This window comes from Dyella monticola, from assembly GCF_003363155.1.
Taxonomy (GTDB): domain Bacteria; phylum Pseudomonadota; class Gammaproteobacteria; order Xanthomonadales; family Rhodanobacteraceae; genus Dyella_B; species Dyella_B monticola.
This window is the reverse complement of record NZ_QRBE01000007.1, coordinates 1-115343: the sequence shown is the minus strand read 5'-3', so window position 1 is coordinate 115343 and position 115343 is coordinate 1. Positions and strand designations below refer to the sequence as shown.

General features: G+C 60.5%; 99 protein-coding genes, 1 tRNA gene, 2 pseudogenes, 2 riboswitches and 1 other annotated feature (1 of these 105 running past the window's edge). Of the genes and pseudogenes, 38 read left to right on the top strand and 64 right to left on the bottom strand.

All coding sequences use genetic code 11. The features are described 5' to 3' along the window. The 3 genes from DWU98_RS12805 to DWU98_RS12795 form a co-directional block, all read right to left on the bottom strand. Nucleotides 1–465, bottom strand: partial view of a 5'-nucleotidase gene (locus DWU98_RS12805; protein WP_115495961.1) — the 5' portion only. Its footprint begins 465 nt before the window's first position; the window shows 465 of its 930 coding nt (coding positions 1–465); its start codon is at nucleotides 463–465; its stop codon lies off the left edge, out of view. Nucleotides 466–547: 82 nt separating this feature from the next. Continuing rightward, nucleotides 548–1309: an NAD kinase gene (locus tag DWU98_RS12800; RefSeq protein ID WP_115495960.1), complete on the bottom strand. Its 762-nt coding sequence runs from the start codon at nucleotides 1307–1309 to the stop codon at nucleotides 548–550. 215 nt (nucleotides 1310–1524) lie between these two features. Then, nucleotides 1525–6441 carry an NAD-glutamate dehydrogenase gene (locus tag DWU98_RS12795; protein ID WP_115495959.1) on the bottom strand — a complete coding sequence of 1639 codons (4917 nt, stop codon included), beginning with the start codon at nucleotides 6439–6441 and terminating at the stop codon, nucleotides 1525–1527. Between the two features lie 530 nt (nucleotides 6442–6971). Here DWU98_RS12795 and DWU98_RS12790 point away from each other — a divergent pair. Next, nucleotides 6972–8159: an efflux RND transporter periplasmic adaptor subunit gene (locus DWU98_RS12790; protein WP_115495958.1), complete on the top strand. Its 1188-nt coding sequence runs from the start codon at nucleotides 6972–6974 to the stop codon at nucleotides 8157–8159. Between the two features lie 11 nt (nucleotides 8160–8170). After that, entirely contained in the window at nucleotides 8171–11359 is a 3189-nt protein-coding gene (locus DWU98_RS12785; protein WP_115495957.1) for a multidrug efflux RND transporter permease subunit, read from the top strand. Between the two features lie 216 nt (nucleotides 11360–11575). Here DWU98_RS12785 and DWU98_RS12780 read toward each other — a convergent pair whose 3' ends face one another. Together DWU98_RS12780 and DWU98_RS12775 are read right to left on the bottom strand one after the other, a co-directional pair. Further along, a complete protein-coding gene (locus tag DWU98_RS12780) occupies nucleotides 11576–12736 on the bottom strand; it encodes an acyl-CoA dehydrogenase family protein (protein WP_115495956.1) in 1161 nt (386 codons plus the stop codon). A gap of 258 nt (nucleotides 12737–12994) precedes the next feature. Continuing rightward, nucleotides 12995–13384 (bottom strand): hypothetical protein, encoded by a 390-nt coding sequence (locus tag DWU98_RS12775; RefSeq protein ID WP_196239512.1) that lies wholly within the window; start codon nucleotides 13382–13384, stop codon nucleotides 12995–12997. Nucleotides 13385–13397: 13 nt separating this feature from the next. On the opposite strand from DWU98_RS12775, the gene DWU98_RS12770 reads away from it, so the two are divergent. From DWU98_RS12770 to metH, 4 genes are all read left to right on the top strand, one after another. Further along, complete coding sequence (locus DWU98_RS12770; RefSeq protein ID WP_230474832.1) at nucleotides 13398–14264, top strand: TauD/TfdA family dioxygenase; 867 nt, start codon at nucleotides 13398–13400, stop codon at nucleotides 14262–14264. Nucleotides 14265–14488: 224 nt separating this feature from the next. Further along, on the top strand, nucleotides 14489–15415 hold the full coding sequence (locus DWU98_RS12765; protein WP_115495954.1) for an ArsR/SmtB family transcription factor: 927 nt from the start codon (nucleotides 14489–14491) through the stop codon (nucleotides 15413–15415). 11 nt (nucleotides 15416–15426) lie between these two features. Beyond that, a complete protein-coding gene (locus DWU98_RS12760; protein WP_115495953.1) occupies nucleotides 15427–16512 on the top strand; it encodes a homocysteine S-methyltransferase family protein in 1086 nt (361 codons plus the stop codon). Nucleotides 16513–16638: 126 nt separating this feature from the next. Continuing rightward, nucleotides 16639–19329 carry a methionine synthase gene (metH, locus tag DWU98_RS12755; RefSeq protein ID WP_115496041.1) on the top strand — a complete coding sequence of 897 codons (2691 nt, stop codon included), beginning with the start codon at nucleotides 16639–16641 and terminating at the stop codon, nucleotides 19327–19329. A gap of 142 nt (nucleotides 19330–19471) precedes the next feature. Here metH and DWU98_RS12750 read toward each other — a convergent pair whose 3' ends face one another. Beyond that, entirely contained in the window at nucleotides 19472–19801 is a 330-nt protein-coding gene (locus DWU98_RS12750; RefSeq protein ID WP_115495952.1) for a lipid-A-disaccharide synthase N-terminal domain-containing protein, read from the bottom strand. 131 nt (nucleotides 19802–19932) lie between these two features. On the opposite strand from DWU98_RS12750, the gene DWU98_RS12745 reads away from it, so the two are divergent. The 4 genes from DWU98_RS12745 (at nucleotide 19933) to DWU98_RS21715 (ending at nucleotide 23028) form a co-directional block, all read left to right on the top strand. Next, nucleotides 19933–20007 (top strand) — tRNA-Val (locus tag DWU98_RS12745). Nucleotides 20008–20280: 273 nt separating this feature from the next. Continuing rightward, nucleotides 20281–21210: a hypothetical protein gene (locus DWU98_RS12740; protein WP_115495951.1), complete on the top strand. Its 930-nt coding sequence runs from the start codon at nucleotides 20281–20283 to the stop codon at nucleotides 21208–21210. A gap of 173 nt (nucleotides 21211–21383) precedes the next feature. Further along, entirely contained in the window at nucleotides 21384–22211 is an 828-nt protein-coding gene (locus DWU98_RS12735) for a hypothetical protein (RefSeq protein ID WP_147293316.1), read from the top strand. A 151-nt stretch (nucleotides 22212–22362) separates the two neighbouring features. Continuing rightward, nucleotides 22363–23028 carry a hypothetical protein gene (locus DWU98_RS21715; protein WP_147293315.1) on the top strand — a complete coding sequence of 222 codons (666 nt, stop codon included), beginning with the start codon at nucleotides 22363–22365 and terminating at the stop codon, nucleotides 23026–23028. Between the two features lie 119 nt (nucleotides 23029–23147). Beyond that, nucleotides 23148–23259, bottom strand: a sequence feature (AL1L pseudoknot). Here DWU98_RS21715 and DWU98_RS12725 read toward each other — a convergent pair. Beyond that, nucleotides 23179–23534: pseudogene (locus DWU98_RS12725) on the bottom strand (transposase); the annotation flags it as partial. It overlaps the preceding feature by 81 nt. A 471-nt stretch (nucleotides 23535–24005) precedes the next feature. On the opposite strand from DWU98_RS12725, the gene DWU98_RS12720 reads away from it, so the two are divergent. Further along, nucleotides 24006–24188 carry a hypothetical protein gene (locus DWU98_RS12720; protein ID WP_115495947.1) on the top strand — a complete coding sequence of 61 codons (183 nt, stop codon included), beginning with the start codon at nucleotides 24006–24008 and terminating at the stop codon, nucleotides 24186–24188. Between the two features lie 30 nt (nucleotides 24189–24218). On the opposite strand, the gene DWU98_RS12715 is transcribed toward DWU98_RS12720, so the two are convergent. The 4 genes from DWU98_RS12715 to DWU98_RS21980 form a co-directional block, all read right to left on the bottom strand. Beyond that, nucleotides 24219–24746 (bottom strand): DUF4142 domain-containing protein, encoded by a 528-nt coding sequence (locus tag DWU98_RS12715; protein WP_158545051.1) that lies wholly within the window; start codon nucleotides 24744–24746, stop codon nucleotides 24219–24221. Between the two features lie 41 nt (nucleotides 24747–24787). Continuing rightward, on the bottom strand, nucleotides 24788–25726 hold the full coding sequence (locus tag DWU98_RS12710) for an SDR family oxidoreductase (RefSeq protein WP_425480227.1): 939 nt from the start codon (nucleotides 25724–25726) through the stop codon (nucleotides 24788–24790). 206 nt (nucleotides 25727–25932) lie between these two features. Next, nucleotides 25933–26430, bottom strand: coding sequence for a cupin domain-containing protein (locus DWU98_RS12705; protein WP_115495945.1), 498 nt, complete (start codon nucleotides 26428–26430; stop codon nucleotides 25933–25935). A 3-nt stretch (nucleotides 26431–26433) separates the two neighbouring features. Next, on the bottom strand, nucleotides 26434–26589 hold the full coding sequence (locus tag DWU98_RS21980; protein WP_158545050.1) for a hypothetical protein: 156 nt from the start codon (nucleotides 26587–26589) through the stop codon (nucleotides 26434–26436). 200 nt (nucleotides 26590–26789) lie between these two features. Between DWU98_RS21980 and DWU98_RS12700 the strand changes: the two genes are divergently transcribed. Next, nucleotides 26790–26975: a hypothetical protein gene (locus DWU98_RS12700; protein ID WP_115495944.1), complete on the top strand. Its 186-nt coding sequence runs from the start codon at nucleotides 26790–26792 to the stop codon at nucleotides 26973–26975. 9 nt (nucleotides 26976–26984) lie between these two features. Here the strand turns inward: DWU98_RS12700 and DWU98_RS12695 are convergent, their stop codons facing one another. From DWU98_RS12695 to DWU98_RS12630, 14 genes are all read right to left on the bottom strand, one after another. Continuing rightward, nucleotides 26985–27284, bottom strand: coding sequence for a cytochrome C oxidase subunit IV family protein (locus DWU98_RS12695; RefSeq protein ID WP_115495943.1), 300 nt, complete (start codon nucleotides 27282–27284; stop codon nucleotides 26985–26987). Beyond that, nucleotides 27281–27934, bottom strand: coding sequence for a cytochrome c oxidase subunit 3 (locus tag DWU98_RS12690; protein WP_115495942.1), 654 nt, complete (start codon nucleotides 27932–27934; stop codon nucleotides 27281–27283). Before DWU98_RS12690 ends, DWU98_RS12695 begins: the two co-directional genes overlap by 4 nt. Further along, a complete protein-coding gene (ctaD, locus tag DWU98_RS12685) occupies nucleotides 27934–29550 on the bottom strand; it encodes a cytochrome c oxidase subunit I (protein ID WP_115495941.1) in 1617 nt (538 codons plus the stop codon). Before ctaD ends, DWU98_RS12690 begins: the two co-directional genes overlap by 1 nt. A 54-nt stretch (nucleotides 29551–29604) precedes the next feature. After that, on the bottom strand, nucleotides 29605–30561 hold the full coding sequence (coxB, locus tag DWU98_RS12680; protein ID WP_115495940.1) for a cytochrome c oxidase subunit II: 957 nt from the start codon (nucleotides 30559–30561) through the stop codon (nucleotides 29605–29607). Beyond that, nucleotides 30558–31361: an SCO family protein gene (locus DWU98_RS12675; protein ID WP_115495939.1), complete on the bottom strand. Its 804-nt coding sequence runs from the start codon at nucleotides 31359–31361 to the stop codon at nucleotides 30558–30560. Before DWU98_RS12675 ends, coxB begins: the two co-directional genes overlap by 4 nt. Then, on the bottom strand, nucleotides 31358–31705 hold the full coding sequence (locus DWU98_RS12670; RefSeq protein WP_115495938.1) for a hypothetical protein: 348 nt from the start codon (nucleotides 31703–31705) through the stop codon (nucleotides 31358–31360). Before DWU98_RS12670 ends, DWU98_RS12675 begins: the two co-directional genes overlap by 4 nt. Further along, nucleotides 31705–32787 carry a hypothetical protein gene (locus DWU98_RS12665; RefSeq protein WP_115495937.1) on the bottom strand — a complete coding sequence of 361 codons (1083 nt, stop codon included), beginning with the start codon at nucleotides 32785–32787 and terminating at the stop codon, nucleotides 31705–31707. The genes DWU98_RS12670 and DWU98_RS12665 overlap by 1 nt, the downstream gene beginning before the upstream one ends. Further along, the gene (locus DWU98_RS12660; RefSeq protein WP_115495936.1) at nucleotides 32784–33374 is read right to left on the bottom strand and encodes a c-type cytochrome; all 591 of its coding nucleotides are present in this window, start codon (nucleotides 33372–33374) and stop codon (nucleotides 32784–32786) included. The genes DWU98_RS12665 and DWU98_RS12660 overlap by 4 nt, the downstream gene beginning before the upstream one ends. Nucleotides 33375–33418: 44 nt before the next feature. Beyond that, nucleotides 33419–33928: a DUF3341 domain-containing protein gene (locus tag DWU98_RS12655; protein ID WP_158545049.1), complete on the bottom strand. Its 510-nt coding sequence runs from the start codon at nucleotides 33926–33928 to the stop codon at nucleotides 33419–33421. A gap of 29 nt (nucleotides 33929–33957) precedes the next feature. After that, nucleotides 33958–35325, bottom strand: coding sequence for an NrfD/PsrC family molybdoenzyme membrane anchor subunit (gene nrfD / locus DWU98_RS12650; RefSeq protein ID WP_115495934.1), 1368 nt, complete (start codon nucleotides 35323–35325; stop codon nucleotides 33958–33960). Next, complete coding sequence (locus tag DWU98_RS12645) at nucleotides 35322–38273, bottom strand: TAT-variant-translocated molybdopterin oxidoreductase (RefSeq protein WP_115495933.1); 2952 nt, start codon at nucleotides 38271–38273, stop codon at nucleotides 35322–35324. The genes nrfD and DWU98_RS12645 overlap by 4 nt, the downstream gene beginning before the upstream one ends. Then, on the bottom strand, nucleotides 38261–38947 hold the full coding sequence (locus tag DWU98_RS12640) for a cytochrome c3 family protein (RefSeq protein WP_230474830.1): 687 nt from the start codon (nucleotides 38945–38947) through the stop codon (nucleotides 38261–38263). Before DWU98_RS12640 ends, DWU98_RS12645 begins: the two co-directional genes overlap by 13 nt. Before the next feature lie 141 nt (nucleotides 38948–39088). Further along, nucleotides 39089–39583, bottom strand: a complete 495-nt coding sequence (locus tag DWU98_RS12635) for a hypothetical protein (RefSeq protein ID WP_115495931.1) — start codon at nucleotides 39581–39583, stop codon at nucleotides 39089–39091. Between the two features lie 118 nt (nucleotides 39584–39701). Further along, the gene (locus DWU98_RS12630; RefSeq protein WP_115495930.1) at nucleotides 39702–39896 is read right to left on the bottom strand and encodes a hypothetical protein; all 195 of its coding nucleotides are present in this window, start codon (nucleotides 39894–39896) and stop codon (nucleotides 39702–39704) included. Between the two features lie 373 nt (nucleotides 39897–40269). Between DWU98_RS12630 and DWU98_RS12625 the strand changes: the two genes are divergently transcribed. Next, complete coding sequence (locus DWU98_RS12625) at nucleotides 40270–41169, top strand: SDR family oxidoreductase (RefSeq protein ID WP_115495929.1); 900 nt, start codon at nucleotides 40270–40272, stop codon at nucleotides 41167–41169. An 18-nt stretch (nucleotides 41170–41187) separates the two neighbouring features. On the opposite strand, the gene DWU98_RS12620 is transcribed toward DWU98_RS12625, so the two are convergent. From DWU98_RS12620 to tkt, 6 genes are all read right to left on the bottom strand, one after another. Further along, nucleotides 41188–41499, bottom strand: a complete 312-nt coding sequence (locus DWU98_RS12620; protein WP_115495928.1) for a hypothetical protein — start codon at nucleotides 41497–41499, stop codon at nucleotides 41188–41190. A 165-nt stretch (nucleotides 41500–41664) separates the two neighbouring features. Next, nucleotides 41665–43524 (bottom strand): CHASE3 domain-containing protein, encoded by a 1860-nt coding sequence (locus DWU98_RS12615; protein WP_115495927.1) that lies wholly within the window; start codon nucleotides 43522–43524, stop codon nucleotides 41665–41667. 116 nt (nucleotides 43525–43640) lie between these two features. After that, the gene (locus DWU98_RS12610) at nucleotides 43641–43991 is read right to left on the bottom strand and encodes a response regulator (protein WP_115495926.1); all 351 of its coding nucleotides are present in this window, start codon (nucleotides 43989–43991) and stop codon (nucleotides 43641–43643) included. A 371-nt stretch (nucleotides 43992–44362) separates the two neighbouring features. After that, on the bottom strand, nucleotides 44363–44848 hold the full coding sequence (locus tag DWU98_RS12605; protein WP_158545048.1) for a PA2169 family four-helix-bundle protein: 486 nt from the start codon (nucleotides 44846–44848) through the stop codon (nucleotides 44363–44365). A gap of 81 nt (nucleotides 44849–44929) precedes the next feature. Further along, nucleotides 44930–45097: a hypothetical protein gene (locus DWU98_RS21975; RefSeq protein WP_158545047.1), complete on the bottom strand. Its 168-nt coding sequence runs from the start codon at nucleotides 45095–45097 to the stop codon at nucleotides 44930–44932. A 622-nt stretch (nucleotides 45098–45719) separates the two neighbouring features. After that, nucleotides 45720–47765: a transketolase gene (gene tkt, locus DWU98_RS12600; protein ID WP_115495924.1), complete on the bottom strand. Its 2046-nt coding sequence runs from the start codon at nucleotides 47763–47765 to the stop codon at nucleotides 45720–45722. Between the two features lie 368 nt (nucleotides 47766–48133). Between tkt and DWU98_RS12590 the strand changes: the two genes are divergently transcribed. The 6 genes from DWU98_RS12590 (at nucleotide 48134) to DWU98_RS12565 (ending at nucleotide 53887) form a co-directional block, all read left to right on the top strand. Continuing rightward, nucleotides 48134–48580, top strand: coding sequence for a hypothetical protein (locus tag DWU98_RS12590; RefSeq protein WP_115495922.1), 447 nt, complete (start codon nucleotides 48134–48136; stop codon nucleotides 48578–48580). Between the two features lie 81 nt (nucleotides 48581–48661). Beyond that, complete coding sequence (locus DWU98_RS12585) at nucleotides 48662–49069, top strand: response regulator (RefSeq protein ID WP_158545046.1); 408 nt, start codon at nucleotides 48662–48664, stop codon at nucleotides 49067–49069. Between the two features lie 76 nt (nucleotides 49070–49145). After that, a complete protein-coding gene (gene ku / locus DWU98_RS12580; protein ID WP_115495920.1) occupies nucleotides 49146–50045 on the top strand; it encodes a non-homologous end joining protein Ku in 900 nt (299 codons plus the stop codon). 21 nt (nucleotides 50046–50066) lie between these two features. After that, complete coding sequence (locus DWU98_RS12575) at nucleotides 50067–50942, top strand: DUF72 domain-containing protein (RefSeq protein WP_230474829.1); 876 nt, start codon at nucleotides 50067–50069, stop codon at nucleotides 50940–50942. A 137-nt stretch (nucleotides 50943–51079) separates the two neighbouring features. Next, the gene (gene ligD / locus DWU98_RS12570; protein ID WP_115495919.1) at nucleotides 51080–53656 is read left to right on the top strand and encodes a DNA ligase D; all 2577 of its coding nucleotides are present in this window, start codon (nucleotides 51080–51082) and stop codon (nucleotides 53654–53656) included. Between the two features lie 30 nt (nucleotides 53657–53686). Further along, on the top strand, nucleotides 53687–53887 hold the full coding sequence (locus DWU98_RS12565) for a hypothetical protein (RefSeq protein WP_115495918.1): 201 nt from the start codon (nucleotides 53687–53689) through the stop codon (nucleotides 53885–53887). 88 nt (nucleotides 53888–53975) lie between these two features. Here the strand turns inward: DWU98_RS12565 and DWU98_RS12560 are convergent, their stop codons facing one another. Then, the gene (locus DWU98_RS12560) at nucleotides 53976–54491 is read right to left on the bottom strand and encodes a DUF6496 domain-containing protein (RefSeq protein ID WP_115495917.1); all 516 of its coding nucleotides are present in this window, start codon (nucleotides 54489–54491) and stop codon (nucleotides 53976–53978) included. A 69-nt stretch (nucleotides 54492–54560) separates the two neighbouring features. Continuing rightward, complete coding sequence (locus DWU98_RS12555; RefSeq protein ID WP_115495916.1) at nucleotides 54561–55037, bottom strand: DUF421 domain-containing protein; 477 nt, start codon at nucleotides 55035–55037, stop codon at nucleotides 54561–54563. A gap of 108 nt (nucleotides 55038–55145) precedes the next feature. Here DWU98_RS12555 and DWU98_RS12550 point away from each other — a divergent pair, with 108 nt between their 5' ends. Beyond that, nucleotides 55146–55493 (top strand): hypothetical protein, encoded by a 348-nt coding sequence (locus DWU98_RS12550; protein WP_230474828.1) that lies wholly within the window; start codon nucleotides 55146–55148, stop codon nucleotides 55491–55493. Nucleotides 55494–55546: 53 nt separating this feature from the next. Here DWU98_RS12550 and DWU98_RS12545 read toward each other — a convergent pair whose 3' ends face one another. Continuing rightward, nucleotides 55547–56101 (bottom strand): DUF4142 domain-containing protein, encoded by a 555-nt coding sequence (locus DWU98_RS12545; RefSeq protein ID WP_158545045.1) that lies wholly within the window; start codon nucleotides 56099–56101, stop codon nucleotides 55547–55549. Nucleotides 56102–56290: 189 nt separating this feature from the next. Here DWU98_RS12545 and DWU98_RS12540 point away from each other — a divergent pair, with 189 nt between their 5' ends. Continuing rightward, the gene (locus tag DWU98_RS12540; protein ID WP_147293313.1) at nucleotides 56291–56791 is read left to right on the top strand and encodes a hypothetical protein; all 501 of its coding nucleotides are present in this window, start codon (nucleotides 56291–56293) and stop codon (nucleotides 56789–56791) included. Nucleotides 56792–56818: 27 nt separating this feature from the next. On the opposite strand, the gene DWU98_RS12535 is transcribed toward DWU98_RS12540, so the two are convergent. Both DWU98_RS12535 and DWU98_RS12530 read right to left on the bottom strand, forming a co-directional pair. Next, nucleotides 56819–58297, bottom strand: a complete 1479-nt coding sequence (locus DWU98_RS12535; RefSeq protein ID WP_115495912.1) for an ABC transporter permease/substrate-binding protein — start codon at nucleotides 58295–58297, stop codon at nucleotides 56819–56821. Next, complete coding sequence (locus DWU98_RS12530) at nucleotides 58294–59061, bottom strand: ATP-binding cassette domain-containing protein (RefSeq protein ID WP_115495911.1); 768 nt, start codon at nucleotides 59059–59061, stop codon at nucleotides 58294–58296. The genes DWU98_RS12535 and DWU98_RS12530 overlap by 4 nt, the downstream gene beginning before the upstream one ends. A 144-nt stretch (nucleotides 59062–59205) precedes the next feature. Between DWU98_RS12530 and yccS the strand changes: the two genes are divergently transcribed. Beyond that, nucleotides 59206–61368 carry a YccS family putative transporter gene (gene yccS, locus DWU98_RS12525; protein WP_115496038.1) on the top strand — a complete coding sequence of 721 codons (2163 nt, stop codon included), beginning with the start codon at nucleotides 59206–59208 and terminating at the stop codon, nucleotides 61366–61368. A 116-nt stretch (nucleotides 61369–61484) separates the two neighbouring features. On the opposite strand, the gene DWU98_RS12520 is transcribed toward yccS, so the two are convergent. Both DWU98_RS12520 and DWU98_RS22560 read right to left on the bottom strand, forming a co-directional pair. Beyond that, on the bottom strand, nucleotides 61485–62498 hold the full coding sequence (locus DWU98_RS12520; protein ID WP_230474827.1) for a hypothetical protein: 1014 nt from the start codon (nucleotides 62496–62498) through the stop codon (nucleotides 61485–61487). Between the two features lie 106 nt (nucleotides 62499–62604). Beyond that, nucleotides 62605–62871: pseudogene (locus tag DWU98_RS22560) on the bottom strand (hypothetical protein); the annotation flags it as partial. Nucleotides 62872–63279: 408 nt separating this feature from the next. After that, a riboswitch (molybdenum cofactor riboswitch) is annotated at nucleotides 63280–63418 on the top strand. Between DWU98_RS22560 and moaA the strand changes: the two are divergent. From moaA to DWU98_RS12465, 10 genes are all read left to right on the top strand, one after another. Then, on the top strand, nucleotides 63414–64397 hold the full coding sequence (gene moaA, locus DWU98_RS12510; protein ID WP_115495908.1) for a GTP 3',8-cyclase MoaA: 984 nt from the start codon (nucleotides 63414–63416) through the stop codon (nucleotides 64395–64397). (Overlaps the previous riboswitch by 5 nt.) Nucleotides 64398–64400: 3 nt before the next feature. Then, nucleotides 64401–65402: a bifunctional molybdenum cofactor biosynthesis protein MoaC/MoaB gene (gene moaCB / locus DWU98_RS12505; protein ID WP_115495907.1), complete on the top strand. Its 1002-nt coding sequence runs from the start codon at nucleotides 64401–64403 to the stop codon at nucleotides 65400–65402. After that, nucleotides 65399–66646, top strand: a complete 1248-nt coding sequence (locus tag DWU98_RS12500) for a molybdopterin molybdotransferase MoeA (RefSeq protein WP_115495906.1) — start codon at nucleotides 65399–65401, stop codon at nucleotides 66644–66646. The genes moaCB and DWU98_RS12500 overlap by 4 nt, the downstream gene beginning before the upstream one ends. Next, nucleotides 66643–66903, top strand: a complete 261-nt coding sequence (locus tag DWU98_RS12495; RefSeq protein ID WP_158545044.1) for a MoaD/ThiS family protein — start codon at nucleotides 66643–66645, stop codon at nucleotides 66901–66903. Before DWU98_RS12500 ends, DWU98_RS12495 begins: the two co-directional genes overlap by 4 nt. Before the next feature lie 32 nt (nucleotides 66904–66935). Continuing rightward, a complete protein-coding gene (locus DWU98_RS12490) occupies nucleotides 66936–67442 on the top strand; it encodes a molybdenum cofactor biosynthesis protein MoaE (RefSeq protein WP_115496037.1) in 507 nt (168 codons plus the stop codon). Then, entirely contained in the window at nucleotides 67432–67995 is a 564-nt protein-coding gene (gene mobA, locus DWU98_RS12485) for a molybdenum cofactor guanylyltransferase (protein ID WP_115495904.1), read from the top strand. The genes DWU98_RS12490 and mobA overlap by 11 nt, the downstream gene beginning before the upstream one ends. Beyond that, nucleotides 67992–68345 carry a hypothetical protein gene (locus tag DWU98_RS12480; protein WP_115495903.1) on the top strand — a complete coding sequence of 118 codons (354 nt, stop codon included), beginning with the start codon at nucleotides 67992–67994 and terminating at the stop codon, nucleotides 68343–68345. The genes mobA and DWU98_RS12480 overlap by 4 nt, the downstream gene beginning before the upstream one ends. Further along, a complete protein-coding gene (locus DWU98_RS12475; protein ID WP_115495902.1) occupies nucleotides 68345–69238 on the top strand; it encodes an extracellular solute-binding protein in 894 nt (297 codons plus the stop codon). Before DWU98_RS12480 ends, DWU98_RS12475 begins: the two co-directional genes overlap by 1 nt. Before the next feature lie 145 nt (nucleotides 69239–69383). Then, nucleotides 69384–70160 carry an ABC transporter permease subunit gene (locus tag DWU98_RS12470; RefSeq protein WP_115495901.1) on the top strand — a complete coding sequence of 259 codons (777 nt, stop codon included), beginning with the start codon at nucleotides 69384–69386 and terminating at the stop codon, nucleotides 70158–70160. Further along, nucleotides 70160–71137 carry an ABC transporter ATP-binding protein gene (locus DWU98_RS12465; protein ID WP_115495900.1) on the top strand — a complete coding sequence of 326 codons (978 nt, stop codon included), beginning with the start codon at nucleotides 70160–70162 and terminating at the stop codon, nucleotides 71135–71137. Before DWU98_RS12470 ends, DWU98_RS12465 begins: the two co-directional genes overlap by 1 nt. Before the next feature lie 36 nt (nucleotides 71138–71173). On the opposite strand, the gene DWU98_RS12460 is transcribed toward DWU98_RS12465, so the two are convergent. From DWU98_RS12460 to DWU98_RS12425, 8 genes are all read right to left on the bottom strand, one after another. After that, nucleotides 71174–71407 (bottom strand): formate dehydrogenase subunit delta, encoded by a 234-nt coding sequence (locus DWU98_RS12460; RefSeq protein WP_115495899.1) that lies wholly within the window; start codon nucleotides 71405–71407, stop codon nucleotides 71174–71176. Then, nucleotides 71404–72255, bottom strand: a complete 852-nt coding sequence (gene fdhD / locus DWU98_RS12455) for a formate dehydrogenase accessory sulfurtransferase FdhD (protein ID WP_115495898.1) — start codon at nucleotides 72253–72255, stop codon at nucleotides 71404–71406. Before fdhD ends, DWU98_RS12460 begins: the two co-directional genes overlap by 4 nt. After that, on the bottom strand, nucleotides 72236–75115 hold the full coding sequence (fdhF, locus tag DWU98_RS12450; protein ID WP_115495897.1) for a formate dehydrogenase subunit alpha: 2880 nt from the start codon (nucleotides 75113–75115) through the stop codon (nucleotides 72236–72238). Before fdhF ends, fdhD begins: the two co-directional genes overlap by 20 nt. A 100-nt stretch (nucleotides 75116–75215) precedes the next feature. Continuing rightward, on the bottom strand, nucleotides 75216–76775 hold the full coding sequence (locus DWU98_RS12445; protein WP_115495896.1) for a formate dehydrogenase beta subunit: 1560 nt from the start codon (nucleotides 76773–76775) through the stop codon (nucleotides 75216–75218). Next, nucleotides 76772–77272 (bottom strand): formate dehydrogenase subunit gamma, encoded by a 501-nt coding sequence (locus DWU98_RS12440; protein WP_115495895.1) that lies wholly within the window; start codon nucleotides 77270–77272, stop codon nucleotides 76772–76774. Before DWU98_RS12440 ends, DWU98_RS12445 begins: the two co-directional genes overlap by 4 nt. Before the next feature lie 11 nt (nucleotides 77273–77283). After that, nucleotides 77284–78930 carry an OFA family MFS transporter gene (locus tag DWU98_RS12435; RefSeq protein WP_115495894.1) on the bottom strand — a complete coding sequence of 549 codons (1647 nt, stop codon included), beginning with the start codon at nucleotides 78928–78930 and terminating at the stop codon, nucleotides 77284–77286. Nucleotides 78931–79203: 273 nt separating this feature from the next. Continuing rightward, the gene (locus tag DWU98_RS12430; protein ID WP_115495893.1) at nucleotides 79204–82422 is read right to left on the bottom strand and encodes a WD40/YVTN/BNR-like repeat-containing protein; all 3219 of its coding nucleotides are present in this window, start codon (nucleotides 82420–82422) and stop codon (nucleotides 79204–79206) included. A gap of 36 nt (nucleotides 82423–82458) precedes the next feature. Beyond that, complete coding sequence (locus tag DWU98_RS12425) at nucleotides 82459–84630, bottom strand: TonB-dependent receptor family protein (RefSeq protein ID WP_115495892.1); 2172 nt, start codon at nucleotides 84628–84630, stop codon at nucleotides 82459–82461. 302 nt (nucleotides 84631–84932) lie between these two features. Between DWU98_RS12425 and DWU98_RS12415 the strand changes: the two genes are divergently transcribed. Next, complete coding sequence (locus DWU98_RS12415; protein ID WP_115495890.1) at nucleotides 84933–88052, top strand: WD40/YVTN/BNR-like repeat-containing protein; 3120 nt, start codon at nucleotides 84933–84935, stop codon at nucleotides 88050–88052. A 46-nt stretch (nucleotides 88053–88098) separates the two neighbouring features. On the opposite strand, the gene DWU98_RS12410 is transcribed toward DWU98_RS12415, so the two are convergent. After that, complete coding sequence (locus tag DWU98_RS12410) at nucleotides 88099–89184, bottom strand: hypothetical protein (protein WP_115495889.1); 1086 nt, start codon at nucleotides 89182–89184, stop codon at nucleotides 88099–88101. A 418-nt stretch (nucleotides 89185–89602) separates the two neighbouring features. Beyond that, nucleotides 89603–90022: a VOC family protein gene (locus DWU98_RS12405; RefSeq protein ID WP_115495888.1), complete on the bottom strand. Its 420-nt coding sequence runs from the start codon at nucleotides 90020–90022 to the stop codon at nucleotides 89603–89605. A 280-nt stretch (nucleotides 90023–90302) separates the two neighbouring features. Beyond that, nucleotides 90303–90396: riboswitch (glycine riboswitch) on the top strand. A gap of 38 nt (nucleotides 90397–90434) precedes the next feature. On the opposite strand from DWU98_RS12405, the gene gcvP reads away from it, so the two are divergent. Further along, nucleotides 90435–93305, top strand: a complete 2871-nt coding sequence (gcvP, locus tag DWU98_RS12400; RefSeq protein ID WP_115495887.1) for an aminomethyl-transferring glycine dehydrogenase — start codon at nucleotides 90435–90437, stop codon at nucleotides 93303–93305. A 123-nt stretch (nucleotides 93306–93428) separates the two neighbouring features. Here gcvP and DWU98_RS12395 read toward each other — a convergent pair whose 3' ends face one another. The 14 genes from DWU98_RS12395 to miaA all read right to left on the bottom strand — a co-directional run bounded on the left by DWU98_RS12395 (nucleotide 93429) and on the right by miaA (nucleotide 104839). Next, a complete protein-coding gene (locus DWU98_RS12395) occupies nucleotides 93429–95390 on the bottom strand; it encodes a M48 family metallopeptidase (RefSeq protein ID WP_115495886.1) in 1962 nt (653 codons plus the stop codon). Nucleotides 95391–95438: 48 nt separating this feature from the next. Further along, nucleotides 95439–96023 (bottom strand): LemA family protein, encoded by a 585-nt coding sequence (locus DWU98_RS12390; RefSeq protein ID WP_115495885.1) that lies wholly within the window; start codon nucleotides 96021–96023, stop codon nucleotides 95439–95441. An 84-nt stretch (nucleotides 96024–96107) separates the two neighbouring features. After that, a complete protein-coding gene (locus tag DWU98_RS12385; protein ID WP_115495884.1) occupies nucleotides 96108–96506 on the bottom strand; it encodes a hypothetical protein in 399 nt (132 codons plus the stop codon). A 109-nt stretch (nucleotides 96507–96615) separates the two neighbouring features. Further along, the gene (locus DWU98_RS12380) at nucleotides 96616–97362 is read right to left on the bottom strand and encodes a hypothetical protein (protein WP_147293311.1); all 747 of its coding nucleotides are present in this window, start codon (nucleotides 97360–97362) and stop codon (nucleotides 96616–96618) included. A gap of 106 nt (nucleotides 97363–97468) precedes the next feature. Beyond that, on the bottom strand, nucleotides 97469–97774 hold the full coding sequence (locus DWU98_RS12375) for a hypothetical protein (RefSeq protein ID WP_115495882.1): 306 nt from the start codon (nucleotides 97772–97774) through the stop codon (nucleotides 97469–97471). Beyond that, entirely contained in the window at nucleotides 97765–97938 is a 174-nt protein-coding gene (locus DWU98_RS21970; protein WP_158545043.1) for a hypothetical protein, read from the bottom strand. The genes DWU98_RS12375 and DWU98_RS21970 overlap by 10 nt, the downstream gene beginning before the upstream one ends. 54 nt (nucleotides 97939–97992) lie before the next feature. After that, the gene (locus DWU98_RS12370; protein WP_115495881.1) at nucleotides 97993–98187 is read right to left on the bottom strand and encodes a serine hydrolase; all 195 of its coding nucleotides are present in this window, start codon (nucleotides 98185–98187) and stop codon (nucleotides 97993–97995) included. A gap of 89 nt (nucleotides 98188–98276) precedes the next feature. After that, nucleotides 98277–99569, bottom strand: a complete 1293-nt coding sequence (locus DWU98_RS12365) for an adenylosuccinate synthase (RefSeq protein WP_115495880.1) — start codon at nucleotides 99567–99569, stop codon at nucleotides 98277–98279. 85 nt (nucleotides 99570–99654) lie between these two features. After that, nucleotides 99655–99840 carry a DUF2065 domain-containing protein gene (locus DWU98_RS12360; protein WP_115495879.1) on the bottom strand — a complete coding sequence of 62 codons (186 nt, stop codon included), beginning with the start codon at nucleotides 99838–99840 and terminating at the stop codon, nucleotides 99655–99657. A gap of 8 nt (nucleotides 99841–99848) precedes the next feature. Next, nucleotides 99849–100724 carry a protease modulator HflC gene (gene hflC, locus DWU98_RS12355; RefSeq protein WP_115495878.1) on the bottom strand — a complete coding sequence of 292 codons (876 nt, stop codon included), beginning with the start codon at nucleotides 100722–100724 and terminating at the stop codon, nucleotides 99849–99851. After that, nucleotides 100721–101818, bottom strand: coding sequence for an FtsH protease activity modulator HflK (gene hflK / locus DWU98_RS12350; RefSeq protein WP_115495877.1), 1098 nt, complete (start codon nucleotides 101816–101818; stop codon nucleotides 100721–100723). The genes hflC and hflK overlap by 4 nt, the downstream gene beginning before the upstream one ends. A 311-nt stretch (nucleotides 101819–102129) precedes the next feature. Beyond that, nucleotides 102130–103440, bottom strand: a complete 1311-nt coding sequence (gene hflX / locus DWU98_RS12345; protein WP_115495876.1) for a ribosome rescue GTPase HflX — start codon at nucleotides 103438–103440, stop codon at nucleotides 102130–102132. Nucleotides 103441–103446: 6 nt separating this feature from the next. Beyond that, nucleotides 103447–103728 (bottom strand): RNA chaperone Hfq, encoded by a 282-nt coding sequence (hfq, locus tag DWU98_RS12340; RefSeq protein WP_115495875.1) that lies wholly within the window; start codon nucleotides 103726–103728, stop codon nucleotides 103447–103449. Between the two features lie 151 nt (nucleotides 103729–103879). Next, nucleotides 103880–104839 (bottom strand): tRNA (adenosine(37)-N6)-dimethylallyltransferase MiaA, encoded by a 960-nt coding sequence (gene miaA, locus DWU98_RS12335; RefSeq protein ID WP_115495874.1) that lies wholly within the window; start codon nucleotides 104837–104839, stop codon nucleotides 103880–103882. 103 nt (nucleotides 104840–104942) lie between these two features. Between miaA and DWU98_RS22100 the strand changes: the two genes are divergently transcribed. Further along, the gene (locus DWU98_RS22100; RefSeq protein ID WP_196239508.1) at nucleotides 104943–105659 is read left to right on the top strand and encodes a hypothetical protein; all 717 of its coding nucleotides are present in this window, start codon (nucleotides 104943–104945) and stop codon (nucleotides 105657–105659) included. 56 nt (nucleotides 105660–105715) lie between these two features. Here DWU98_RS22100 and DWU98_RS12325 read toward each other — a convergent pair whose 3' ends face one another. Beyond that, on the bottom strand, nucleotides 105716–107845 hold the full coding sequence (locus DWU98_RS12325) for a hypothetical protein (protein ID WP_230474825.1): 2130 nt from the start codon (nucleotides 107843–107845) through the stop codon (nucleotides 105716–105718). Between the two features lie 149 nt (nucleotides 107846–107994). Between DWU98_RS12325 and tdh the strand changes: the two genes are divergently transcribed. The 3 genes from tdh (at nucleotide 107995) to kbl (ending at nucleotide 114237) form a co-directional block, all read left to right on the top strand. Next, entirely contained in the window at nucleotides 107995–109029 is a 1035-nt protein-coding gene (gene tdh / locus DWU98_RS12320) for an L-threonine 3-dehydrogenase (RefSeq protein ID WP_196239507.1), read from the top strand. 215 nt (nucleotides 109030–109244) lie between these two features. Further along, nucleotides 109245–112901, top strand: a complete 3657-nt coding sequence (locus tag DWU98_RS12315; protein ID WP_115495872.1) for a DUF748 domain-containing protein — start codon at nucleotides 109245–109247, stop codon at nucleotides 112899–112901. Between the two features lie 139 nt (nucleotides 112902–113040). Then, complete coding sequence (gene kbl / locus DWU98_RS12310; RefSeq protein WP_115495871.1) at nucleotides 113041–114237, top strand: glycine C-acetyltransferase; 1197 nt, start codon at nucleotides 113041–113043, stop codon at nucleotides 114235–114237. Between the two features lie 121 nt (nucleotides 114238–114358). Here the strand turns inward: kbl and DWU98_RS12305 are convergent, their stop codons facing one another. Then, nucleotides 114359–115198 (bottom strand): pseudouridine synthase, encoded by an 840-nt coding sequence (locus DWU98_RS12305; protein WP_115495870.1) that lies wholly within the window; start codon nucleotides 115196–115198, stop codon nucleotides 114359–114361. Between the last annotated feature and the right edge of the window lie 145 nt (nucleotides 115199–115343).

Below are 115343 nucleotides of genomic sequence, written 5' to 3'. Positions count from 1 at the left end.
CAGAATCGTCGCGGCCGCTACACCTGCTTTCAACGCACGCCCCACATCCTCGGCATTGGCCGAAAGAAAAAGATCCGCCTTGAATGGCGCGATGTAATCGGAGGTGGGAGCGCCACTGGTGAACGCCGCGCGACTGATTTCCAGGCCGTAGTGCTGGATGGAATTGAAAATGCGCAGCCCCGTATCCCCAGAATTGCGCGAGAGCAGAATGACCTCCACCGGTGGCACGTCACCGGCGAGCTTATTGAGGCCCAGCAGCTTCTGCACCAGTGGAAAGGCCACACCCGGTTGCAGAATTTCGTTCTCGTGTTCGATCTGAAAACTGCGATAGGCATCCAGACCTTGCTGCTCGAACAAGCTGTGGCTATTACCCAGATCGAACAGTGCCCGCGACGAAATGGCGACAACGAGCCGGTTGTCGCTGGCGGAGCCGGAATCGTGGGCGGTTTTTGCGGGCCGGGTCATAAAGGAAATCTAGCAAAAAGGAGCGCAGCGCGCGTAACGCACCACCGTCGTGCGCTGCACGACCATGCTACGCCGTTGCCATCTAGTCGGCAGCGAACTGCTCGTCCAGGATGCGCTGTTCGAGGTTATGCTCCGGATCGAACAGCAGGCGAACGCCTTGCTCCTGGGATTGGAAAATTTCCACCGAACGTACGTTGCGCACTTCAAGAAAATCCGCCGTGGCGCTGACCGGCCGTTTGCCCGAATCGAGCACCCGCATGCTCACCACCGTGCGATGCGGCAGGATCGCACCACGCCAGCGCCGCGGGCGGAATGGACTGATCGGCGTGAGCGCCAGCACATTCGCATCCAGCGGAAGGATCGGGCCATGCGCCGAGAGGTTATACGCCGTGGAGCCGGCTGGCGTGGAGACGAGGATGCCGTCGCACACCAGGTTCGCCAGTTTCACTACGCCGTTGAGCTTCACTTCGACGTGCGCGGCCTGATTGGTCTGGCGCAGCAGCGATACTTCGTTGAACGCGAGGGCGCTGCGCGCCTGTCCGTCGCCGTCGATGGCCTGCATTTCCAATGGGAACAGTTCCGCGGCATGCGAGCGCGCGATGCGTTCAGGCAGCTCTTCCAGATGATGCTTGTTCATCAGAAAGCCGACGCGCCCGAGTTTCATCCCATACACCGGTACGGCCACCGCGCGATGTGTATGCAAGGTACGCAGCATGAAACCATCGCCACCTAGCGCAACGATGACCTCCGCATCGGTGACCGGCACATCGCCATAGCGATCCACCAGTTTGCGGCGCGCTTGCTGGGCAACATTGGTTTCGCTGGCGACGAACGCGAGGCGCATGGCAAGAGATCCGTCCGTGATGCTTGGTGGCGGTCGAGCTTACGACACGAAGCAATGCATGACCATGCCTGTGCTCAAGCCACTGCATGCAGGGGTGGGTTGGAGTGGGTTGCTTGAGCTTGCCGCGTTACGTTGAATTTGCGGCGAAGTTGCTTCCCCCCACCCCGGCCCTCCCCTACTCCACGTAGGGGAGGGAGTGTTTCCGGCAAGTGGAATTACACCGGCACCTGCGCCAGCTGCGCCAACCGACGCACGGCCACCGAGGCGATCGGATAGTCTGCGTTCTGGGTGAGGATCTCCGCCAGCATGCTGCGCGTGTACTTGAGCGTGGGGTCGTCACGGTCCAACCACGCCTTTACCGGCGATGCATCGTTGCCGCCATTCAACGCCAGCACTTGCACGGCCAGCGAACGATGCTGATGGTTGAGTTCATCCAGCAACGAGCCGCGCGCCTGCGCATGCCAGTGGCCTTCCACCGGCAGGGCTTCGATCTGACCACGCAGCCATTCCAGGTCCAGCGTCTGGCCCAGTTCGTAGAACACGTTGGCGACCTTGGCGATGGGCTGACCGGTCTGCTGTGCCACTTCCACCATGTCAAGCATGGCGCGCAGCTCCGGCAGCTTGGCCAGGCGCAACGCAAGTTCGTTGGGCAGGCCCAAGCCTTCCCACTTTTCCTGGCTGGTGGCGAAATCGGCCTTGCCGGCCGGCGTCAGCGCGTCGACAAGCGTGGCACTGAGTTCGGCCACAGCCGCCTGGTAACGCTCCACATTCGCGGCGATGTCCAGCGCGCCACCCGGGCGATTGAGCAGCCAGCGCGTGAGGTGCCGCAGCAGCGACCAGATTTGCATGATCGCGTCGACCTGCGTGTTCTCGGCAACCTTGCTGTCCTGCGCCTCGATCTGCGCCCAGAGGTCGCGTGCGCCGAGAATTTCACGCGCTGCCGTATAGGCCTTGGCAATCGCCGCCGGGCCCTGTCCGGTGTCTTCCTGCATGCGCATCATGAAGGTGGCGCCCATGCGGTTGATGGTGGAATTGGTCACGGCCGTAGCGATAATTTCGCGCTTCAGGCGGTGACGCTGCATATGCGCGGCGTACTTTTCATGCAGCGGCTTGGGGAAGTAACGCACCAGTTCCTTGGACAGGTACGGGTCTTCCGGAACATCCGATTCCAGCAGTTGCTGAAAGAGACGAATTTTGTCGTACGACAGCAGCACCGACAATTCCGGCCGCGTGAGACCATGACCGCGCGCCTTGCGGTCTGAGAGCTCGGTTTCGCTGGGCAGGTTTTCCACTTGGCGATCAAGCAGACCTTCACCTTCCAAAGTGCGAATGAAATGCGCCATCGAACCTATGCGCTTCACCGATTGGCGCTCCATCAAGGTGATGGCCTGGTTCTGGCGATAGTTGTCCCACAGCACCAGTTCACCGACTTCATCGGTCATGACGGCAAGCTGGCGATTGCGCTCGTCCACATTGATTTCGCCGCGCTGCACGGCATCACCGAGCAGTATCTTGATGTTCACCTCATGGTCGGAGGTATCCACGCCGGCGGAGTTGTCGATGAAGTCGGTGTTGAGCAGTACGCCATGCTGCGCCGCTTCGATACGACCCTTCTGCGTAAAGCCAAGATTGCCGCCCTCGCCGACCATCTTGCAGCACAGCTCGGTGCCGTTGATGCGCAGTGCATTGTTGGCGCGATCGCCCACATCGGCTTGCGTTTCGCTGCTGGCTTTCACATATGTGCCGATGCCGCCGTTCCACAGCAAATCGACGGGCGCCTTGAGAATCGCGCTCATCAACTCGTTCGGTGACAGATGCTGCACGTTGGCCTTCAGTGCGAGCACCGCTCGCACTTCGGGCGAAATGGGAATCGACTTCACGCTGCGCGGCCACACGCCACCACCTGCGGAAATCAGCGCTTTGTCGTAGTCGTCCCAGCTCGAGCGCGGCAGCTTGAACATGCGTTCGCGCTCGGCAAACGACTTGGCCGTATCCGGGTTGGGGTCGAGGAAGATGTGGCGATGGTCGAAGGCGGCGAACAACCGAATATGGCGCGACAGCAGCATGCCGTTGCCGAACACGTCGCCCGACATGTCGCCGATGCCCACACAGGTGAAATCTTCACTCTGGCAATCGCGGCCCAATGCACGGAAGTGGCGCTTCACCGACTCCCACGCACCCTTGGCGGTGATGCCCATGCCCTTGTGGTCGTAACCATTGGAACCACCGGACGCGAACGCATCGCCGAGCCAGAAGCCGTGTTCGATCGAAATCGCGTTGGCGATGTCGGAGAACGTGGCCGTGCCCTTGTCGGCCGCCACCACCAGGTACGGATCGTCCTGGTCATGGCGCACCAGATCGTGCGGCGGCACCACTTTGCCTTCCACCAGGTTGTCGGTGATATCGAGCAGGCCGTTAATGAAAAGCCGATAGCAGGCGATGCCTTCGGCAAGCTGCGCGTCGCGGTCCCCGCCCACCGGTGGATGCTTGACGAAGAAACCGCCCTTGGAGCCCACCGGCACGATCACGGTGTTCTTCACCATCTGCGCCTTCACCAGGCCAAGCACTTCCGTGCGGAAGTCTTCGCGACGATCCGACCAGCGCAAACCACCACGCGCCACCGGCCCGAAGCGCAAATGGATGCCCTCCACGCGCGGCGAATACACGAAAATCTCGCGATACGGCACCGGCTTGGGTGCATCCGGCACTTGCTTGGAATCGAACTTGAAGCTGACGTAATGACGGTACGCACCCTCCCATTTCTGGAAGAAGTTGGTGCGCAAGGTGGCGCGGATGGTATTCATGAAGCTCTGCACGATGCGTTCATCGTCCAGGCTGGCAACGTCATCCAGCAACGCCTTCAGCGCCTGCCACAGCGCGTGCACCTGCTGCTCGCGCTTGTCGGACAATGCTTCCACGATGCCATCGATCAGCTCCGGCTTGGCCCTCTGCGTCTCTTCGGAAATCAGCGCCTGCATTTCGCGGCGCAGGTCATCTTTGGCCTTGTCCAGTTCGGCGGCGGAAAGCAGCTCACGACGCGGGTCGAACTTGGCATTGAACAATTCGATCAACAGGCCTGCAATGGCCGGATAGCGGTTGAGCGTTTCTTCCATGTAACTCTGCGAAAACGCGATGCCTACCTGCTGCAGATATTTGCAATAGCCGCGCAACATCGCCACCTGGCGCCAATCGGCCTGCGCCAGCAACACCAGGTTGTTGAAACCGTCGCTTTCCGCCTGGCCTCGCCACAGCGCCTCGAAACCACGCTCGAAACGTTCGCGCAGATGCGACAGATCGAACACGAGCGTGGCTTTAGCCTTCAATTCGAAGTCGTGGATGGTCAGCGTGCGGCCATCGCTTTCCAAGGTGTAGACATGCTCGGCAAGCATGCGCACACCCATGTTTTCCAGCATCGGTAGTGCATCGGACAGCGAGATGGGGGCGCCGACATGGATGACCTTGAAGCGCAGGCTTTGATCGCGCGCATCCTCATAAAGATTCAGATGGATCGAGTCGTCGTTCTTGAGCGTGGTCAACGCGATCACGTCCTGAGCAGCCTGCTCTGGCGAAACGTCTTCGACGTAGCCGGCCGGCAGCAGTTTGCCGAACCGGTTGAACAGCGCCGCACCCTGCGCCGCACCGGCGTGAGCGACCAGGCTCTCGCGCAGACCGTCGTACCAATTGCGCACGATGACCTGCAGACGGGCTTCGAGATCCTGGATGTTGACCTTGGGGTGATCACCCAGATGCGGGCGCACCGTAACGTGCAACCGTGCCAGCGCCGATTCGCCCATCAACACATTGGAATCCACGCTTTCGCCGTGGAACGCTTCGCGCAACATGTTTTCGATGCGTTCGCGCACAGTGGTATTGAAGCGCTCGCGCGGCACAAACACCAGGCAGGTGAAGAAACGGCCGTAGCGATCGCGGCGCACGAACATGTGCGTGCGAGCACGCTGCTGCAACTCCAGGATGCCGGTGGCCGTGGCGAACAGTTCGTCCTCGGTGCTCTGGAAAAGCTCTTCCGGCGGCAGCGTTTCCAGGATATGACGCAACGCCTTGCCCGAATACGCATCGCGCTTCAGCCCCGAGCGCGCCAGGACCGCTTCCACGCGCTGACGCACCAGCGGCACTTCCTGCGGGCGCATCATGTAGGCATTGGACGTAAACAGCCCCAGGAAACGCTGCTCGGAAATCGGCTTGCCGTCGGCGTCAAATTTCAGCACGCCCACGTAGTCCATGTTGCCCGGACGATGCACGTGCGAACGCGCATTGGTCTTGGTGAGGATGATGGCGTCGTACGCACCGGACTGCGGCAGATCGTGCGCCACCATCGAACGCAACGAACGTGGCGCGATCGAGCGCTCGCTCTTGTGCAGGATGCCCAGGCCCGATTCTTCGATGGGGCGCAATACTTCGTCGCCATCGGCCTTGGCCACTTCGTATTCGCGGTAGCCAAGGAAGGTGAAGTTGTCATCCGCCAGCCAACGCAGGAATTCGCCCGCTTCGTTGACCGATGCGGCATCCAACGGCAATTTTCGATGAGGGAAGTCCGCAGCGATGGATCTGGCTTTCTCGCGCATGACATTCCAGTCGCGCACGGCCACGCGCACGTCTTCCAGTGCATCTTCGATGCGCGAGGTGATCTTCGCCTGGATGGATTCGTCCAGGATGCTGTCCACTTCGAAATGCATCACCGATTCGGACGCGCCGTGTTCGTCGCCGATGCGCTGCAGTTGCCCGTTCACATCGCGAGTGATCTTCACAACCGGATGAAGTACGGCGTGGATGGGCGAGTAGTCGGACACGATCATGCTGACCGTGTCGACCAGGAACGGCATGTCGTCGGTGACGATTTCCACCGCACTGCGCGCGGCCTGCCCTGCGCTGCCGATGCGCACCAGCGCGCGGCCGCCGTGGCGTTGCTGCGCGAAATCGATCAGGTTTGCGATCACATGCGCCCATTCGGCGGGCGCGTGCAGGTCGACATCGCTGCTGGCAATGCGCGCAAAAAAGGCGCTGATAAAAAATTGCGCCTCATCAAGGCGCTTGGTCGGATAACCGCTTTTTTTCAACTCTTCGAGCACGACAGATGCAAGAGAAATGTCGTTGGCCGCACGGATCGCATTCATGGCTTCTACTTAAGAAGTGGAGATGATGGGGTGTGGAGCAGAAAGCCTTAAAAGGATACGCCCGGCGATGCGTTGAATCTATCGGCAGCGCAGCAACGCGCGTCATCTGCGATTAACAGTGCAACGTATTTGTCAGAGTTATCGATAACACTCTGGTGCACACCGAACCCTTGTTTGCGCGCAAGCTAATGACGCCTCGCAACGCCATCCTCCGCGGCATCTTGCAAGGAAACGGGCAGCAGGCGCGGCTTTGCAACCCTCTGTCCTGCGGCGTGTGGCGGATGCGTTGTTCATAGACCCGGGCATGACCGCCTGTGCCGTGAGTCATCTGTCTAAAAGGCTGGATTCGGACCGCGAATAAATTGTAAACTGGTCGGTATAGCCTTATCCGGTCCCGTTCTGGCAGGGACGAACGACACAGGCAAAATTGAACCCAATCCGATAGAACGTACGTTTTTCCGGCAGATATGGCCGGGTAACGACGCGCCATGCCTATCCCCGACCCCGATCACGCAAGTCATGGAGTTCTCATGAAGTCGACGCCAATGCGCACACCGGTGCTGTGCCTGAGCCTGCTGGCACTGGCCGCCTGCAGCAAGGAACAAGCGCCGCCCAAGATGCCACCGCCGACGGTAGGCGTGGTGGACGCCCAGCCGCAGAATGTGCCGCTTAACAAGGATCTGGTGGGCCGCCTGTCCGCCTTTCGCAGCGCTGACGTGCGCGCCCGTGTCTCGGGCGTGGTGCTCAAGCGTGTCTATACGGAAGGCACGGACGTAAAGCAGGGGCAGTTGCTGTTCCAGATCGATCCGGCGCCCTACAAGGCCGCCCTGACCAATGCCGAGGCGGCGCTGGCTTCGGCCCAGGCCACCTACACCAACTCGCACGTGATCGCCGACCGCGATCGCCAACTCGTGCCCAAGGGCTATATCTCCAAGCAGCAGCTGGATACCGACGAAGCCACCGAGCGTTCGTCGCTGGCCGCGGTGAAACAGGCCCAGGCGAACGTTGAGACCGCGCGGGTCAACCTGGGCTACACCAACGTCACCTCCCCCATCGACGGCCGCGCCGGCGAACAGCAGGTGACCGAAGGCGCAGTCGTCGGCAGCAGTACCTCCGACAGCGGCGCCAACGCCACCCTGCTGACCACGGTGGATCAGCTCGACCCGCTGTATGTGAACTTCACCCTGAGCGCGGCGGACCTGGACACGCTGCGCCATGCGCAGGCCAAGGGCAATGTGCAACTGGCCGAGCAGAACAAGACCACCGTGCAGATCACGCTGCCCAGCGGCGCCAAGTACGACAAGAGCGGCACGCTGGACTTCTCCGACACCACCGTCAACGCCACCACCGGTGCGATCAACCTGCGCGCAGTGGTTCCCAATCCCGACCGCCGTCTGCTGCCGGGCATGTACGTCACCCTTACTGCCAACATGGGTGAGCTCAATAAGGTGTTCCTGATGCCACAGGCCGCGATCCAGCGCGATCCCGCAGGGGCCTACGCATTGGTCGTGGGCAAGGATGGCAATGTCGAGCAGAAGCGCGTAAGCGCGGACAACCTGCTCGGTAACGACTGGGTGGTCACCAGCGGCCTTGCAGCGGGCGATCAGGTGATCGTTTCCGGCATCCAGGTCGCCAAGCCTGGCGCGCCCGCCAAGGCAACCCCATGGAAGCCTGATCAGACGCCGGCCGGCCAAGGCGCCGCCCCTGCTGGTCAGTAAGGAGAACACTGATGCCGAGTTTTTTCATCGACCGCCCCATCTTCGCGTGGGTGGTCGCCATCCTGATCACCCTGGTCGGCATCATCTCGGTGCTGGGCATGGGCGTGGAGTCCTACCCCAACATCGCGCCGCCGCAGGTCACGGTCACGGCCACCTTCCCGGGCGCCAGCGCCCAGACCATGGAAGACACGGTCACCAAGGTGATCGAGCAACAGCTCACCGGTGTCGATAACCTGCTGTATTTCAGTTCGGCGTCCAACTCGAACGGCACGGCCACGATCACCTTGAGTTTTGCCACCGGTACCAATCCGGACATCGCCCAGGTGCAGGTGCAGAACAAGGTCTCGCTGGCGCAACCTCAATTGCCGGCTGCGGTGACCCAACAGGGCGTGGTGGTGGCCAAGGCCAACCCGGACTTCCTGATGTTCGTAGGCCTGATCTCCAAAAATCCGGAGATCGACACCAACCGCCTCAACGACATCGTCGGCGCGCAGGTGATCGATCAGATCGGCCGCATTCCGGGCGTGGGCAACACCTTCCAGGTGGGCTCCGAATACGGCATGCGCGTGTGGTTGAATCCGGACAAGATGCAGGGTTATGGCCTGTCCGCCACTGACGTGGAAAACGCCATCTCCGCGCAGAACGTTCAGTTCGCGGCCGGTTCGCTCGGTGCCGATCCGGCGACCGGCGGACAAGGCTTCACGGCGACGGTATCGGCCGAAGGCCTGTTCTCCACGCCCGAACAGTTCGGCAACATCATCCTGCGCGCCGATGCCAACGGCACGGTGGTGCGCCTGAAAGACATCGCACGCATCCAGTTCGGTCCGCAAACCTACGGCTTTACTTCCACCTGGACCGGCCAGCCCGTGGGCGGTTTCGGTGTGCAGTTGCTACCGGGCGCGAACGCGCTGCAGGTGGCCGAAGCCGTGCGCGCGAAAATGGACGAACTGGCGAAGGACTTCCCGCAGGGCGTCACCTGGTTCGCGCCGTACGACAGCACACCGTTCGTGCAAGTGTCGATCGAGGAGGTGGTGCGCACGCTGATAGAAGCCATCATCCTCGTGTTCTTTGTGATGCTGATCTTCCTGCAGAACTTCCGCGCCACCATCATCCCGACGCTGGTGATTCCGGTAGCGCTGCTGGGCACGTTCATCGGTCTTGCGCCGATGGGCTTCACCATCAATCAGCTCACGCTGTTTGGCATGGTGCTGGCCATCGGTATCGTGGTGGACGATGCGATCGTGGTGATCGAGAACGTCGAACGCATCATGACCGAGGAAAACCTCCCGCCGAAGGAGGCCACGCGCAAGGCCATGTCGCAGATTACCGGCGCGGTGGTAGCGATTACGGTGGTGCTGGCGGCGGTGTTCGTCCCCTCTGCGCTGCAGCCGGGCGCCACGGGTGTGATCTACAAGCAGTTCGCGCTGACCATCGCCGTATCGATGGGCTTCTCCGCGTTCCTTGCGCTGTCGTTCACGCCGGCGTTGTGCGCCACCATCCTCAAGCCCACGCATGAGGAGAAGAAGAACTTTATCTACCGCTGGTTCAACAGCGCCTTCGATCGGATCACGCACACCTATCAAGGCCATGTCGGTGGTGCTGTCCGGCACGCACCACGCTGGATGATCGTGTTCGTGCTGATTGCCATGCTGGCTGGCTTTCTCTACACCAAGCTGCCCACCGGCTTCGTGCCCAACGAAGACCAGGGCTTTGCCCTGGGCATCGTGAGCCTGCCGCCCGGCGCCACGCTGGAGCGTTCGCAGCACGTGATGGAGGAAATCCGCCAGACACTGGCCAAGAGTCCGCTGAAAGACGACTACGTGGGCATGTACCAGATCAGCGGCTTCAGCTTCGTCGGCCGAAGCGAGAACGCCGGCATGGTGTTCATCAAGCTCAAGGATTGGAGCGATCGCTCGATCACGGCGGACGACTTCATCCGTCAGGCCAACGGAGTACTGCACGGTATCCGCGATGCGCAGATCTTCGTGGTGAACCTGCCGACCATCCGCGGCCTCAGCCAGTTCGGCGGCCTGGACATGTACCTGCAGGCACGTAACGGGCAATCGCGCGCCGAACTCGGGCAAGCGATGGGCATTCTGCTGGGCAAGGCATCCAAGAGCCCCACGCTGTTCGGCACGCGCCCGAATCTGCTGGCCGACGCACCGCAGTACAACCTCAGTGTGGATCGCGTGCAGGCATCGGCGCTGGGATTGTCGGTGAGCGATGTGTATACCGCCATCCAGCTCATGCTGGCGCCGGTGTACATCAACAACTTCATCTACGAAGACCGCGTCAAGCGTGTGATGGTGCAGGCGGATGCGCCGTATCGCATGAATACCGATTCGCTCAGCCACATCTTTACGCCCAGTTCGCTGAGCACCAGCACGTCCTCCAGTACGTCGTCCACGAGCAGCACCAGCTCGCCGTATGGCCCTTACAACATGATCCCGCTATCCAGCGTGGTGCACACCACCTGGAGCATGGCTGCGCCGTCGCTCACGCGCTACAACGGCTACCCGGCCGTGGAAATCGTGGGTGATGCAAACAAGGGTTATTCCACTGGCCAGGCGATGGCAACGCTGCAGAACATCGTCGATACCGATCTACCCAAGGGCTTCGGTGCGGATTGGACCGGCCAGTCGTATCAGGAATTGCTCGCGGGTAACTCGGCCACGCTGTTGATGATCCTGTCGATCGTGATCGTGTTCCTGTGCTTGTCGGCGCTGTATGAAAGCTGGTCGATTCCGGTGGCTGTGTTGCTGGTGGTACCCCTGGGGTTGTTGGGCATGGTTACCGCATCGATGTTGCGTGGCTTCCCGAACGACATGTACTTCAAGATCGGCCTGGTGACCGTGATCGGCCTTGCCGCGAAGAACGCGATCCTGATCGTGGAATTCGCGGTCGAACAGCAAGCCGAAGGTCAGACGCTGTTCAACGCCGTGCTCACAGCCGCTCGCCAGCGACTGCGCCCGATCTTGATGACCTCCCTCGCCTTCATCCTTGGTGTGCTACCGCTCGTGACCTCCAGCGGCGCTGGCGCCAACTCGCGCCACGAAATCGGTACCGGCGTGATCGGCGGCATGGTGTTCGCCACCTTCCTCGGCCTACTGCTGATTCCGGTGTTCTACGTCAGCGTGCGTCGTATGTTGGGTGACAAGCTGGATGAAGAGACGCACAAGCTCGCGCGTCACGAGCATTAACAGTCTCTCGCTTCCTATCCGCATGCGGGTAGGAAGTTGAAGCAAGCACCGAAAGCAACAACGAAAAAGCCCCGGCCGTTTTGGCCGGGGCTTTTTTTTGCAAGACGCTAGCGTGCGATGTTTGCATACGCCATGTCGTCATTCCGGCGGAGACCTGGATGGCGACACGGCAGCATTTCGATTTATTAGCCGCGGCTCTGCGCCTCGACCACGCGATCAGCGCAAACCCGTTTCCGCACGCGCAATCACCAATCGCTGAATCTCGCTGGTGCCTTCGTAGATCTCAGTGATCTTCGCATCGCGGAAGTAACGCTCCAGGGGCATCTCCTTGGAATAGCCCATGCCGCCGTGGATCTGCACCGCTTGATGCGAAATCCACATGGCCGCCTCGGAGGCCACCAGCTTGGCAACCGACGCTTCGGTGCCGAAACGTCCGCCGTTCTTTTCCGCTTCACCCTTGGCCCATGCTGCGCGCAACGTAAGCAGCGTGGCTGCATCGAGCTTGCACTTCATGTCGGCAATCTTGGCCTGCGTCATCTGGAACGTACCGATGGGCTGGCCGAACGCCTTGCGATCGCGCGACCACTGCAGGGTAGCTTCGTACGCGGCGCGCGCAATACCCACCGCCTGCGAAGCGATGCCGATGCGGCCGGCGTCCAGCACGCCCATCGCAATCGAAAAACCTTTGCCCTCTGCACCGAGCAGATCGTCCTTCGGGCACACGTAATCGTTGAGTTCGATTTCGCACGTGGCCGACGCGCGAATGCCGAGCTTGGGCTCGGTCTTGCCCGCATGGAAGCCAGGGCGCTGCGTGTCGATGACGAAGGCCGAAACACCTTTGGCACCGATGCCAGGCGTGGTGATCGCAAACAGCACGATGTAGCGCGCCACCGGACCCGAGGTAATCCAGCTCTTCTTGCCGTTGATCACCCAATCGCCGTCGGCATTCTTCGACGCACGCGTGTGCATCGCCGAGGCATCCGACCCCGATTGCGGCTCGGTCAACGCATAAGCAGCAATCGCATCGCCCTGCGCGATCGCACGCACGTACTTCTGCTTCTGCTCTTCCGTGCCGTGCTTGAGGATGCCATTGCAGAACAGCGAATTGTTGACCGACATGATGGTGGAAGTAGCCGCATCCGCCGCCGCGATCTCGATCATCGCCAGCACGTAGCCGATCGGATCCATGCCAGCACCGCCATATTCGTGCGGCACTTCAATGCCCATCAGGCCGAGCTGACCCATCTCGCGGATGTTGTCCAGCGGGAACTCGCCCTTGGCATCGAGTTCGGCGGCCACCGGCACGATGCGCTTTTGCGCAAAATCGCGGGCGATGGCCTGGATGGACAACTGGTCTTCGGTGAAACGGAAATCCATGAGCGGCTCCGGGGAAAGGGGGATGGAGAAACCACCTATTTTAGCCGGCCCAGACTAGAGGCCCTGTGCGAGTGCAGCATGAAGCCCGGTCTGGCCATACAACGCCGCGTTCCGACCCTAATCAGCAACATCTCTCTATCGCGATATAAGGATTGAAGGCGAATTTACCATCGTCCCCAGCGCACAGAACCTGCTGTCCGGCAATACCAACGCTCGCCACCAGGTATCCGCTACATCAGCCCTCGTACCAACCCATCACTACGCATCTTTGGTTCGAACAGTCCGGCTAACGTAAAACAGCGCCCCTAGCGCGAACAGATATAACCAACTCAGCCACAACATCAGAGTTTGGAAACCGTTATTGGCAAGCAGATAAGCGCCGATCGCGAGCAAAACGCCGTTAATGATTCCAAAGTTCCGCTCCATGCGGGCAAATAGTGACACCCGCCCTAGTATGTCGAGCGAGGACAAATCGAGATTCGCCATCGTCGCCGGACGCACGCCGCCGGAACCGAGCCCCAAAAGGCTGATACCAATCAGACCTGTTACGAAATAATCGACTCCAAGATAAGCGAGTCTCTCGCTGTAACCAAGAACAAGCATGGCGCTAAACATACAAACAAGCGTCGCAATCATCAGCGTCTTCACGCCGAAGCGCCTGGTGAACGCGTTGACCGCCAGTGACGACCGCAACGTCCGGAAGCATTACGCACACCTCCTCCGCAACGCACCACTCGATGAGCATATTCCTTTATTCGACCATAGAGACCCCATCCAGGATAAATATAGGAAGAAGAAATCCTTCATCGGTGAATCGTTATTGGAACTGTTTGCACAGTTGACTGACAGCCCTCTCCTCGCGTACGAGACGCGCAACAATGGCGATTTCTTCCATGACGTCTATGCGCATAAAAAATACAGCCAAACCCAGACCCAGAAAACCGATGGGGAATTATTCTTTCACAATGACCGTACTGCGCATTCCGTGCGTGCCGATTACCTGAGCCTGCTAGGCATGCGATGCAGCAATGAAAACCTGATCTATACTGGATTCCTGGATGGCCGTACGCTGCTTGAGCACATCAGCGAGAAGCATCAGGAAGTGCTCCGTCAACCGCATTTCATCACGCCGTACGACGAATACTCGCGAGACTCGAATAGTGGTCAAATCGTTTCAGATCGGCATGTGATCATCGAGAACGAGCATAGTTTCCGCTACTACGGCACGCGCACCACCTATGCGCCAAGTGCGCCGACATGCGCAATTGATGCACTCCTGTCATTGAAAGATGCAATCGTGAAGGCGAACAAGGAGCGTGTACAAATCCGCACTGGGGATCTGTTCTCATTCGCTAACCAGGATGCACTCCACAATCGCGAGCTGATCGAGATCAACGATCCGGTTGGCGCACTCGAACGATGGCTACTAAAAACCTATAGCTTTCGTGACAACGCAGCTCTGACTCGCTTCAAGGACTTCTTCGCCGAGCAACCTGGCCTCGTACGAGAATCAGCTGCCACCCTATAAAGAGCGCTGGATGTCTCCCGCCTACGGGGCATCACTTAGTCAAATAACCGACGCGCCCCCCGCATTATGTGTGCGACGTGCGGCACATGGCTTGACCGGCTCAATCAGACACATCAATACCACCGGGCACGCGTTGTCCCATGAACCCCTAAACGGTGGTCCTTGACGCTCCGGGTCAACAGCCCTACCCTTAACATCTCTTTATCGCGATATAAGGATGCAGGATGGACTTAGTCACCGCGTCCAGCGTATTGCGCCTGCTGGCCGACCCCACGCGGGTGCGGCTGCTGGCTCTGCTTGAGCGGGAGGAATTGACCGTGGCCGAGCTGGCCGCTGTGCTGCATCTGGCCCAGCCACGGGTGTCCACGCATCTGGCCAAGCTCAAGGAGGCCGAACTGGTACGCGACCGGCGCGCCGGTGTCTCGGCCTATTACCGTGCCAACAGCGAGGGGGACGAACGCCAGCACGCGCTGATTCGCTCATTGCGCGACAGTATCGACGATGCCTTGCTGCGCGAAGACGCCGCGCGCTTGCCCACCGTTTTGGCGCAGCGCGCCAGTGAACAAAACTGGGCCGATACCGTGGCTGGCGACATGGAGCGCCATTATTCACCTGGCCGCACCTGGGAAACACTCACGCGCGCGCTGCTGCAATTGCTGGAAACCGGCGATGTGTTGGACATTGCTTCCGGGGACGGCGTTACTGCGGAATTATTGGCCCCGCACGCACACTCGATCGTCTGCGTAGATTCCAGCGAGCGTGTCGTGGAAGCTGCAGCAAAGCGACTGGCATCGTTCACCAATGTCCAAGTGCGTTTCGGCAACATGCATGCGTTGCCACTCGACGCCGAACGCTTCGATCTCGTGCTGATGCTGCATGCACTCACTTATTCGGAGCAACCCCTGAAGGCAATCGCCGAAGCCGCGCGCGTGCTGCGCCCGGGCGGCAAGTTGTTGGCCGTGACACTGGACAAGCACGACCATCGCGCCGTGGTCGAGCCGTTCGACCATCGCAATCTCGGCTTTACCGAAAGCGATCTACGCAAACTCGCCGCGCAGGCCAAACTCAACGTGCTCAGCTGCAACCGCCTGAGCCGCGAGCGCAAGGCGCCCCATTTCGAAGTCATCAGCCTGCTCGCGCGCAAACCGTAAGGAGTACCCCCATGAGCATCCTTCCCTGGCGTCATCCCGACCGCGTCGCCGCACTGGAAGCGGCGCTGCGCGAACGTATCCTGATTCTCGACGGCGGCATGGGCACCATGCTGCAAGGCCATCAACTGGATGAAACCGGATTTCGCGGCGATCGCTTCGCGGAAGGTCGCGACAGTCGGCACGCGCATGCACATGATCATCCTGGCGCTTGTGACCTGAAAGGCAACAATGATCTGCTCACGCTGACCAAGCCGGAAATCATCCGTGGTGTGCACGAGGCGTATCTCGAAGCCGGCGCGGATCTGATCGAAACCAACACCTTCAACTCCACGCGCATCAGTCAGGCCGATTACCATCTCCAACACCTCGCCTACGAGTTGAATCGCGAAGGCGCGAAGCTCGCACGCGCTGCCTGCGATGCGTACACCGCGAAAAATCCGGCAAAACCGCGTTTCACGATTGGCGTCCTGGGCCCCACCAGCCGCACGGCGTCGCTTTCGCCGGACGTCAACGACCCCGGCTTTCGCAACGTCACGTTCGAGGAGCTGGTCGACAATTACACCGAATCGACCAGCGGTCTGCTCGATGGCAACGCGGACATCATCATGGTCGAAACCATCTTCGACACGCTGAACGCGAAAGCCGCGTTGTTCGCGCTGAGCGAGCTTTTCCGCGCACGTGGCAGCCGCGTGCCGGTGATGATTTCCGGCACCATTACCGATCGTTCCGGCCGCACGCTATCGGGGCAGACGGCCGAGGCGTTCTATTACTCGGTCAAGCATATTCGACCGCTTTCGGTGGGCTTGAATTGCGCGCTCGGTGCCGCCGACCTGCGCCCACATATACAAACGCTCGCCAACATCGCCGAAAGCTACGTAAGCACCCACCCGAATGCAGGGCTTCCTAACGCTTTCGGCGAATACGACGAAACGCCGGCACAGATGGCGGCAGTGATCGATGGCTTTGCGCGCGATGGCCTGCTCAATATGGTCGGCGGTTGCTGCGGCACGACGCCGGCGCATATCAAGGCGATCGCCGAAGCCGCAGGCCGACATGCGCCACGCCAGCTGCCATCGGAAGAACAAGAAGCAGCATGAGCGTATCTCTCGCGCCACATGAGGCGATCGCTCTCCTCCTGCGGGGCGAAGGAATGCCTCGGTTAAAAAATGGCCCTCACCTACCCTCTTCCCCCCGGGAAGCGGGAACACATGCACTCACCGCTGATGAATAATTTCCGCTACACCCGCCTCTCCGGCCTCGAACCCCTGGTCATCACGCCTGACCTGCTGTTCGTCAATGTTGGCGAGCGCACGAACGTCACCGGTTCGGCGCAATTTAAGAAGCTCATCAAAGAAGACCGCTACGAAGAAGCGGTCGATGTTGCGCGCCAGCAAGTGGCAAACGGTGCGCAAATCATCGACGTGAACATGGACGAGGGCTTGATTGATTCGGAAGCGGCCATGACGCGCTTCCTGAATCTGATCGCCGCCGAACCGGACATCGCGCGCGTTCCGGTGATGGTCGACTCATCCAAGTGGAGCGTGATCGAAGCCGGCCTGCGTTGCCTGCAGGGCAAAGGCGTCGTCAACTCCATTTCCATGAAGGAAGGCGAGGAGCTCTTTCTGGAGCATGCACGCAAGGTGCTCGAATACGGCGCCGCCGTGGTGGTGATGGCGTTCGACGAACAAGGGCAAGCCGACACTTGCGCGCGCAAGGTGGAGATCTGTTCGCGCGCCTACCAGTTGCTCACCGAGAAGCTGGACTTTCCGCCCGAAGACATCATCTTCGACCCGAATATCTTCGCCATCGCGACCGGCATCGAGGAACACAATAATTACGCGGTGGATTTCATCGACGCCACCCGCGAGCTTAAAAAGCGCTTTCCGCTAAGCCATATTTCCGGCGGTGTATCCAACGTCTCGTTCTCGTTCCGCGGCAACAATACCGTGCGCGAAGCGATCCACTCCGTGTTTCTCTACCACGCCATCAAGGCTGGCATGGACATGGGCATCGTCAACGCTGGCGCGCTGACAATCTACGATGATGTCCCCGAGCAATTGCGTGAGCGCGTGGAGGACGTGGTGCTTAACCGTCGTCCGGATGCGACCGAACGCCTTCTGGAAATCGCCGACCGCTACCGAACCAAGAAAGGCGAAGCAGTCACAGAAAACCTAGCATGGCGCGACAAGCCTGTGCGTGAACGCATGGCCCATGCGCTGGTGCATGGCATCGATCAGTTTGTCGATGAGGACACCGAAGAAGCCCGCCAGCAGGCCACGCGTCCGCTGGACGTAATCGAAGGTCCGTTGATGGACGGCATGAACATCGTCGGCGATCTGTTCGGTGCCGGCAAAATGTTCCTGCCACAAGTGGTGAAATCGGCGCGCGTGATGAAGAAGGCCGTGGCTTATCTGCTGCCTTACATCGAAGCGGAAAAATTGCGCACGGGCGATGCCGGCAAAAACAACGGCACCATCGTCATGGCCACGGTCAAAGGCGATGTGCACGACATCGGCAAGAACATCGTTGGCGTGGTGCTCCGCTGCAACAACTTCGAGGTGGTTGATCTGGGCGTCATGGTGCCGGCCCAGAAGATTCTGGATACCGCACGCGAGCTCAAGGCCGACCTGATCGGCCTCTCCGGCCTGATCACCCCCTCATTGGAAGAGATGAGCCAGGTAGCGCGCGAAATGCAGCGCCAGGATTTTCATATCCCTCTGCTGATCGGCGGCGCCACCACGTCGCGCGCGCATACGGCACTGAAGATCGAACCGCACTACAAGTCGCCCACGGTATGGGTGAAGGATGCTTCGCGCGCGGTGGGTGTGGCGCAGTCGCTGGTCAGCAAAGAACTGGTCGACAACTTCATGGCCAAGATTCGTGCTGAATATGCCGATATCCGCGAGCGGCACAAGCAGCGCGGCTCCGCCAAACCGCTAGTGCCGCTGGAGCATGCCCGCAAGCAGCGCTTTACCTGTGACTGGGCCAACTACAGTCCGCCGCAACCGAACAAGCCCGGTATCAGCGTGTTCGACCAATACGACCTGGCCGAGCTGCGCACGTATATCGACTGGACGCCCTTCTTCCAGGCATGGGAACTCGCTGGCCGTTATCCGGCCATTCTTAAGGATGAGATCGTCGGCAAGCAGGCTACGGAGCTGTTCGCCGATGCGCAGGCGATGCTCGACACCATGATTGCCGAGCGCTGGCTGACCGCGCGTGCCGTCATCGGCTTCTGGCCCGCATGCAGCGTTGGCGACGATATCGAACTGCAGGTTCCCGACTCCAAGCAGGTTGTGAAGCTCCATCATCTACGCCAGCAGGCCGAAAAACCCATCGAGCGACCCGACCTCTGCCTCTCCGATTTCATCGCACCGAAAGACGCCGGCAAGCAGGACTGGATTGGCGGCTTCGCGGTCACTGCCGGCATCGGCATCGAGACGCACATCGCACGCTTCGAAGCACAGCACGACGATTATTCCGCCATCCTGCTCAAGGCACTCGCCGATCGCTTGGCCGAGGCGTTCGCCGAGCGTATGCATGAACGTGTGCGTCGCGAAGTGTGGGGCTATCAACCGGATGAGGCACTCGATAACGAAGCGCTCATTGGCGAGAAATATTGCGGTGTTCGCCCCGCTCCCGGCTATCCGGCCTGTCCAGACCATACCGAGAAGGCCACGCTGTTCCAATTGCTCGACGCCACACGCAACGCAGGCATTGAATTGACGGACGGTTTTGCGATGTACCCCACGGCCGCCGTTTCCGGCTGGTATTTCTCGCATCCGGCAAGCCAGTATTTCGTGGTGGGGCGTATCACGCGCGAACAGGTGGAGGATTACGCCAAACGCAAAGGTTGGACGCGCCAGGAAGCAGAACGATGGCTTGCTCCCAATCTTGATTACGATCCGGAATAGCGAGCCGGAGCGCCGTACCTCCCCGTCTCTCTTGCTCCCCTTCCGCCCTGCCTCATCGTCATTCCGGCGAAGGCCGGAATGACATCAGGGCGAAATGATGTCTTCCACAAAAAAGTGTGTATCCAGGCAGAGACCTTTACGTCTACGCCTCCTTCCCAACCTCATCCCTGCCGTGTTGCCGCAAGTGCATCACCAGGTTGTACACCGATACGAACACCGGGAAGAAGTTGGAAAGAATGCCCACCGAGTCGTTCTTGCCGAACACGAAATACGCCAGCAGCAAGGCACTCCCCGTCACTGACATCCACCAGAACGACAGCGGCATCACCACGCGCTTGTATTTGCGGGTGAAGTAAAGCTGTACGAACCAGCGGCCGGTGAACATCAACGTGCCCAAGAAGCCGACGGCCTTCCACGGCGTAATATGGAAGTGCTGCAGGGACTGCAGAATGTGCGAAAGAGCGAAATGCATGGGGTGGCCGCTTGGCAAAAGGGAACGGGGTATTTTAGCCGGCCAGCGGCTTTAACCCACGAAAACAACGCGCCCGCGCGGTCGATGGTTGACGTTTTACCCCTCGCTCCGTATAGTTGCCCGTTCCCGGCGGGCGGTTAGCTCAGCGGTAGAGCACTGCCTTCACACGGCAGGTGTCACAAGTTCGATCCTTGTACCGCCCACCAACAAAATCAAATACATGCGCTTGGTGCAGAGGCCAGCAAAAGCGTGAGTATGGAAGGAATATGGAAAACCGCCCTCACGGGGCGGTTTTTTTGTTTATGAGTCTGCTGCGCGATCAGTTCTCCGCGCGCGAGAACAAATTGCCCACGGCATCGCAAAAAACTCCCATGTTGATGTCATTCGCGACAGCCACGCACGCATAGTTCCCTCGTATTGCTTCTATTCGTTGATCAGTCCACCAATGCTAGGCTCAGCCGGCCTACGGGGAGCGACGAATGATCACACTCAACACAGACAAAGGTCTGGTTCGCCTGGAGTCGTGGGACGATGTACTGACCCGTCCAGGCTTTAAGGTCGATGTAGACCCGAAGTCCGTCAAGCTGGAACGAATACTGGGCAGTTACTCCCTATCAACGTACCTGCAATGCGGGCTCTCCAGTTGCCGCACGCGTCACGGCAAGGGGTACTTGGTCGCCACCAGCGACGGCCACGAAACCAATATCGGCAAAGACTGTGGCAAAAAATATTTTGACGTCGCGTTCACCAATATGGAAAGAGTCTTCAAAGCAGATGTGCGCAATAAGGAACGCCGTGAAGCACTGATCGCATTCCAGCACAGGATCCCCGAGATTGAGGCGCGCATCGAGTTGCTGCTTGATGCCACCTCCGGCGGCAAGTGGATTCGCAAACATGCATCCCCTTTGGTCGATTCATTTAAAGGGTTGCCTTCGCGAATTGTTGCCATCGTCGGAGGATTGGTTCGCCGCCGCGATGGGACACTCATCACGACCAGACCAGCCACACAGGAAGAACGCGACCGAATGCGTGCGCAAGGCACACCGCCGAAAAACCAGGAATACGTCGAAGAAGTAGTCGGTCGTCTCGATGGTATCTCTGTGCTGTATCCCGAGAACGATCTTCGCAAGTTGCTGATCACCGGCATGGAAAACTTAACCGTTATCAAGGGTGTCGACGTAGACGCGCTTAAGAACAAGGTGTTACGCGATCTCGCCAAATGGATCGAGGAGGTGGATCCAGCCTTGGCTCGTGCTGAGGAGGCTGTCGCTGCTGGTCGTCGACTTTTGACAAAGAGCAACCTTCAGCAACTTCACTCATTCCTCTCGTCGAAAGCGGACAAGCAGACATTCAGCACGTACTTGGATGGTCTCCCTAGTGGAACTGAGGCACTGTCGAACGCGGCGTGAGCCCAGCACTACCGATACTCGCGTGAGCTGCTCATCGACATGAAAACGGGCAACTTCATCGCCGGTAGGAACGTCGAGCCGAAGGCCAAGCGCAGCGGATGATTATCATATTCGTGCCGATCAGCAGGAGAGACCTTGATAACAGGGCGGCAGAATGACTTGAGGGGAGAGCCATGAGTGAGGAACCATCGACCTCAGAAGCAGTGTTCCTGGACAAAGCGCGTGCAGCGTTCGACGACTTGTTCGAGCGCACACGGGCCAAAGACGAGTTGAACTTTGTGCTTTCCTTGTCGGGGGAGTTCAAGCCTTATACCTACACTTCGGCTATGGAGTCCCAGCGCGCGTTCCGGGACTACGATGAGTTCATGGCGCTCGATCAGTTTCGCGGTCGGCCTATTCGGTTACGTGTCGCCTTCAGCTATTACCTATACACCGCCGAGTCGGCGGGATTGTGGTGCATCCCTATGGCAGTTATGGGCGTGCTTGCCGGTGGTCACTACAACATCGACCCGTTCAATCGCTGGGTGCGCCAAGATAAGGCCACGGGCCAGAACGTGGGCCCCAACGCGAATAAGGTCATGAGTGCATTGGAAAGCGCCGCAACGGATCTTGGGCTTAACAATTTGGCGGAAGTCTTCCGTGATGCATTTGACAACGATTTGCGCAACGCGATTGCCCATTCGGACTACGTGGTCTCACCGAGCGAAGGCGTCTATGTACGCGGTCGCCACGACCATTCGCGCTTGATTCGTTTTCCCGAACTCGACTCCATTGTGCACCGAGGCATCGGCCTCTTGTACGAACTGCGCAATGCCGCGATGGATGCGCAGCGGACTTACGAAACGCCCAAGGCTGTGTTCGGCACGACGAATGATCGCGATCCGCCGGGCTGGCACGCGCTATACAGCGACCCGGTCGAGCACACGTTCTCCGTCATTGGAGGCCATGGCCTTACAGAAGAGTCTGTTCTAGAACTTGCGATGCAGCGGAACCGCGGTTAGAGCAATAATTCATCCGTACGACCGCGATGTTACCCGCAGGGTGCGCCGAATGGATAATCGTATCGTCGCCTCAATCGCCGGAACGCGACAATTTGCGGTCGGCCCGAGTCGCCATCACCAACTAGCACTATAAAGCGGGTAGAGGATACGCATGAGGCTTGAACCGATTTGCGCGGTTGCGGAACCAATAGGTCACTCTTGGCCGTCCATTCATTGGTGGCTGTCGCTTACCGCAGCGGATCAAGGCGCATGGGTGTCCGGCATAGGGGCGTTTGCAGCGGCGTTTGCAGCGGTGTGGGTATCCGGCCGTGAACGTCGTCTTCGAAATCGAGAGCGTAACGAGCTTGCGCGAACTGCTGCCAGATACCTCTACGCTGATTTGCTTCGCTTGCTGAAAGAAGCCCACATGGCGAAGATCAACCTAGATACCTTGGCAGAATTTGACGACTCAAAACCATACGTGATGAACGTGGGTTTAATCTCCGGATGCCTCGGAAATTGTGTGGCAATAGCGGAAGGAATGTCGATAGAAAGAATTTCCATTCTGCCATCCAAAGTTAGTGGTCCGTTGGCGATGGTGTTGGGCGCTTTTCCAACTATAGCCAATGGTGCTAAGGCCTCGGTTCAATTTTTGGGCGATCCATACAATATGCCGCTCGACATTCAGCGCCAACAGTTGAGAGATCACTCCGAAGCGATCACGCCGTGCATCATCGAACTGCGCCCTTTCTTTGCTTGGTTTGGTTCACAATTTCCCGACGAAGCAAAAAGTGGAACAGGAGCCGCGCTCACGATTATCGACAAACTTCAAGACTGAATTTCTGTTGCATCACAGATCATTTTTTGGGAGTTCAGTGTCATGCGTCTATTCCAACCATTTGGTTCTTGTAGCGCGCGTCGACTAGATTGTCATTTCGGAAAAATCCACTCCCTCAGCGGCCATTCCTGCTGCGTGTAATCGACCTTCGCCTTGTGCTCGACGTCGTCGGTGAATGAAGGCGATCATGGTTTGGACCGGCGGTCGAGCTCCGCCTGGGCAAAATACGCGGACGCCTTGCGCAGAATCTCGTTGGCCTGGCGCAGCTCGCGGACCTCGCGCTCCAATGCCTTCATGCGATCACGGTCGCTCGTGGTCAGGCCTTCGCGTTGTCCGGCGTTAACCTGTGCCTTGCGCACCCAGTTGTGCAGCGTCTGCGGCGTGCAACCGAGCTTGGCGGCCACCGACTGGATCGTCGCCCACTCCGACGGATGATCAGGTTGATGCTCGCGCACCATGCGCACCGCTCGTTCGCGAACTTCCTTGGAATACGTTTGCTTTGTCATGGCTCCATCTTCTCAAGATTGGGAGCCTACGATGAAGCCGGGGCGGTTCATTCCGTGGCATAAAAGAAATCGGCCTCTACTTGGTTCTTGGCGTGCAGCCGAGCAATAGTTGCATCAATCCGACATATCATGCTGCGCAGTTCTATTCTGGACTTAAACGCGTTGCTCGCCTTATTCATGAAAATAAACTCACGATACTCGCCCTCCGGTTAGGCCGCCGTTTGACTGGACTGCCCTGCTTGGCAAGCAAGCCCACATCACGCACGACCGCGCATCATTAAAAATACGCTACGTGCCGCTTCATCGAACTGACATATGCGGCCGTCATCCTTTATAGCGCATCCGGCGGCGGCGCTTTAACGCTCCAATGCCGCCGGCCTTCGTGAAGAAAACCGTTGACGCGGCATCTGCATCCTTTTCAAGCATCCTCTGCGAAGGTCTGCCGCATTACTTGCCCGATCGTGGAACATCATGAACATTCGCAACGCCACCATCGCCATGCGCAAGCGCAAAGGCGAACTACTCGAACAGGAACGCGTCGCGTCGATGGATGCAGATGTTCAGCGTCGTGGCGGTGTCCATGGCGAGAGCAAGAAAAAGGACGCCTCACACAAGAAGGCGCGCAACCCTTCCCAGCAGGCATCCAAGCATTAGCTTGCGGTAGCGCCAAAGCCTGACGCCCTGCTATTCGTTCTCTTGCCGTTGTTCGGCAGAGCTGCTTTGCGCCATCAGCGCACGCACCGCATCAAGATGCCCCTGCAAGACAGGAATGCCCCGCATAGCGATCGTCCGCAACGTTGGATCGGCGGACGTCTTGGCCGCCACCTCGTAGGCGGCAATGACCTTGCGGTGTTCCCACACCATCATCCCGGTAAACGCCTGGTCGAATGCCTCGCCATGCAAGGATTCCAGATGTGCCTTCATGGCACTGATGGCTTGAGGAGACAGGCCATGCGCATGCCCACTGCTGCTGGCAAGCTTCGCGAACTGCAGGTTGAGTGCCGCGTGGTCGCTGACGATCCGGCTGGCCAGGGCACGCAGACGCGGATTGGCTGAACGAGTCATCGCCAGTTTGCCCAAGGCAATTTGCATGGCATCGTCCGATGTCGCCTGCGCCACAAAGGCCTGCTCGCGTGCGTCGAGTGCGCGGCGCTGTGCGTGCACCGTCTTCGTCGCCGTCGCCACCGCGGGCACGATGACGAAACAAAGCATCGGCAAACACAAGCATGCGCGGCATCGTGCCGACGCACCTCTCATGGCTGCCCCCTTCCGCCGCTTTCACCATAGATCTGGCCGGTTACGTAACTGGACTCAGCAGCCGCGAGCTGCACGTACACATGCGCGATTTCCGCCGGTTGGCCGGGCCGGCCCATCGGCGTGGTTTGCCCGAATTCATGCAGATTTTTCTCGGTCTGGCCGCCACTCACCTGCAACGGCGTCCAGAACGGCCCCGGTGCTACGCCATTGACGCGGATGCCACGCTTGATCATCTGTTTGGCCAGCCCCTTGGTAAACGTCACGATGGCACCCTTCGTCAAGGAATAATCCAGCAGATTTTCCGAGGGATCATAGGCGTTCACCGATGCGGTATTGACGATCGCCGAACCGGGGGGCATATGCGCAACCGCGGCCTTGGTGATCCAGAACATCGCATAGAGATTGGTTTTAAGTGTCCAATCGAAATAATCGGTAGGTATTTCCAGTATCGACCCGAAACTGTGTTGCCGACCGGCGTTGTTCACCAACAGATCGATACCGCCGAACGTGGCTATCACGCGTGCCACCATGTTCTGGCAAAACGCCTCGTTGCGAATATCGCCCGGCAGCGCGAGGGCTTTGCGGCCCGTTTTTTGGATCAGATCGATGACTTCTTTCGCGTCCGACTCTTCGACGGGCAGATAGGAAATTGCCACATCCGCACCTTCGCGCGCGAACGCGATCGCCGCCGCGCGACCGATACCGGAGTCGCCACCCGTGACCAGCGCCCTGCGCCCAAGCAATTTGCCACTGCCGCGATAACTGGCTTCACCATGATCCGGCTGCGGTGTCATCTTTCCAGCCAGCCCCGGCCATGGTTGAGATTGCTCCTGGAACGGCGGATGCGGAAAGCCTTCGCGCGGATCCCGCAACGGAGCAGCCCGCTGGCTCGCACCAAGACCATCCTCGGGCTGAGCACCCCAGGCGGAACCCATCATGGCGGTAGCCACGCCCAAGGAGGCACCCTGCATCAGCCGTCTGCGCGATGTGGAAAAATTGTCTTCGCTCATGACGTGCACCATCTTCGCCTGCTCCAAGCCAAGCGCGATGCTAGTGGCAACACCAGTGGACATGAGGTCTACGAATCTACAACTCACCGTTAAACATGCTGCATAGGCTCAAGCACAGGGGTGTTCACGACTTATTGCCACAAATCCAACAGAAGGCCTTCGCTGCCCTCCACCGGATCGGACGGCGGCGCTGGTAAATGGCGAATGCGCTCGAGCGCGGCGACATCGGCCATCGTCTTGCACAGATCCCAATCCTGCCCCGGCGGATAAGCACCGATCGCAAGGAAACGTTTGTCGGTTCTCACGGTGCAATGTCCAACGCCGGCAGGAAGCACCAGCACATCTCCCGGCTCCACATCCACCTCCCTCCCGTGCGGGCCACCCAGCATCAGGCGCGCCGGGCCACCTACAAATCCCAAGGCTTCATGCGCCGTGGTGTGATAGTGGTGATAACCGTATACGCCATCACGCCAGCGTGGCTGCCATCCATTGCGAGCGAACAGGTCTTCCATATCCCTGGGATTGGCGCTCTGTTCCTGCGTCAGCACGCTCTTGTAGAGCAACGCGGGAAAGCGTGGATTGTTGGGCATCCAACCGTTCTTCTCGAAGAGAAAAGTCTCGATCTGCACAGCTCAACCCGATGAAGGATACGGTTTCTTGCTGGGAACGTTCTGTGGCTCGTGCGGGGAATCTTCGTCGGGTTCCTTGCGATGCTTCTTGGCCGTTTCCGGACGAGGCTCCGGATAACCGGAGTTGTAAGGCGGCTTGGTGGTTTCGCGCTCTTCCATAACGAGGTCACCTGCTCAGGAAGGTGGGGCGACTGTGCGCTACCAGACCGTGAACCGGCGTGAATATCGGCAAGAACGTTGCTCATGGCGCCATCATGCTGATGACTGAATAGTTCAGCCTTCCGAATACATTTACATCTTCTCCATACAGGTGTCACGACCCGGGCGGGATCATGCGTTCGCAACCTCGAGGTAACCCTATGTCATCCCACGATCGCAAAGATTCGCCACACCCCAACGACAAACGCGAGACCAGGCCGGAAAGCAGGAGCGCACGCGAACGGCGCAAGCAGCACGAGAGCGACAACTATGATCACAGTCTGGAGGAAACTTTTCCGGCCAGCGATCCGGTATCCAGCTTCGTACCCAGCAAAGGCCTCAATTGAGCGCATGCATTACATGGGCGAGTGCAACAGCGAGCGCGTAAGGTAATCACCAAGCGTCAAGACCACCATCAACACCGGCCACGCAAAGGCCAGCATGGCGATCATCCGCAATGCCGGATGGGCTCTCTTTAACCGCATGAACACCACCAGCACCAGCAGCGCCTGCCCCATGGCCACGGTGGCGGTGATGACAAGTACCCACCAGCCCAACGCCAGCCGTGACACGCTGGCCGAAGCGGCCAACAGGATCAGCAAGCCAGCCCATACCATGAGCTGGGAGCGCAGCGTTGGAATGTCGTATTGCCTCATCCTGCGCCTCCCACCAGATAGAACGCCGGATAGGCGAAAATCCACACGATGTCGACAAGACTCCAATACAGGCCGGTGATCTCGATCGGCGTGTGATAGTGCGCGCCAAATGTGCCGCGCCACGTACGCGCCGCCATGATCAGCAGCAGCACCACGCCGATCAATACGTGCAAGCTGTGAAAACCCGTGGTCACGTAATACAGGCTGAAAAAAAGTTCCATCTCGTGTGCGCCTGGCCCGTTCTCCAGATAGCGGATGCCTGGGATAAGGCCTTCCTTGAATTCGTCGTGATACTCCATGCCATGCAAGACGAGGAAGGCGATGCCGAGCAACGCGGTCACGAGCAGCAGCACCGCACTCTGGCGTGCTTTATCCAGTTGTATCTGTCGTAACGCAATGGCCGAGAGGCAGCCACTGGTCAGCAATATCGCCGTTTCCGCCGTGCCCATTGGGAAATCCAGGCGCGCACTACCGGCGACGAATGCCAAGGGAAAACGGAAGCGGCAGACTACGTACGCTGCAAACAGCACACCGAAGAACAGCACCTCCGTGGCGATGAAGGCCCACATGCCCAGCACAGCGGCGTCCTTCTGCTGGGGCGCGTCGTCGAACTGCTGCTGTACCGCGGCGTCGGGCACGGAAGCGTTCATCAGTCGCAATACTCGTAGGGACCGTGGGTGACCACGGGCGTTTCATGAAAATTGTGCTCGGGCGGCGGTGAAGAGGTAGTCCACTCAAGCCCGGTTGCTTGCCACGGATTCGGCCCGGCAGCTTCGCCGCGAAAAAGCGAATGGCCAAGGTAGAACAGCGGCATCAAATAAGAAATGGCAAGAACGCAGGCGCCTATCGAAGAAAGGATATTCAGATCCTGGAATTGCGGCAGATATTGGTGATACCGCCGCGGCATCCCCTCATAACCAAGGATGTATTGCGGGAAGAATGTCAGGTTAAATCCCACAAACATCAGCACCGCGGCGATCCTGGCAATGGTCTCCGAATACATGCGCCCAGTCACCTTCGGCCACCAGTAATGGATACCACCCAAGTAAGCCATCACCGAACCGCCGACCATGATGTAATGAAAATGCGCCACCACGAAGTAGGTGTCGGTCAGGTTGACATCCAATGCCACCGCGGCCAGGAACAGGCCGGTCATGCCTCCTAGCGTGAACAAGCCGATGAAGCCCAGCGCATAAATCATCGGCGCATGGAAATCGATGGTGCCCTTATGAAGCGTGGTCAACCAATTGAATACCTTGATCGCCGATGGCACCGCCACCACGAAACTGAGGATCGAGAAGACAATGCCCGCGTACATCGACTGCCCGGCCACGAACATGTGATGTCCCCACACCAGGAAGCCGATGAAGGCAATGCTGAGCATCGACCACGCCATGAACTTGTAGCCGAAAATCTTCCTGTGCACCCCGTTGCAGATCAGCTCGCTGACCACGCCCATCGCCGGCAGAATCATGATGTAGACCGCCGGATGCGAATAGAACCAAAAGAAATGCTGAAACAGAATCGGGTCGCCGCCCAATGCCGGATCGAAAATGCCCACGCCGGCCAGGCGTTCCAAGCCGATCAAGGACAATGTCATCGCCAGCACCGGTGTCGCCAGCATCATCACCACGCTGGTGGCGTACATGGCCCATACAAACAACGGCAACCGGTACCAGTGCATGCCTGGCGCGCGCATCATGTGCGTGGTCACGATCAGGTTCAAGCCGGTGAGTATGCTGGAAAAGCCGACCACGAAGACGCCGACGACCACCAGAATCACGTTGGAGTTGGAAAACATCGTCGAGTACGGCGTGTAGAACGTCCACCCCGTATCCACGCCACCAAGCAGCAGCGCCGCCACCGTAAACAACCCGCCGACCATGTACAGATACCAGCTGAACAGATTCAGGCGTGGAAACGCCATGTCGCGCGCGCCGATCATCAGCGGCAGCAGAAAATTGCCAAGCGTCGCAGGGATCGATGGAATCAGGAAAAACCACACCATCACCACACCGTGGAAGGTGAAAGTCTTGTTGTAGGTTTCGGCCGATAGCATACGACCATCGGGATAAATGAGATTCAAGCGAATCAGCGTGGCCGCCACGCCCCCCATAAAGAAGAAGGTCGTAATCGCCACGGCATAAAGAATCCCGATGCGCTTATGATCACGCGTACTCAGCCACGACCAGAGCGTTCGCCCACCCTCCACCAGGTAGCCCGAACCCATCGATTCGGCGTCGGCGCTAGTGACCGCTGCATTCATGACACTCTCCCACTGCCATGTCCACGCGTGGGCATGGCGGCAACACCACGAAAACTAACGCTGCGCATGTGTAACTCCGGTTTGGGCAGGTGACGCTTGCGGACCGAGCGACTTGATGTAGGCCATCAAGAGCAAAACGTCCTCTTCGTCGATGCGCGACTGATACGTCGGCATGATCGGCGCATAACCGGCCACCACCTGGGTGGCCGGCAGCACGATGGCGTCGTGCAGGTAGCGATCATCCGCGGTCACGGTGACCCCATCGGCCAGTGTTACGGTGCTGCCATACACGCCGCGCAGAACGGGCGCACGGATGCCTGAGCCAGGATCATGGCAACCGCTGCAGCCAAATTGCACGAACAACTGCCTACCCTGTTCCGCTGGCGGAAGCGCCGTGCTCGCCTTGAGCCACTTCTGATAATCCTCGCGCGAAACCACTTTCACCGTGCCGGTCATCGCGGCATGATCGGTCCCGCAATACTCCGAGCAGAACAAGGGAAAATTGCCCAGGCGTGTGGCGACGAACCACAATGCGGTGTATCGCCCGGGCACCACGTCCTGCTTCACGCGGAAATCCGGTATGTAGAAACTGTGGATCACGTCCTGCGAGGTCATAATCAGGCGCACGGGCACACCCAGCGGTACCGTCAGTGTGTCGATCTCACGCCGTCCGTTGACGTGCTGCACCTTCCACATCCACTGTTTGGCCACGATGTAGACCGGCATGGCGCCCGCAGGCGGCCTGCGCAACAGCGTCCACAGATTGATGCTCCACGCAAAAATGCCGACGAACAACAGGAACGGAATCAGCATCCAGCTCAATTCCAGCCCCATTTTCGTACTGTGGCGCCCTTCGCGGTTGGCATCGCTTCCGCGCCGGTATTTGATGCAGAACCAGAACATCACCACGAATACGCCCAGCGTCACGCCCCCACACAGCACCAGCATCGCGTTGAACATGCGGTCGATCGGCACCGCGAAGTTGGACGCCTCCGGCAGTGACAGGCTCATGGCGCTCCATCCGGACGGTGCCGCTTCAGCAGCGTGAACATGAGCAACAACAAGGCTACGAAACCGATGCCAAGACCTTGCATGATGCGTGTGATGGTGACCGTGTAGCGCCCCGTCGCAGGATCGTACCCGCAGCACAGCAGCACCAGCTGATCGACCATACTGCCGAGCGTGTGATGGGACGCGGCCACCACGGCTAGGTGCAGCGTCTGCGGTACATAATTCACGCCCATCAGGTACTGATTCACCGTGCCCTGCGCGGTAGCGATCACCAGGCCAGCAGGATGCGCGTACTGATCCAGGCGCGCGTCGTAGAAGTAGTGATAACCGATGGCGCGTGACAAAGCCCCGACGGATGCGGCATCCCCCAGCAGAAAGTGCCAGTGTGCTGCGTTGGCATCGCCCTGCATGCGCGTGATCATCGTCTGCTTGGCCATGGCCTCGACAGGCGTATCGCGCGGATCGATGCTCACAAACAGCACACTCATGTCGTTGCCTGGCCGCAGCCCCGATCCTGCGATGGCATGCGCCATGCCTTGCTGCGCAACATCGCACAAATGGGGGCAGCGAAAGTACCCAAGCATGAGTAGCGTGGGATGGCCGTCCATCCAATGCGCGAGGCTGGCCTTTGTGCCGGCGGCGTCCGTGAACATCGTATCCAACGGCAACATCGCGCCCAGGTTCTGATCAAAGCCCGCGCGGGCATTCAGATCGCGTGGGGGCGGCGGCGCTGTGGCACCTGCATGGGCTGCGTACACGCCCAACAACAGCAGCAGCAGCGCCTGTTTGAACCCGCTCATGGCGATCCACTCCGTGGATGGCCCGCATGCTGCGGCGATGTCAGCAGCGTCATGGCGCGCTCGATCGGGATGTGCGCCGCGCGATGATCGCTGTCGACCCATCCGTACGATTCCAGCTGCTGTGCCTGCAATCGGTACTGTGTGGCGCGATCCTCCGGCGCCGACACCTGCAGGCGCGGCTGCGGTGGAATGACCTCGGCCGGCAGGGTGAGCGTCCACGGATGCACGTGTTCCCACAGCACATACATCAGCCACAGAATGAAGGTCAGCAGCACCACGAACAGCGTGCCGAGTTTGTAGACCGCGGCAGCCTCGACCTGATGGGGTTCGTGTCCCTTGCTCATCACTCACCGCCCGGCCATCGTTGCAACCACGTGACATAGCGCGTTGCGCAAAATCCAAGCAGACCGATGACAATCAGCGGATCGGTCCAGCGCAATGCCACGCCATGCATCGCCCCGCTTGGTAGCACCAGCCAGATCAGGTTGATCCATTGCGCAACCAGGCTGATGGCGGCCACTGCACATAGCGCGTAGCGCGATGACTTGACCTTGCCCATCAGCAGCAAAAAAAACGGAATGCCCAAACCCAGGCACGCCACCGCGACGCCAAACCACCACCATCCGGTGAGCAGGCGCGGCACGTACCATGCGGTCTCGGCCGGCAGATCGGCGACCCAGCTGGTGAGGTAGTCGATAAAGCTGACATAGGCCCACCCCAACACCATCACCAGCATCAGGTTGCCGAAGTCGCGCAAGACCTGCGCGGGCGTGGCAGTCGCCACCGCATCACGCACCAGGTAAACCACGACCGAAAGCGTGAAGGCGACCAGCAACTGACTGGTAAACAGCAACAATGCGATATCCGTGGAATGCCAATGGGGCACCAGCGACATCACCCAATCGACCGCGGTGACCGTAACGGTCAACAACATCGCCACGAGTCCGCCCGCCGCGAAGCCCGGTCGTACGGCCTCGCCATCACTGGCGGGACGCCGCGTGAGGACGTAGGCCAAGCATGCCCAGACGACGAACAACACCACCGTGCGAATGATCAATCCCGGCGCATTGAGGTACCAGCGCTGCGCGTCGAGATAAGGATCATCCACCACCGCATGCGGATCGAGCCAGGGAAGCACCGCATGCATGCCGATCAACAACGGCACCACACCGATGGCCGCATAGGGAAACAAGCGCGTCGCCGCCGTCCACGCCAGGCCAAGCCGCACACCCCACTCGCCACCGGTAAGCACATGAATCATCCGCAGGAACATGCTTCCCAGCACCATGCCCAAGAGGAACAACCAGCTCGCGAGATAAACCAGCAATGCGTGGCGAAGATGGCCGACCGCAAAACAAAAGCCCAGCACCAGCAGCACCAGCGCCGCAACGGATGCACCGATGGAAAATGCCGCGCTGCGCGTCATCGTGACGGTGCGCCTCCTTCGCGTAATGCGTTGAGGTCTTGCGGCGCAAGGCGCTTGACCGGCGCGTGTTGGCTCAATTGCAGAGCGCGGATATAGGCAACGATTGCCAAGCGATCATGCGTATCGATGCGATCGCCAAACGGATACATAAGGCCATAACCGTTGCGGATATCGCGCTGCAGATCGTCATCCGATGCCCGCACCAGCCGCGCATCCGTATAGGGCAGCGGACGTGGAAAACCACGCTGCACGATCATGCCGTTGCCCGCCCCCGTCAAACCATGGCACGCGGCGCAGTAAATGTCGTAGCGATTGCGGCCACGTTGCAGCAGCGCCATGGTGACCGGATAAGAGCGGCCTTCCCCGGCTTGCGCGGGCGAAGTGACGATGCGCCCCAGTCGCCCGCTCGATGGACCAGCACGCTCACCCTCTGCTGCCGGCAGGCTGCCGTCCGGTGGATGCCTTGCCGCACTGCCGTTGGCAAACAACGGACTTGACGCCCCCGGCTTGTACTTGGGCTGCGCGTACATGTCGTGCATCGCGCGCTCGCAGCCCGCAAGCATGACGACCGACCCGAAGCACAGCATGCATGCTCGTGCGTAACCACGTCGCGTTCTTCCAACCGGCGCGTTCATGCCGGCACCTCATCCACCTGCACCGCGCCAAGTGCCTGCAACAGGCTCTTCAACGTCGCGTCATCGCGCTTCGCACTGTGCGAACACACCACCAGGACGAACGCATCCTGACTGGCACGCTCGAATCGATCGATGTGAAAAACCGGGTGATAGAACGTCGGCAGCCGGTTACCAAGCAGCATCGCCAGGACACCACCGGCCGCCGCGAGCAGGAACGTGACTTCCAGTGCTGGCGGGATAAATGCCGGCCAGCTCGCGAACGGGCGCCCCCCCACGCGTATCGGATAATGCAACACGGCCGAGAAATACTGCATCGCCAGCATACCTACGCCGCCGATGAGGCCACCGATGAAAGCGCCGAGCGACACATGATTGCCGGGAATGCCCAGTGCTTCGCCCAATGCCTCGAGCGGGAATGGCGTGTACGCTTCGACACCTTCATAACCGGCCTTGCGTAACGCGCGCACCGCATCGACCAGCGCATCTGGCGTATCAAAAAAAGCCATGCATCCGTAGCATGCCACTTCGGCGGACATCAGCCGGGCTCCTCGCGCTTATGGATCAGCTTGCGCATCTCATAGATCGCCACGATCGGAAGCAGCCGCACGAACAGCACGAACAAAAACAGAAACAGGCCGATCGAGCCAAACAGGAAGACCAGATCCCATACGGTGGGGTAGAACATGCCCCAGCTCGAAGGCAAATACGTGCGAAACAGGCTGTTGACGATCAGCATGAAGCGCTCGAACCACATGCCGATCAATACCAGCACCGAGATCGCGAACAATGTTCCAGGCGAACGGCGGATGCGCGGCGACCACAAACATTGAGGGGTTATCACGTTGCAGGCGATAACGGTCCAGAACACCCATGCATAAGGCCCGACCAGTCGGTCCTTCACTTCGGCCATCTCGTACGGATCGCCGCTGTAGAACGCCATAAAGAATTCGACCACGTAGTTGTAGGCGACAAACAAGCCCGCGGCGAGCATCATCTTGGAAAGATTGTCCAGATGCTTCAGCGTGATGATGTCGCCCAGCCCGAGCCAACGACGCAATGGAATGCCCAGCACCAAGGCCATGGCGAAACCCGAGAAAAACGCGCCGGCCACGAAGAACGGCGGAAACAAGGTGGAGTGCCACCCAGGCAGCGTGGCTTCGGAAAAATCCAAGGCCACCATGCTGTGCACGGAAAACACCAGTGGCACCGCCAGACCGGCCAGCACCAGATTCAAACTCTCAAAGCGCTTCCAGTGCCGTGCCTCGCCACGCCAACCGAGCGCCAGCAGACCGTAGAACACCTGTTTGCCGCGTGTTGGGGCCTGATCACGCAGGGTAGCCAGATCCGGCAACAACCCCACGTACCAATACATGATCGACACGGCAAGGTAGGCGAGGATGGCCAGAAAATCCCACACCAGCGAACTGCGCCACTGCGGCCACAGCCCCATGCGGTTCGGATAGAACGCTACCCAATAGAAGAACCACGGCCTGCCGAGATGAAAAATCGGAAACAGCCCCGAAACCGATACCGCGAATACCGTCATCGCCTCCGCGTAGCGATTGAGCGAAGAGCGCCACGCCTGCCGCGTCAGATAAAGCGCGGCGGAAATGAATGTGCCGGCCATGCCGATGGCGATCCACCATACGTAATTGATCAGCGCAAACGCCCAGGCGACCGGGATATTGATACCCCAGATGCCCACGCCTTTCTCGAACAACTCGCCGACACCAGCGGCAAACATCAAGGTAAGCAGCAGCGAGCACACGAACGCCGCCATCCACAAGGGCCGGCTACGCGGGCTCAGCGTCAATACGCCGATCTTCTCGGAGATCGTGGTATACGTCTGGGCGCTCGTCAGCAGCCGATTATCCGTGGGCGCGACCTGACCCGGCGTACTCATGCCTCGTCCTCCAGATCGGGGTGTGGATTACGAAGATGCGCCAGATAGCTGGTGTGCGGGCGTGTATTGAGCTCCTCCAGCAGATCGTAATTGCGTGGCGACGCTTTGATGCGGCTCACTGCACTGTGCTCGTCGCGCAGGTTGCCGAAGGTGATGGCTTGCGTGGGACAGGCTGCCTGGCACGCGGTAACGATCTCGCCATCGGCAATGGCACGCTGTTCGCGATCGGCATTGATGTGCGCGCTTTCGATGCGCTGGATGCAATACGTGCATTTTTCCATTACACCGCGATTACGCACGGTAACGTCGGGGTTGCGTTGTGCCTTCAGCGTTTCCGCGGTGAGATCGCTGAACTGCAGGAAGTTGAATCGCCGCACCTTGTAAGGGCAGTTGTTGGAACAAAAGCGCGTACCGATGCAGCGGTTGTAGACCTGCACATTCAAGCCTTCCGAATCGTGCACCGTCGCGCCGACCGGGCAAACCAGTTCGCAGGGCGCGTGCTCACAGTGCATGCATGGCACGGGCTGATGACGTGTGACAGGGTGTTCGGGCGCGCCGGAGTAATAGCGATCCACCCGTATCCAGTGCATCTCGCGCTCGCGCAGCACCTGATCGGCGCCGACCACCGGGATATTGTTTTCTGCCTGGCAGGCGATCGTGCAGCCTTTGCAACCGATACACGCATTGAGATCGACCGTCATACCCCACGAATAGTCACCCTGCGGCTGCTCGGCATAGAGCGTGGGTGGCGTTTTGTCGCCCTCTTCCGCGGCGCGGGGATCGGCCATCAACTGCACCAGCGTAAGGCTTCGCACCGGCTCGCGGTCTTCCATGCGCAAATGCATCTGCGTGCTTGCAAGCTCCACCGATCGACCGGTCTTTTGCACCATCACGCCTTGCATCAGCCACGGTTGTGACCATGTGCGCAGCGCGAATGCGTTGAAGCCAAGCTGGTCGCCCACACGTCCGGCGTGCGTCCGTCCATACCCCATGTGCACGGTGATGCTGCGCGCAGCCTGCCCGGGTGTGATCCACACCGGCGCCTGGACGCTTCGTCCCTCGCATTCGAGCGTGATCACCTCCCCATTGGAAAGCGCGTATTCCTTGGCCAGCTGCGGGCTGACCAGCGCCGCATTGCTCCAGGTGAGCTGGGTCAGCGGCTTGGGCAGCTCCTGCAACCAGCCATTATTGGCGTAGCGCCCATCCCACACGGTGGGATCAGGCCGAAACAGCAATTCAAGCGCGTCAGGCGAGGACGCTGGCGGCGACCATTCCTTCAGTGCGTCTGCGCGGCTCTGGGCGTGCACGAGGGAGTTGCCCGTGCCCGCGATGACTCCATTGCGCAGGCTTTCCTGCCATGACATCGCGGGCTGCTGTGTTCGCCAGTAGTGCTGCACGACGGCCAGGCCATTGCGTACCGGCTCGCCCATCAGCAGCGCCAGCAGCTCATGCATGGAGCGCCCCTGATACAACGGATCGATCAGCGGCTGCACGATGCTGGCGACACCGCTGGACGTTTCCACGTCCGACCAACTTTCGAGCGCATGGCTCGCCGGTAGATGCCATGCTGCGAGCTGCGCGGTTTCGTCCACATACAGTCCCCAATGAATGAGGTTGGGAACACGCTTGAGCCGTTCGCCAAACGACAGATCCGCTGGCGCGTTGTAAGCCACGTTGCAGTCAAGCACGAGCAGGCGTTGCACATGTCCCGCGTCGATCGCGTGAGCGAGCTCGCCCAGCGTATGGCGTTTGTCGACGGCGTCGGGATAGGCCACGTAATCGACCGTGCGCCCCACGTTGCCCAGTTTTTCGTTGAGCAAGTGCGCCAGCGCGTGAACCTGCGGCGGCTGCGAATCGCCGGCCAGAACCAGGCATTTCCCCGCGTGCGCGAGCAGATCGGACTGCAACACCTGTAACCGTTTGGCGAACACCTCCAGCGTCGCGCTGGTACGTGGTGCTACATCGACGCCCACGGTGCGCGCAAGCTCAAGTGCAAAGCAGGCGATGGCGGAAGAGGCCAGCACCCATTGATGATCAGCCATCGTGCCGGTGAGCGATGGGGTCGCCTCCACCACGTACAAGCGGTTCATACCCGGTGAACCAGGCGGCGGCTTGCGCCGCTCTGCAAACGCACGCGCATACGCGACGCGACCCGGCATGGTTCCCAGAAAATCCGCTTCCAGGGAAACGATCACGTCGGCGCGATCGAAGTGATAACGCGGCGCGAGCGCGGCTCCAAACGCCAGGCTCGCACCTTGCTCGGCGTTGTCGTGCGCGACGGGGGCGTACTCGTACCAGCGCGAGCCGGGAAAGCGTGCCAACCAGTGGTCACGCTGCAGGCGAAGCGTCGGTGAAACGATGCGATCACTCAGCACATGCAAGCCGCTTCCGTCGTGGGAAAACGATGCGAACCATGTGCGAATGTCGGTAGCAAACGCATCCCACGTCGTGGCGTTGCCGCGATAGAGGGGCACCTGCGAGCGATCCGGATCCCACAGTTCCAGCACCGCAGCCTGCGGCGAAGGCCCGGTTGCACCAAGGCTGGCCGGGTGCAAGGGATTACCCTCGATCTTGGTGGGACGTCCCATGCGGCTTTCCACCAGTACGCCCAGCACATCCCCCGCATAGGCGAGCGACGTGGCGTAGAACTGCGGTACGTCCGGCGTAACGCCGGGCGGCTGCGTGACCCATGGAACGATCTGCTCCGACGATGGGCCACTGCACGCCGCCAACCCACCGAACGCAAGCGACGCGCCGAGCAACTGCAGGAACCGCCGCCGGTCCATCGCCGCGAACGCGGAAAATTGCGGCAACGCGTGCGCGAGCTCGCGCTTGAATTCGGCATCGTCGGCAAGCTCTTCCAGTGCGCGCCAAAAGCGCTGGCCTTTCGCACCCGCAAGCCGGCGTTGCGCAAGCGCGGCGATACGTTCGGCCGCTACCGGTGGCATAGCGAACAGTCCGTCATGCGTCGCGTATCGATACCGTACTCGCGCACCAGCTTGTCCCCGAGGGTCTGTTGATCCTTGGGCTGCCATGCCAGGTCGAATACCTCCTCGCGCGGACGCAGAAATTTCTGCGGATCGCGATGGCAGTTCACACACCAATCCATCGATAGCGACACCACCCGGCGCGTCAGCGGCATCCGATCGATACGACCATGGCACGACACGCAACCCACACCCTTGGCGATGTGGATGCTGTGATTGAAGTAGACGAAATCGGGCAACTGATAGACGCGGTTCCATCGCAATGGCACGCCTGTCTTCCAGCTGTCTATCAATGGCTTGAGTACGGGTGCGTCGGTAAACAATTGAGAATGGCAGGTCATGCAGGTGGAAATCGGCGGAATCCCGGCGAACGAAGACGTCTCCACGCTGCTGTGGCAAAAGCGGCAATCGATACCGTCATCGTCCACGTGATGTTTGTGACTGAAGGGCACGGGCTGGCTCACAGGTTCATCCAAACGATGCGGATCGGTCACTGCGCCCCGCCACGCCAGGCACGCGCCCACAACCACCAGCAACGCGCCAAGCAGAGTCAGCTTTGCGTACAGCCCAAAACTTGGTGGAAAGATCTGGCCCATGGTTGCCGGAGAGTGGCGTGATGCTCCTGGTGCGCTCACGTTGCGCTCCACCGCCGGACCGTATCGCCGCAAAAGTGAATAGGCGGTCGCCGTTTCGCCGCGATAATGTCGAGGGCGACCGATTCATCGATCAGGCGCCGTTCGCCCAGCGCGATGAGCGGTCGCACATGCAGTGATCTGTTAGGTCAAAGCCGTCGGCTTTTCGAACGGCAACGGCCGCGCCCCGCTTGCCGCTATGGCGCTACGCGCGGTGGCGACGTTCTCTGCCGGCGCATCGATCACCACCAGGATGCGTCCTGCTTCCACTTCGTCTTCGAATTGACGCCGTACCGGATCATCCACGGCGGAGCCCGCCAGCGCCGTGGACCACGCGCCCAGCACGCCGCCGCCCGCAGCCATCGCAAATGCACCGGCAACCGTGATTCCAAGCGGTGGAATGGCCACCGCCACCAGACCGGCGATCAGGCCGACCACTGCGCCACCCGCGGCGCCTTTGGCGGCGGCCGGGTAGAAATCGCCTTCGACGATCTTGCGTTCGTCCGGCACCATGTCCGACTTGTCGGAGCGTGCGACTAGCGAAATATCCTCATCGGCGATACCGGCGACACGTGCGCGATCCATGGCGGCGCGTGCGCCAGCCATGTCGTTTACGCTGAACACTACGCGCTTCTTCATGGGCAAGTCTCTTTGCGGGGAAACATCGCGACGCTACGCAAGGAAGCCTCAAGCATGCGTGATCCGGCCGTGAACGCACCAAGTCACGTGCCTGCACGCATGCGCCATGCATCGCGCGTCAGATCATTTCCGTGTCGTGCAATAACTCGCTCAATGTCGATTCCAGCTTCGGTCCGACAAAGTGATCGTCTGCCATCCAGTGCAGCGTTGCCAGCAATGCGGGGTCGCTGCTGACGACCAAGCTGCCCCGGTCGCGACATTCATCGCAGGGCGATGCGCGATCGGCCAGATATTTATTGGTGATCTGATTCATAAGTGCGATCCGGCCGGTACAGAAGCGGTCGCGGGCTTGGCAGGGCTGATGACGCTTTGGTTAGGAGCAGGCTGGCGTGGCGTAGTCGACGTGGGCGAGGTTGAGGGCACGCTCGGGCCAAAAGGCTGCTGCACTGTGGGGTTTCTGTCGTGACACGCGCCGACGGCAAGCATGCTCATGCATAGCAGCGCAGTGGCAACCCTGCTTCTACTGGACGATGGCGATAAACGTGCGAGCGTTTTCATAGCTGCACCGTGCCACGCGCAACCTGAAAAAAGCGCATGGATAAGGTCAACGGTACGTACCTGTAAAACACACCTTCTTTCGACGGCGGGCGGCGTAACCATGGCACCCTGATGTCCCGGAGATGCCCATGAGTTCCACCAACCAGTACAGCATGCGTGACCCCACCACCCAGTATCCGCGCCCGCCATTCGAAGAACAGCCGCAAAAGGCCCCGGGGCTCGCCAAAGACATGAGGCCACGCCCCGACCACGGCGAGGACAGTTACGTCGGCTTTGGACGGCTAAAAGGCCGCAAGGCGCTCATCACCGGCGCCGACTCAGGGATTGGCCGCGCTGTGGCGATTGCTTTCGCACGGGAAGGCGCGGACCTCACGTTGAACTATCTTCCAGAAGAGGAAGCCGATGCCAGGGAGGTCGTCGAGTTGGTGCGCGATAGCGGTGTACAGGTGCATACGGTGCCCGGCGACATCAAAGACGAAGCGTTCTGCAAACAACTGGTGGATAGCGCCGTAAAAAACATGGATGGCCTGGACATCGTGGTGAATGTGGCCGGCAAGCAGGCCTATCAGGAAACCATCCTGGATATCACCACGGAACAGTTCGACCAGACGTTCAAGACCAATGTCTATGCATTATTCTGGATCTGCAAAGCTGCCGTGCCGCATCTTCCACGCGGCGCCACGATCATCAATACCGCCTCGATCCAGGCGTACGATCAATCACCTATCCTGGGCGATTACGCACCCACCAAATCAGCCATCGTCGGCCTGACCAAGGTGCTCGCCAAGCAGCTGGCCGATCGCGGTATACGCGTCAACGCCGTGGCACCTGGACCGATCTGGACACCGCTGCAGCCTTCCGGCGGACAGCCGCAGGAAAAGATAAAGGAGTTCGGCAAGAACGTTCCACTCGGCCGCCCGGGGCAACCTGCCGAACTGGCGTCCATCTACGTGTTTCTGGCGACGCAGGAATCGAGCTACGTGACGGCCGAAGTGTTTGGCGTGACGGGCGGCCATCCGTTGCCATAGCGCCGTATTACACAGGCATTATTGCTGCTGTGTATAGCACCGCTCTTCGTAATGGTAGCCGGTGCTGGCGCCATAGTTCTCCTGGGTAGTGCTGCCAGCGTAGCTTCGGGCCGCACCGTTGGAGGTCGCAAGCGAGTTGCTCGTGCCGGCGGTATATCCACTACCGGCAGCCGTCGTACTCGCCTCCGTGCTTCCCATTTGCGGACTTCCGGCCGAGAGATTTTGTACCTTGACGCGCCGGCACACTTCATGAGGTTGGCCGACGCTGGGTGCACTGGGAGCGCTTGGACTCGCCTCTTGCGCCGCGGCAACACCGATGCCCGATGTCATTAGCCATCCGAGCGCCGCAACACTTGCTATCGTTCGTGCATTCATGACCATGCCCATCTCGTTATGAGGGTTCGATTATTTTTCGGTAAATGTGAGGCCCGGGTCACGGAGACGTGAGGGCGTTCAACTTGGCGCCGCGCCACGCCGATACCCGATGTCGAGTGGCTAATAGAGTGGACCGGTCGGCGTCTCGGCGACAATCGCTGCGTGCAGCTCGCGCGAGAGCTCATCCACGGTGAACGGTTTGCTGATAAGCCTGACGCCCTCATCCAATACGCCGTTGTGCACGATGGCGTTGCGTGAATAGCCGGTCATGAACAGCACGATCACATCCGGGCGAACGTCGCGAATATCGTCGTACAACTGCCTTCCGTTGCCGCCTGGCATGACCACGTCCGTAAGCATCACGCTGATGTTCCGATCCTCGGCAAGCAGGGCACGCGCGGTTTCCGCGCTGTCCGCTGCAATCGCTTCGTAACCCAGCTCCTGCAGCGCCGTGACAACGAAGTCGCGCACGTCTGCATCGTCTTCCACCACTAATACCTTTCGATGCTCGACATGCGAGGCATCCATGATCGAAAGCGCCAGGGAATCTTCCTCCTCTTGGGAGATATCCCTAGGCACATACAGTTTTACCGTGGTGCCTACTCCGGTTTCGCTATAAATCTTCACGTGCCCATGCGACTGCCTGGCAAAACCGTGCACCTGGCTGAGCCCCAGCCCCGTCCCCTGTCCAACCTCCTTGGTGGTGAAGAACGGATCGAACGCGCGGCTCACCACGTCCGGTGGCATGCCACAGCCGGTATCGGTCACGGCGATCATTACGTATTGCCCGGGCGTGACATCGCTGTGTATCTCGGTATAGCTACGGTCCAAACAAGCATTGGCGGTTTCGATGATAAGTCTGCCTTCGCCGCTCATGGCGTCGCGCGCGTTTACGGCAAGGTTGAGCAGCACGCTTTCCAATTGCGGCCGATCGACAAACGCCTTCCACAAAGACCCATCGTGCACGGTTTCAATGCTGATGTTTTCACCAAGCGAGCGCCGCAGCATGTTTGCGATGTCTTTCACGCAGCGTTTGATGTCGGTGGGTTTCGGTTGCAGAGGCTGCTGGCGCGAAAAGGCAAGCAGGCGCTTGGTGAGCTCCGCCGCGCGCTCTGCACCGGTCAGTGCGTTTGCTGCCAGCCTGCGGCAACGCATATCACTTTCGGGCAGTCGCCTGATCACCATTTCCAGATTGCCGATGATAATGGCCAGCATATTGTTGAAGTCGTGCGCCACACCGCCGGTCAACTGCCCGAGCGCCTCCATTTTCTGGGCTTGCCGCAACTGCAGTTCAGCCTGCTCGCGATGATCGATCTCCTCCAGCAACACTTTGTTTTTGTCGCGCATATCATTGGCGTAGCGACGTGCCTTGAGCACGATCACAAGCCCCAGCGTACCGGTGAGAAGCGTCAGCACCACCGCTGCGCTCGTGAGAAATTCACGATGCAACACCGCAATGGACGTCCGCTCGGACAACATGTCCAATTCGGCGTGGTCAAAATCGGATGCCAGATCCCTGATGCGTCCCATCAGATGGCGCCCGAGCTCTGTCCGCGCCAGCAACATGGACGCGCCGTTATGGCCGAGTTGGCGTTCCTTGATACCGCTGGACAGTTCATCCATTTTCGCCGCGATGAGCGGATAGAGCCCATCCAGCTGTTGTTGATGGGCCGCGCTTTGCTCAGTGAGCTGGCGCAGCTGACCTTCCAGCACAGGCAACCTGGCCTTGGCCTGGGAAAAAGGTTCGAGATAGCTGGTGTCGCCGGTGAGCAGATAGCCGCGCTGCCCCCCCTCGGCTGCCTGCACGGTGCCCAGAAGTTGCTCGAGCGTCTGCCGCACGAGCATGGAATGTTGCACCAGACGATCGGCCCCCATGCTGGCGATGGCGGCGAATATCACCAATGCGCACACGCACAGCAGCAGCACGAAGCCGCCGATAAGCCCGAGCCGAATGCGCACCCGCGCCGATTCGTGTTCCATTGCCTTGCTCCGACTTCAGTCGGGCGGCAGGGCCATCCTTGCGCGCGCGCTCCCGATGATCAGACCATCATCTTTTGCAAGAGCGATGACACCTAATCTCGCCAATGCAGCCAGGTTTATGCGTGCTCCGTAATGGCCGCCAGCAGAGTCTTGCGGTCAAACGGTTTGGCTAGATATTTCATCCATGACTGCCACCCCTCTTCCGGAGGCTCGCTATCGCCGGACATCACGATCATCGGGCACTTGAGACCCTCCTCGTGCATGGCCATGCCCATCTCCACGCCACTCATGCCCTGCCTGAGGTTGAGGTCGGTCACGACCACACCGATATCAGGGCGCAGCGAAGCCACTTGCATGGCTTGTTCGGAACTGTTGGCAGCTACCACTTCGTAGCCAGCATCCTCAAGCATGAACGCGGTCACCTCGAGCACATCCCGATTGTCGTCAACGAGCAGAACAGTCGTCATACCATCCCCACCCGATCAGTTTTGCCGATGCCGGCGACCCTGCCGATGCTCGTCGGCGCCGACCCAAATAAAATAATGAACACGTGTTGCGTCTGTCGACAATAGCGAAAACGGGGACGGACGTTGTGAAGAGTAAGTCAACGTGTTCCACCATTCGTTATCGGTGCGAACCTTCCTTCACGGACGGGCAACCCTTGCATGACTAGCTTGACCATGGATCTCCTGGCGGCGCGAATGTGTACAAACGAATAGGCTGGATTGTATTTGTGCTGATTCTGGCGGGGTTTATCCTCGCCGGAGCGTATCGCGCCATGCGCCATCAGGAGCCGCGGCCGCCGACACCCCACGCGCCACCCTATCAGTAACACCCGTTACCACTGCTCAACACGTTCACTATGTACGCGTTCGGCATTCGGGTAGCGCTTGAGGGCATGCATCTGGGCGCAACCGGCACAGACCGATTTGTAAGCGTTCTGCACCACTGACCGCGATAGCGTGGAAAGCTTTTCATTTGTCAGCGCGCGCTCGTATTTCGCCTTAACACGCTCTTCGCCGCGTTCTACTTCGTCGATCAGCGCAATGTAGCCGTAGTCCATCGCGTGACGCACATTGCCGAAGATACGCCGTGTAAACGATACGTTGCGCGCGCTTTCGATCATCGGATTACTGCTGATCGCGCCAAGCTGGCTCTGCAGTGCCTGCGTAATGCTCTTGCGCTCCGTCGACAGATGCTCGAACAGCGCGCGGACGCTTGGATTGCCCACGTTTCCGGCCACTTTTTTGTAATGCCTGGCGCTGTCCAGCGTCGCCCCGATCAAGCCGTTCAAGATCCTGACATCATCATCGCCTGCGTTCATGGACAACCTCCCCGCCGAGACGCCTATCTTGGACGCACGGCCGTTCATGCACGGCAGAAAGGACGTAAAAAATTCTTGGAACTACGCATCGAGCCCCACTTCAGGCACTTCATGCAGGTGATGGTTACCGTCACTCGGAGCAATCGGATTGATGACGCGCGATGCGCCACCCTGCACCCCCAGCGTGGTGCCGTAAGCGATCGGCAAGGCAGCATGCCCATGAGCCGTGGACGGAGGCAGCGGGAGCACGGATGCTCCCGCTGCTTCTATCTTTCCCTGCGACACGCCATCACACGCGCACAAAACACCCTTCCCTGCACATACACGGCAGAGAAGGGCGTGTGCAGGTAACCGCGTTACCCTGACTTAATGCCCGGCCGTCGACGCCGGCGCTGGCGCCGCTGCGGTTCCGCTGGCGGGCGGCATGCTGGCTGTGCCGCTAGCCGGTGGCATGGCGGCGGTGTGCGTCGGTGCCGGCGTTGCTGGTGCCGCGGCCGAAGCGGCGGGGGGAGGGCTATTCTCACCCGAGCCTCCACCGCTGTTGCACCCGCCGAGCGCCAAGCCAATACCGGCAATTGCAATTCCAAGTGCCATGCGATTCATGATTCTCTCCTGACGTGACATGTGATTTTTCGCGTCGTGCCGTATGGGCCGTAACCGATCATCCGATGCTGTCCCTAACCCCGGCGACGCACCTGATGCAACAGAACGATTGCGGCCTCACAGTGATCCCCTTGTATGCAAGGCTTTGTGCAGTAATTGTCAACGTCTCGTTTGAAAAACCGAATGGACGCTGACAAACCGCCCTATTTGCCCTGCGCAGACGGGGTTAACTGAATAAATACCATCGCTGCCTTTTTGCGTATCTCCCTCAACCCAGTAATGATCTTGCAGCCGCGCAAACGTGGTCGACCGTAAATCCGTATTCGCGTACGACCGTTTCGCCTGGCGCCGAGGCGCCAAAACGGTCGATACCTAACATGACACCCTTGGGCCCGATGTATTTGTCCCACCCCTGCGATGCTGCCATCTCGACCGCCACGCGTGCATGGACGGATGGCGGGAGCACCTTGTCGCGCTCCTCCTGCGACTGTGCCTCGAACAACTCATGGCAGGGCATCGAGACGCAGCGAACGGCAACGCCCTCCTCGCTCAGGCGTTTGGCCGCCTGAACGATCAGCTGAACCTCCGAGCCCGTAGCGATAAGGATCACCGCGGGGTGCCCATCAGGCGGATCGGCCAATACATACGCGCCCCGGCGCAATCCTTCGGCCGACGCATAGCGCGAGCGGTCGAGGGTCGGTAGTTTTTGCCGGGTCAACACGAGCAACACCGGCCGGTCAGGCGTTTCCACCGCCACTTTCCACGCCACGGCCGTCTCGTTGGCATCGGCCGGGCGAATCACCAGGGAATGGGGTAGCGCCCGCAGATTGGCCAGTTGCTCGATGGGCTGGTGCGTGGGGCCATCCTCACCCAACGCGATGCTGTCGTGCGTAAACACATGCACCACGTGCAAGCCCATCAATGCGGCCAGCCGGATCGGCGGTCGCATGTAGTCGGAAAAAATCAGAAACGTGGCGCCGTAGGGAATGAATCCGCCATGCGCGGCAAGGCCGTTGACGATCGACCCCATGGCATGTTCCCGCACGCCGAAATGGAGATTGCGGCCGCTGTAATCGCCATGTTCGACCGCCGACTCGCGCTCGCCCGCTTCACCGGTGCGCGGCGGACGAAAATCGCCGAATGCGTTCAGCGCCGTCTTGGTGGACGGGTCCAGATCGGCCGAGCCACCTGTCAGTGCTGGGAGCTTGGGCGCCAGTGCGTTCATCACCTTGCCGGAGGATTCGCGCGTGGCCAGTCCCTTTTCGTCAGGTTCGAAGAAGGGAACATCTGCGTCCCACCCTTCCGGCAGCTCTTCGCGCAACCGCGTTTGCAGCTCATTGCATAAATCAGGATGGCTGCTCTGGTAGTCGTTCATCAGCTGGACCCATTCGGTCTCCCGATCGTGACCTCGCGCAGCCTGCTTGCGCATGTGCGAAAAAACCTCGTCCGGCACAAAAAAATCCGGCTCCTCCGGCCACCCCAGTTTTTCCTTGGTTTTTCGCACATTTTCCGCTCCAAGCGGCGAACCGTGCGCCTTGTAGCTGTCCTGCAAGGGTGAACCGAAACCGATATGCGTGCGTACGCGAATGAGCGATGGGCGTGCCACCTCCCTGCGTGCCTGGCTGAGCGCGGCATCGATGGCGGCAAGATCGTTGCCGTCCTCCACCGTTGCCGTATGCCAGCCGTACGCCTGGAAGCGCTGGATGCGGTTTTCCGAAAAAGTCAGTTCGGTACTGCCGGCAAGCGTCACATTATTGTCATCGTAGAAACAGATCAGCTTGCCCAGTTTCAACTGGCCGGCCAATGACGCCGCTTCGGATGCCACACCTTCCATCAGGTCGCCGTCGCTGGCCAGCACATAGGTGTAGTGGTCGATGACCGTGTAGGTGTCGCGGTTGTAGAGTGCCGCAAGCTGCGCTTCGGCGATCGCCATGCCCACTGCGTTCGCAAAACCCTGCCCCAACGGGCCCGTGGTCACTTCCACACCGGCGGTATGTCCGCGTTCCGGATGGCCGGGCGTCTTGCTGCCCCATTGGCGAAACTGGCGAATGTCATCCAGCGTCACGTCGTAACCGGCAAGAAACAGCAATGCATACAGCAGCGCCGATCCATGCCCTGCCGATAGCACAAAACGATCGCGATCGGCCCAGTGCGGGTTGCGCGGGTTGTGCTTGAGATAACGATCCCACAGCACATAGGCCATCGGCGCGGCGTCGAGCGGAAGTCCGGGATGGCCACTATCGGCCCTCTGCACCATATCCACGGCGAGAAAACGAATCGTATCGATGCACTTCTGATCGAATTGAGAAGACATAGGGGGGTGTCCGGACGTCCTGGGAGGTGACGCGGCTCAGATGCTTTGCGTGGCCACGCAGGCGTCATGGCCGCAACTGCATTGCGTACCTTCCGCGCGCAGCTTGTCCGCCTGGCTGCAATGGTCACTGCAATATTGACCCATTACTGGAACCTTGCATTGGCAAGGTCCATAGGCGCATTTGTGATCGATCTCCATGCGGATCTGGCCTCTTGTGGACGATGCCCGACTGGACAAACCGAACGATGCGATGAAGGCGGTTTTCATGAAGTGAAAATAAGATCGCCGTGATGGCGACACGCGCGCAAAACAGGCACCGTTACCCGGCCGGGAGCGTGAGGTAAAACTGCACGCAGTGTTTTGCCAGCGTGAACATATTCGGTCACATCGTGAGCGCGCGAACGGATGCCACTTTCGCCTTTGGCATGAACGTCAATCCGGCAGAAGCATGTTTCGCTTATCCGCTGCGCCGGATGGCACATGGAAGCAAGCGTGACGACCGCACCATGGCCATGAGTGTGGCCACTGTCAGCACCGCGCTATCCACCCATCGCAGCACTTATCACCGCTCATTACTCAGCGAACACACGCATACAGATGCGGCCGCCACCACTGAATGGTTCGCACGCGGCCGACCATTAGGTCTGCGAGACAAATCGACTCATGCTGCACTTAACCAGATCGTGAATAACCACGCCGCCGAGCTGGCCATTAATGATGTGTTCTGGTCATTCAGTTTGATCTTTGCCTTCGCCGTGATCGCGATATGTCCTGGCAAACCGCCCTTTGTCATCAGCGATCCAGCAGGTGAGTGAAGTGCGCTGACATGCAGCAGACACATCGTGTTCACGCCTGGGTCATCGCCCGCGTGAATGATTCATGCACGGGAATACAGGATGCCGCGCACCACGGAGGCGGTAATGCATGTACTCGTCGTTGAGTCCGATCCAGATACCAGAGAGCTTCTTCATTACGCACTGGCGAATGAAGGTTACGACGTATCCCAGGCGCACAGCGTGTCCGATGCGCTACGGTTATCACGCATCCACCCAGACATAGACGTCGTTGTGGTCGACATGCACCATTGCCGCCGCCCTTCCAGCATGGAGGTGGCACAGCAGATACGTCGACGCCTGCGTCACGGTCAGTACGTGCTCGCCTCGGGCGAATGGGATGCACTCGAAGGTACATGCCAGGACGACACGACCGTGCTGCGCAAGCCTTACGGCAAGACCGAACTGCTGCGCGCCATTGGGCGCTGCCTGCTCCGGCGCGGCCGCGCCACCACCCGGCGACGCGCATAACATCCAGCAAAGCGTTGTCGCCAACGTCACGCACGATAGGAAATAAAGAACCCCTCTGCGTGACGTGGAGTCCATCATGGCGCGCCCAATCTGGAGCGGTAATCTCACCTTCGGGCTGCTGAACGTACCCGTCTCGCTGATGTCCGGCGAGCGCGGCACCGACCTGCATTTCCGTATGCTCGACAGTCGCGACAAAGCACCCGTTCGATACGAGCGCGTCAATGCCGAAACCGGCGAAGAAGTGCCATGGAAGGAGATCGTCAAAGCGTTCGAGTACAAAAAGGGCAACTATGTGGTGCTCGAACCGGGGGATATCCAATCGGCGGCGACCGAAAACCGTGAATCCGTGGAGGTGGAAGCGTTTGTCGACGCCGACAGTGTGGGGCCTGAGTATTTCGAGAAACCCTACATACTTGTGCCCGGCAAGAAAGCCGAAAAAGGCTATGTGCTCTTGCGCGAGACACTCAAGCGCACCGGCAAGATAGGTATCGCCCGCGTGGTGATCCGCACGCGCGAATACCTCTCGGCGGTGGTCCCCAGAGACGATGCCCTGACCCTGATACTGATGCGCTTTAAACAGGAACTGATCGACATCGATGAATACCAGGTACCGACAGACGATGTGAAGCACTACCGCATTACCGAACGGGAACTTTCCATGGCCGAGCAGTTGATTGAATCGATGACGAGCGATTGGAAGCCCCATGAGTACAAGGATGAATTCCGCGATCGGCTCAAGAAAGTGATCGAGAAGCGCATGAAGGCAAAGGGTGCACTGGCAGCTATCGAGGAACCCGCCGCCGAAGAGGCTGAGGTCTCTACCAACGTGGTCGACTTCATGTCCTTGCTGAAGAAAAGCATCGATACGAAGAAGCGGACGCCGGCCAAGAGCACGACGCGGCCTAAATCATCGGGGCGCGCTTCAAAGAAAAGCAAAGCTGCGAAGAAGAGCGGCTCGCGGCGCAAGGCGAGTTAGTCAATAGAACTGGGAAAAGGTGTGGCCTCACGCATCGGCAAGACGCGCATCGGCATTTCCGGCTGGCGCTATCCACCTTGGCGCGGTGTCTTCTATCCGGAAACGCTCCCGCAGCGTGAGGAACTTCACTACGCGTCGCGGCAGTTCGTGACCATCGAGATCAACGGCAGCTTTTATTCCCTGCAGAGCCCTTCCAGTTACCAGCATTGGTACGAAGACACCCCACGGAACTTCGTATTCGCGGTCAAAGCGCCGCGTTACGTCACGCACATCCGACGCCTGAAGCAGGTCAAAAAACCGCTCGCCAACTTCTTTGCCTCAGGCTTGCTCGCACTGCGCGAGAAGCTAGGTCCGCTCCTCTGGCAACTGCCGCCCAGCCTCCGTTACGACGGAGATGTGCTGGAGACATTTCTTGCCCAACTGCCCCGTGATACCCAGGCGCTGGCCGCCATGGCACGGCGTCACGACCGCACGATCAAGCAGGCGATGCTGACGCCCGACCGCAAGCGCAGCGTGCGTCACGCGATGGAAGTACGTCACCCCAGCTTTGTCAGCGAAGGTTTCATCGCCCAGCTTCGCCGGCACAACGTGGCCCTGGTGGTGGCCGATACCGCGGGCAAATGGCCTTTCCTGGAAGATGTGACGGCAGGCTTCATGTATTTGCGCCTGCACGGCGACAAAGAGCTTTATGCCAGCGGCTATACCCAAGCCGCGTTGAATCGCTGGTGCAGGCACATCGATGCATGGCGCATGGGAACTGAGCCCAACGACGCCCGCCGCTGCAGCGAAAAGCACCCGCGCAAACGGTCAAGTCGCGACATCTACTGTTACTTTGACAACGACACGAAGGTCAAAGCCCCCTTCGACGCACATGCACTGGTGAGGAAATTAGCGTGACTATCCAAACATCCCGGTCACATTCAGTTGCCCTGTTCTTGACATATACCGTTGCAAGTTAGCGTCAACGGTGTGCATGCGCCTTGATGGCGTGATCTGCACGTACCGGTATCGCCACGCTAACCGGCGGAGCAACCGTGAGTCTTCGGGAATATCAGCGCAAGCGAAATTTTCAATCCAGCAAGGAACCACGGCCCGATACCGCCGTCCCCGAGGGCGCGCGCGCTTTGTTTGTGGTGCAGTTGCATCACGCCTCGCGTCGCCATTTTGATTTCCGCCTGCAGATGGGCAATGCGTTGAAAAGCTGGGCCGTTCCCAAGGGGCCGAGCTACAACCCAAAAATCAAACGCCTCGCGGTGGAAGTGGAAGATCACCCGATGGCTTACGCCGATTTCGAAGGCGAGATCGAAGAAGGCTATGGCAAGGGGCATGTCGATCAGTTCGACCGTGGGGTGTGGGCCACGGATGGCGATCCGCTTGCACAGCTGAAAAAAGGCCATCTCCGGTTCGAATTGTTCGGCAAGCGCCTCAAGGGTAGTTGGCACCTGGTGCGCAGCAGCCGCAAGGAGCGGCAGCCATCATGGTTTCTGATCAAGGCCGACGACAGCTTCGCCAGCAATGTGGAAGCTGATGAACTGATGGATGCGAAGATGCGCGAAAGCACGCGCAAGGCCGCCAGATCGGAAAGCACGCGCGCGGCGGCAAAAAAATCCACCGCACGCGTGCGCAAACCGCCTTTCAGGCGCAAGCTGAGCAAAGCCGGCTTGATCAATGATGCCAAATCGCTTGAGCATGCAAAAAAAGCTGCACCGAGCGCCGCGTTCTTCAAGCCTGCATTGACCCAGTTACGCACCGAACCGCCCGCCGGCGACAATTGGCTGCACGAGGTGAAATGGGATGGTTACCGTATCCTCACCACCATCGCGAAAGGCAACGTAGCACTCTGGTCACGCAACGCGTTGCGCTGGGATGAAAAGATTCCCGACATCATGCAGGCGATCGAATCATTGGGCCTCGATTCGGCGCACCTGGACGGCGAACTGATCGCTACGGACAACCAGGGCCGCAGCGACTTCAACGCACTGCAAAAAACCTTGTCGGGTGAAGCACAGCGTCCGCTGGTCTATGTGCTGTTCGATATCCCCTACTTGGAGGGTTACGATCTGTCGCGCGTAGCGTTGCTCGATCGCAAGGCGCTGCTTGAACGCATGCTTGGCCATGGTCGCCAGCATCTTGCGCTTAGCACGCATACGCGCGGCAACGGTGAGGAAGCGATGCAGCGCGCGGTGGCGCATCGTCTCGAAGGCATCGTTTCCAAGCGCGTGGAATCGGGTTATCACGCCGGACGCAGCGGCGACTGGGTCAAGATTAAACGACTGGAAGGCGACGAATTTGCCGTTGTCGGCTATACGCCACCCAAAGGCAGCCGCAGCGGCTTCGGCTCGCTGCTGTTGGCAAAACCCGATCCGGATCGGCGTGATGGGTGGCTGTTTGCCGGACGCGTTGGCACCGGCTTTACCGACAAGACGCTGGCGGAAGCGGCCAAGCTGGTCACCGCCCATGCATCCAAAAAAGCGCCGGCGAATCTCTCCGGCATCGACCCCCTGCTGCGCGATGCCCGCTGGGTGATACCCGCCTTGGTGGTGGAGGTGAATTATCGCGGCATGGGCGGCAACAACCTTTTGCGACAACCGAGCTTGAAGACGCTGCGCATGGACAAGACTCCCAACGATCTGCGGAGCACGGACCGTGCCCCCGCAAAGGCCTCACGCTCAAGGGCGGCGAAAAAGGGTCCAGCCAAGCCGCCCCGCGCAGCGACGGTCGCCGGTACTGGCGTCGTCACCATTACGCATCCGGATCGTGTCGTTTATCCAAGCGATACGATCACCAAGCAGGACGTCGCCGATTATTACCGCAGCATCATGCAGTGGTTGTTGCCTGGCCTGATCGAGCGTCCGTTGTCAGTCATCCGCTGTCCGGAAGGCGCGGAGAAACCCTGCTTTTTCCAGAAGCATCCGATCCAGGGCCTGCATCGCGTAGGCACGGTCCGACTAAAAGAAGAGAAAGGCTCCCAGGCGGTCTACATGTATGCCAAAGACGCCGATTCCATCATGGAACTGGTGCAGTTCGGCACGCTTGAGTTTCATGTCTGGGGCACCACGATTCAGAGCCCAGACACCGCCGATCGCGTGGTATTCGATCTGGATCCTGCTCCGAAGGTGAAATGGGAACGCGTGGTCGCCGCTGCGCGGCTGCTACGAAAGTGGCTGGATCAGATCGGTCTGCAATCGTTCCTGCGCACCACCGGTGGCAAAGGCCTGCATGTGGTCGTGCCGCTCAACCCCGCCTGCCCGTGGCAGCAGGTGAAGGACTTCGCGCATGCGATCGCAGCCACCATGGCTACTGCCTATCCGGATGAATTCGTCGACACTGCCAGCAAGGCCAAGCGTGCCGACAAGATCTTCGTCGACTACCTGCGCAACAGTCGCGGCGCAACCAGCATTGCCAGCTACTCGCTACGAGCCCGCAAAGGCGCGCCCGTCGCCACACCGTTGCGATGGGAGGAACTATCGAAGATCGAACGCGGCGATGCCTTCACCCTTCACACGCTTCCCAGGCGCCTCGCCCGCTTGCGCAAGGATCCCTGGGAAGGCATCGGCACAGTGAAACAGTCGCTCGATACAGCCATCAGGCAATTGAACAAGCACTCATGAATCTTTTTGTCGACCCACGGAGACTCGCTCATGACGACCACGCTGGATAAGCCACTAAGGCGCGAAATCGATGTAGAGGGACAAGCCTACACAGTGGTGATGGACGCGCAAGGAGTAAAGATCACGCGCAAATCGCACCGCAAGGGCATTGAATTGAAGTGGATCGATCTGGTCACCGGCGATGCGGCGGTGGCGGCGGCGTTGAACGCGTCTACGTCGGAGAGTGATTGAAGGCCCGATTCGTTCGGGTTCGTCGCCCCTGCGAAAAGCGGGGCGACGAAAAACAACCGGCGAACTTCAAGCCACTGCGCGGCCCGGACTATGACGCTTTGCGGGTCCGTGCTGCCTTCTTCGCCGCGGCGGAGCGTCCGTGCGCCCCTTTCGTCCGCGCTGCCTTCTTCGCCGCTGCCGAACGCGACGATGCGCTTCGTTTGGAAGCGGCTCGCTTGGCGTGCGCCGACAGGGAACGCTTTGATGCAGAGCGTGTTCCTTCCCGACGCAATGCACGCGATGACGCACTCGCACGTTTGGCAGTGGAATCCCCGCCGGTTGATCGCTTGGCCGTTGCGCGCTTTCTGCTGGTGGTGGATGTGCCAGCGCTGGCACGCTTGCGCGATGAACTTTTCTTGGATGATTTCTTCCTTGGCACTTTGATGCCGGCACGCCGCGCCTTCGATAAGCCGATGGCGATCGCCTGCTGCGGCGAGCGGGCACCGTGCTTGCCCTTGCGAATGTGCTCTATCTCCTCATGCACGTATTCACCTGCCTGGGTGCTGGGCGCTTTTCCTTCGCGCTTGTCTTTTGCAGCCGCTTTGCGAGTCTTTTTCTCAGGCATGTCGTCTCTCCCCATGAGCAAGCGCAATCAGCTTTACTCGCGTGGGCGTCGATGTGCTGTCAAAGCACATCACGATGCGCGTTTGCGAATAAGCGTGATGCGTCCATTGGGTTCCAGGCGCGCGGTGCTGATGGTCTGGATATCTTCCAGGCCCTGCGTATGCAGCGCGCGCCGGAACGCCGCCTTCGGAAGGCTGACGCGTTCAAGTGCACCCGGCACCAGTTCGCCCTCGTGCACCAGCACGGTGGGTTTCCCTTCCACGAGGCGGTTCAACCGCGGCGAGCGCGTGCATAGCCATGCGAGTACGCGATCGGCGGCAAGGATGGACGCCACGGCGATCAGGCCGCCTTGAAACGAGTTGTCCGGACCGATGATCGTGTTGCGCAATGTGCCGCCGATCAGCACGAGCACGACGATATCGAACGTGGACATGTCGCTGAAGGAATGCCTACCCACGATGCGCAACATGATCAATAGGGCAAGGTAGGCACCGATGCCGCGCAACACAAAATGCCACCACGGCATGGCCAGTACGAATGTGCTCATGACGGACGCTCCTTGAGGACCCTGACGGAATCTCACTATGTCCCGGCTGGAGGCGAAAAAGGAGTCGATCGGGCGTGAATGCGTGCACGGGGTGATAGAAGTGAACCCATGCGTCAACCGTCACAGGAATTTCCTCCCGCCTGTACACGCGCGCGCTCAGAGTGGAAACCATTCTTCCAAGGCGTGACGGTGAAGTCGATGAAACGCACCCGGCCAATACATGCGCAGCTTCGTACGCTGTGGATGGCAGAACGCGCGCTTGCTGCGCATGCAGAGGTGCCGGACCCCACCCCTAAAACGCCACCCGCGCCGACACCGTCTCCGGGTGTGCCTGAACCCGCGCCCGAACCGCCGCTGCCAACACCGGAACGTCCGCCGCTTACCGATCCCGAACCGCCGCCCGCGCCCATCGGCGATCCGTCCGGAACGCCGCCTGTGCCGCAGGCGTTGATCTGATCGGTAAAAGCGCCTCGGCTTTCGCCGTAATGGCGGCAATGCAACGCAACCACCTAAAGCGCGTTCGCCAACGCCAAATGATGCTGCAAAGTCGGCAGCGTGCTCGAGGCAAAGCCCTTGAGGTCAGCATCGTTACCGGAAGTGGATTCCGATTGGAATAGCGCTACCGCCGCGTGGTGGTCGCTCAGCATCATTGACGCGTAAGCCGTGTCGAAATCCTTGCCCTGCAAGGACTGCAGTTTGGCGATGGCCGCTTCCTGCGTTTGCGTGGGCGTCGTCGCGAGCGTATAGCCGTCTTTCTGGGCAATCGATTTGAGTTGATCATTGGCCTTGGTGTGGTCGCGAATCATGGTGGCCGCAAAGCCCTTGATCTTCGACGATTGTGACCGCGTGGCCGCCAGGCGGCTTGCCAATATCTCCGTCTGTCCCGCTGCTGATGCAACCATCACAAAGCGGGCGTCCTGAGCGGTATGTGCACCCGATGCGCCTGTGGCCGGCGTATCGGCGGTGGCAGTTCCATTTTGCGCCCAGACAAACGGCGCCATCATCAAGGTAAATACCAGCAGAACAAGCGTCGTATGGATGGATGATCGATGAATCGGTGGCATGATCCAAACCTCCCGCGCATATGGCGTGTGCATAGTTAGCATCGCCCGCGTGACCCTTGCGTATGCTGCGAGCGAACACCTGCGTGACATTGCGCTAAACGCAAAGGGCCATGAACGGTATTGCTCACGCGTGGGTTATGGTCGAAGGCCTACATTGCATGACAAAGCAATTGTCGAGGGAGCATGGTCATGGCCGAACTCGTTGTCGCCTGTTTCAATACGCAATTCGATGCCAACGCCGCGGCTGAAAGGCTGCTATCCAGGGGGCTCCGACGCGAGCAGATCGTCCTAGCCTTCGATGAAAGCGTGGGTGGCGCCCCGTCCAGCTCCAGTGCGCCGACTACCGTGGTCTCCAAGGCGAGCCACACGGGCACCGTGGATACGAGCACGGGGCGGGAAAAATCCAAACGCGTGTTTACCTCTTCGCGTACGCCCGACCTACCCGACCCCGCGTTGATAGGACACACCACGCTGGTGATCGAGTTGCACGGGGAGATGTCGATGGATGACGTGTGCACGCTGCTGGACGATGCCGGCGCCAGCTCCATCAGCTCGCAAAAACGCGACAAGCCACCCGGCGAAAACCCGTCGATGTGGCCGTCTGTGGGCGCCGCCTCGCCTGAAGACGTTCAGCGCAGCAAGGATGCATCCAAGGGCGGATCGTCATTGGGCGCGCATCGTCATCGCTGAAAAGGATGCCAGTCTGTCAGCACGGCGTCATTGGCGAGCTTCCAGCCGCATGCCACGCGGCGTAAGCCATCTTTCCACGCCTTCAAAAAGCGCCTGCACGACCAGTGCCATGCACGCCGAGGGAATGGCGCCTTCCAGGATGAGCCCGATATTGTCCAGCCGTATACCAGTGACAATCGGTTGGCCGTAACCGCCGGCGCCAATCAGCGCACCCAGCGTCGCCGTACCGACGTTGATCACGGCCGCCGTTTTTACGCCCGCGAGAATCGAGCGCATCGCCATCGGCAACTCCACCCGGCGCAGCCGTACACCACGCGGCAGGCCCAGTGCGGCGGCCGATTCGCGCAGATCCGGCGCAATACCGGTGAGCCCGGCATACGTGTTGCGCACGATCGGCAACAGGCTGTAGAGGAACAGCGCGGCAATGGCCGGCCACGTGCCGATGCCGAAAAGTGGAATCATGAACACGAACATCGCCAGCGACGGAATGGTCTGCAGCACGCCACTGAGCGCCATCACAAGATGGCCCAGCCGCTTGCTGCGCGCTGCCAGCACACCCAGCGGAATGGCGAGCAGTACCGCCGCCGCCAGCGAGATCAGCACCAGGCGCAGATGCTCCAGGGTTCGTTGCAACAGGCGCGCCCACAACCCCGTACCATCGCGATCCGGCTGTACGCCAAGAAAATCCGCAGCGACTTCGACTTCCTTTTTCCCCTGCATCTTCACCAGCGCATTCATCTGGCGCATGGCATTCGCGTCGATACGGCCGGCGAGTTTATTCAATGCTTGGACGAACGCGGGCGAGCGCTGTTCAAGATCGAGTCGGTACAGATACACGGCCTGGTAATGCGGAAAATAATGGCGATCGTCGTCGAGCGTACGCAGGTGATAGTAGGGAATCTCCGCATCGGTGCTGTAGAGATCGGTCGCATCCACGGCGCCGCTGGCCAGTGCGCGATACGCCAGCGCATGATCCATGCCGCGCACGTTCGTCTGCGGCAACTGATAACGCTGGCGCAAGCCCGGCCATCCGTCGCTGCGCGCCATGAATTCGTTGGAGAAGGCGAGGTGCAAGTCCGGGTGGAGCGCGAGATCGGATAGCCGGCGAATGCCAAGCTGCGCGGCACGGTCCGCGCGCATGCCGATGGCATAGGTGTCGTCGAATCCCAGCGAATCGGTGATGCCGATGCCCAGCGGCTTGAGCGCCGCGCGCAGCGTTGGGATATCGGCGTCGGGCGCCACGTTTTTCAACAACTCATGCGTGAGGGTGCCGGTGTATTCGGGGTAAGCATCGATATCGCCGTGCTCAAGCGCACCCCACAGAATGGCCGTGCCGCCAAGCTCGCGCTGATGCACCACCTGCACGCCCGCTTCGCGCCCTGCCAGCCGCGCGATTTCACCCAGGATCACCGACTCGGTGAATTGTTTGGAACCGATGCGCACGGGCGTCGCACACGCCAGTGCCGGCATCAGCATCACCACGAGCATGATCCATGCGCGCTTCATGGTGAACCCCGGAGGGTGCGTTGCGCCTGCACGAAGCGTGTGACGAACGGATCGGCCGGACGCTGGCACAGGTCTTCCAGCCGGCCGTCCTGCACAACCTTGCCGTTGCGCATCAGCACCATGCGGTCCGCAAACCAGGCTGCCTCGGCAATATCGTGCGTCACGACGACGACGGTCTTGCCGAGCTGGTCGAAGATCGCTTTCAGCTCATCCTGCAATTCATGCCGGACGATGGGATCGAGCGCGCCCAGCGGTTCGTCCAGCAGCAAGGCGTCAGGGTTGAGCATCAGGCCACGCATCAATGCCACCCGCTGACGCTGTCCTCCCGATAATTCGACCGGATAGCGCTCCAGCACGCTCAGCGGAAGATGGGTAAGCGTTGCCAGTTCCTCGGCGCGCTGACGAATGCGGTCCTTGCTCCAGCCCAGGTGATGCGGCAGCAACGCCAGATTGCCCTGTGCGGTGAGATGCGGAAACAGGCCGCCCTCCTGGATCACATAACCCACCCGGCGACGCAAGGCGAGCACCTGTGCAGGCAAGAGCGTTTGGCCATCCACTCGGATCTCGCCCTGATCGGGCCATTCCAGCCCCAGCAGCACGCGCAGCAGGGTCGATTTACCGGAGCCGCTGCTGCCGATCAAGGCGGTGGTGCTGCCTACGGCAAAGCGAAGCGTGACGTCATCCAGCGCCGGAATGGCGCCATACCGTTTGTGTACGGCAGAAAGCTCGAACGCGTCGGGACAGGCGCTGTGGGCGATCGGCATTCGGGCACGGGGCTGCGAGAAAGGGTTGAATCTAACGCATGTGCGGTCGGCGTACCGCCCTCTTCATTGCGGAACGGTCGCCGGCCGAAAGAAAACAATGCGCATGAAAGGTGGATGTTGCATAGCAGCATGTATCCTTGCCGCATGTCCTCCCATGCCGCTCTCCTCCATTGCTGGCGCCGCCTGCGCGGTTCGGACCGCTTTGCCGAATGCCAGCGCGTGCTGCTTGCGTTGGCGGGCGTCATCGCCTATTGCCTGTGGTGCAACCATGCAGCGGCCATGATCCCGGCCATGCTGGGGGTGATCGCCTGCGCCCTGGCCGAGACCGAGGATCACTGGCGCAGCCGTCTGGGCACGCTGCTGATCACGCTGGCGTGCTTCGCGGGCGTCGCCCTGGCGGTGGAACGGCTGCTGCCGTATCCGTGGGTGTTTGCCCCGGCGCTCGCACTGATGACCTTCGCGCTGGTGATGCTCGGCTCGATCAGCGCGCGCTATGCGACGGTGGCTGGCGGAACGCTGATCCTGGCCGTCTATACGATGATCGGCACCGATCAGCCCGTTGCCCCGGCCGATCTCCTCATCGAACCGGCGCAAATGCTCGCCGGCGCGGCGTGGTACGGCGTGCTCTCGCTACTGTGGAGCGCGCTGTCGCCGCAGCTTGCCGTGCGTCATGCCTTGGCGCGCGTGTTCGATGCCTTGGGCGATTACCTGGAAACCAAGGCCGCGCTGTTCACGCCGGTGCATGGCATCGACCGCGACGCCCTGTCACTGACCCTGGCCATGCAGAACGAGCAAGTGGTGGAAGCGCTCAATGACACGCGCATCGTGCTGATCGACCGCATCGGTATGCGTCGCCCGCGCGGTGCAACCGCGTCGCGCCTGCAGCTCTATTTCAAGGCGCAGGACATCCACGAGCGCGTCAGCTCCTCGCACTTTCCCTACGCCGCGTTGGCCGAGGCGTTCTATCACAGCGACGTGCTGTTCCGCTGCGAGCACATCCTGCGCCTGGAGGCGCGCCAGTGCCGCCGGCAAGCCGAAGCGTTGCGTCTGCGCACCTTGCTCGCCGATACGGCCGAGATCCGTGCCGCGCAGACCGATCTGCGCCAGGCGATTCAGTCACTGCGCGTTGCGACGACGTCTCCATCCGGGCAACTGCTGCGTTCGCTGGACGCGTTGCTGCGCAATATCAGCGCGATCCAGGCCTTGCTGGAAAACGATCACGCGCCGATGGCGCTCGATGGTGACGACGTCGCCCTGCAGAATCCCGGCCCACAAACGCTGGGCGAAGCCTGGGAGCGCATCACCATCCAGCTTACGCCACGCTCCTCGCGCTTTCGCCACGCCGTACGCCTGGCACTGGCGCTGATGGTTGGCTACGGCGTGCTACGCATAGCGCATCCCAACCATGGCTACTGGATTTTGCTGACCACTTTGCTGGTGTGTCAGCCGAGCTATGGCGCCACGCTCACGCGCATGTTGCAGCGCGTGGCCGGCACGCTTATCGGCGTCGTCATCGGCTGGGCCAGTTTGCGCCTGCTGCCAGCCACCTCGTGGCAATTGCTGCTGATCGTGCTCACCGGCGTGCTGTTCTTTGCGGCGCGGCTGCGGCGTTACACCCTCGCCACAGTGTCCATCACCGTGTTTGTGGTCGCCTGCTTCAGCCAGGGCGGTAGCGGTTATGACGTGATGTGGCCACGTCTGCTCGATACTTTGATCGGCTCTGCCATCGCCGCACTGGCGATCTATCTGGTGCTGCCCGATTGGCAGGGTCGACAGCTCGACCATGTGCTGTCCAACACCCTGCGTAACGATGCACGTTACGTACAACAGGTGATCGCCCAGTACGTCCACGGCAAACGCGATGACCTGCCCTATCGCATCGCGCGGCGCGAAGCCCACAATGCCGATGCCTCATTGAGCGGCCTGCTCGCCAACATGCTGCGCGAACCGGGCCGACAGCGACGCGGCAACGAAGATCTGCTGCGCTTTCTCACCATCGCCCATACCATGCTGGGGCATATCTCCGCGCTGGGTGCGCACCGGCAGGTGATCGGCGACGCCCAGGCGCGCGACACGGTAACGCTCGCCGGCAATCTGGTCGTCACCAGGTTGGAGCAGTTGTCCGATGCCTTGCTGACCCGCCCGTTGGCGTCGTCGCTACCGGAAGCCGATACCGATCAAAGCCTGATGCCGCACGTGGACGGAGTGCTCGACGACACCGCCCGGCTGGTACTCGGGCAGCTTGCTTTGATTCTGGCGCAGCGGGACCGGTTGGCGAGCGTGGTGCGGGATATGCGCAGCGCATAGGAAGGCAGCGGGAAGCTCATTGGCTCATCGGGCCTACTCGGCGATCAAACAGCAAGCGCGATTCTTTTTTGCCACGGCGCCCAGGCCGATCGCTGGCGGCCTCGCATAGCCCTCGCTCAATGCGGCAGCTCTCGATAAAAATCGTCTTCTATCATGTGACGTTTTCCGACAGAGCCAACCATCTGGAGAGGGAAGACCAACAGCGCCCAAGCCACCAGACAGCCCCAGAACCACACCTCAGATGCGCCCGTCACTTTTTGCAAAAACACAAATAACGCAAAGCAGCAGGTTATGCTTATGGTTGTCGATACCATGAACGGATGGGCGTCGCTCTGCTCGACGCCAGGAATCGACTCTAACTTCGCGCCGACCAGATTCAGCATGACCTCCTTATCACGCGGTGAAGCAATCAGTTGCACCCCTTGTCCGTGTTTCACCATTTGCGCGGCGAGTGCCTGAAGCAGCAGCCGGTTCACGGGTCCGGGCTCACCGATCGCGTGATCAATAGCGTGCACGGCAAGATCGAGTCCTGCGTCTCTGACGGCGGCGACCGTCGCATGACGGTCCTGTGGCGGCAAAGCACTCAGCCATACATGCCGAATGCGTGCGCGAGGTACCTGCTCTGCTGCCAACAGTATTTCCAAAGCGTCCTGCACGGCATCGGATGCCATCGAAATGGGGCGAAACAGGCGAGCCTGAGGTTTCAATTTTCCCCGCGAACGTTCGATCACGCTGGGCCAGGTCAGCAGCATCGCCACCGCGAGCTCGGAATACGCCTGCGCTTGCCCGTCCTGATGTAACTGGCACGCCAGCATCAATCGAAAATCGGATTTCCAGCCCGGATCAAACCAGTGCTGGACTGTCGCCTGTTCGGCGTCCAGCGGAATTTGTTCCATGCGCATGGCGTCAGGCAAATTCAGCTTTCGCCACACCGCTCGAAGCTCGGCAAGGTCTTGTGCATCGGACGATTGCAGTACCACCTCGAAGGTATGCGACCGTGCAAGGTGCGTAATATGGCTCGTCAGCGGGGTGATCAACTGCTCGATGATCTGCCCGGTGCGCGAGACACCTACCGCGCCATCCGCCGTCGGCAACGGCAACGGCAACGGCATGATCTTGGCTGAATTCAAACCCGTCGATTCGCGGTACGGCAAGGAAAGGGTGGGCTGATATGTAGTGCGGCTCGATCACGAAGCGATAGATGTATTCGTCCTTGGTACGCTTGATACGGTCGAAAGCCGTAACACAGCCGGCGAAGTGCCGCGTCGCACCCTCGACGGACACGATGCGAAATGTCGCGTCCTTGCCGACGATGTCACCACGCGTGAGTTCATCTGGATGGGGGAGAAGCACCGTGATCTGGTAGGAATCGCCGAGCTGCTCGTGCGCTTGGAAGGAGCGCACCGACAACGGCACGGGATGGGCAAAACCGCGCAACTCTACGAAGTAATGCTGATGGAGCAGACACGGCGCAGTGGTCGCGCAGTCGGTCGGATCGGACATGTGTGTTCCCTGCGTGATGACTGGCCGACGCACAGGCGGCCGGCGCAAGGTACAAAACTAGATGTTGTAAAAGGTCAGCTGGAAGCCGACGAAGCCAGGCATGACGCGTAGGGCTAAAGCGCGATAAGACGCGGGGCAATTGGAGCGTGTCGCTTTTTTTTGCCGCTGCGCTGGAGTCGTTCGCCCCCTGCTTTGCCATCCTCGCCGAGCCGGGCGACGGTATCCAGGTACCCAAAGATGACAGCCCCGGATCCCGCTCGGACGACGAGCTGGGGATCAATTCAAAGCACCCCGAGGCAGAAAACATCCCTTTACATGCACAAACCTGCAAAAGGGCGACCCTTCACCCTAACCTGACGAAACGCTAATAGATGTATCCCCCAACCCAGGGGATAGTTACACTTACATCCGTACTCACAACTCCGAGGCGCCTGGCCTGCGGTTCCCGAAAAGGAATACGGCGTGGCGTCCGTGGTCCGAAGGATCACCAGGGTGATGGCGGAAACGCCTTCGCCTCCCGGTTTGGAAAGGAGCAAAAAACCATGTCCCCGCTGGCGGATCGCTACGGCCGTCGGTTTCCGTATTTGCGGTTGTCGATCATTCCCGCATGCAACTTCCGTTGCACATACTGCCTGCCGCACGGCTATCACGCCGATGCGAACGCTGCGGCGCCGCTTTCGCTCGATGAAATCACGCGGCTGTTGCGCGGCTTTACGGAGCTGGGCATGCATAAGCTGCGCATCACCGGGGGCGAGCCGAGTGTACGCCGGGATCTGACGGACATCCTGCGCACCGCCGCCGCGGTGCCGGGCGTAACCAAGCTTGCGATGACCACCAATGGCACCCTGCTCAGCCGTCACCTGCACGAATGGATGGACGCCGGGCTCAACGCCATCAACGTGAGCGTGGACACTCTCGATCGCGCATGCTTCGCGCACATCACCGGCCATGACCGGCTGGACGACATCCTGCACGGCGTGAACATGGCACTGGATGCCGGCCTGGCATCGGTAAAGCTCAACGCTGTGCTGCTGCGCGACGTCAACGACAAGGAACTGCCGTCGTGGCTGGATTACCTGCGTGATAAGCGTGTCGGCGTGCGCTTTATCGAGCTGATGCAAACCGGCGACAACGTAGCGTTCTTTCGCGACCATCACGTGCGCGCCGAGGTGCTGGAAGAGCAACTGCTCACGCGCGGCTGGCAACTGTTGCCGCGCGCCGCCGATGCTGGCCCCGCGCGCGAATACCGCCATCCCGATTACGCCGGGCGCATCGGCATCATTGCACCTTATTCCAAGGATTTCTGCGCAGGCTGCAATCGTCTTCGCGTTACCGCAACGGGCGATCTTCGTTTGTGCCTGTTCGGTGAATTCGGCATCCCTCTGCGCCCGTTACTGCAATCCGACGATCAGCGCGACGACCTGGTACGCGCGATCGGCGGCCAGATCGGCCGCAAGGAACAGGGGCATTTTCTGCACGAAGGTCGCACCGGCATCACTCCCCATCTTGCATCCACCGGAGGCTGACTCATGCAGGAGCGCGAGGACAGCGCCCATTTCCACATGGCGGACGTGCGCCATAAACGCATTACCGCGCGCCGCGCCGTCGCAGTGGGTGAATTGAACGCGGGCGCCATGGCGTTCGCGCAAATCGTCGAACGCCGCTTACCCAAGGGCGATGCACTGGTCATGGCGGAAATCGCTGGGCTGCAAGGCGCCAAGAACGCTTCGCAACTGATGCCGCTGTGTCACCCGCTGCCCCTGGAATACATCCATGTGCGCTGCGAACCGGTGGGCGAGCGCCACGCCATTCGCGTCTACTGCGAAGTAGCCACCTTCGCGCGCACCGGCGTGGAGATGGAAGCACTCGCCGGCGCAAGCGCGGCCTTGCTCACGCTTTACGATCTGACCAAGCCGGTTGAGCCCGCGCTTTCCATTGGCGGTGTGCGGCTATTGTTCAAGGAAGGTGGAAAAAAAGGCCTGTGGCTGCACCCGGACGGTATGAGCGAGGCCGAGCGCGCGCATTACAAGCCGCGCGAGTTGCCACGCTTGGACGCCGTCAGCGCCGCGGTCATCACACTCAGCGATCGAGCCAAGCGTGGTGATTACAACGATGCGTCCGGTCCCCTCTTGGTTGAGCGCTTGCGTGCACTCGGTGCGCACATCCACGATGTCGAGCTGCTCGCGGACGAACCCCAAGAGCTCGCTACCCGTTTGCGCCAACTGGCAGGCGGCGGTACACAACTGATTCTCTGCACGGGTGGAACCGGCCTTGGCCCCCGCGATCAAACACCCGAAGCGCTCGCCATGGTTGCGGATCGACATATCGATGGCATCAGCGAACTCTTCCGCAGCGAAAGCAGCCAGCACACCGCCATGGCATGGCTGAGCCGCGCGAGCGCGGTGCTGGTCGGCAGCACACTGGTGATCGCGCTGCCCGGAAGCGCCAAGGCGGTCGCGCAAGGCATGGATATTCTCGCCCCCGTTCTGGCGCACGCCTTGAGCATGGCGAAGGGCGGAGGGCACGCATGAGTGACGAAGCGCTCGCCTATGACACCGCGTTGCGCATCGTGCTCGATGCAAGCGGCCTGCTTCGTGCTGAAAACTGTGTGGTCACCGCCTGCCTTGGCCGTATCCTCGCCACGCCGGTGATCAGCACCGTCGCGCTGCCTCCCTTCGACAATTCAGCCATGGATGGTTTCGCTTTGCGTGGCGATTCGATCGTTGCCGCCGGCAGCGAACTATCGATCGAAGGCCAACAAGCGGCGGGCGACGGTATGGCGCACGCTGGCGGCGGAGCGTGGGAAATCATGACCGGCGCGCGCATGCCGGAGGGGTTGGACCGCGTCGTGCCGGTCGAACAAACAAAGCGGTTGACCGCTACACGCGTACGCGTGCTCGCCGACGTGACGCCAGGACAAAACGTGCGCAGGGCCGGCTCAGATGTAACCGTTGGCGAGCATGTGCTTGCGGCAGGAACCGTCCTGCAGCCGCAACACGTCATGCTGCTTGCCGCGCTTGGCATAGCGCAGGTATCGGTCATCGAACGCCCGCGCGTGGCCGTCATCTGTACGGGACGCGAACTTGTCGATGATCCATCGCGAGCGCTGGCGCCCGGACACATCCGCAACTCCAATGGCCCTTTCCTCGCCGCCCGCTTACCTTTGGCAGGCGCCAAGGTCGTGCACGCAGAAACCGTGGGTGATGATGCGGATGCATTCGAATCGGCTTTGCGTCGCGCGCTGGATGCAGGCGCGAAAGTCATCATGACCAGCGGCGCTGTTTCCATGGGTCGCTACGATTTCGTACCCCAGGCGCTGCAACGCTTCCATGCGCAAACGCTGTTCCACAAAGTGGCGATACGCCCGGGAAAACCGCTGCTGTTCGCGCGATTGCCGGACGACGTGCTGCTGTTCGGCTTGCCCGGAAATCCCATCGCCGTGGCGGTAGGCCTGCGCTTCTTCGTGGAACCGGCATTGCGCGTGATGTTTGGTTTGAAGCAGGAAACGCCATGCCGCCTGCCGCTCAGCAAGCCTTACGCAAAAAAAACACGCCTGCGTTTTCATCTCAAAAGCCGTCTGCACGTCGACACACATGGCCAGCTCGCCGTGCAGGTGCTGGAGGGACAGGAGTCTTACCGCATTCGGCCCTTGGCCGACGCCAACGCATGGGCCATCGTACCCGCCGATGTCGAGGCTTTGCCCGCAGGAGCGCTGGTCGATGTCTACAGTCTCGGTCACCTGGAAGGTGCGTTGCCCTGCGGAGGTGCCCCATGAAAGTTCGCATCACCCTGTTCGGTGCGCTGCGCGATGCGGACACCCGCGGCTTCATCGAGCTGGAGGCGCCGGATGCATGCACCATCGGCACGCTACGCGATCTGCTGCGCGACCACCTGCGCGAGAACGCGCCGCATATCAGCGTCAACCTCGTGCAGCGTTGCGCCTTCGCCAGCGACGATGAAATTCTTCACAACCATCGCACTCTGCCAGAGAGCGGCCAGCTTGCGATCCTGCCGCCGGTGAGTGGAGGCTGACGGTGTCAGACATCTATACCGCCGTGGTCGATATGAGTACCACATCGCCCGATTCGGCTACGCCGCTGGATCCCGCCGCTGCACTGGCCTTCGTTTCCGACCCGCGCTTTGGCGGCATCGACATGTTCGTCGGCAAGGTGCGCGAGCACAATCTCGGTCGCCTCGTCACCGGCATCAGCTACGACCTGTTCGAACCGCTGGCCTTGCGCACGTTCCAGGCGATCGGCGAGCGCGCCCGCAGCCAGATCGGTGGTCCGATGAAGCTTTACATCGCGCACGCCAAGGGTGATCTGCGCATTGGCGATGTCGCGGTCATCGTCGCCGCCGGGACACCCCATCGCGACGAAGCCTTTCGCGCCTGCCGCTTTGCCATCGAAGCGGTGAAGCATGAAGCACCGATCTGGAAACAGGAGCATTACATCGACGGCGACAGCGCATGGAGCGAGGGCTGCTCCCTGTGTGAAGAACCTCGCGACGCCGAGGGCACGGTCGCCAAGCATGAAAACGCGGAAGGACACAGCCACACCCATGGCCACTAAGCCCCTACCCTGCATCGGCGTGGTGCTGGCGGGCGGCCTTTCCTCACGCATGGGGCGCGACAAGGCGTTGCTGCCATGGCAGGGGCGTCCGCTCATCGAACATCAGATCGCCACGCTCAATGCAACCGGCGTGCGTGAGGTGAAGGTAAGTGGATATCGACCTGATTATCTTGGCGTCAGCGATGCAGCACCGTCCCTGGGCCCTGTCGGTGGCCTCGCCAGCATTGCGGCGATGTGCGAAGACGCCCAATTGCTGATCGTTCCCGTTGATATGCCGCGCTTGCAGCCCGCATTGCTGCAGCGGCTGCGTGATAGCGAACCGGATGCAGGCAGCGTGCGCTTTGCCGGCCATATGCTGCCGATGCGCTTGCGCCTGGATACCCCATGTCGCGCCGCACTCAACGCCGCGCTGTCCGAAAGCGACAAGCGTGCGCGCTCCGTACGCGTCTTGCAGGAACGCGTCGGCGTACGCGAAATCTCCCTCAGCGCGGAAGACGAAACACAACTCATCGACTGCAACACCGAAGAAAGCTGGCGGGAGGCGACGGCATGAGAGTGCAATTGGAAGGCCAAAGCTTGCGCTTGCGCATCGACGAGGCAGAGCTGGAAAGCCTGCTGGCAGGCCATCCGATAGAAAATCGCACTGTATGGCCGGATGGCCGCACCGAAATACAGCAGATTGATCTCACCGCGCGCATCGGCTGGTTACGCAAGGGCGATGTGTGGCATGTCCGTCTACCAGAACCGGAGGTGCGCGCACTGGCGGCCCGCCTTCCTTCGCGCGAAGGTTTGCAGTTCTCCCTTGCCACGCCCGATGGTGGAACCCTGCAGGTTCTGTTTGATGTCGATGTCCGCGACAGCACACGCAAGCGTTTGCATAAACCCTCGAAAGGAGACGCGTGATGAAAGCGCTGTTCGGTTTGCTTTTGAGCTTTGTAGCCTCCGTGTCCATCGCACAAACCTCACCTGTCCTGCGTATTGCCTACGCAGGTTCCATGGGTGTCGTCATGGACAACGCAGCCGGCCCCGCCTTCGCCAAAGCGCATCACGCGACGTATCAAGGCATCGGCCAAGGATCCTACGCGTTGGCGCATCTTTTGGCCGCACATCAATTGCAGGCCGATGTATTCATCGCGATCACGCCTGGTCCGATGCAAGTGCTCAAGCAGGCGGGATTGGTAAGCAGCGCCGTGCCGGTCGCCAGCACGCAGATGGTTGTCATCTATAGCCCGCACAGCCGCTTCGCCGCCGATTTTTCTGCCGCATCGCGTGGCCAGAAAAACTGGTACGACGTACTCGGTCAACCGGGTCTGCGATTGGGCCGCACCGATCCTGCCGTCGATCCGCAAGGCGCGAACGTATTGCTCGCGCTGCAACTGGCGGCCGATTACTACCATCAGCCTGATTTGCTGAAGAAAGTGGCCGGATCGCTGCAGAATCCGGCGCAGATATTTACGGAACCATCGTTGATGTCGCGGCTCGAAGCCGGGCAGATCGATGCGACCATCGGTTATCTCAGCGCTGCGCAATCGCATCACCTTCCTACCGTTGCGTTGCCCGATGAGGTCAATCTCGCCAATCCCGGCATGCAAAAGCCCTGGTACGACCGTGCTGCGATCACGTTGAGCAACGGCAAGACCTTGCACGTGCAGCCCTTGGTGTTTTACGCCGGTGTGCTCGCCAATGGGCAGCAGCCAGCGCTAGCGCGTGACTTCGTTGCCTTTTTGCAGAGTGCAGAGGGACAAGCGTTATTCCGCGAGCACGGATACAGTGCGCCGCGCGGAAATAACCTGTGACGTCACCTTCACAGCACTCTGCTCCCTCCCCTGCTTGCAGGGGAAGGTTGGGGCGGGATGAGCTCTCGCCTCAAACTTCTTCGCAAACACGCCTCCCTTTCCAACCTCTCCCTGCACGCAGGGGGAGGCGCAAATCCAGACACGCATGAAGGCCAACGCACAACCATCAGCCTTACTGCCAGCCTTGATCAGCGTGGTGACATTGCTTCTCCTCGTCGCCCCGTTCATCGGCCTCCTGTTCGCCACCTCATGGCGCGGTTTCGCTTTTGCCGATGGTGACGGCAGCGCCATCGCCGTATCGCTCTGCTACAGCCTGCTCGCACTGCTCCTGATCATCGCCCTCGGCACGCCCCTGGCCTGGTGGCTCGCGCGCCATCGCGTGCGTGGAGGTTGGCTGATCGATGCGTTGCTGTTGCTTGCGCTGCTCACGCCACCGCTGGCCTTGGGCTTGCTGCTGGCCTCCGTCTATGGCCCTTATGCCCCCGCCGGCAATCTGCTGGAACGCGCGGGGCTGGTGCTTACCAATTCCGGTCCGGCATTCGTGATGGCGCAGTTCTACAGCGCCCTGCCCTATTACGTGATCGCCGCGCGCGCGGCGTTTGAAGGTGTGCCGCGCGAACTCGAACAGATCGCCCTTACGCTGGGCCATTCGCCGTGGCGCAGTTTCATGCACGTCAGTCTTCCATTGGCGCGCCTTGGCCTGGCCGCGGCCGTCGCATTGGCCTGGGTGCGCGCGCTGGGCGAGTTCGGCGCCGTGCTGATCGTGGCGTATTACCCGCAGGGCATACCAGTGAAGCTGTGGGTGAACCTGCAGAACACCGGCCTGAGCGCTGTGTATCCATTGCTGTGGATCTTCTTCCTGGTTGCCATGCCGCTGCCGCTGGTACTCGGCTTGGCGGCGCGTCGCCGGCGCCTGATCTGATGCGCATCGATTACCGTATCGATCATCCCATCGCCTTGCACGCCGCCTTCGATGTCGAAGGCTTCACCGTGCTGCTTGGTGCGAGCGGGGAAGGCAAGTCGCTGTTGCTGCGTGCGATTGCGGGCCTCACTCCCGCACGGGGCGAGCCGTTCGGTGGCATGGCCGCACAGCATCGTGCGGTGGGTTATCTGCCACAAGGCTATGCGCTGTTTCCGCACCTCAATGCCTGGCAGAACGTGGCATTCGCGTTGCACGGAGCACAGCGGCGTGCGCAAGCCATGCAATTGCTCGAACGCGTACACATGGCGGAATCCGCCGAGCGTTATCCGTCCGCCTTGTCCGGTGGGCAGCAGCAGCGTGTTGCCCTCGCGCGTGCGCTGGCCCGTCGACCTCAATTGCTATTGCTGGACGAGCCCACCTCGGCGCTCGATCCGGTGACGCGCGAGGACGTGATCGCCGAACTGATCGGCGAAGTGCACGAATTTGGCATTCCTGCCCTGGCGGTAAGCCATGATCCGCATGTGGCCGCGGTTGCCGATCGACTGGTGTTGATGCACCGGCGAGGCATCATCCAGATCGGCTCGCCCAGCGAGGTCTACGCAAATCCTATAAACGGCGCGGCGGCGCGATTGCTAGGCCATCGCAATGTGCATCGCGGATATATCGATGGATCGCGGCAGTTGCTATGGCAGGGACGCGCCATCGTGCTTCCTGTTGCTGAGGGCAGTGTCGATAAGGATGTGGATTGGACCATCGACCCGGAAGCCATACGCCTTGTGGATACGCATGAGACGCTGCCAAACGTGATCCAGGCATCCGTCGAAGTGCGGCATGTAATCGGGCGCACCACGCAACTGGGGCTGCGCTGCGGACAGGAACGCCTGTGGGTATCCGTGCCCCGTGACAGGCCGATTCCGGAGTCGGTTGCTGTGCATTTGCCTGCCGAAGCGATCCGATGGTGGGTGCGGGAAGCGTAGATCGATCAGGTGTCTGTTGCGAAAAACAGCAGGATGTCAGGCGCGCAGCTTGCTATCCAACTCCGCCAGCTTCTCGACCCCCTGCCTGGCAAGCGGTTCCAGCCCCGCACCCCCTGCGGACAGGTGGGCCACGATCTGCTTGCGCATCCCTGGCTCCCAGTACCGCTTCAAATGGTTGGCGACACCCTCCACGCCCGCGGCCGTATCCGGCTCGGAGGCGAAATACCGGCTGATGTCATTGGCCATGGCGACGAGGCGTTCGATGTTCATGGGTGCGATCCTGCGCTGTGCAGCAATCGCTGCGGATGAGTGTAAACAACAAAACTGCCTGGACGCGCGAAACCCACCAGCGTCATGCCGGTGCTCTCGGCCAGATGAATCGCCAGCGCCGTCGGTGCGGAAATCGCGGCCATCAGCGCGATACCGACACTGGCCGCCTTGGTCACCATTTCGTAACTGGCACGGCTGGTGACAAGCAAAAAACCCTGCTCGGTATTGATACGCGCCTTGACCAGTGCACCAATGAGCTTGTCGAGCGCGTTGTGACGCCCGACATCCTCGCGCACCAGCATGATGCTGCCTTCAGCATCGACCCAAGCCGCGGCGTGGACTGACCCGGTAGCGCTGTTGACCGGCTGCTTCGCTCGCAGTGCTTCAAGGGAACGCTCCAGCGCGGCAGCTTCAATGCAAAGCCCCTTGCCCACTGGATCGGGATGACGCACAGCATCCTCCAGCATGCGCGCGCCGCACAGGCCGCAACCGCTACGCCCCGGCAACAATCGTTCGCCGCTGCTACCCGCGCGTTGCTCGACGACATTGGATGCGACATGCATCGCAACCTCGATACCCTCCAGGCGCGGGCGCACCTCGATGGAATGCAATGCTTCAGGCCCCGCGACCAGGCCTTCGCTCAATGAAAAACCCAGCGCGAAATCTTCCAGATCCAGCGGCGTCACCATCATCACGGCAAAGGAGACATCGTTGTAGACCATGGCCACTGGCACTTCTTCGGTAATGGCATCGCTCACCACTTCGTGTTCACCGTGCCGATAACGGTCCACGCGACGAATCGCGTAGCCGTTACCCGCAGGCGCGCGGTCAGGAGGTTTCTGCTGCATCCAACAAAGCCTGCTGATGATTGGAGAACACCTGATGGCGTTTTTGCCATTCCGACGGCTGCGAGACGCGCGTCACCTGCACCGCGGTCACTTTGTACTCTGGGCAATTCGTAGCCCAATCCGAATTTTCGGTCGTGATGACATTGGCGCCGGAGCCTGGGAAATGGAAGGTGGTGTACACCACTCCTGGCTGCATGCGCTCGGAAATCCGCGCACGCAACACCGTTTCACCAGCGCGACTTTCCACCCCGACCCAGTCTTCATCGCGGATGCCCCGCTCTTCAGCGTCATGCGGATGGATTTCCAGCCGGTCCTCGTCGTGCCACATCACGTTGGCGGTCCGACGGGTTTGTGCGCCAACGTTGTACTGACTGAGGATACGACCGGTGGTGAGGATCAATGGATGCTTGGCATTGACCTTTTCCGACGTCGGCACGTATTCGGTAAGCATGAAGCGGCCTTTACCGCGCACGAACTCACCGACATGCATCACGGGCGTGCCCAGCGGATGATCGTCGTTGCACGGCCATTGAATCGAACCGAGCTGATCGATTTTCTCGAAACTCACCGCATGGAACGTCGGCGTGAGACGGGCGATTTCATCCATGATCTGGGAGGGATGCGTGTAGCGCATGGGATAACCCATCGCGTTGGACAGTAGCTGTGTCACTTCCCAATCCGCATAGCCGTTCTTGGGTTCCATCACCTTGCGCACGCGTGAAACGCGGCGCTCGGCATTGATGAAGGTGCCGTCCTTTTCGAGGAACGACGAACCCGGCAGAAATACATGTGCGAATTTCGCGGTTTCGTTAAGAAACAAGTCCTGCACCACGATGCATTCCATCGCCTGCAAAGCTGCCGTCACATGCTGGGTGTTGGGATCGGATTGGGCGATGTCCTCGCCTTCGATATACAGCCCCTTGAAGCTGCCGTCGATGGCCGCTTCGAACATATTGGGGATGCGCAACCCCGGCTCGTCATACAAGGGCACGCCCCACGCCGCTTCGAATGACGCGCGCACAGACGCATCGCCAACATGGCGGTAACCGGTGAACTCATGCGGGAACGATCCCATGTCGCACGAGCCTTGTACGTTGTTCTGCCCGCGCAGCGGATTCACCCCCACGCCTTCGCGGCCGATGTTGCCGGTGGCCATGGCAAGGTTGGCAATGCCCATCACGGCGGTGGAACCTTGCGCATGCTCGGTGACGCCAAGGCCGTAGTAGATCGCAGCATTACCACCGGTGGCATACAGCCGCGCAGCAGCGCGTATCAGCGCAGCGGGCACGCCGATTTCGGCTTCCATCGCCTCCGGGCTGTGCATGTCCTGCGCCACGAACGTGCGCCATTTTTCGAACGCGTCATGCTCGCAGCGTTCTGCGACGAACGCTTCGTCGACCAAACCTTCAGTAACGATCACATAAGCCAGCGCATTGAGTATCGCGACATTGGTGCCGGGCTTGAGCTTGAGGTGATAGTCCGCCTCGATGTGCGGCGTGCGTACCAGATCGATGCTGCGCGGATCGATCACGATCAGCTTTGCACCCGCGCGCAGGCGCTGCTTCATCTTCGAGCCGAATACCGGATGCGCATCGGTGGGATTGGCGCCCATCACCATGACCACATCGGTGGACTCGATGGAATCGAAATCCTGCGTGCCTGCCGATTCTCCCAGCGTCGATTTCAGCCCATAGCCAGTGGGTGAATGGCAGACGCGCGCGCAGGTGTCGACGTTGTTGTTGCCGAAGCCCGCACGTACCAGCTTTTGCACCAGATAGGTTTCTTCATTGGTGCAACGCGATGAAGTGATACCGCCAACGGAGAATTTGCCGTACGTTGCCTGCAGTCGCTTGAACTCGCTGGCGACATGGGCGATGGCCTCATCCCAGCTCACGATGCGCCAGGGGTCGGAGATTTTCTGGCGGACCATCGGTGTGAGAATGCGATCGGGATGACTGACATAGCCGATCGCGAAACGTCCTTTCACGCATGAGTGGCCGTGATTGGCATGACCATCCTTGTTGGGCACCATGCGCACGATTTCGTCGCCTTTCATTTCCGCGCGGAAGCTGCAACCCACGCCGCAATACGCGCAGGTGGTGACCACACTGTGCTCGGCCTGACCACGATCGATCAGCGATTTTTCCGACAGCGTGGCGGTGGGGCACGCCTGCACGCAGGCGCCGCAGGAAACGCATTCGGAATCGAGGAAGCGATCGTTCTGGCTGGGCGACACTTTCGATTCGAAGCCACGTCCCTGGATGGTCAGCGCGAATGTACCCTGCACTTCATCGCATGCACGCACGCAGCGCGAACAGACAATACACTTGGACGGATCGAAACTGAAATACGGATTGGATTCATCCTTGGGGGCAAAATGCGGATTGGCATCCCCATGGTTCGTTTTGGCAAAAACGTGATTCGCCCCGTCGTAGCCATAACGCACTTCGCGCAGACCCACCACGCCGGCCATGTCCTGCAACTCGCAGTGGCCATTGGCCGGACAGGTGAGGCAATCGAGCGGATGATCGGAGATGTACAGCTCCATCACGCCGCGGCGAATATCGGCAAGTTTGGGCGTTTGCGTGCTTACCTGCATGCCTTCGGCCACGGGCGTGGTGCATGAGGCCGGATAGCCTTTACGGCCTTCGATCTCCACCAGGCACAAGCGGCAGGAGCCAAATGCCTCCAGCATGTCGGTGGCACACAGCTTGGGAATGTTGATGCCGGCCTGCGCGGCGGCGCGCATCACGGACGTGCCTTCCGGCACGCTGATGCTGTAGCCGTCGATGTGAAGCGTGACCTGCCTGTCCGATTTGACGGCGGGTGTACCGCGGTCGATTTCGACAATGGACAGCATGATGGACTACCTCCTCAAACTCTTGCCACAAGCAGTGCCGCCTCCATTGCCGTCATTCCCGTTTTCGCGGGAATGGTGGCAATGTGGCGTGATGCGTTTTTCATGAATCAATCTGCTGCTTCCGTTCTTCAAAATCCTCATGAAAATGATCCAGCACACTCAACACCGGAAACGGCGCCATACCACCCAGCGCACACAGCGAGCCGGCCACCATGGTCTGGCATAAATCACGCAGCAGCACTTCGTTACGCTCACGCTCGGCGATATCGCCGGCCATGATGCGATCGATCACTTCCACACCGCGCATGGAGCCGATGCGACACGGCGTGCATTTGCCGCAGGATTCGATCGCACAGAATTCCATCGCAAAGCGCGCTTGCGCGGCCATGTCGACCGTATCGTCGAACACCACGACACCGCCATGCCCCACCATGCCACCGATGGCCGCGAAGGCTTCGTAATCGATGGGCGTGTCCAGTTGCGATACCGGAATGTAGGCACCCAGCGGGCCACCCACTTGCACCGCGCGCACAGGCCGCCCGCTTGCCGTGCCACCGCCGTAATCTTCGATCAATTCACGCAGCGTGAGCCCGAACGCACGTTCCACCAGCCCTGCCCGCTTCACGTTGCCGGCAAGCTGCAACGGCAGCGTGCCGCGCGAACGGCCCATGCCGTAATCGCGATAGAAGGCTGCGCCACGCTCAAGGATGATCGGCACCGTCGCCAGCGTAATCACGTTATTGATCACGGTGGGCTTGCCGAACAAACCCTGGATGGCCGGCAGCGGCGGTTTGAAGCGGACCTGGCCGCGCTTGCCTTCCAGGCTTTCCAGCAGCGAGGTTTCCTCGCCGCAGATGTAGGCGCCGGCGGCCATGCGCAGTTGCAGATGAAAGGCTTTGCCGCTCCCGCAGATATCCTCGCCGAGATAACCGCGCGCCTCGGCGGCGGCGATGGCGGCTTCCAGCGCACGCTGCGCATGTGGGTATTCGATGCGCAGATAAATGTAGCCGCGCGTCGCACCCACGGCGAGGCCTGCGATGGTCATGCCCTCGATCAGCACGAAGGGATCGCCTTCCATGATCATGCGATCGGAAAACGTGCCGGAATCGCCCTCATCCGCATTGCAGACGATGTATTTCTGGTCGGCGTTGACGTCCAGGCAGGTTTTCCATTTGATGCCAGCGGGAAATGCCGCGCCGCCACGGCCACGCAGGCCCGAATCCGTCACCGTTTGCACGATTGCGGCCGGTTCCATGGCCAATGCCGCAGCGAGGCCACGATAACCGTCTTGCGAGAGGTAATCGTCCACGCTACGCGGATCGACGATGCCCACGCGCGCGAACGTGAGTCGCTGCTGGCTTTTCAGCCAGGGGATGTCTTGCGTAGGTCCCAGCGCCAGGACGTCTTCACCGCCGTGCAAAAAGTCGGCATCGAACAGGCCCATGACATCGGCGGGCTGCACCGGCCCATACGCCACGCGTCCCTTGGCCGTTTCCACTTCCACCATCGGCTCCAGCCAATACAGGCCGCGCGAACCGTTGCGCACGATGCGCACATCCAGCTCGCGACATGCCGCTTCCGCTTCAATGCAGGTGGCGATCTGGTCTGCGCCCAACGATACGGCGCTGGCGTCACGCGGTACATAGACGGTGATGCTCATGTCGCCTCCGACTGCAACCATGCATCGAAGCTTTCCGGCGTAACGCGACCTTTCAATTCGTCATCGACCATCAGCGCGGGCGAGCATGCGCAGTTGCCCAGGCAGTACACCGGCTCCAGTGTCCACGCACCGTCTGCGGTGGTTTCGTGAAAATCGACGCCCAAGCGCGCTTTTACGTGCTGTTCGAGCTTTACCGCACCCATCGCCTGGCAGGATTCGGCGCGGCACAGATAGATGACGCGCCGGCCGGCCGGACGCGTGCGGAAGAAGTGATAGAACGTCAGCACACCATGCACGTCGGCGCGGGAGAGATTCATCTCCCGCGCAATCAGCGGTATGGCCTCCTCCGGCACATGGCCCAAGGAAGCTTGGATAGCGTGCAGCACCGGAAGCAGCGCGCCGGGCTGATCCTTCAGCCGTTCGGTGACCTCGCGTACGGCGTTGCCAATCGTCTCATCGATCGGCGGCAGCGGTGCGACGCTTTTGGCGGGTTTCATCGTGGCAGTCCTTAAAACAACGCGGCAGCCTTGCTGAGCGCGATCCATACGCCGATCAGGAACGGAACGCCGACCAGGGCCCAGGCCATCACACCCACGATGCCAAACCCGCCACGCGCTGCCTGATCGGCATTCGCGGTAACGTGCGGGGCCTCGTGTTGCAGCGAACGTTCGTGTTCGAGCTCCGCTTCGCTCATATGGTGCGCTTCCTTGACCGGCCTGACCATTAAATTGGCGATAAGGCCAATCAGCAACAGGCCGGCCAGGATATAGAGCGTACGGTCGTAAACGAGGTTCTTGGCCACGCCGGCATCCAGCTGCGCCTGACGCAGGGCGGCAATCAGGAACGGCCCCACCACGCCGGCCACCGACCACGCCGTCAGCAGGCGTCCATGAATGGCGCCGACCATTTGCGTACCGAAAATATCGGCGAGGTAGGCCGGTACGGTGGAAAAACCGCCGCCGTACATGGAAATGATCACGCACGCGACGATCACGAAAACGCCCGCGAGCCCCATGTGACCGAGCGTGGGCAAGCTGCAATACAGCACGATGCCCAGCAGGAAGAACACGACATACGTGGTCTTGCGGCCGATGAAATCCGATGCCCACGCCCAGAAGATGCGACCGAGGCTGTTGAATAGGCTGAGCAGGCCCACCAGCCCTGCCGCCGCGGCAACGATCGATGCTTTCTGCGCCGTCGTCAGTGCGGTTGCCGCAGCGAGGCCCAGCAGCCGCCCACCAAACACCTCCTGGAACATCGGGCTGGCCATCGCAAGCACGCCGATGCCGGCTGTCACGTTCATGCACAGCACGATCCAGAGCATCCAGAATTGCGGTGTTTTCCACGCGCGGTTCACATGCACGTGCTTGGTCGTGATGAGGCGGTTGCCTACTGCTGCCTCACCACTCCACCCCTGCGGCTTCCAGCCACTGGGCGGCACGCGAAAACCGAATGCCCCCGCCGACATGGCAATGATGTAGAGCACACCCATCACCATCAGCGTGTCGGCCACGCCGGAAATGCCGCCGCGCGTAAAGTGCGCCATCAACGCCACGGCGATCGGTGCGCCGATCATCGCGCCGCCGCCAAAGCCCATGATGGCGAAACCGGTCGCCATGCCTCGGCGATCGGGAAACCATTTGATCAGCGTGGATACCGGCGCGATGTAGCCGATGCCGAGTCCAACGCCACCTAATACACCGCACCCGAGAAACACCAGCCACAACTGATGCATCGATACGCCGATGCCGCCGATCAGCAGCCCACCGCCCCAGCACAACGCCGCAATAAAACCGGCCTTGCGTGGCCCGGCATGTTCCAGCCAGCCACCCCAGATCGCGGCGGAAATGCCGAGCATGGCGATGAAGGTTTCGAAAATATGCGTAACGGCGGGCACGGTCCAGTTGCACGATCGTGCAAAAAGCTGCGCGAAAAAACCCAGGCTTTCACAACTTTCCGCCCCCGGCACCAGCTTGCTCATCGGCAGCCAGAACACCGAAAAACCATACGCCATGCCGATACACAAATGGATCGCCAACGCCGCCGGCGGCACCAGCCAGCGATTGAAGCGCGGGCCTGCAACGGTACGTTCCCTTGCCAACCAACCCGACGCCGTTCCCCTCGGCGTGGCTACAGCTTCAGGCACGACAGTCATGCTCGTCTCCCATGCAGTTTCAACCAGGGACAACAACCAACCTATCGCGTTGGCGACAAGCGCGACTGTAGCCTAAAAAGCGTAAAACCGGCGATCGCAATAATGCAGCCTTACCGCTTCGCAGCATGACATCGTCTACATTGAAGAGGGCGCCCGATCAAATGTGCACACGCAGGCGATTTTTTAACTGCCGTAAAACAAACACGACCGCTTCCGCGGTCGTGCAGTGCAATATCCAGCATGAAATATGACAGTAACGTGCGCTTGAAACGATCAGGGAACATCATCCGAATCGAGAGGCGCATCGGCATGCAGCTGACTGGGTGGCGGCACCGTGATCGGCTTCATCCCCGCGGCATGCAAATGCGCGTTGAGGGTAACCAAATCCGTACCGCGAATCGCCTGCCATTGCGTAACGGCTTTATCGAGATTCGCCTTGTACTCGGCGAACGCCTGACGTTGTCCATCGGTCGGCGCGCGATCGGCGCCTTCCACATCCGTGGCAATGGCGGTGAGCGCATCGTTCATGGCGTCCACGTTGGTGGACATTTCGCCTTCACCGGAAACCAGCGCATCGGTTTTCGTGCGCACGGCGTCGATCTCCGCGCGCAACGATTGATGTACGGCATCGTCGCCCAGCTTTTTCTTCGCGTCATCGAGCTGATCGCGCACGGCATCGACTTCACCATCGGTTCGCCATATCTGCTGCAGGGCGGTGCCGACCTCACGCGAGAACGATAAACCTTCGGTCAATGCATGTTGATCCAGCGTGACGCGCGGATCGCCGATCACGTTCAGCGGTGCGCGATAGGACTTGCCGTCCACCGTGAGCACGACTTCGTACTTGCCTGGCACCACCATCGGGCCTTCCGGCGTAAGCGGCGTGTCCGAATCCCAGGTCGCTGCGATGCTGTAGCCATAGAGCAAAGCCTCCGGACGCGGGTAGCGCAAATTCCACACGAAGCGATGCGCACCTGCGCTCGCACTGAGTGTTTGCGGCGAACCCAGCCAGCCCTTCTGGAAATAACGCTGGGCCGGTAAATCCTCCGGCTTGTCGGCGCTGGAGAAGTGACGCACCAGATTGCCATCGCTATCGCGAATATCCAGCGTTACCGGCCCCTTGGCCGCGCTCGCCAACTGATAATCGATGATGGCGCCGGCGGGCGGATTCTTGCCAAGCGGCTCATCCGGTGGCAGCGGTGTGTCTCTGTTTTCATTAGCACGCACGCGCACGGCGGTGGCCGGTGTATAGAGCATGGTCTGGTGCGCGACGCCGGCCTGACGCAAGGGAGTGATGTCGTCGAGAATCCAAATCGCACGACCTTGCGTACCGGCGACCAGATCGTCGCCATGTATCGCCAAGTCGCGCACCCACGCAGTGGGCAAATTGTGTTGCAGCGATTGCCAATGCGCGCCGTCGTCGAATGAAACGAACACACCGCGATCAGTGCCCGCGAACAACAAACCCTCGCGCTGCGTGTCGGTGCGCACCACGCTGACGAAATCATCTTGAGGCAAGCCGGCAGAAATATCCGTCCAGGTTTTGCCGTAATCGTGCGTGCGCCACACATGGGGACGGAAATCGTCCTGACGATGGTTATCGACCGCGGCGTAGGCTGTGCCCTGCTTCAATGGCGAAAGGTCGAGCGAACTGACGATACCCCAGGCCGGCAGATCCTTCGGTGTGACGTTTTGCCAACTCTTGCCATCATCGCGCGTGAGCTGGATGGAGCCGTCGTCCGTGCCGATCCAGATTTCGTCGTTCGTGAAAGACGATGGCGCGATGCTGTAAATCACCCCAAAACCGCAATCGCGTGCCTGTTGCGCATTGGGGTTGCCCTGGCAGCCGGTGGCGCCTTGCTTCTTCGCGCTGAGATCGGGACTGATCACGTCCCAGTGCTGGCCTTGATCGGTGCTGCGGAACAACACCTGTGCGCCGAGATACAGTGCGTAAGGCGGCTTGGCTGAAAACGCGATCGGAGTGATCCACGTGTAGTGGTATTTGAATTCGGTGGCGCGCTGGCCGTAACTGCTTACCGGCCACGGCGCGACATTCTGCACGACACCCGTGCGGCGATCCCAACGCGATACGCGTCCACCAAGGCCGGAGCCGAAAACGAGATTGGGATCATCCGGATACGGTACATCGTAGTCACGTTCATCGCCCCCGACCGGACGCCAGTCGCGATAGGAAATCGCACCGTAATCGCTCCGGCTGGCAATGCCTACCGTGCCCGAATCCTGCTGGCCTGAATAAATCCAATAAGGGAACTGATTGTCCGTGGCGAGGTGATAGAACTGACCAGTCGGCTGGTTGTACCAACTGCTCCACGTGTTGCCGCCGTTGACAGTCACGACCGCACCCTGATCGCTCGCCGCGATCATGCGTTGCGAATCGCGCGGATCGATCCACAGGAAGTGATAGTCGTCGCCGCCCGGCGCACCTTTGAAGATGTCCCAATGCTTGCCGCCATCGTCGGAACGACGAATCGACTGCCCGGCGGAATAAATTCGATCGCGATCCTGCGGATCGGTCGTGATGCGACTGAAGTAGTCGTTCGGCAACCACGATTCATGGCTGACCGCCTGCCAGCTCGCGCCGCCATCGTCGGAGCGGTACAGGCCACTATCCTTCCGCGGGTTGGCCGAGTTCACTACCGCATACACGCGATTCCCGCTCGCCGTTGCGATACCGATGCGCGCCAGCGTACCGCTCGGCCAACCGCCGCCGCTGATACGTTTCCAGGTCACGCCTCCATCCGTCGATTTGTACAGCCCGCTTCCCGGTCCTGCATTCGGCTGAAAATACGACAGCCACGGATAATTGCGTACCTGCCACGCTGCGGCATACACGATGTTCGGATTGGACGGATCGGCCGCCAGATCGACCACGCCGGTGTCGGCATCGATGGACAACGTCTGCGTCCAGGTTTTGCCACCATCGGTGGAACGGTAAACGCCACGTTCTTTATTCGGCCCGAAATAATGGCCAAGCACGCCGACCAGCAGCGTGTTCGCATCATGCGGATCGACCACAATGCGGCCGATATGCTTGCTCGCCGTGAGCCCGATGTGCTGCCACGTCTTGCCACCATCACTGGAGCGATACATACCGTTGCCGGCCGCCACGTCATAACGCGCGGCAACCTGGCCGGAGCCGGCATAGATCACGTTGGGGTTGGACGGAGCCACAGCCATCGCACCGATCGGCGCCGATGGCATGCTGTCGAATGTCGGCTGCCACGTGCGGCCAGCATCGCTCGTCTTCCAAACACCGCCGCCCGCCGTGCCGATGTAGAAGGTATCCGGTCGGCTGGGATCGCCCGCGGCCATGGTCGCCCAGCCGCCGCGGAACGGGCCGACCAGACGCCATTCCAGTGCATCGCTCACGCTTGCCATCGGCCGCGTGTCCGCATGCAGAGGCATGGCGCCGGCGAGCAGCCATGCGCTCGCGATGACTGAAAGAGAACCAAGAAAAAAGCGTTTCGACATGATGAACTCCCCAGCAAGCAAAGGACGTTTGCGTTGTCAGTACGTCAACGCAAAGCCGGTATACCAAGTTCTACCAAACGCGGGCTCCAAGCCATTTTGCCAAACGCGATCGAAGTAATGGCGATTGCCAAGATTGCTGATGCCAGCCAACAAGCGAAGCGAGTGATTGAGCTGCCAATCGGAGGCCAGATCCACCACCGTATACGCCGGAATACGCGCCGGCATGAAGGTTTCGCCGCTGCCGTACGACGCATCGGAATCCTGCCAGTACTGCGCCGCGGACGAGACAGCCGTCAGGCTGAGCTTCACGCGCTCGTTGCGCCAGGTGACGCCGGTTTTCAGAAGATAATCCGGCGAGAAAGCCGGCGTCTTGCCGACCTGTCCCGGAATACTGCTCCCAGTGAATCGCGCGTTGAGCAGGCTACCGTTGATAAAGGCTTCAAGATGCTGTCCCTCGGTCGCCCAGTGCGTGGTGGCGAAGAAGTCGTAATCGAGCTGACCTTCCACACCACGGCTGCGCGTATCGCCGGTGTTTACTTCGATCGTGTCGATGGCATTGATGTATTGCGTTTCCAGGCGATTCTTGAAATCGATCCAGAACGCGCTCACGTCGTAATACAAGCCCGTTACCGGCGCGCCGTGCACGCCCGCTTCCCACGAAACCGACTTGGAAAGCTGCGCGTCATGCCCCGGCACCAGATTGCTGAAGGGCGATGCGATGTCGAAATAACGCAACGGGCGCCAGCCTTGCGACACGTTGAAATACGTTTCGTTGCCATGCCCGAAATCATTGCCCAATCCCAAGCCAAACAGCGGCAGATGGCGACTGTCCGATTCGTTGATGAGCGGACGCGACAGGAATGGCGGCCGTACCGTTTCGTCCACCGCAATGTGCTCATTCTCAAGCCGCACGGAAGGCACGAAATGAAAACGGTATGGCAAACGGAACACGTTTTCGGCAAACAGCGATTGGTATTGCGTGGATCGTTTCTCGTTCAAGACCTGCGTGCCGCTGTGATCGTCACGCGTCACCATCAGGTCCGGATTGCTCCATTGACGGAACGGATCGTTGCCATGGAACAACACTGTGCCCACCGTGAACGCATTGCCGTGTCCCCAGTTCTTGCGCAGGCGTACATCGGCACCGTACGTACGGAAAGCTTCATCCTGCAGCGTGGTGCTGCTCGGCGGTGGCGCTCCCGGCAGCTGTGGATTGGCCGCGCGGCTGACCAGATCCTGGTACGTAAACCAGAGCTTGGCTTCCAATGACCAGTTGTTGCCGAAATCATGCGTATGGCAGAGCACGAGCTGGTCGCGGTTCACCCAATCGCGGTTGTAAGGCGTGGTGATCGTTCGCGGATCCTGCTCCCATTGCGTATAGCTCAGCCGGCCCGGATCGCCGGAGACCGCACTGATGGCGTGGAAATCCAGCCACCATTGCTGATGTTCGTCGGGACGATAGGCCAGATAAAAATCGGCTTGGCGATTCTGCGAACCATCATTGGCACGCGTACCGTCGCTATGCACGTAACCGGCATCGACACGGAATGCCCACGCGCCCTGGTTGCGCTCGATGGCGTTATAGCTGGAGAACAAACCATGCTCGCCAACCACATTTTCAGTGGTCATGGTGAGCGGCGTGCCCGGGGCCGGCCGCTTCGACACCACGTTGATCACCGGTGCCGGCTCCGGCCCATACAACAAGCTCGAACCACCACGGATCAACTGGATCTCCGACAGGCTTTGCGTCATCGGAAAGGCGTACAACGTAGGAAAGCCGATCCAATCGCCCTCCATGGGGATGCCGTCCTGCATCACCAGTACGAATTCCGATTCCTGCGGATTGCCAATACCGCGATAACTGAAGTTGAACTGCGTTGGCGTGGGCTGTTCGGAAACCAGCACGCCCGGCGTGCGCGCCAGTGCCTGATTGAGATTATTGCCGATCACCGTGGGCTGGTTATCCAGATGCGTGACCGTGGTCTTCTTGGTCACGGTGATCTTGGGACCATCGACCTCAGGCATCTGGTACATCAGCTTGGCTTTCTGATATTTCCTCCAATCCTCGGCATGCACGTTCACCGCCGGCAGATTGGTGGTTTTCCGGGTGCCCTGACTTTGACTGGCATCGTCCTGCGCATGGGCCGGAAGGCAAGCGAGCGACATCAGCAAAGCCAATGAAAGAATCGTTCGACGCAAGTGCAGCATGCGGCATCCAGGTAAGGGCGGGGCAGCCGTGTTTTATCGCGCATGGTAACGCCCTTGACCATATGCCATCGGTTTACCCTTTGGATTTGCGCGCGCTAGCGTTACATTGCGGCATCCGCCCCCTCTTCCTGCATGGGAGAGCGTCGGGTGAGGGGTCGAGGCGCATAGAGGGACAATGCGTTGGACGTGATGCCTCGCGCTATGTTGTCGCGCATGCGAAGCGTTGCGCTGGATGCCCTCACGTCGACCTTCTCCTCGAATGTGAAGATGGGGCAAGCCATCGCCCCCACCGAGATATCCCCGTGCGCCTGCGTCATCTCGTCCTACCGATACTGGGCATCGCCACCGCGTTTGCTGCTCACGCCACCGTCGATCCTTCGCTATTTCAGAGCCTGCACTGGCGCCTGATAGGGCCGTTCCGTGGCGGCCGCGTGCTGGCCGTGAGCGGCGTTCCCGGCGACGACCGGCATTTCTATTTCGGCGCCGTCGATGGCGGCGTGTGGAAAACCAACGACGCCGGCCGTACCTGGCAGCCGATCTTCGATGGCGAAAACGTGGGTTCGATCGGTGCGCTCGCACTGGCACCCTCGCGGCCGGACACGATCTACGTGGGCACCGGTGAAGCGGACATGCGCTCGGATATCGCGCATGGCAACGGCATGTACAAATCCACCGACGGCGGCAAAAGCTGGACGCACCTCGGCCTGGACGATAGCCGGCAGATCGGCCGCATCCTAGTGGATCCTCGCAACCCTGATGTGGTGTATGTCGCGGCGCTGGGCCACGCCTATGGCCCGAATGCCGAGCGCGGCGTGTTTCGCTCCACCGACGGTGGGCAGCATTGGGACAAAGTGTTGTTCAAGGACAACGATACCGGTGCCATCGATATGGCCTTCAAACCGGGTGACCCGAACACAATCTACGCCGCGCTGTGGCAAACGCGTCGGCCGCCGTGGAGCGTTTATCCGCCTTCCAATGGACCGGGCAGCGGCCTGTATGTCACGCACGATGGCGGTTCGCATTGGGCGCAGGTCCAAGGCAATGGCTTTGCCGCGCATCCTGGCCGCATCGGCCTGGCCACCGCGCTGAGCGACCCCAATCGCGTGTATGCGCTGGTGGATGCACCCAATGGCGAGGGCGGTCTTTATCGCTCCGACGATGGTGGCTCGCATTGGAATCATGTCACCGATGACCAGCGCATCTGGCAGCGCGGCTGGTATTTCAATCGCCTGACCGTCGACCCCAAGAACGCCTCCCGCGTCTGGGTGATGAACACTATCGTGCTGCGCTCGGATAACGGTGGCAAACAATTCATCGCGCTGAAGGGTGACCCCACGGGTGATGATTTCCACGAAATGTGGATCGATCCGACCAATTCGAATCGCCAGATCCTTGGTGTGGACCAGGGCACGCTGATTACGCTCAACGGCGGCGCCACCTGGAGCAGCTGGTACAACCAGCCTACTGCGCAGATCTATCACGTCAGCACCGATAATCGCTTCCCCTATTGGGTGTACGGCGCGCAGCAAGATTCCGGCGCCGTGGCGCTGCCCAGCCGCGGCACGAGCAGCGACGGCATCACCATGGCGCAGTTCCATGAAATCACACCAGGCGGCGAAAGCGACATGATCGCGCCCGATCCGGACGATCACGACATCGTGTACGGCGGTCGGGTCGACAAGCTCGATATGCGTACCGAGCAAGTGCGCAGTATCGACCCCACCCTGGCGTATCCCGCTGCGCATTACCGGGTCGCATGGACGCTGCCGCTTGCGTTCTCCAAGCGCAACACCAAGGTGCTCTATTTCGCGAACCAGCGCCTGTTCCGCACGGCCGATGGTGGCGATCATTGGGCGCCGATCAGCCCCGACCTTACCCGTCCCGACGCGGGCGTGCCGTCCAACCTTGATGCGCCCACTGCTACCGATGACGATCACGTCGACAAGCGGCGCGGTGTGATCTACACCATCGCACCCTCCCCGCTCACTGCAAAAACGTTGTGGGTCGGCACGGACGATGGGTTGGTATGGCGCACCGATGATGAGGGCACTCACTGGAGCAATGTAACGCCGGCGGCGTTGACGCCGTGGTCGAAAGTGGGCGGTATCGAACCGTCGCACTTCAGCCCGAACGTGGCCTATCTGGCCATCGATCGCCATCGCCTGGACGATGACGCACCCTACATCTATCGCACTGAAGATGGCGGCAAGAACTGGACGCGCATCGACAGCGGCATTCCTTCCAACAGCTTCGTCAACGTTGTACGCGAAGACCCGGAGCGCAAAGGCCTGCTATACGCCGGCACCGAGAAAGGTATGTATGTCTCGTTCGACGATGGCGCGCATTGGCAACCGCTGCAGCAAAACCTGCCGCCGACGTCGGTACGTGATATCGACGTGCACCAGGATGACCTGGTGATCGCCACGCATGGCCGCGGCTTCTGGATCATGGATGACATGACGGCGCTGCGGCAGATGAATGGCGCAAGCACAACGGCCGTGACGCTGTTCAAACCACAAGACGCCATTCGCGTGCGCCGCGCCGCGTTCACCGGCACACCGATGCCGAAGGACGAACCGGCCGCACCCAATCCGCCCGATGGCGCGATCATCGATTACGCATTGCCCGTGCATGTGAAAGGCCCGGTCACGTTGGCGATACTCGATGCACAGAACAACAAAGTGCGCAGCTTCAGCAGCGAAGACAAGCCACCGATGCTCGATCCGACGAAACTCGAGTTTGCGCCGGAGTGGGTGCCCATTCCCACGCCCTTGCTCACCACGCCAGGGATGCATCGTTTCGTGTGGAACCTGCGTTACGCGGCAAAGGGTCAGGCGCAATCGCACAGACGCGGCAAAGATGGCGTATGGGCGCCGCCGGGCCAGTACACGGTAGAACTCGCCGTGGATGGACACACCTATCGGCAACCGCTCACGATCAAACCCGATCCGCGCGTGACCGTTTCAGTGGCCGCGATGCAGCGTGAATTCGAACTGGCCAGCAAGGTGGAAACTGCATCGGCGCAAGCGTCCAGCGCGGCTGCCGAAGCCAAGCAATTGCTGAAAGCCCTGGAGGACAGGCAAGCGCACACCAGCGGCGCGCTGCACGATCAGGTCACCGCGTTGATGACGCACACATCCGACATCTCCGGCATGCCTCTGCACGAAGATCCGCGCGACAGCGTTGGTGCGCCGCCACGTCGCACGGACAGCCTGCGTGCCTTATCGATGAATTTCCAGAAATTGCTCGGCGCGGTGGACGATGCAGATGCCGACCCCAGCCCCGATGCGCAATCGTCTTATACGACATTGACGCAAACGCTGACGACGTCGCTGAACACCTGGCAGAACCTGAAGCAGCACGATCTGGCCGGGCTCAATGACAAACTGAAAGCGGCCGGACTGAAGCCCATTACGCTTTGAACCCTGCGCACTTCCCTCTCCTCTTTTTGGGGGGAGGGAGGATGACTCAACGCTCCGCCAACCGCGCCTGCACTTCCGCATAAATCCGCGCGCGCTTGGCGGAGAACCAGCCCAGCACGCCCGTCACCGGCATCGGCTGCAAGCCGGCAAGGCGTGCATGGGCAACGCGCAGCAAATGCGCGCGATGAAATTCCGCAAACGCCTCTGCAAGCACCGGATTACGAAACGGCGATTCCACGTATTCATCCAACGCCGTACCCAACACGGCAGCAGCGCCTCGCGCGATATCGAGGTTGGCGCGCACCACACCCACCTCGCCAAGCGGCACGTCGTACGCCGCTTCGATGGCGTCGGCGAGCTGGCGAAATTCGGTCGCATGCAGGGGGCGGCAATAAATCGGCGTTTTGGCACGCGCAAGCAGCCATGTCTGATCCGCACGCGCGAGCGCGCCGGAGTTGTTGATGGCCGTATCGAGCGCATCGTTGTAGCTGTAACCGTATTCGCCCATCAGTTCGATGGCCAGTTCTTCGCGCACCATCGGCGCATTGCGCCGCGCACCATCGCGACCGTACCAGCGAATATATTCGGGCGTGACCTGAAGAAAGCTCCCGCGCGGCGGACGATTGAACAAGCGCTCTTCAGCTTCGCGATGAATATGCGGATGCACGGCCTTCATGCCCGACGCGCGCGCGGCGAGCAGGCGATCGAGCAGCACTTCGGCCGTCACCAATACATCGTGATAATCGCCAAACGCACTGTCGTCGTCGACATGCGCAAAGTAGACAAAGCGAATATGCCGCATCACGCGCGCGGCACGGCGTGCCCGTTTGGCCGGATCGTTAAACCGACGCTTCCAGGCACGCCCTTCCCGCGCAGCCTGTTTGCCATGAGCGGAAGGAAGATCGTTCAGCAATTTGCCCACCTCACGGTCGGATACCGCTGTGGTATCCACCGCCTCGCCATTGAACGACCGCGTTGAAAAATCCGATTCACACACACCGATACCCTCGCACGAGGAGCCGCTGACAAAACGTAGCGAGCGGTCGCCGGGCGGCCGCGCAGTCGTTTTTCGAGGCTCTAACCACAAGCGCGCGACGACCTCGTCGCAGCGCATGAAGAATCGCCAGAACATCTGCCACGCCTCGGCAGCGCAACTGCCCGCTAACGGCCGCACACGACCGTACGCACCGATGCACGAGCGTCGGCACGCTGCGAACAGCGTTTGCGAATACCTTCGCGGTGAACGGATCGGCCAGTGGGGAAGCCAGCCGATGCCTCAAACTCCATGCGCCAGGATCAGGCCAAATCCGTCTGACATGGCACGCAACCGTGCCCTGCTCGATCCATGCATGCTGAAAGCCGTCCGCTGCGAATGCCGAGGGGGAATTGCTTCGCGGGACTGCATACACCTGTAATCGCGTCCGCCGAGATGGCAAACGGTCTACGGGCGTCCTGGGAAGCGCCCATTATAACGACAATTCGTTCACAAACGTTAAATTTCGTGACTAATGGCCCATGCCTTTTCAAGCATACGTATGCACCGGCCGTAGCTATTCCGTGGGCGGCCCCTTCAGCTCGACCATGTTGCCTTGCGGATCAAAGAGATAGATAGACGGCCCCGCACCCTTGGCCCCGTATCGGCTACCTACTTCGCCCACGTGGACACCATGCGCCTTGAGGTGGTCCACGATCGCCGCTTCGTCATAACCGGCCACGCTCAAACACAGGTGGTCCATGTTGTGCCCTTCCGTGCCAGGGCCGGCGCCGCCCTGTCGGCCGAGCTTGCTATCGAGGCTGATCAGATCGATGAGGGAATCGCCGGCGCGCAATTGCACCAGGCCGATGTCGTCCTGGCGCCGCTCCACGGTGCAGCCGAGCACGTCGCAATAGAACGCCTGCATGATGGACATGTCGTAGGCGCGCAGGACCACATGGTCCAGTCGTTCGATACGAAATGGAGGCTTGTTCATGTTTTCTGCTCTAGCCGGTATTGCCCTTCCCCTTTCGGAGGATGGGGATGAGGCATGCTCGCGACCGCAGTGGTCAGCTTCATGAATCACTGCAGCTAACCGTTGCGTGCTGCGCATGGATTTCAAGGCGTAGCGCCCCCTATCCGTTCCGGCGGCAGGGGGATTTATAACCACCGCCTCAGGCTATAATTAACACCTTGACGTACATGGTGGGAGAAGCGGGCAAACACCCGCTGCCGAAGGCGCAACGCCCGTAATCGCTCAGGCCCCATACCGCCGTGGATAAAACTCTGGAGAGACCGGTTCGATCCGGCGCCGAAGGGGCACGAAGCGACAGCTTCCAAACTCTCAGGCAAAAGGACAGAGGGGCGCCCCGCGTGCGGCCTGCGCGCGTTCTTCGGACGCCTTATCCATGACCCAGAACACCACCCCCTCGCTGCGCGAACTTGAGCACCACGACGCTTTCATCGAGCGTCACATCGGCCCGAACGATGCCGAGATCGGTCAGATGCTGCAGGCGATCGGCTACGGCTCGCTGGAAGCGATGACCGATGCCATTGTGCCGGGACAGATCAAATCCACCCACGCACTGGCGCTGCCGGAAAGCATCACGGAAGAACAAGCGCTGGCGAAGATCCGCGCTATCGCCGGCAAGAACAAGGTGTTCCGCAATTTCATCGGCCAGGGTTACTACGGCACGCTCACGCCGAACGTTATCCTGCGCAACATTCTTGAGAACCCCGCGTGGTACACGGCCTATACGCCGTATCAGGCGGAGATCTCGCAAGGTCGCATGGAAGCGCTGATCAACTTCCAGACCATGGTCGCCGACCTCACCGGCATGGACATCTCCAATGCCTCGCTGCTGGACGAAGCAACCGCGGCGGCCGAGGCGATGACGCTGGCCAAGCGCTCGGCGAAATCCAAATCCAACGTGTTCTTCGTCGCCAGCGACGTGCACCCGCAGACGCTGGAAGTGCTGCACACGCGCGCCGATGGCGTGGGCATCCAATTACACGTGGGTGACGCGGCAGACGTTGCCAGCGTGGACAGCTTCGGCGTGTTGTTGCAGTACCCGAACACGTACGGCCAGATTCACGACTACCGCGCAATGGCCGAGGCCGTGCACGCACGTGGCGGCATAGTTGCGGTTGCCACCGACCTGCTCGCACTTACGCTGATCGCCTCGCCCGGTTCGTGGGGCGCGGATATCGTGATCGGCAACAGCCAGCGCTTCGGCGTGCCGTTTGGTTTCGGTGGCCCGCACGCGGCATACCTGGCCTGCCGTGACGCGTACAAGCGTTCGATGCCGGGCCGGCTGATCGGCGTATCGGTGGATGCGGAAGGAAAGCCTGCCTATCGCCTCACGCTGCAGACGCGCGAGCAGCATATCCGTCGCGAAAAGGCCACCTCCAACATCTGCACCGCACAGGTGTTGCTGGCGGTGATGGCGAGCATGTATGCGGTGTATCACGGTCCGGATGGCTTGAAGCGCATCGCACACCGTACGCATCGCTACACCGCCATTCTCGCTGCTGCATTGCGCCGCGCCGGCATGACGGTAGGCACCGATTTCTTCGACACGCTGCACATCACCAACGTCGATGCCGACGCCATCCATGCCAAGGCAGTGACCCAAGGCATCAACCTGCGTCAGATTCATGGCCAGAGCGTGGGCATCAGCCTGGATGAAACCACGACGCGCGCCGATGTGCTGGCGATCGCCGGGCTTTTCGGCGCCGAGATCGTCGACATCGATGAGGCAGATGCCACAACGCCGGACGAACTACCCACCGCGCTGCTGCGCAAGGACGCCTTCCTGCAGCACCCGGTTTTCAACACGCATCACAGCGAGCACGAACTGCTGCGCTACATGCGCATGCTGGCCGACAAGGACCTGGCGCTGGATCGCAGCATGATTCCGCTCGGCAGCTGCACCATGAAGCTCAACGCCACCGCCGAAATGATTCCGGTGACGTGGCCGGAATTCGGCCAGATCCATCCGCTGGCCCCAGCCGATCAGACCCAAGGCTACAAGCAACTCGTCGACGAGCTCGAAGCGATGCTGGTGGAATGCACCGGTTACGACGCAGTAAGCCTGCAGCCGAACTCCGGCGCGCAAGGTGAATATGCCGGCCTGCTCGCCATCCGCGCTTATCACCGCTCGCGCGGCGAAGAGCGGCGCGACATCTGCCTGATTCCCGAATCCGCGCACGGCACCAACCCGGCGTCGGCGCAGTTGTGCGGCATGACGGTGGTCGTTACCAAGTGCGATGGCAACGGCAACGTCGACGTCGAGGACATTCGCGCGAAGGCCGAGAAGTATTCGGACCGTCTGGCCGCGCTGATGATCACCTATCCCTCCACGCACGGCGTGTTCGAGGAAGACGTGGTGCGCATCTGCGAAATCGTGCATCAGCATGGCGGCCAGGTGTACACCGACGGCGCCAACATGAATGCGCTCGTCGGCGTCGCCAAGCCGGGCAAGTGGGGTTCGGACGTTTCGCACCTCAACCTGCATAAGACTTTCTGCATTCCCCACGGCGGCGGCGGCCCGGGCGTGGGCCCGTGCGCGGTGAAATCGCATCTCGCGCCGTTCCTGCCGCGCACGCTTGGCGGCGATGGCAAGGTGGGTATGGTGAGCGCAGCCAGCTTCGGCAGCGCGAGCATCCTGCCGATCTCCTGGATGTACGTCACACTGATGGGCCGCGAAGGCTTGCGCAAGGCCACGCAGGTGGCGCTGCTCAATGCCAACTACATCGCCACGCGCCTGGCTTCGCACTACGGGACGCTGTACACCGGTCGCAATGGCTTGGTTGCACACGAATGCATCCTCGACCTGCGTCCGCTCAAGGACAGCACCGGCATCAGTGCCGAAGACGTCGCCAAGCGCCTGATCGATTTTGGCTTCCATGCCCCGACGTTGAGCTTCCCCGTCGCCGGAACGTTGATGGTGGAGCCGACGGAAAGCGAGTCGCTGCACGAACTCGATCGCTTTATCGACGCGATGATCCAGATCCGCGAGGAAATCCGCGCCATCGAAGACGGCCGTCTCGATCGCGAAGACAACCCGCTGAAGAACGCTCCGCACACCGCCACCATGGTGACCGGCAGCGAGTGGACACACACCTATCCACGTGAACTGGCCGCCTTCCCGCTGCCAAGCCTGAAGCTGCAGAAGTACTGGTCGCCGGTCGCACGCGTGGACAACGTCTATGGCGACAAGAACGTCATGTGCGCGTGCATTCCGCTGGATGCGTACAAGGAAGAGGCTGAGGTGTAAACGCTTCGCCCTTCCTCCCTTTTAGGGGACTTGAGTTGGAGGGCAATTTGCAAATGGTTCGTCGCTCCGGCGTACGCCGGGGCGACGGACGATCTGGTATCACGATCCAACGCGCGCTTGCGCTTAGGCCGCCCGCGTTTCCGGCTGTTGCGGAACCGGGCAATGCAAGCTTGCGCACACCACGCGCAGCAGTTCTTTTTCGGTCGACGTCACGACGCCATCCGCGCGAATCGCGCTGAGCAGACTCTGGATCACGATTTCCTTGGCTACGGGAAGCAAGCCGTCCAGATCATCCAACGCGCGATCGAATTGGACCTGCCATTCCACTGGCAAGGTCTGCCAGGTAAAGATTCCTCCCGGGAAGGCCTCGTTCATCGCAGCCTGCCATGCGCGACGCGCGCCCGCATCATCGTCGCTGCCGTACACCGCCACGACCGCACACACCAGCGCGACACTGTCACGGCACGCCGGTAATTTCTTTTGGCCTTCCGCGCGCGCACTGTTGGGTTTCGCGGCTTCACGCAGGTACATGCGCAAAAGTCGCACAAGGCAGTATTCATCCAGCTCTACTCGCGGGTCGACATTGACCACCGCATCAAGCGTCCCGCGCAGCGTTTCCAGGCGTCCGGGAGCAAGCTGCTTCAACGCCGGCAATGACAGCGCGACGAGTGGCATGCGCTGCGAAGGTGTCAGCGATTGCTCATCGAGGACCAGCGCTTCGACAGCACTCCAGACATCATCGCCAAGTGCATCGGCAATGAGGCGCTGCTGCGCAGGGCGCACGTCTTCATGCGCCGACACGGCGAGCGCCAGCGAAAGCGCGAGTGCCGGCTCGGGCTGGCGCGCAGCGCGGATCAAACTCGCCGGAATACTTTGATGCGTCGCGCTAGCGTGCTGAAAAGCACCTTGTTGCGGCGCCGTGGCAACTGGTGTCGCCGCCGCAGCCGCAACCGATGCATCGACGATGGCTGGCGCCGCAACGACGGCAGCGCCGGGCCATTCGAGCGGCGGCAATTCCTTCTTCTCCTCAGGCTGCACGTCGTCGGTGTGGTCTTCGGGTGGCGGCGGCGTCAGTGTCTGCTTCAACTTCTCCAGTTCCTGCGCGCGGAACCATGGCTCCAGCGTGCGGATGCGCTGCATCAGCGGCGGATGGGTCGCGAACCAGGAATTGAACGCGTCCACCTCGCCGAACATCATGTGCGCAACCTCGTGGCGGTTCGCTACGCGCAGTAGCGAACCCTCCGGGATCACCGCGATTTTCTTCAACGCGCCAGCGATGCCCGCGGTCTGTCGTGTAAATTGCACAGCGGATGCATCGGCCAGCGATTCGCGCTCACGCGCCACGGCGGACTGGATCAGTCGCCCGAAAAAATAACCGATCGAACCGATGACGATCAGCGCAAGACCCGCCATCCAGCTGAAGGCTTTGCGAGAGAGCTGGCGTTCGGACTCCGACCAGGTCGCGCTCGCATCAAACCATGCGAACTGCCGCCCGATCACGGACAACGCCATGATGCCGAACAGCAATCCCATCAGGCGAATGTTGAGCCGCATGTCACCGTTGAGCACATGGCTGAATTCGTGCGCGATCACGCCCTGCAGTTCGTCGCGCGTGAGGTGATCCAGGCATCCCTGCGTCACGCAGATCGCCGCATCGGAGGGCGAATAACCCGCGGCAAATGCGTTGATGCCCGCTTCCTGCGGCATGACATAGATGTCCGGCACCGGCGTGCCGGACGCGATGGCAACCTCTTCAACGACATTACGCAGTTGCTTGAGCTGCGCGTCGTCGACGTCGGGCGGCACGGGTATGCCACCGACCCCTTCCGCAACCGCTGAACCACCTTCGGAGAGCGTCTGGATGCGAAAGAGTGCGCATCCGCAAATCAAGGCCAGCGTACCCAGCGTGGAGAAAACGAGCAACCGGTGCCGATAACCTACCGGATCTGCCGTCCAATGCCAGCCAAACACCAGCAATACCAAGACATCCACCGCTACCACGATGGCGACAATGGCCAGTGCAAACAACCCTACAAGCAGGTGCGTGCTAGTGCGAACCTGCGCCTGTCTGGCAAAGAAATCCATGACGCGCTCCCCTCGCCCATCGATGCGATATGCAGTCCGTTGGATCGATCAGGCGAACGAAACTTTGGGCGCTTCACGCACGCTATCGTCCACATGCAGCGATTGCGCCGGTGTAAAGCTGAAACTGCTGGCAATGAACGAGCCGGGAAATACTTCGCAGCGATTGTTGTACGTCATCACCGCGTCGTTATAAGCCTGCCGAGCGAATGCGACACGATTCTCGGTCGAGGTGAGCTCCTCCGATAATTGCATCATGGTCTGATCGGCTTTCAGATCCGGATAGGCCTCGCTGACGGCAAACAACCTTCCAAGGCTTTGGTTCAAACCATTTTCCGATGCAGCGAGCTGCGCCATCGCGGTGGGATCACCGGGATTGCTCTTTGCATCGGCCAGACCTTTGACGGCGGCGTTGCGCGCCTGCATTACCGCTTCGAGCGTACTGTGCTCATGCGCGAGATAGGCCTTGGCTGTTTCTACCAGGTTGGGAATGAGGTCATGGCGCCGGGTGAGCTGCACATCGATCTGCGCAAACGCGTTTTTATAGCTGTTGCGCGCAGTGACCAGACCGTTATAAAGCGAGACGATATAAACGACGATCAGCACGACGATCGCCAAAAAGACGAACAAGCCCATCGGTTTTCTCCCCCTGTGGCGTTGCTCACGCCATCACTGGGACAGAATACCACACGGCTCTGCCGCCCAAGGAAGTGTTAGCGCTCAACCTCGCCTCGGGTCGATAGGAGCACCCGGAGCCGGGTCCATACCCCCGTGCCCTTTGCTTGCGACCGTAGCGCCAGAAAGACGCTCTTTGCGCGTCTGTTCCTGACGATCGCGGTTGAGATGCGTGCCGCCTGCCTGGTACGTGCGACCGTTCTCCGGCTCCGGTAACGACGCTTCACCGCCAACGGGATTGCCCAAGGCCTCGCCGCCATCGCTATCGTCAAAACCGTGATGCGGAAACGCCTGTCCCGTGCCACTCACGCGACCGGCACCGCCCTCTTTTTGCAATGCGCGGGTTTCGGTAAGCAACGCTGCGGATGCATCGCCGTTCTCCCGGCGCGCAGCCTTTCTCTCTCCACCACTGCTGCGTTTGCCGGTTGCTTGATGACCTGCCATGACGTTTGCTCCGATCGAGGAAGGCGCACAGATTGAACCTTCACAAGTAAGCATCACGTGGATTTGTGGTGCATGCATGCGCCCTCGCGAGAGAGAGCGAGGCGCCTGCTTAGTTGGTTACGTTCGTTGGCGATACCTGCTGCAAGGGTCCTACGGTTACATGACCGGCCCATCCCTCGAACACCGCTGGCGCCCGGCGATCGATCGTCGTGGAGACTTGTTGCAAAGGAGGGCACGCGGAAGGAGCGCTGTTCGGCTGCGCCAGCGTACCCATCCCTTCCATGCAATACGTGGAGCCACCCTTGTTCATGCGCGCCAGCCACTTCATGCCATCCTCATAGCGTTGCTCCGCACGCGCGGCGGCTGTCACATCGGCGTAGACAGGGCGCATTTTCTCCAGCAACGCATCGGCGGCGAGTCGTTCCGCATGCGACGAGGCTCTGTAAAGCTGCTCATAAGGCGCGCGAAAACGCGAATCGGAACGCTCCGCCGCAAGCGTCAACCAAGCCAATGCCAGCGGGCGATTACGCGACTGATGATCGCCGTTCAAAGCCATGACGCCCAACACATATTGCGCCGGTTTACTGGCCCAACTGGCCGCCGTGGTAAAGAAGTGCACCGATTCGCTGTAACGGTGCTGGCCGTAGGCCAAACCTCCAAGGCAATAGTAATAATCGCCAGGAAGAAACCGCTCCTCGCCTATCACACAATGCGCAGCGGCAAGATCGGCATCGCTAGGCACATAATCGCTACTGCTGGATGAAGGCGGGGCCTGCTGGCCCGCGTACACCGACGTTATCGACAGAACAGCTGAAAACAGCAATACCATCCACAGGATTGCAGATGACCTTTGCATGACACTCCCTGGCCAAACGGCATAAGACACGCCTTAGTGTAACTGGGTTTATTGCGTAAGCAGGATGATCACGTTTTTGCGAAGCGCTTATTGAAGTACGGGCATGTCATTGGAATGGCTGGCATGGCGAATGCGGCTGCTTTCGTGCGTCGACGCCGCACCACTCCGGATGGTCGTAAGGAATGTAGTTATCCCAATACCAAGGGAAGCAGATATTCCCAAGCGCCGCCTCAATCAGGTAAGGAAAAATCGATTCGGCGTTGGCGCTGTTGCTAAGCATCAGCAGGCAATCGCGCGTTCTCTCCATGCATGCCAATAGGTTGTTGGTTCCATCATCGTGGCCTTCCTTGAACCAGATCGTACCTTTCGGTGATTGGTATGTTCCGATACCGAGTGCATAACTTAGCGCCATGCCATCGTTTCGGTGGTGTCGGGCAACACGATGGGAGGAAACTGCTGCACGCTGCGAATGCGTATTTCAGGTCTCAACCAGGTGGCATCGGTCGCCGGCTTCAGGCCATCGCCGCGCACCATGGTGGCAGCGAGCTGCGCGTAATCGTGCACGGTTGTCTCCATCGAGCCCGCTGCTTTGACACGCGTGCGATGGTCGTGGCCAAGCAGCTTGCCGGCCTAGTCGTAACCCAGCGCCACATTGTCGGCAAACGCGTTACGCCAGACCAAAGACGTGCGTGACATGCCAAAGCGCTGGAATAAATGCGTGGCCATGTACTCGCCCACATCAACACCAGCACCCTCCTCGACCACAAACTGCAGAAGATTGATGCCCTCCCTCGAATAGATGTACGCAAGGTAACGCCTTTCCATCACCCTCATCCAATGCTGCAACAGGGGTTTGCAGCGCATAAAAAAGGGTCGCTCAGGGCGACCCTTTTTTATTAACCAGGATGGATCAATCAAGCAAACGGATCATCCAACACGATCGTGTCTTCACGATCCGCACCCGTCGCCACGATCGCCAGCCGGCAACCGGAAAGTTCCTCCACGGCGCGCAGATACGCACGAGCAGCGGGCGGCAGTTTGTTCCAGTCGCGGATACCGGCGGTGGACTCGCTCCAGCCTGGGAATTCCAGATAGACGGGTTTGCATTCGGCCCAGCCATCGGCATCGAGCGGAGCAAGTTCGCGACGCTTGCCGCGATATTCGTAGGCGATGCAGACCTTGATGGTATCCAGGCCATCGAGCACATCGAGCTTGGTGATGGCCAGGCCATTGATACCGTTGATTTGCACAGCGCGCTTGAGCGCCACCAGATCGATCCAGCCGCAACGACGCGGACGGCCGGTACTGGCGCCGAATTCGTTACCGACCCTGCGCAAACGCTCACCCATGTCGTCGTTCAGCTCGGTCGGGAACGGGCCGCCGCCGACGCGCGTGGCGTACGCCTTGCAAATGCCGAGCACATAGTCGATATCGCCCGCACCCACGCCGGTACCGGCCAGCGCGCCGCCGACGGTGGTGTTGCTGCTGGTGACATACGGATAGGTTCCGTGATCGATGTCGAGCAGTGCGCCCTGTGCGCCCTCATACAGAATGTTGCCGCCTTCCTTGCGCACGTCATGCAGGATGGTGGCGACGTCATCGACCATCGGGCGGATGAATTCGCCATAGGCAATCGCGTCGTCGAGCACCTTCTGGTAGTCAACGGGTTCGGCTTTCAGCCATTGCGTGAGAATAAAATTGTGGTACTCGACGGCGCACTTGATGAGATCGGGCAGCTCGTGCGGATACATCAGGTCAGCGACGCGTACGCTGCGACGGGCGACCTTGTCCTCGTAGGCCGGACCGATGCCGCGACCGGTGGTGCCGATGGCCTTGCCGCCGGCGGCGACTTCGCGCGCCTTATCCACGGCGATGTGGTACGGCATGATCAGTGGCGTGGCCGGGCTGATCTTCAGGCGCGAACGCACGTTGATGCCTTGCGCTTCCAGCTCTTCGATTTCCTGCTTCAGCGCGGCCGGCGACAGCACCACGCCGTTGCCGATCAGGCACAGCGCATCGTCGCGCAGGATGCCGGAGGGAATCAGATGCAGCACGGTCTTCTTGCCCTTGATGACAAGGGTATGGCCGGCATTGTGACCGCCCTGGAAACGCGCCACCGCGCCCACGCGCTCGGTCAACAGGTCGACGATCTTGCCTTTGCCTTCGTCGCCCCACTGTGCGCCAAGAATTACGACTGACTTGCCCATGATCTATCTCGCTCTAAAAGACGTTCCGATCGGCGGAACGGGAAAACTGTCTAGCGCGTGGCCATGGCCGCGCGGGGAAATGGACTCAATGCACCAACCGCAACGTAATCAGACCAATGCCGATAGCGATGGCACCAAACGTGCGCAACGTGCGCGGCTGCATGTTCGATGCCTCGCGCATGATGTTCTGCCAACCACGCGGTGCGGCGAACAGAACCAGGCCTTCGATCACTAGTACCAGGCATAGCGCTGCGTAAAAATCGCGTGGCATGGTCGTGCTCAATGCTTGGCCGGCGCGGCGGCCGGGTTGCCGAAGTAACGCAGAAATTCGGAATCCGGCTTGAGGATGATCGTGCCTTTGCTATCGCCGAAAGCCTTCTTGTAGGCCTCAAGGCTGCGATAGAAAGCGAAGAATTCCGGATCCTGGCCATAGGCCTGCGAGTAAATCTGCGCGGCCTGCGCGTCGCCCTCGCCTTTGACTTTGTCCGCATCGGCTTGGGCATCGGCACGAATCACCTGCGCCTGGCTATCGACGTTGGCCTTGATCACTTGCGCCTGCTGCTTGCCATCCGCACGAATGCCCGCTGCCTGCTGCTGTCGCTCGGTTTGCATGCGCTTGTAGACCGCTGTCCTGATGTCATCGGGAAATTCGATGCCCGTAATGCGTACATCCACCACGGCGATACCCAGCGTTTTCTGCGTCTGCTGGTTGGCCTGCTGCCTGGCGCTGTTGGCGATATCGCCCTGCCCGCTGCCAATGAGTGCCTCGAGCGTGTGTGCATTCACAATGCTGCGCAGTGCATCGCTGACGATCGGATTGAGGCGCTGACCCGCCTGCAATTCATCGGCGCCGGTGGCGCGGTAGTAATCGGCGGCGTCGGCGATGCGCCATTTCACGTAGTAGTTGACGTTGATGCTCTGCTTGTCTGACGTGGCATAGCGCTGAGGTGCGCCATCGAAGGCGAGGATGCGCTCATCCAGCGTCAATGCCTGCTGCAGCAGCGGCACCTTGGCATGCAGCCCCGGTTGCCGATCGGTGCGCAGAATCTTGCCGAACTGCAACACGAGCACGCTCTGGCCTTCGTCTACGGTATAGAAGCTGTTGAAGCCGAGCAGGATGAGCAGAACGATGATGATCGCAGCGGTGGTCTTCATGGCTGCTTCTCCTTGTCGGCATCCTCGCCGGCGGTATTGCTCGGCGCAGCCGTACCGACACCCGGCAGATTGGTAACCGCCGGCGCTTCCGTGTGGTCGTTGCCGATATTGATCACGCTGCGGCCGTCGGAACCGTCGATGACCTTGTTGCTGGCGTGGAGAATCTCCTCCATGGTTTCCAGCCACAGGCGGCGGCGGGTGACATCCGGCGCAGCGCGGTATTCCTTAAGGATGAGATTGAAGCGTTCGGCATCGCCCTGCGCACGCGCGACGCGCTCGGCCTTATAAGCATCGGCGTCGGCGGCCAGTCGCCGTGCATCGCCGTTGGCACTGGGAATTTCCTGGCTGGTGCTGGTCTTGGCCTGATCGATCATGCCCTGGCGATCCTGGCGTGCAGCGATCACATCGTCGAACGCGTCTTTCACTTCCGGCGGCGGCGTCACCGCCTGGAGGTTTACGTCGGTGACATGCAGGCCGCAATCGTAGGTATCCAGGGTGTGCTGGAGCTGGTCGCGCACCTGCTGCTGGAGCGCCGCCAAGTGCGGTGTGGGGGCATTGCTCTCGCCCTGGCCGGTGAGGATGTCATCCATCGCCTGTGCACCGACCACTGCACGCACGGCAGCCTGCGCCGCCTCGTTCAGGGTGCCGTCCGGGTCGCGGGCGTTGAACAGGTATTTCTTGGGATCGGTGACCTGGTACTGGACGTTGAAATCCACCGAGACAATGTCCTGGTCGCGGGTAAGCAACCGAACTTGATCGGTCATGGCGCGCACGCGCGAGGTGGCCACCGGCTGTACGGTTTCCATCGGCGCAGGAAGCTTCAGGTGGAACCCCGGATCGACGGTGCGCGCATAGGCACCGAAGCGCAGCACCACGCCTACTTGGCCGGCACCGATCACGCTGTAGCTGGTGAGCAACAGCCAAGCCAGCACGATCGCCACCACGATGGTGAGGATGCCGCCTGGACCGCCCAGCTTACCGATGCGCTTGAACACATCCTTGAGCGCGCTCTGCACACCTGGCTTGCCGCCAGCACTGCGTTTGTTCTTGTTCCATGGATCGCGTTGCCCGTTGCCGGGTTCGTTCCAGGCCATGGTCAGTCTCCTTGAGGCCGCTGGGAGGCCGGCAACAACGGCCGGAAAACGCTGGGTTCGGGATGGGACATGGTGACGGATAGTGGGCGTGCAAGCACCCGATAGGGGTGACGCACAAACGGTCGCATTCTAGCAGAGACGGTCCAAGTTAAGGCCGCCTCGTCGTCCCGTCGCTGCCTTTCCTGCGGGCAGGGGTGGGAATGGCAGAGGCTTTGGCTATTGGCCATGGGAAGTAAGGCTGTGATGGAGGTTCACGGAGCGGATTGCCGCCCCACCGCCACCATTAGGGGAAGCAAGCAATGGCTGGCTGCTCAGGCGATTTCATCTGGATTACCCAGCAGCCCTCGCAGCAACGCCACATCCTGCCCCTGCCCACCGGTCAACGGCGCAAGGACGCTACGCGGTGCATCGATGCGCAGTCGCCAGCCGTCCTCGTCGATCGCCTCTGCGGCAATGGCGCCGGCCGCGCGCAGCCGGGCATGCAAACGGCCAGCGGAAAGCGGCAAGCGCAGCTCCGATTGCACACGCTCGCCACCCAGGCATTCGCCCAAGGCCTCGCGCAGCAGATCCAGCCCCACGCCGCTGGCCGCCGACAGCCACACTTGCTGTGGCGTACCGGCGGCGTTGCGCACGATACGCGGCTCACCGCCAGTGAGGTCGATCTTGTTCATGATCTGCAGCTGCGGCACGTCGCCGGCGCCGATTTCTTCCAGCACCTGATCGACCACCCCGTGCAGCCGCTCGCGCTCTTCATCGGCCGCGTCGCTGACGTGCAGCAGCAGGTCGGCATCGCGCGCCTCGGCCAACGTGCCACGGAAGGCGGCGACCAGATCGTGCGGCAACTCGCGGATGAACCCTACCGTGTCGGCCACCACGGCCGGCCCGCAACTGAGGTCCTCAAGCCTGCGTACCGTAGGATCGAGCGTGGCGAACAACTGGTTGGCCGCGTAGACGTCGCCCTGCGTGAGCACATTGAACAGCGTGGATTTACCCGCATTGGTGTAGCCCACCAGGGCCACCCGCGGCACGGTATTGCGCAGGCGCGCGCGACGCTGCTGGCTGCGCTGGGTCTGCACTTTTTCCAGACGCTTGGTGAGCATCTTGACGCGCTCGCCCAGCAGCCGGCGGTCGGTTTCCAGCTGTGTTTCGCCGGGGCCGCGCAGGCCGATGGCACCACCGCGCTGGCGCTCCAAGTGGGTCCAGCCGCGCACCAGGCGGGTGGCCAGGTGTTTGAGTTGGGCCAGTTCCACTTCCAGCTTGCCTTCGTGCGAACGGGCGCGCTGCGCGAAAATATCCAGGATGAGCCCGGCACGATCGACCACGCGCACGTTGAGCAACTTTTCCAGGTTGCGCTCTTGCACGGGGGATAAGAGGTGGTCGACCAGGACGACGTCCGCCTCCAGTGCGCGCACGGCCTCGCCGACCTCATCGGCCTTGCCGGTGCCGATGTAATAACGTGGATTGGGCGTTTCCACGCGCGCAGGAATACTTGCCAGCACTTCCGCGCCGGCAGACTTCACCAGTTCGACGAACTCGTCCGCGCGCTCCGCCGCATCGTCCTCTCCCCGCGAATGGGGGAGTACCAGCACGGCTCGCTCGCCTTTCTTTTGCCTATCAAACAGAGTGGATCAACCTTCGCTTTCAGCGGACACGTGCTCGAGATGGTTTTCGTGGCCTTCATGACCTTCGTGGCCATTACCCACCCGCACGTTGCGGCTTGGCACAACGGTAGAGATGGCATGTTTGTAAACCATCTGGCTGACCTGGTTGCGCAGGAGCACCACGAACTGATCGAACGATTCGATCGTGCCCTGCAGCTTAATGCCATTGACCAGATAGATGGCGACGGGTACGCGCTCGCGGCGTAATGCATTCAGAAATGGATCTTGCAAGGATTGCCCTTTTGACATTTTTGTTCTCCCCCTCATCCACAGACAGGCCGGAAAAAAATGACGCCAAGGACGCCCCGACCCGAGTTTCCGAATGTTAACCGCTTTTAAATCACGGATGAAAGGGTTTCGCAAGATATGACAAACACATAACGAAAAGGCGTCATATTTTTTACAACCGCTCCTCACTTTGCGCCAGGAAAAGTCCCACGGCATCGGTCGCACGCTCCAGCAAGCCGGGCTGATCGGGGTCCAATACCCGCGCATCGATCTCACTGCGCAGCCAGGTGATCTGCCGTTTGGCGAGTTGGCGGGTGGCGTAAACGCCCCTGTTGCGCAACTCGGAGGCGTCATATGCGCCCTCCAGATGTTCCCAGGCCTGGCGGTAACCGACGGCACGCAAGGCCGGCAGGTCGGGCGACAAGTCCCCACGCAAGCGCAAGGCGCGCACTTCATCGAGCAGGCCTTGGCCCAGCATGTCATCGAAACGCCGCGCGATTCGCGCATGCAGGGTCGCGCGTTCTGGCGGCAGCAGCGCCAGCTTCATCACGCGCCACGCAAAATGGTGTCCACGACCGCGCTGTTGTTGCGCACTCAATGGCTGACCTGTGAGTGCAATGACTTCCAGAGCGCGCTGGATACGCTGCGCATCGCCTGCCTTGATGCGTTGCGCAGCGTGCGGATCGTAGTCGGCGAGGCGGCGATGCAAGGCATCCCAACCGATAACTGATGCTTCTTCGGCAAGCCGCGCACGCACGCCGGCATCGGCTTCCGGCAAGCTGGACAGGCCACGTTGCAGCGCACGGAAATACAAGCCCGTGCCCCCCACCAGCAAGGGAATACGACCGGCTTCGCTCACGCGTCGCATAACGGCCTGCGCATCGGCGCTGAAATCAGCAGCCGAATACGGCTCGGCCGGATCGCGGATATCGATCAAAGCGTGCGGGTAACGCGCGCGCGTCGTCACATCGGGCTTGGCCGCGCCGATGTCCAGACCGCGATAGACCAGGGCCGAATCCACACTGATCAAGTCGAACGGAAATTGCTCGCTCAGGGCGCAGGCCAACGCGGTTTTGCCCGACGCGGTCGGTCCCATCAGAAACACGGCGAGTGGGCGGCAATCAACAGGCATCCAGCCATTTTAGCGGTTCATGCCCGCAGTCCGCCGCATGGCGTGTCCACTGGAGTTACGCTGACGCGTTCATGGGCAAATCACTCACGCCAGATTCGTGCTCATGCCCCGTCGAAACGTCCTTCACACATCACGCTTGCTGCTTGCCACAGGATTGGCTTTCGCTCCCCTCACGTTTGCGCAGCTCACCGCGCCCGGTCCGGACTTCAGCGGCCTCTGGCAGCTCAACGACAAGCAAAGCGACAGTGCCGCGACGATCACGCAACGGCTGCATGCCGAGAAAAGACGCGAGCAAGCACCCTCCTCCCGGCCCGCCTCAGCCAGCTCAAGCGGCACACCCTCGACGACGAACAGCGGCTTCGGTGGCCGCGGGGGCGGACGCGGGATGGGAGGAGGGATGGGAGGAATGGGCGGCGGGCATGGCGGTGGCCGGCACGGCAATCAAGGCTCGCAAGACTCCAGCAGCGATCACAGCGCGCCGCCGAAGGATCCGACACCGCCCCTTCTCACCGAGGACTCCTTCTTGAACGTGCAGCAAAACAGCTCAGGGTTACGCGTTGATTTCAACAACACCGACCGGCTCGATACGCGCTTCGGTGGCTCCGTGCGCCAATCCCTCAACAGCAATGCGCGCGTGCAAAGCCAACTCACCTCCAACGGCATGCAGATATCCATGAGTTTCGACGACGGCACCCATCTGGATGAAACATGGGTGCGCTCGCCCAACGGCCACCATCTGACCGTCACCGAAACCTGGACGACGAACGATGTCAGAGAACCGATCGTGTTCAAGCGCAACTACGATCGATTAGATCTCTGAAGCGAGTGATCTGCCACTCGACATGCTGATGCGCGGCGAAAACACCTGACCGACCCTCAGCGGCAGCCGGTCTCCCCGGCCATCGACGCCGGTGGCGGCAAGGCCAGGAACACCGTGCTCCACAGCTGCGCCGCGTTGGACTCGTCTTCGTGCGCGCCCTCCGCGCCGAACGGTTCGATGTGATAGTGCCCATCGCTATACGACCAGGACCACAACTCAGACGTACGCACCGCATTGGCTGCACAAATCGCTCGCCATAGCCCGGTTTGCGCAGCGACCAGATGCGCACGGGTAGCCGGCGGCAGATCGCTACGCGCGAGCTGGCGCTTCAGTCCGGCGGCCATCACCGCCTGTTGCCAGGCCCAGACCACGGTGCCGTGGTAGGCGTTATTGCCGAAGCGCGACCATACGTCATGACTTGCGTACGCAGGGTTGGCGACGACCATCCCCACATCGGTCATCAGGCCTGCAGGGAACGGCCGCATCAGGCTGCCGATGTTGCGATCCAACTCGGCCGCATCAGGCCGGCCGAACAACAAGTTGAAGCCCACGTCGGAATTCAGCACGGGAACCGGCTTCCCTTGCGCATCCAACGAGATGGCGGGAAATTGGAGCGCTGCGTCATCCAGTGCCGCCAGCGCGGTCGCATCCGCCACGCCAATCTGCTTGGCATAGTCACGCACTTGCTGGGCGGCTTGCTGATTGGATAAGCGCACGGCGAACAAGGCGCCGGCGTGCTTATCCCAGTCATCTGCGCTCGCCGCAGCGGCCCGCAGGCGCTCGCGCTGTGCCGGCGTGGTGTAGTCGTTCAACAGGCCCGCATCAAGGAACTGGCCGATCGCGCGCAGCGCTGCGGGCATCCAGATGGCGTTGACGTCATAGGGATAGCGGCCACGGCCGATGCCCTCGTTACTGTCGCGCCATTGCCCCACCTGGCTGCCAGGCTTGAGCGAGATCAGATTCGTATAAACCGGCTGATGCGCGAAGGCTTCGCTGTGTCCGGCGACGAACAGCAGGTTGCGCACCAGTGCATCGCCACGTCGCTCTCCATCGGCTTTGCTGGCGAGGAACGCGTGCGCGCCTTGACGGCCGCGCGGGTCGTCCAGCAACCACGCCGCAGCGACCGGCGCGAGCATGTAGTCGCTATCGATCATCACATAGCTGTAGATCGGCGCAGCCGAGGGTTTGCCTTGCTCCTTGAGGTGTTCCAAGACGGCGTATTCGCCGATGTCTTCCTCATGCGCCACCTGGCCATCAGGCGACAGCCGTGCCAGTACCGAAGCAATGCCGGCGTCGACGGCGGCGGGCTGCAGCACGGGCATCAGCAGGCGCACGGACATGAGCGTGTCGCGCCCAAAGTAGGTATCGAAACGCCAGGAGCCGGCGAGGAATTTTTCGCGGTAACTGAGAAATTGCAGCGCGTTGCGGCTGCGCATGTCCGGCTGTGCTTTGCTGTTGAGCAGGTGCGTGAAGGGCGTCAGCGGAGTCTCGCCGGTGCTGGCCTCAATGCGCACGTGCAGCGCCTCTCCCGGATGATCTGGACGCAACACGATGTGACCATCTTCGCGCTGAAAGCGACCGTTGTCCGTGCTCAAGGTGATGGCGTAACCCGGCGCGCCATCGATCCGTTGGCGCTGCCAGTTGATGGAACGCTCTGTAATCTGCGGGGTGGCGACAATCTGCGGCGTGGCGGCGACTTGCGCCTTGTAGCCGCTCCCCAACTGGTAGTCGCGCAATACGCGGATGCTGCCCAGTACGGCGTCCTTCAGCACCAGCGCATTCGTGGTGACACTGGCCTGGGCGACGATGCCGTTCCAGACGTGGCCATCCACGGTGCGCTGCAGTCCCATCACCCGCTCCAACGTCCAATGCACCGGCGCGGTGGTCGGCGCGAACCATATGCCTGTGCCGCTATTGCCCGCGGGGAACGCCACCAGCACGCGCGGCTTGTTGCCGGAACTCAACAATAAATGAGCGGCGATACGGCCGTCTTGATAAAACGCGTTTTCGATCTGGCCTTCGGTAATGCGGAACTGCAGGGGCGCCGGGGCGCCTTGATCCTTCGCCTGGGCTGACCATGGCGCCGGCAGCGCAAGCATGCCTGCGACCAGCACAAGCGTAGAAACCGCGGAACGGAATCGGCTTATGTGCGTTGCCCTACCGTCCACCCGAGCCATCATGTTCATACGCATCCGTCTTTTTCACTCGACAACGTACAAACTCTCGACAGTAAAAGACAAGGCGCCGGGCGAGCAACGCTGCAGTGCAAGAAAGCGGTGTCGGGCATCGCTCTCTATAATATCGGCTTTCCCCGTCCTTCCCCAACGGAATTCCCATGTCGCAAACGATGAAAGCCCTGGTCAAGCGTCTGCCCGAAGAGGGCATTTGGATGGAAGAAGTGCCGCTACCGGAAGTCGGCCCCAATGAGGTGCTGATCAAGCTGGAGAAAACCGCTATCTGCGGCACGGATTTGCATATTTACAAATGGGACGAGTGGTCCCAGCGCACCATCAAGCCTGGCCTGACCATCGGCCACGAATTCGTCGGTCGCATCGTTGAGATCGGCCCCGGTGTCACCGGCTACAAGCTCGGCGACCGGGTCTCTGCCGAGGGCCATATCGTGTGCGGTCACTGTCGCAACTGCCGCGCCGGTCGCCAGCACCTGTGTCCGAATACCGTGGGTATCGGCGTGAACCGCAATGGTGCCTTCGCCGAATACATGAGCATGCCGGCCTCCAACCTGTGGCCGATTCCGGATCAGATTCCCTCCGAACTGGCTGCTTTTTTCGACCCCTACGGCAACGCCGCGCATTGTGCGCTGGAGTTCGACATGGTGGGCGAGGACGTGCTGATCACCGGCGCCGGCCCGATCGGCATCATCGCTGCGGGCATCGCCAAGCACGTGGGCGCGCGCAACGTGGTGGTCACCGACGTCAACGATTATCGCCTGAAACTGGCCGCCGACATGGGTGCCACGCGTGTGGTGAACGTCGCCAACCAGTCGCTGAAGGCCGTGATGAAGGACCTGCACATGGAAGGCTTCGACGTCGGCCTGGAAATGAGCGGCAACCCGCGCGCATTTAATGACATGCTCGATTGCATGTACCACGGCGGCAAGATCGCCCTGCTCGGCATCCAACCCAAGGGCGCCGGCATCGATTGGGACCGGGTGATTTTCAAAGGCCTCACCTTGCAGGGCATCTACGGCCGCCGCATGTACGAGACCTGGTACAAGATGACCCAGATGGTGCTCACCGGCTTCCCGCTGCAAAAGGTGCTTACCCACCAGATCCACATCGACGATTTCCAGAAGGGCTTCGACCTGATGGATGCGGGAACATGCGGCAAAGTGGTGTGCTCCTGGCATTGAACGTTTGCGCGCAGGGACGAGGCGAGCCCTCGTCCCTGAACATTCACGCCGCCTGAATCATTCGCAAAAACCTGATAAAGGTTCTACGCAACGACTACATCGCACGCTACACTCCCCGCAGGCGCGCCGACATGAACTTCTAGGTTGGAGAAAGTGCACGGTTTGCGATTGCCGGCACGATCGGCCCGCAATCTCACGGGAGGAGCGTCGACGGCATGGCAAACCGTAACCTGTCACCTCACGCATTGATGCAGGCCAGCCGCGAACGCGCGCAAGGCCTTTATCGATCCCGCCGCCTGCGCATCACGGCGCTGATCATCGCGATATTCCTGCTGCTGTTCGGCCTGTTCGGGTTTTTCGTCGCGCCAGGGCTCATCAAGAATCAGTTGCAAAAACAGCTCGCCGCACAATTGGACCGCCCGGTCACCATCGGCGCGATTCATGTGAACCCCTACACGATGCGGCTAACGGTGGACAAGCTGCACATCGGCGAACGCGATGGTGTCTCGCCTTTTGTCGACGTCGACCAATTCGTGGTGAACGGCTCTTGGAGTTCGGTCTTCCATCTCGCGCCGGTGCTGGATGAACTTTCTCTGCAACATCCGCAGATTCATATCACGCGCACCGACCCGCAGACCTTCAACTTCACCGATATCGTTCAACGTTTCGCATCCAAGCCGGCGGATCCGAACGCATCGCCGACACGCTTTGCGGTATCGAACATCAGCGTGCACGATGGCGAAATTACGTTCGACGACAAAGTCGGTAACGTCACGCATCACGTGGACCAGATCGAGCTGGGCATACCCTTCCTCGCCAACCTGTCGCACGACACGGATATCTTCGTGCAGCCCCTGCTGGCAATGCGTGTGGATGGTAGTCCGCTGCGCATCGAGGGCCAGACCAAACCGTTTGCAAGCAGCCGCGAATCCGTCATCAGTTTCACGCTGGATCGCCTGGATTTGCCGAAATACCTGGGCTATGCGCCTGCGCCGCTGCCGGCGGTCATTTCCAGCGGCTTGCTGTCGGGCAAGCTTGACGTGCACTTCGTGCAGACGCAGCCGACACCGCAGCTGCTCATGCAAGGCACGCTGCAACTCGATAATCTGGCCATGGCCACGCAGGACCATGCACCAATACTGGAAATGGGCCATGCCAGCGCCGCCCTCGACGACGTGCAACCGCTGCAATCGCGCTATCACTTCGGCACGCTGCAGCTCGATCACGCGGACCTGCATTACAGCAAGCTGTCGGGCGGCCGTACGAATTTCGATGCGCTGCTCGGCAAGAACTCGCCCCCACCGAAACCTGGAACGCCGCCAAGCGACGCGTATTTCGCGCGCCTCGTCATCACCAACAGCAGCCTGGATTACGGCGACCTAAGCGGTGCCAAGCCGGTGCATCTGCTGCTCGATGGTATGCATGGCGCGATCGATCATCTTTCCACGGTATCCGCACAGCCGGGTGCGGTCGATCTGACCTCGAATCTTGCCGGCGGCACCGTGCATGTCGCCGGAAACGTGTTGGTGCATGCGAGCCAGTTCAACGGCGAGATCAGTATGAGCGACGTCGGGCTGCAACCACTGGTTGCGATGGGCCCCGCCATGCTTAACGCAGACATCTCCAGCGGCTCGCTCGATGGCGATATCCATCCACAGATCGACTGGAGCAACGCGCTTGCGCTGACCATGGATAACAGCAAGCTTGCGGTCAACAACTTTGCACTCGCGCAGCGCGGACGTAGACCTGTGTCGTGGCAAACGTTAACGGCCGATATCCATCATATCGATCTCGATCACAGCGTGGCGCAGCTTGACACGGTGGCCTTGCAAGGCCTGAAAATCGATGCGCGCCGATTGAAGAATGGAAGCATTGATCTGACCCATCTCACGAAACCCTCGCCGCCGGCGAAAGGCACGCACGCGGCTTCGCCATCGTGGCACTGGAGCATCGCGCAACTGAATATCGATGGCAGCACGTTCGCGCTGACCGATCCGAGCCTGCCCAGCAAGGAAGGCCGCATTGTGATCAATGCCGAGAAGTTCAGCCTGATAAATCTTTCCGATGACATGCATAAGCCGATTGCGCTGGATCTCAGCGGTGGCATCGGTCGTGGAAAATTCAGGGTAAATGGCAACGTAAAGCCCGAACCCGTCGACGCGGACCTTCGCGTTGTCGCCAGGCGCCTGGATGTCGCCCCGTTTGCATCGCTCGCGCAGGTACCGTTGAACGTTAATGTCGACAGCGCGCAGCTCGGCGCCAACGGACGGCTCCGTTACCGCGATCGCAAGCCCGGCCCGCTGATTCGCTATCAGGGCCGTATGCTGGTGAGTCGTGTGCGCGTGCTGGACAAAGTCACCAACGACGACTTTCTGCGCTGGAACGCGCTCTCAGCCAATGGCATCAAAGTACAGATAGGCGAAGGTGCGCCAAAACTGGATATTGAGGCACTGGCGCTCAACGACTTCTACGCGCGCGTCATCGTCAACAGCAACGGACGCATCAATCTGCAGGATGTGGTGTCCAACCCGTCGCAAGCACCGGTATCGGTGACGCGTGCAGAGAGTGGCCCGGCACCTGCCGCAAGCGCACCGCCTCCACCCAAGCCGATCGCGCCGCCTGCTCCTGCCGGCGCTACGTCCACTACCACGCTTGCAACGGCCAGCTCAACGGCTGCGCCGCCCGCGCAGATCCACATCGGCCAGATCACGCTGGCCAACGGTAATCTCAACTACACCGACAACTTCATCAAACCCAACTACACCGCCAACATCACGCAACTGGCCGGCAAAATCGGCGCTTTCGGCACGGATACCAGCGGTGCGCCCGCCGATGTCACGCTACAAGGCGAGCTGGACGACAACTCGCCAGTGAACATCGATGGCACCATCAATCCGCTCACCCCGGTGGCGTTTCTCGATATCAAGGCCAAGGCCGATGATGTGGAACTCACGCATCTGACGCCGTATTCGGGCAAGTACGCCGGCTATCCCATTACCAAGGGCCGGCTGACCATGGACGTGCACTACCAACTCGACCAGAACAAATTGAACGCCGACAACCATATCGTGCTCAATCAGCTTACCTTCGGCGATCGCATGGAAGGGCCGGGCATCAGCCACCTGCCGGTGAAGCTGGCGGTGGCCTTGTTGAGGGATTCCAACGGCAATATCGATATCCATGTGCCCGTTTCCGGCTCGCTCAATGATCCACATTTCAGCCTGGGCGGAGTGATCTGGCAGGCCTTTGTGAATTTGCTCAAGCGTGCGGTGACCTCGCCGTTTCGGTTGCTTGGATCCATCGGCGGAGGTGGAAAGCAAGATCTGGGTTACGTCGAGTTCACGCCCGGCTCCGCTGTGCTCGATGCGCAGGCCAAGGACAAGCTTGCAAACGTGGTGGATATACTCAACAAAAAACCGGATTTGAAGCTCGACATCATCGGTCGTGTCGATCCATCCGTCGACCAGGAGGGCCTGCGCAAGGTCACCGTCGACGACCTGGTGCAGAAGGAAGAAGCCGATGACATCGGTACCGCTGCCGCCACCGCCGCGCCAGTCAAACCCGGCACCGACGATTACAACAAATACCTGGGCAAGGCCTACAAGCACGGCAACTTCAAAAAGCCGCGCGATTTCGTCGGATTGACCAAATCGCAACCACCCGACGAGATGATCAAGCTGATGGAGGCCAACGTCACGGTGGATCAGGACGCGCTGCGCCATCTGGCTGAACGCCGTGCCGATGTGGTGCGCCAGTATCTGCACGGCAAGATCAACGACAACCGCGTGTTCGTGCTGGCACCGAAGCTGGATGCCAAGGGCATCGACGACAAGGGCAAGACCACGCGCGACGATTTCGGTTTGCACATGTAGTAACGCCACTTGAGCCCTCTTCCCTTCAAGGAGAGGGTTGCGGGAAGCCGACCTCGCCATGAATTTCACACCCGCCCTGTTCCCCCACAGCCCCGAAAAGCCGAAAATGGGTACTTTCCCCCAGAACGGCATCGGTCCCATGAGCTACCCCGGCCAGGCGCGTTACACCCAAGAACTTGAATCCATCCGCGAGCAGGGCCTGTTCAAGGCCGAGCGCATCATCACTTCACCGCAGTCGGCTGAAATTGAACTGGAAGGCGGTCGCAAAGTGCTCAACTTCTGCGCCAACAATTACCTTGGCCTGGCCGATCACCCCGAAGTGATCAAGGCCGCCAAGGAAGCATTAGATACACATGGCTTCGGCATGGCGTCTGTGCGCTTCATCTGCGGGACGCAGGATTTGCACAAGCAGCTCGAAAAGCAAATCGCCGACTTCTTCGGCACTGAAGACACCATCCTCTATGCAGCCTGCTTCGACGCGAACGGCGGTTTATACGAACCACTGCTAGGCGAGGAGGATGCGATCATTTCAGATGCGCTCAATCACGCCTCCATCATCGATGGCATTCGCCTGTGCAAAGCCAAGCGCTTTCGTTACGCCAACTGCGACATGGCCGATCTGGAAGCCCAATTAAAAGCCGCCGATGCAGCCGGTGCGCGCACCAAACTCATCAGCAGCGATGGTGCGTTTTCCATGGATGGCTTCATTGCCCCTCTGGATAAGATCACCGCGCTGGCCGGCAAGTACAACGCGCTGGTGCATATCGATGAATGCCACTGCACTGGTTTCCTCGGGGCCCACGGGCGCGGCTCGGCGGAGGTGCATGGCGTCATGGACAAGATCGACATCTTCACCGGCACGCTCGGCAAGGCCCTCGGCGGGGCGGTGGGCGGTTTCACCACGGGTCGCGCTGAAATCATCGAGATGCTTCGTCAGCGCTCGCGCCCCTATCTGTTTTCCAACTCGCTGCCACCCCATGTCGTCGCCGCTGCGATCAAGGTATTCGATATGTTGGGTTTGGCCGGCGAGCTGCGTGAACGCGTGCAGGAAAACACACGTTATTTCCGTGAGCAGATGACCCGCGCCGGTTTCGACATCAAACCCGGGGTGCATCCGATCGTGCCGGTGATGATTTATGACGCCAAGAAGGCACAAGCAATGGCTGCCGGCCTGCTCGATGAAGGCATCTATGTCACCGGCTTCTTCTATCCGGTGGTGCCGCAGGGTCAGGCGCGCATCCGTACGCAGATGAGCGCGGCGCATACGCGCGACCATCTCGACCGCGCGATCGCTGCATTCACCAAGATTGGGCGTTCACTCGGGCTAATCAGCTAACGATGATTGGCGTAGGCTGGGGTCAACGGCGCCAGGCCCCAGCCCGTATGTCATGCATTACCGATTACGAAGCATGCAAGGAAATCGTGGCATTCGCTAAACCTCGCATGCCGTGTTGCAACTATCTACGCCGCGCTGGGCCCTCATCATGTCGCCTGGATCGAGCGGACGCTGCTCGCGGTGCGGAAGCACGCGCAGGTTTTATAGGTGTTTTCGCAGGCGTCAGTTCCGCGACTTCTTGCGCGGTCAAATGACGCCACTGCCCTTTCACCAAATCACCCAGTGCGAGAGGGCCGATCGCAACGCGAAGCAAGCGCAAGACGCCGATATGCTGCGCGGCCAGCAGACGACGGATGTGCCGGTTGCGCCCTTCGTCGAGGACGATTTCCAGCCATGCGTTTTTCTCTCCCGTGCGTAGCAGTGATACGCGTTTTGCAGCCAGCTGCTCGCCATGGTCGGAAACACCTTCAAGCATGCGCTCGAACAGCGCTTGATCGGGAACCGTATCGATCTGCACGTGATAGGTCTTGTCCACGTGGTGGCGCGGATCGGTAAGGCCTGCCGCCCATGCGCTGTCATTACTGAGTAACAGCAAGCCTTCGCTCGCCTTGTCGAGCCGGCCGACAGGCCCTAACCATGGAAGGCCGGATTGAGCGAGTAAGTCGTACACCGTGTCGCGTCCGCGTTCGTCAGCGGCGCTCACCACAATCCCTCGCGGTTTATTCACGGCGATGTACACGCGTTTGGCGGCGTTTACGACCTCGCCGTCGAGCGAGACACGTTCGCGTTCGAGATCCGTTGCGCGTTCCGGATCACGCACGATACGTCCATTCACACTCACCCTGCCCTCGCGCACGGCCTTCTCCGCCTGGCTACGGGAGCAGACGCCCCATTTGCTGAGGACACGGGCCAGACCGAAGCGTGGAGATAACGAGCTGGAAGGTGTGTGGCGGATGGTCATCGCTTGCGGTGAGCGTAAATGTGGCTGGACATGACGCTAGTCTAAGAAAAAGAAAAGCCCGGCAAAGGCCGGGCTTTTCCGTACAGCATGCAGCTTCCAATTACTGCTGGACCTGCAGCTCCGTACGACGGTTGCGAGCGCGGCC

What these genes read in the sequence shown, in the direction of transcription:
- DWU98_RS12800 (WP_115495960.1), bottom strand. Translation starts at nt 1,309, where the DNA reads ATGCGCCTCGCGTTCGTCGCCAGCGAAACCAATGTTGCCCAGCAAGCG.
- DWU98_RS12795 (WP_115495959.1), bottom strand. Translation starts at nt 6,441, where the DNA reads ATGAATGCGATCCGTGCGGCCAACGACATTTCTCTTGCATCTGTCGTG.
- DWU98_RS12790 (WP_115495958.1), top strand. Translation starts at nt 6,972, where the DNA reads ATGAAGTCGACGCCAATGCGCACACCGGTGCTGTGCCTGAGCCTGCTG.
- DWU98_RS12785 (WP_115495957.1), top strand. Translation starts at nt 8,171, where the DNA reads ATGCCGAGTTTTTTCATCGACCGCCCCATCTTCGCGTGGGTGGTCGCC.
- DWU98_RS12780 (WP_115495956.1), bottom strand. Translation starts at nt 12,736, where the DNA reads ATGGATTTCCGTTTCACCGAAGACCAGTTGTCCATCCAGGCCATCGCC.
- DWU98_RS12765 (WP_115495954.1), top strand. Translation starts at nt 14,489, where the DNA reads ATGGACTTAGTCACCGCGTCCAGCGTATTGCGCCTGCTGGCCGACCCC.
- DWU98_RS12760 (WP_115495953.1), top strand. Translation starts at nt 15,427, where the DNA reads ATGAGCATCCTTCCCTGGCGTCATCCCGACCGCGTCGCCGCACTGGAA.
- metH (WP_115496041.1), top strand. Translation starts at nt 16,639, where the DNA reads ATGAATAATTTCCGCTACACCCGCCTCTCCGGCCTCGAACCCCTGGTC.
- DWU98_RS12750 (WP_115495952.1), bottom strand. Translation starts at nt 19,801, where the DNA reads ATGCATTTCGCTCTTTCGCACATTCTGCAGTCCCTGCAGCACTTCCAT.
- DWU98_RS12740 (WP_115495951.1), top strand. Translation starts at nt 20,281, where the DNA reads ATGATCACACTCAACACAGACAAAGGTCTGGTTCGCCTGGAGTCGTGG.
- DWU98_RS12735 (WP_147293316.1), top strand. Translation starts at nt 21,384, where the DNA reads ATGAGTGAGGAACCATCGACCTCAGAAGCAGTGTTCCTGGACAAAGCG.
- DWU98_RS21715 (WP_147293315.1), top strand. Translation starts at nt 22,363, where the DNA reads ATGAGGCTTGAACCGATTTGCGCGGTTGCGGAACCAATAGGTCACTCT.
- DWU98_RS12720 (WP_115495947.1), top strand. Translation starts at nt 24,006, where the DNA reads ATGAACATTCGCAACGCCACCATCGCCATGCGCAAGCGCAAAGGCGAA.
- DWU98_RS12715 (WP_158545051.1), bottom strand. Translation starts at nt 24,746, where the DNA reads ATGCTTTGTTTCGTCATCGTGCCCGCGGTGGCGACGGCGACGAAGACG.
- DWU98_RS12710 (WP_425480227.1), bottom strand. Translation starts at nt 25,726, where the DNA reads ATGGGTTCCGCCTGGGGTGCTCAGCCCGAGGATGGTCTTGGTGCGAGC.
- DWU98_RS21980 (WP_158545050.1), bottom strand. Translation starts at nt 26,589, where the DNA reads ATGGAAGAGCGCGAAACCACCAAGCCGCCTTACAACTCCGGTTATCCG.
- DWU98_RS12700 (WP_115495944.1), top strand. Translation starts at nt 26,790, where the DNA reads ATGTCATCCCACGATCGCAAAGATTCGCCACACCCCAACGACAAACGC.
- DWU98_RS12695 (WP_115495943.1), bottom strand. Translation starts at nt 27,284, where the DNA reads ATGAGGCAATACGACATTCCAACGCTGCGCTCCCAGCTCATGGTATGG.
- DWU98_RS12690 (WP_115495942.1), bottom strand. Translation starts at nt 27,934, where the DNA reads ATGAACGCTTCCGTGCCCGACGCCGCGGTACAGCAGCAGTTCGACGAC.
- ctaD (WP_115495941.1), bottom strand. Translation starts at nt 29,550, where the DNA reads ATGAATGCAGCGGTCACTAGCGCCGACGCCGAATCGATGGGTTCGGGC.
- coxB (WP_115495940.1), bottom strand. Translation starts at nt 30,561, where the DNA reads ATGAGCCTGTCACTGCCGGAGGCGTCCAACTTCGCGGTGCCGATCGAC.
- DWU98_RS12675 (WP_115495939.1), bottom strand. Translation starts at nt 31,361, where the DNA reads ATGAGCGGGTTCAAACAGGCGCTGCTGCTGCTGTTGTTGGGCGTGTAC.
- DWU98_RS12670 (WP_115495938.1), bottom strand. Translation starts at nt 31,705, where the DNA reads ATGAGCAAGGGACACGAACCCCATCAGGTCGAGGCTGCCGCGGTCTAC.
- DWU98_RS12665 (WP_115495937.1), bottom strand. Translation starts at nt 32,787, where the DNA reads ATGACGCGCAGCGCGGCATTTTCCATCGGTGCATCCGTTGCGGCGCTG.
- DWU98_RS12660 (WP_115495936.1), bottom strand. Translation starts at nt 33,374, where the DNA reads ATGCTGTGCTTCGGGTCGGTCGTCATGCTTGCGGGCTGCGAGCGCGCG.
- DWU98_RS12655 (WP_158545049.1), bottom strand. Translation starts at nt 33,928, where the DNA reads ATGGCTTTTTTTGATACGCCAGATGCGCTGGTCGATGCGGTGCGCGCG.
- nrfD (WP_115495934.1), bottom strand. Translation starts at nt 35,325, where the DNA reads ATGAGTACGCCGGGTCAGGTCGCGCCCACGGATAATCGGCTGCTGACG.
- DWU98_RS12645 (WP_115495933.1), bottom strand. Translation starts at nt 38,273, where the DNA reads ATGCCACCGGTAGCGGCCGAACGTATCGCCGCGCTTGCGCAACGCCGG.
- DWU98_RS12635 (WP_115495931.1), bottom strand. Translation starts at nt 39,583, where the DNA reads ATGAAGAAGCGCGTAGTGTTCAGCGTAAACGACATGGCTGGCGCACGC.
- DWU98_RS12630 (WP_115495930.1), bottom strand. Translation starts at nt 39,896, where the DNA reads ATGAATCAGATCACCAATAAATATCTGGCCGATCGCGCATCGCCCTGC.
- DWU98_RS12625 (WP_115495929.1), top strand. Translation starts at nt 40,270, where the DNA reads ATGAGTTCCACCAACCAGTACAGCATGCGTGACCCCACCACCCAGTAT.
- DWU98_RS12620 (WP_115495928.1), bottom strand. Translation starts at nt 41,499, where the DNA reads ATGACATCGGGCATCGGTGTTGCCGCGGCGCAAGAGGCGAGTCCAAGC.
- DWU98_RS12615 (WP_115495927.1), bottom strand. Translation starts at nt 43,524, where the DNA reads ATGGAACACGAATCGGCGCGGGTGCGCATTCGGCTCGGGCTTATCGGC.
- DWU98_RS12610 (WP_115495926.1), bottom strand. Translation starts at nt 43,991, where the DNA reads ATGACGACTGTTCTGCTCGTTGACGACAATCGGGATGTGCTCGAGGTG.
- DWU98_RS12605 (WP_158545048.1), bottom strand. Translation starts at nt 44,848, where the DNA reads ATGAACGCAGGCGATGATGATGTCAGGATCTTGAACGGCTTGATCGGG.
- tkt (WP_115495924.1), bottom strand. Translation starts at nt 47,765, where the DNA reads ATGTCTTCTCAATTCGATCAGAAGTGCATCGATACGATTCGTTTTCTC.
- DWU98_RS12585 (WP_158545046.1), top strand. Translation starts at nt 48,662, where the DNA reads ATGCCGCGCACCACGGAGGCGGTAATGCATGTACTCGTCGTTGAGTCC.
- ku (WP_115495920.1), top strand. Translation starts at nt 49,146, where the DNA reads ATGGCGCGCCCAATCTGGAGCGGTAATCTCACCTTCGGGCTGCTGAAC.
- DWU98_RS12565 (WP_115495918.1), top strand. Translation starts at nt 53,687, where the DNA reads ATGACGACCACGCTGGATAAGCCACTAAGGCGCGAAATCGATGTAGAG.
- DWU98_RS12560 (WP_115495917.1), bottom strand. Translation starts at nt 54,491, where the DNA reads ATGCCTGAGAAAAAGACTCGCAAAGCGGCTGCAAAAGACAAGCGCGAA.
- DWU98_RS12555 (WP_115495916.1), bottom strand. Translation starts at nt 55,037, where the DNA reads ATGAGCACATTCGTACTGGCCATGCCGTGGTGGCATTTTGTGTTGCGC.
- DWU98_RS12550 (WP_230474828.1), top strand. Translation starts at nt 55,146, where the DNA reads ATGCGTCAACCGTCACAGGAATTTCCTCCCGCCTGTACACGCGCGCGC.
- DWU98_RS12545 (WP_158545045.1), bottom strand. Translation starts at nt 56,101, where the DNA reads ATGCCACCGATTCATCGATCATCCATCCATACGACGCTTGTTCTGCTG.
- DWU98_RS12540 (WP_147293313.1), top strand. Translation starts at nt 56,291, where the DNA reads ATGGCCGAACTCGTTGTCGCCTGTTTCAATACGCAATTCGATGCCAAC.
- DWU98_RS12535 (WP_115495912.1), bottom strand. Translation starts at nt 58,297, where the DNA reads ATGAAGCGCGCATGGATCATGCTCGTGGTGATGCTGATGCCGGCACTG.
- DWU98_RS12530 (WP_115495911.1), bottom strand. Translation starts at nt 59,061, where the DNA reads ATGCCGATCGCCCACAGCGCCTGTCCCGACGCGTTCGAGCTTTCTGCC.
- yccS (WP_115496038.1), top strand. Translation starts at nt 59,206, where the DNA reads ATGTCCTCCCATGCCGCTCTCCTCCATTGCTGGCGCCGCCTGCGCGGT.
- moaA (WP_115495908.1), top strand. Translation starts at nt 63,414, where the DNA reads ATGTCCCCGCTGGCGGATCGCTACGGCCGTCGGTTTCCGTATTTGCGG.
- moaCB (WP_115495907.1), top strand. Translation starts at nt 64,401, where the DNA reads ATGCAGGAGCGCGAGGACAGCGCCCATTTCCACATGGCGGACGTGCGC.
- DWU98_RS12500 (WP_115495906.1), top strand. Translation starts at nt 65,399, where the DNA reads ATGAGTGACGAAGCGCTCGCCTATGACACCGCGTTGCGCATCGTGCTC.
- DWU98_RS12495 (WP_158545044.1), top strand. Translation starts at nt 66,643, where the DNA reads ATGAAAGTTCGCATCACCCTGTTCGGTGCGCTGCGCGATGCGGACACC.
- DWU98_RS12490 (WP_115496037.1), top strand. Translation starts at nt 66,936, where the DNA reads ATGAGTACCACATCGCCCGATTCGGCTACGCCGCTGGATCCCGCCGCT.
- mobA (WP_115495904.1), top strand. Translation starts at nt 67,432, where the DNA reads ATGGCCACTAAGCCCCTACCCTGCATCGGCGTGGTGCTGGCGGGCGGC.
- DWU98_RS12480 (WP_115495903.1), top strand. Translation starts at nt 67,992, where the DNA reads ATGAGAGTGCAATTGGAAGGCCAAAGCTTGCGCTTGCGCATCGACGAG.
- DWU98_RS12475 (WP_115495902.1), top strand. Translation starts at nt 68,345, where the DNA reads ATGAAAGCGCTGTTCGGTTTGCTTTTGAGCTTTGTAGCCTCCGTGTCC.
- DWU98_RS12470 (WP_115495901.1), top strand. Translation starts at nt 69,384, where the DNA reads ATGAAGGCCAACGCACAACCATCAGCCTTACTGCCAGCCTTGATCAGC.
- DWU98_RS12465 (WP_115495900.1), top strand. Translation starts at nt 70,160, where the DNA reads ATGCGCATCGATTACCGTATCGATCATCCCATCGCCTTGCACGCCGCC.
- DWU98_RS12460 (WP_115495899.1), bottom strand. Translation starts at nt 71,407, where the DNA reads ATGAACATCGAACGCCTCGTCGCCATGGCCAATGACATCAGCCGGTAT.
- fdhD (WP_115495898.1), bottom strand. Translation starts at nt 72,255, where the DNA reads ATGCAGCAGAAACCTCCTGACCGCGCGCCTGCGGGTAACGGCTACGCG.
- fdhF (WP_115495897.1), bottom strand. Translation starts at nt 75,115, where the DNA reads ATGCTGTCCATTGTCGAAATCGACCGCGGTACACCCGCCGTCAAATCG.
- DWU98_RS12445 (WP_115495896.1), bottom strand. Translation starts at nt 76,775, where the DNA reads ATGAGCATCACCGTCTATGTACCGCGTGACGCCAGCGCCGTATCGTTG.
- DWU98_RS12440 (WP_115495895.1), bottom strand. Translation starts at nt 77,272, where the DNA reads ATGAAACCCGCCAAAAGCGTCGCACCGCTGCCGCCGATCGATGAGACG.
- DWU98_RS12435 (WP_115495894.1), bottom strand. Translation starts at nt 78,930, where the DNA reads ATGACTGTCGTGCCTGAAGCTGTAGCCACGCCGAGGGGAACGGCGTCG.
- DWU98_RS12430 (WP_115495893.1), bottom strand. Translation starts at nt 82,422, where the DNA reads ATGTCGAAACGCTTTTTTCTTGGTTCTCTTTCAGTCATCGCGAGCGCA.
- DWU98_RS12425 (WP_115495892.1), bottom strand. Translation starts at nt 84,630, where the DNA reads ATGCTGCACTTGCGTCGAACGATTCTTTCATTGGCTTTGCTGATGTCG.
- DWU98_RS12410 (WP_115495889.1), bottom strand. Translation starts at nt 89,184, where the DNA reads ATGTTCTGGCGATTCTTCATGCGCTGCGACGAGGTCGTCGCGCGCTTG.
- DWU98_RS12405 (WP_115495888.1), bottom strand. Translation starts at nt 90,022, where the DNA reads ATGAACAAGCCTCCATTTCGTATCGAACGACTGGACCATGTGGTCCTG.
- gcvP (WP_115495887.1), top strand. Translation starts at nt 90,435, where the DNA reads ATGACCCAGAACACCACCCCCTCGCTGCGCGAACTTGAGCACCACGAC.
- DWU98_RS12395 (WP_115495886.1), bottom strand. Translation starts at nt 95,390, where the DNA reads ATGGATTTCTTTGCCAGACAGGCGCAGGTTCGCACTAGCACGCACCTG.
- DWU98_RS12390 (WP_115495885.1), bottom strand. Translation starts at nt 96,023, where the DNA reads ATGGGCTTGTTCGTCTTTTTGGCGATCGTCGTGCTGATCGTCGTTTAT.
- DWU98_RS12385 (WP_115495884.1), bottom strand. Translation starts at nt 96,506, where the DNA reads ATGGCAGGTCATCAAGCAACCGGCAAACGCAGCAGTGGTGGAGAGAGA.
- DWU98_RS12380 (WP_147293311.1), bottom strand. Translation starts at nt 97,362, where the DNA reads ATGCAAAGGTCATCTGCAATCCTGTGGATGGTATTGCTGTTTTCAGCT.
- DWU98_RS12375 (WP_115495882.1), bottom strand. Translation starts at nt 97,774, where the DNA reads ATGGCGCTAAGTTATGCACTCGGTATCGGAACATACCAATCACCGAAA.
- DWU98_RS21970 (WP_158545043.1), bottom strand. Translation starts at nt 97,938, where the DNA reads ATGGAGACAACCGTGCACGATTACGCGCAGCTCGCTGCCACCATGGTG.
- DWU98_RS12370 (WP_115495881.1), bottom strand. Translation starts at nt 98,187, where the DNA reads ATGGAAAGGCGTTACCTTGCGTACATCTATTCGAGGGAGGGCATCAAT.
- DWU98_RS12365 (WP_115495880.1), bottom strand. Translation starts at nt 99,569, where the DNA reads ATGGGCAAGTCAGTCGTAATTCTTGGCGCACAGTGGGGCGACGAAGGC.
- DWU98_RS12360 (WP_115495879.1), bottom strand. Translation starts at nt 99,840, where the DNA reads ATGCCACGCGATTTTTACGCAGCGCTATGCCTGGTACTAGTGATCGAA.
- hflC (WP_115495878.1), bottom strand. Translation starts at nt 100,724, where the DNA reads ATGAAGACCACCGCTGCGATCATCATCGTTCTGCTCATCCTGCTCGGC.
- hflK (WP_115495877.1), bottom strand. Translation starts at nt 101,818, where the DNA reads ATGGCCTGGAACGAACCCGGCAACGGGCAACGCGATCCATGGAACAAG.
- hfq (WP_115495875.1), bottom strand. Translation starts at nt 103,728, where the DNA reads ATGTCAAAAGGGCAATCCTTGCAAGATCCATTTCTGAATGCATTACGC.
- miaA (WP_115495874.1), bottom strand. Translation starts at nt 104,839, where the DNA reads ATGCCTGTTGATTGCCGCCCACTCGCCGTGTTTCTGATGGGACCGACC.
- DWU98_RS22100 (WP_196239508.1), top strand. Translation starts at nt 104,943, where the DNA reads ATGCCCCGTCGAAACGTCCTTCACACATCACGCTTGCTGCTTGCCACA.
- DWU98_RS12325 (WP_230474825.1), bottom strand. Translation starts at nt 107,845, where the DNA reads ATGAACATGATGGCTCGGGTGGACGGTAGGGCAACGCACATAAGCCGA.
- tdh (WP_196239507.1), top strand. Translation starts at nt 107,995, where the DNA reads ATGTCGCAAACGATGAAAGCCCTGGTCAAGCGTCTGCCCGAAGAGGGC.
- DWU98_RS12315 (WP_115495872.1), top strand. Translation starts at nt 109,245, where the DNA reads ATGGCAAACCGTAACCTGTCACCTCACGCATTGATGCAGGCCAGCCGC.
- kbl (WP_115495871.1), top strand. Translation starts at nt 113,041, where the DNA reads ATGAGCTACCCCGGCCAGGCGCGTTACACCCAAGAACTTGAATCCATC.
- DWU98_RS12305 (WP_115495870.1), bottom strand. Translation starts at nt 115,198, where the DNA reads ATGACCATCCGCCACACACCTTCCAGCTCGTTATCTCCACGCTTCGGT.